This window comes from Pedobacter sp. UYP24 (genome assembly GCF_054057295.1).
In genome coordinates this window covers 1-115,343 of sequence record NZ_JBSRZD010000006.1, presented here as the reverse complement: position 1 = coordinate 115,343, position 115,343 = coordinate 1, and the positions used below count along the sequence as shown (strand labels likewise).

The following is a 115,343-nucleotide window of genomic DNA, read 5'->3' as shown; positions in this document are numbered from 1 at the left end:
GAAGAACATGGTTACTGGTGCTGCTCAAATGGATGGAGCGATCATCGTTGTAGCTGCTACAGATGGTCCAATGCCACAAACTCGTGAGCACATCCTATTGGCTCGCCAGGTAGGTGTACCAACTTTGGTTGTATTCATGAATAAAGTGGATATGGTTGATGATCCTGAATTACTAGAATTAGTAGAGATGGAGATTCGCGAACTATTATCTTTCTATGAATTCCCTGGTGATGATATTCCAGTTATTCAAGGTTCTGCTTTGGGTGGTTTGAATGGTGATCCAAAATGGGTTGGTAAGATTTTAGAACTAATGGAAGCAGTTGATAGCTACATTCCAATTCCTCCACGTTTAACTGAGCTTCCATTCTTGATGCCTGTTGAAGATGTATTCTCGATTACTGGTCGTGGAACTGTTGCAACTGGTCGTATTGAACGTGGTGTAATCAACTCTGGAGATCCAGTTGAGATCTTGGGTATGGGTGCAGAAAATCTTAAATCTACTGTAACAGGTGTTGAGATGTTCCGTAAGATCCTTGATTATGGTGAAGCAGGAGATAACGTAGGTCTATTGTTACGTGGTATTGAGAAAACTGATATCCGTCGTGGTATGGTTATCTGTAAACCAGGTTCAGTAACTCCTCACACAGATTTCAAAGGTGAGATTTATGTATTGTCAAAAGCAGAAGGTGGACGTCACACTCCATTCTTTAATAAATACCGTCCACAATTCTATTTCCGTACTACAGATGTAACTGGTGAAATCACACTAGCTGAAGGAACTGAAATGGTTATGCCAGGTGATAACGTTACGATCACAGTTAAATTGATCAACGCAATTGCAATGGAAAAAGGTCTTCGTTTCGCTATCCGTGAGGGTGGTAGAACTGTAGGAGCTGGTCAGGTAACTGAAATTTTAAAATAGTTTAACTTCCCTTTTAGGGATGTAAAATAGTTTTATAAAATAAAAGCAGAGTACTTAGGCTTTCATAGCCTGAGTACTTTGTTTCTAAAAAAAAATCTGTTTTAGAGAATGCAGATTTAACACACGGGAATAGTTCAATGGTAGAATAGAGGTCTCCAAAACCTTTGATCAGGGTTCGAATCCTTGTTCCCGTGCAAATAATTAATTATGGCTAAAGTAGTTCAATTTATTAAAGAATCGTATGAAGAAATGACCCAGAAGGTTACTTGGCCTACATGGGGAGAATTGCAAAGTTCTGCGGTGTTGGTTTTGGTAGCTTCACTTATCATTGCATTAGTTGTATTTGCTATGGATAAGGGTTCTACTTTCGTTTTAGATACTTTTTATAAATCACTTTCTAATTAATATAGCTCAATGAACGATCAGTTAAAATGGTATGTAGTTAGGGCTGTCAGCGGAAAAGAGAAGAAAGTAAAACAATACATCGATTCTGAAATTAGCCGTTTAGGATTCTCTCATTTGGTTCCTCAGGTGTTAATCCCGATGGAAAAATATTATCAGATGAAAGATGGAAAGAAGATTGCAAAAGAGCGCAATTTTTATCCAGGTTACGTTTTGATAGAAGCTATTTTAGATGGAGAGCTTGAACATATTATCAAAAATGTTAATAGTGTAATTGGTTTTTTGGGTGATAAAGGTGGAAATCCTGTTCCTATGCGTCAATCTGAAGTTAACCGTATTTTAGGTAAAGTTGATGAGATGAGCCAACAAAGCGAAACCATGAATATAGCTTATTATGTAGGCGAGAACGTTAAGGTTATGGATGGACCATTTAATGGTTTTACTGGCGTTATCGAAGAAGTTAATGAAGAGAAAAAGAAATTGAAAGTTATGGTTAAGATTTTCGGACGTAAGACTCCGCTAGAACTTAATTACATGCAAGTTGAAAAAGAATAAAAAACCTTAATTGTTACATTGCTTCCAACATTTAACATTGAGTATTACAAATTAACAAAAACAGAAAATGGCAAAAGAAGTCAGTGCACTTGTTAAGTTACAGATCAAGGGTGGAGCTGCAAATCCATCGCCACCGGTAGGACCTGCGTTAGGTGCTAAAGGGGTGAACATCATGGAGTTTTGCAAACAATTCAATGCTCGTACCCAAGATAAGCCAGGTAAAGTATTACCAGTTGTAATTACTGTTTATGCTGACAAGTCTTTCGAATTCATCATCAAAACTCCTCCTGTGGCTATCCAGTTAAAGGATGCTACTAAATTAGCGAGTGGTTCTGCTGAGCCCAACCGTAAGAAAGTTGGTTCGGTGACTTGGGATCAGGTTAAGTCAATTGCTGAAGATAAGATGACTGATTTAAATGCTTTCACTATCGAATCGGCGATGAGTATGGTTGCCGGTACAGCACGCAGTATGGGAATCACCGTTAGTGGTGATGCGCCCTGGACAAATTAATTAACAAAAAACAGTTTACAACAGTGGCTAAATTAACAAAAAATCAAAAAAAGGCACATGCTAAACTAGAATCTGGTAAAACGTATTCTTTAAAGGATGCGGCTGCTTTGGTTAAAGAGATTACTACTACTAAATTTGATGCATCGGTTGATATCGATGTTAGTTTAGGTGTAGATCCACGTAAAGCCAATCAAATGGTGCGTGGTATCGCAACTTTACCACACGGTACAGGTAAAACTGTACGTGTATTAGTTCTTTGTAATCCTGATAAGGAAGAAGAGGCTAAAGCAGCAGGTGCAGATTTCGTAGGTTTAGACGAGTATGTGTCCAAAATTGAAGGTGGATGGACTGATGTTGACATTATTATCACTACTCCTGCTTGTATGGCAAAAGTAGGTAAACTGGGCCGCGTTTTGGGTCCACGTAACCTTATGCCAAACCCTAAATCAGGTACTGTTACTAACGAAGTTGGTAAAGCAGTAACTGATGTTAAAGGCGGAAAGATTGATTTTAAAGTTGACAAAAGTGGTATCATTCACGCTTCGGTAGGAAAAGTATCATTCCCTGCAGAAAAAATATATGAAAATGCATTAGAAGTTCTTCAAGTAATTTCTAAGCTAAAACCATCTGCTGCAAAAGGAACTTATTTTAAGAGCATTCACGTTTCTTCTACAATGAGTCCTGGAATTGCAATCGAAGCTAAATCAGTAACGGGGATCTAATTATTATGAACAGAGAAGAAAAACACGAACTAGTTTCAGCTCTTCAAGAGAAAATGCAAGAGTTCGGCAATTTTTATATTGCTGATACTTCTAGCTTATCTGTTGCTAAGATTAATAATATCCGTCGTAAATGTTTCGAAAGCGGGATCGAAATGCAAGTAGCTAAAAATTCTTTAATCAGAAAAGCGATTGAAGGATTAGAAGGCGATTCATCAGAGATCTTTGCCGCCCTTAAAGGTCAGTCAGCATTGTTATTTTCAACCTCAGGTAACGCTCCGGCTAAACTGATCAAAGCGTTGAGAAAAGGATCTGACAAGCCGGTACTTAAGGCAGCATATATCGATTCATCTATATATGTTGGTGATAATCATTTGGATTCTTTGGTGAGCTTGAAATCAAGAGAAGAGCTTATTGGAGACATCATTGGTTTATTACAATCGCCAGCTAAAAACGTTATTTCAGCGTTGAAGTCTAGTGGTAGCAAAATTGCAGGAATTGTTAAAACTCTACAAGAGAGAGAAGGTTAAGGAAACGCCTAATAAGTTTCATATTAAATAAATTATTTTTACGTAAATTTTTAAAAATCTATAAAATGGCAGATTTAAAAGCGTTTGCTGAGCAATTGGTAAACTTAACAGTTAAAGAAGTTAACGAATTGGCTCAAATCTTAAAAGACGAGTATGGTATTGAACCAGCTGCTGCTGCAGTTGCTGTTGCTGGCCCTGCTGCTGATGCTGCTCCTGCAGTTGAAGAAAAAACAACTTTTGATGTAATATTGAAAGAAGCTGGTGGTGCTAAATTAGCAGTTGTTAAATTGGTAAAAGATCTAACTGGTTTAGGTTTGAAAGAAGCAAAGGATTTAGTTGATGGTGCACCAAAAGAATTGAAAGTTGGTGTTACTAAAGACGAGGCTGAAGCTTTGAAAAAACAATTAGAAGAAGCTGGAGCTGTAGTTGAAATTAAGTAATCGCTTAATTTCCAAACAACTTTAACCATAGACTCCGACTATATAGTCGGAGTCTATACCTGTTTATAAACTTTTCATCTTGTTTGGTTGATGAAATTGTTTAACGGCTAACCAAACAAATAGTTTATTCTTAAAGTAAATTAACTTTAGTCCATTGGCAAATAAAGTCGACCAAAGAGTAAATTTTGCACGAAGTAAGCATATTATAGATTATCCAGATTTTCTAGATGTGCAGTTGCAATCATTCAGAGAATTTTTTCAGATAGAAACTACTTCTGACAACCGTCATACTGAGGGTTTGTTTAAGGTATTTGCTGAGAATTTCCCAATCACTGATTCCAGAAACATTTTCGTTTTAGAGTTTCTTGATTATTTTATTGATCCACCGCGTTATGATATACCTGAGTGTATTGACCGGGGATTAACTTATAGTGTTCCATTAAAAGCGAAGCTTAAGCTTTCTTGTAATGATGCTGAACATGAAGATTTTGAAACCATCATTCAGGATGTTTATTTGGGAACTATACCATATATGACTCCTAAGGGTACGTTTGTGATAAATGGTGCAGAGCGTGTTATTGTTTCTCAATTGCACAGGTCTCCAGGAGTATTCTTCGGTCAAAGCCGTCACACAAATGGCACTAAGCTTTATTCTGCTCGTGTTATTCCTTTCAAAGGATCTTGGATCGAGTTTGCAACCGATGTGAATAACGTCATGTATGCTTATATTGATCGTAAGAAAAAATTCCCTGTAACCACATTATTGCGTGCCATTGGTTATGATTCTGATAAAGATATTCTTGAGTTGTTTGATCTTGCCGATGAGGTTAAGGTTAGCAAATCTGGTTTAAAGAAATTTATTGGACGTAAACTTGCAGCAAGGGTTCTAAGAAAATGGGTTGAAGATTTCGTTGATGAAGATACAGGTGAGGTAGTCTCAATTGATCGTAACGAAGTGATCTTAGATAGGGATACAGTTTTAGAAGATGACCATATTGATATGATCATTGATGCTGGCGTTAAAACTATCATCTTATCTAAAGATGACGGTCCGAGTCAGGCAGATTATACCATTATCTATAATACTTTACAAAAAGATACTTCAAACTCAGAAAAAGAGGCTGTTGAAAACATCTATCGTGCTTTGCGTAATGCAGAACCACCTGATGAGGAAACCGCAAGAGGTATTATTGAGCGTTTGTTCTTCTCTGATAAGCGTTATGACTTGGGTGATGTTGGTAGATACCGTATCAACCGTAAGTTGAAAATGGATACTCCAGATCATGTTAAGGTATTGACAAAAGCAGATATTATTGCTATTGTTAAGTATCTGATCAAACTGATCAACTCTAAAGAGGAAGTGGATGATATTGATCACCTGTCGAATCGTCGTGTTCGTACAGTAGGTGAGCAATTATATGCTCAATTTGGTGTTGGTTTAGCTCGTATGGCACGGACTATTCGTGAGCGTATGAACATTCGTGACAACGAGGTCTTTACTCCTACTGATTTGATTAATGCCCGTACTTTATCGTCGGTTATTAATTCCTTCTTTGGTACAAATCAGTTATCTCAGTTTATGGATCAAACTAATCCATTGGCAGAGATAACTCACAAACGCCGTTTATCGGCTTTAGGCCCAGGTGGTCTATCACGTGAAAGAGCAGGTTTTGAGGTGCGTGACGTTCATTACACTCACTATGGTCGTTTGTGTACCATTGAAACACCAGAGGGACCAAACATTGGTTTGATATCTTCATTATGTGTACATGCTAAGATCAATAATTTAGGTTTCATCGAAACACCTTACAAAAAGGTTGAGAATGGTATAGTCTCAGTTAATGAGCCCGTTATATACTTATCTGCTGAAGATGAGGATGGTAAAACAATTGCTCAGGCAAATGCTGAGTATGATGATAAAGGTAATTTCACTACTCCTCGTGTTAAGGCACGTTACGAGGGTGACTTCCCAATTATTGAGCCTGAGAAATTAGACTTAATGGATGTGGCTCCCAATCAGATTACTTCAATAGCTGCTTCACTTATTCCTTTTCTTGAGCATGATGATGCGAATAGGGCCTTGATGGGATCAAATATGCAACGTCAGGCAGTGCCATTATTGCGTCCTGAAGCTCCTATCGTTGGAACAGGTTTGGAAGGTCGCGTTGCACGTGACTCAAGAACATTGATCAACGCTGAGGGTGACGGTACTGTAGAGTATGTTGATGCCAATGAAATTACCATTAAATATATTAGAAACGACGGAGATCGTTTAGTTTCTTTTGAAGGTGATAGCAAGACTTATAAATTAATTAAGTTTAAAAAAACCAACCAGAACACTTGTATAAACTTGAAGCCGATCGTTAAGAAAGGTCAGAAAGTTGTTAAAGGACAAGTTTTATGTGAAGGTTATGCAACCGAAAATGGTGAGTTGGCTTTGGGAAGAAACTTAAAGGTTGCTTTCATGCCATGGCAAGGATATAACTTTGAGGATGCGATTGTAATTAACGAGCGTATTGTTAGAGAAGATATATTCACTTCATTGCATATAGAAGAGTTTGAATTAGAAGTGCGTGATACAAAACGTGGAGAAGAGGAATTAACACCAGATATCCCTAACGTTTCTGAGGAAGCTACTAAAGATTTAGATGAAAATGGTATTATCCGTGTAGGTGCAGAAGTTAAAGAAGGTGATATACTTATTGGTAAGATCACCCCTAAAGGTGAGTCTGATCCTTCGCCAGAAGAAAAATTGCTACGTGCTATTTTTGGAGATAAAGCTGGTGATGTTAAAGATGCATCATTGAAAACGCCACCTTCAATTAAAGGTGTCGTGATTGATACGAAGTTATTCTCAAGAGCTAAAAAAACTACTAAAGCTGAAGAAAAATCAGCAATAGAAAAGCTGGATAAACGATACGGTATTGCGACTACTAATCTTAAGAACGAACTGGTAGACAAATTATTTCAGATTGTAAATGGAAAAACATCTCAAGGTGTTTACAATGTTTACAAGGAATTATTGTTTCCTAAGGGAGCTAAGTTTACTCAGAAAAGTTTATCTGATTTGGAATATACGCACATCAATCCTTACAAATGGACTACTGATGAGGACAAAAATGATCAAATTAAACTTTTGTTACACAATTACGGCATTCGTGTAAACGAAGAGCTTGGTGCTTACAAACGTGATAAATTTGCCATCAGCGTTGGAGACGAATTACCATCTGGTATTGTTCAAATGGCTAAGGTTTATGTTGCTAAGAAACGTAAGTTAAAAGTTGGAGATAAGATGGCAGGTCGTCACGGTAATAAGGGTATTGTTGCCCGTATTGTACGTGATGAAGATATGCCATTCCTTGAAGATGGAACTCCAGTTGATATTGTGTTGAACCCATTGGGTGTGCCATCACGTATGAATCTTGGACAGATTTATGAAACTGTATTGGCCTGGGCTGGGAAAGAATTGGGTGTTAAATTTGCAACTCCAATCTTTGACGGTGCTAAGCATTATGAGGTGGAAGATTGGATCGCTAAGGCTGGACTACCTGCTTCTGGCAGAACTTACCTAAACAATGGTTTAACGGGTGAAAAATTTGACCAACCTACAACTGTTGGTATTATCTACATGTTGAAACTTGGACACATGGTTGATGATAAGATGCACGCACGATCGATCGGGCCGTATTCATTGATTACTCAACAACCTTTGGGTGGTAAAGCCCAGTTTGGTGGTCAGCGTTTTGGTGAAATGGAGGTTTGGGCGCTTGAAGCATTTGGTGCTGCAAATATTCTACAGGAAATATTGACTGTGAAATCAGATGATGTTATCGGTAGAGCAAAAACCTATGAAGCAATTGTAAAAGGTGAAAACCTTCCTACACCAGGTGTACCAGAATCATTTAACGTGTTGGTACATGAGTTACGCGGGTTAGGTTTAGATATTACGTTAGACTAAGTAGTAATAAGTATTTGGTATCTGGTATTAATTCTTAAGGCATTTGTCTTATAAACTAATACCAGATACTAAATACTAGCTGCTAAAAACAAAAGAGCTATGTCTTACAAAAAGGATAATAAATTAAAAAGTAATTTTACCTCGATAACCATTAGTTTGGCATCGCCTGAGGCTATTTTAGAGCGTTCAAGTGGCGAGGTGTTAAAACCTGAGACTATCAATTACCGTACTTACAAACCTGAACGTGATGGTTTGTTTTGTGAGCGTATTTTTGGTCCGGTTAAAGACTACGAATGTCATTGCGGTAAATACAAACGTATCCGTTATAAAGGTATTGTTTGTGATCGTTGTGGTGTTGAGGTTACCGAGAAGAAAGTACGTAGAGAGCGTATGGGACACATTAATTTGGTGGTTCCTGTTGCACATATTTGGTATTTTCGTTCGTTACCAAATAAAATCGGCTACCTTTTAGGTTTACCCACAAAAAGGTTAGACTTGATCATTTATTATGAGCGCTATGTAGTAATACAGGCTGGATTAATGTCTGACGAAGGTATTCAATACATGGACTTCTTAACAGAAGAAGAGTACTTGGATATTCTTGATAAGTTGCCTAAAGAGAACCAATATCTGGATGATAAAGACCCTAATAAATTCATCGCCAAGATGGGTGCTGAAGCTTTAGAGGATTTATTAAAGCGTATTGATTTAGATTCACTTTCGTACAATCTACGTCATCAAGCTGCAAACGAGACTTCTCAGCAACGTAAAAATGAGGCATTAAAACGTCTTCAGGTGGTTGAAGCTTTTCGCGGTTCAAGGACTCGTATTGAGAATAATCCAGAGTGGATGATCATTAAGATCGTACCGGTTATTCCGCCAGAATTGCGTCCATTGGTTCCATTGGAAGGTGGTCGTTTTGCTACTTCTGATTTAAATGATCTTTACCGTCGTGTCATTATCCGTAACAACCGTCTAAAGCGTTTGATCGAAATTAAAGCACCAGAGGTAATCTTGCGTAATGAAAAACGTATGTTACAGGAAGCTGTGGATTCGTTGTTCGATAACTCACGTAAAGTTAATGCTGTTAAAACAGAAGGTAACCGGGCATTAAAATCACTTTCAGATATTCTTAAAGGTAAACAAGGTCGCTTCCGTCAAAACTTACTAGGTAAACGTGTGGATTATTCGGCACGTTCTGTAATTGTTGTTGGTCCAAACCTTAAGCTGCATGAATGTGGTTTGCCTAAAGATATGGCCGCTGAGCTTTTCAAACCGTTTATCATTCGTAAGATGATTGAACGTGGAATTGTTAAAACTGTTAAATCTGCAAAGAAAATAGTTGATAGAAAAGATCCTTTAGTATGGGACATCCTTGAGAACGTTTTGAAAGGACACCCAGTATTATTGAATCGTGCTCCTACTTTGCATAGATTGGGTATCCAATCCTTCCAACCTAAATTAGTTGAAGGAAAGGCCATACAGCTACACCCTTTAGTTTGTACTGCATTTAATGCGGATTTTGATGGTGACCAGATGGCGGTACATTTACCGCTTGGTCATGCTGCAATATTAGAAGCACAAGTATTAATGCTTGCTGCACATAATATCTTAAATCCTGCTAATGGTACTCCAATTACCGTACCTTCTCAGGATATGGTATTAGGTCTATATTATATTACTAAGGGCCGCAGAACAGATGAGGGGCGCGTTGTTAAAGGACAGGATTCGATATTCTATTCTTCTGAAGAAGTCATTATTGCATACAACGAAAAGCGAATTGATCTTCATGCTTTTATTAAGGTTAAAGTAAACGTAAAAGACGAGACGGGCGTTATTGTAAATAAACTTATTGATACTACAGTAGGACGTGTTCTATTTAATCAAATGGTGCCGGAAGAAGTAGGGTATATTAATGAGTTATTGACTAAAAAATCTCTACGTGATATTATTGGTGATGTTGTTAAGATAACTGGTATGTCACGTGCATCACGCTTTTTGGATGATATTAAGGAATTAGGTTTCCAAATGGCATTTAGAGGTGGATTGTCATTTAATTTGCAAGATGTAAATATTCCTGTAGAGAAACATACACTTCTTGAACAGGCATCGGCAGAGGTCGAAGAGGTAAGGAATAACTATAATATGGGATTCATTACTAATAACGAACGTTACAATCAGATTATCGATATCTGGACGCGTATCAATAACCGTTTGACATCATTCGTAATGAACCAGTTGTCTAATGACAATCAAGGGTTTAATTCGGTTTATATGATGCTTGATTCTGGCGCACGTGGGTCTAAGGAGCAGATTCGTCAGCTTTGCGGAATGCGTGGTTTGATGGCTAAGCCTCAGAAGTCAGGTTCTGGTGGGGAGATCATTGAGAACCCAATTCTTTCTAACTTTAAGGAAGGATTGTCAGTTCTAGAATATTTTATCTCAACTCACGGTGCTCGTAAAGGTTTGGCGGATACAGCATTAAAAACTGCTGATGCGGGTTATTTAACTCGACGTTTGCATGATGTTGCGCAAGATATGATCGTTAACGCAGAAGATTGTGGTACGCTAAGAGGGATGTACACAACTGCTTTGAAGGATAACGAAGACATTGTTGAGCCATTGTACGATAGATTATTAGGTCGCATTTCGCTACATGATGTATTCAATCCATTAGATGGTAGTTTACTAGTTGGTGCTGGAAAAGATATTGATGAAGATATTGCGAAAGCGATTGAAGAATCTCCTTTAGAAGGTGTTGAAATTCGGTCTGTATTGACTTGTGAAAATCAAAGAGGTGTTTGTGCACTTTGCTACGGACGTAATCTTGCAACAGGTAAGCGTGTTCAAAAAGGCGAGGCTGTTGGTGTAATTGCTGCACAGTCGATTGGCGAGCCAGGTACACAGTTAACACTTCGTACTTTCCACGTTGGTGGTACTGCATCAAACATTGCTGCAGAATCTCAAATCATTGCTAAATTTGATGGTATCATTGAATTTGAAAATGTACGGACAGTTTCGACTAAAACAGAAGAGGGTGATACTCAAATCGTTCTTGGACGTTCAGGTGAATTCAAGATTGTTGAATCTGGAAGTGGTAAAATCATCATGACAAACAATATTCCATATGGTTCATTTTTGTATGTTCTAGATGGTGCCAAAATTGAAAAAGGTGATAGGATTTGTTCATGGGATCCATATAATGCTGTAATTATATCTGAATTTGCAGGTAAAATTGAATTTGATGCGATCATAGAAGGTGTAACTTTCCGTGAAGAATCGGATGAGCAAACTGGTCACCGTGAGAAGGTAATTATTGATACACGCGATAAAACTAAAAATCCTTCTGTAAGGGTAGTAGATAAAAAGGGTGAATTGATCAGAAACTATAATATCCCAGTTGGTGCGCACATTGCAATCGATGAAGGTGATATGGTTCAAACAGGTCAAATCCTAGTTAAAATTCCCCGCTCAACTGGTAAAACCAGGGATATTACGGGAGGTTTGCCACGTGTAACTGAGTTATTTGAGGCACGTAACCCTTCTAATCCCGCTGTTGTTACCGAAATTGATGGAGTTGTAACATTAGGCGGAGTTAAACGCGGTAATCGTGAGATGACGATCGAATCTAAAGATGGTGAAATTAAGAAGTATCTGGTTCCGTTGTCTAAACACATTCTGGTTCAGGATAATGACTTTGTTAAGGCTGGTATGCCATTATCTGACGGATCGATTTCACCTGCAGACATTCTTGCTATTAAAGGACCTGCTGCAGTTCAGGAATATCTGGTTAATGGTATCCAAGAGGTATACCGTTTACAAGGTGTGAAGATCAATGATAAACATTTCGAGGTTATTGTACATCAGATGATGCAGAAGGTTCATATCGAGGATCCAGGGGATACTATTTTCTTAGAGAATAACTCTGTGGATCGTTGGGACTTTATGATTGAGAATGATGAGATATATGACAAGAAAGTTGTGGTTGAAGCAGGTGATTCAAACATGGTTAAACCTGGTCAGATTCTTTCTTTACGAAAATTAAGAGATGAAAATTCTCAGTTGAAACGTAAGGATCTTAAACAAATCGAGGTTCGTGATGCAAGACCTGCAACAGCGAGTTCGATTCTTCAAGGTATTACTCGCGCATCATTAGGCACGAAATCATTCATATCTGCAGCCTCATTCCAGGAAACTACAAAAGTACTGAATGAAGCGGCAATTGCTGGTAAACGTGATAACATGCTTGGACTAAAAGAAAACGTTATTGTTGGGCACTTAATTCCTTCGGGAACCGGAGTGCGTGGATATGAACGTATCATTGTTGGATCTCAAGAAGAATACGATAAATTATTAGCTTCTAAACAAGAAGAAATAGAAGCATAATACTTGATACCATTATCTAAAAATCCCCCTTCGCTAAAGTTGGGGGATTTTTTATGAAAATTTAAGAAGTTCAAACTGCCACAATTAAGAATAAAAAATTAGTTTTGTTATATGCAAGAAGAAAATCAGGACAACCAACTAAATATTGAACTTTCTGAAGAAGTAGCGGAAGGTATTTTTTCTAATTTGGCAATCATTACACACTCTAATACTGAGTTTGTTCTGGATTTTATCAGAGTAATGCCGGGTGTTCCTAAAGCCCGAGTTAAATCAAGAATTATTTTGACCCCCGAGCACGCAAAGCGATTACTAGGTGCCATTCAGGATAATATTGAAAAGTATGAAGCTATAAACGGCCGGATAAAAACACAGGACGAGCCTCCTGGTTTTCCTATGAATTTTGGAGGTCCTACTGCACAGGCTTAAATAAATTTTCTTTTATGTGGGTGATAACTTCATCCATTTGGCTTGGCTCAAACCACCTGATATTATCGTCTTTTCTGAACCAAGTTAGCTGCCGTTTTGCAAATCTTCTTGTGTTTTGTTTAATTTGATCAGTAGCCACTTGCAGGGTAGCCTCTCCGTCCAAGTATTTAAATAATTCTGAGTAACCTACGGTATTTAACGCATTTAGATTTCTATGTTTATAGAGTTCTTTCACCTCGTCCAATAGCCCTCTTTCCATCATCTGATCCACGCGGTTGTTGATACGTTGGTATAGTTCACTGCGATCTGTATTTAAACCTATCTTAATGATATTAAAGGCTCGATTTTTCTTGGTATTAGTTAAATATGATGACAGTTTTTCTCCTGTTGAGAAGTAAAATTCCAAGCCCCTTATCATTCTTTGTGGGTTAGACTGATCAACTTTTGCGAAATATTCTGGGTCTATAGTGTGTAATTCTTTTCTTAGAAAAAGAATCCCATGCTTCGCAAATTGTGCATTGAGGTTTTCTCTTATCACGAGATCTGTAGTTGGTAAATTGTCCAAGCCATTACAAACAGCATTAATATAAAGGCCTGAACCTCCAACTAGTATTGCAAGATTTTCTTTACGGAATAAAAAGTCTATTGTAGAAAGTGCCTGGATCTCAAAATCACCTGTACTGAAAAATTCCTGAATGCTATGGGAATTGACAAAATGGTGAGGTGCCGCTGCTAATTCTTCAGATGAAGGTTTAGCGGTACCAATGTTCATTTCCCTAAAAAATTGTCTTGAATCCGCAGATATGATTTCGGTATCAAAATGTTGAGCTAGATTGATGGCTAACGCTGTTTTCCCGATAGCTGTGGGGCCAACAATTACAATCAGGGTTTTATCTAGCACCATATTAGGCACTAATAATCTTCTTTATATTCTTCGTCCTCGTAACTGTCATTATCAACAAACTCATCTGTCTCTTCGGCATCATGCTCCTCACTCTCATCACTTTTAACTTCTGTATTGATTCCCCTTCCCCCCATTGCTTCCAGTTCTTCGGTGTCCTCTGGGACGAAATTCATTTCATTAAGGAAATCGAAATCAGAGGAAACAGGATTAGATGAAACGGCTATAGTACCAAAGTTGTTCTTGTCGATTATTTTAGGAGCTTCTCCAAGACTTTTTACTAAGAAAGGATACTCGATGCTTGGATCAGTCTGTAGAATGATCTTGATCAGTTCAACACGAAAGTCAAAAGACCTTTCAAAATTATATATGTAATAAAATTTTTGATGCGGATCTTCGATAAAGCTGCTTAATTTTGAGTTTTCCATTAAGGCGACTCCTCTATCAGTTTTACGTTGATTAGGTAAATAGGCAATTTCATCACCTTTTATCCAATTATCTGTACTTACATAGAAAGAAGAGGATTTTTCTGATGAATACCCTGTTGAGCGATGAACCGCTTTATGCAAATCTTCAAAAGTTTGCGTTGACTTAATATCAATTTCTCTTACTACTTCATCGAAATCTTCGAAACTTATTCTGAATCTATAAATTGCCATCTGAGCTTGTTTTCCAGCTATAAAATTAAAAAATAAAATATACTTTGTAAAATAGAATTATCCGGTTGACGGAGTAAGGCCGATTTCCCTGGCTTTTTTTATTATAAAGGTTAATGCCTCATCGTAGCTGTTCGTTATCTCTCCCTCTAAAATAGCTTCTCTAATCGCATTTTTTAATATCCCTACTTCTTTTCCAGCCCTAAGATCAAATATTTTCATAATATCATCACCAGTAACAGGAGGTTGCCAGTTTCTGATCTTGTCCCGTTCCTCAACATCTTTTAGCTTCTGTTTTACAAGTTCGAAATTGTTACGGTACTTTCTAACCTTGTATTCGTTTTTGGTAGTAATATCGGCATTACACAGTACCATAAGTGCTTGTATATCATCGCCAGCATCAAATAGAAGTCGACGGATTGCTGAATCTGTAACCACGTCCTGAGCTAGTACAATTGGGCGAAGGTGTAATTGTACTAACTTTTGTACAAATTTCATCTTTTCGTTTAGAGGCAGCTTCAATTGCGCAAAAATTTGTGGTACCATCCGTGCACCTTTGTCTTCATGACCGTGAAATGTCCAGCCATGACCTACTTCAAAACGCTTAGTAGGTGGCTTGGCTATATCGTGCAGAATAGCAGACCAGCGAATCCAAAGATCGTCAGTCTCCTCACAAATATTATCGAGCACTTGCAATGTATGATAGAAATTATCCTTGTGGCCTTTTCCCTGAATAATTTCTACCCCGTAAAGGGCAGACATTTGGGGGAAAATGAGTTGAAGCAAGCCGGTATCAAAAAGATAATTAAATCCGATAGAGGGTAGCGGAGAAAGAATAATCTTATTCAATTCCTCCGTAATCCTTTCTTTGGAAACAATGCTGATCCGATCCTTTTGTATCTTAATAGCATCAATTGAACGCTGGTCTATAGAGAAATTCAATTGTGAGGCAAAACGAATAGCCCTTAACATTCTTAAAGGATCGTCAGAAAAGGTTATCTCAGGATCAAGTGGAGTTTTTATCAATTTATTATCGAGATCTTTTTGACCACCAAAAGGATCTACGAGTTGGGCATAGTTATCTTTATTTAAAGATATTGCCAGCGCATTGATAGTGAAATCTCTTCTTAGCTGATCATCTTCAATGGTGCCGTTCTCAACAATAGGTTTGCGCGAATCTGCTCTATAACTTTCTTTTCTGGCGCCTACAAACTCAATTTCTAAATCTCTAAATTTGAGCATCGCAGTACCGAAATTCTTGAATACAGCAACTTTTGTTTTAAGAGCGACGCCGATAAGTTCAGCAAAATCAATCCCATTTCCCAATACCACGATATCGATGTCTTTGGACGGCCTTTGCAGAAAAATATCTCTCACATAACCTCCAATTACATATACTTCAGTGCAGTGTAAACTTGCGATTTCTGCAATAACCTTAAAAATAGGATGTTGTAAATATTTTTCCATCACTCGGTCAGCAAAAGTACAAAAACTTACCTTCTAATGAATGAGAATTGCCCACCTGATCCAATTTTGATTATTGTTGAAGGCTTTTTCGGAGTATTAATATTTTGCTCTAGGTCAACAATACAGTCTACTTGATCTTTTATTTCGATACTGATGTCATCAAACCCGCTAGGGCTGGGGTTACCACTTAAGTTAGCGGAAGTAGAAGTAATGGGCTTCCTGAATCTCTGAATCAATTGTTGACAAAAATCGTGTTTCGGTATTCTGATCCCTACAGAACCATCTTTATTTATAACGTTTTTAGCTAAATTTTTAGCGCCTGAAAAAATTAACGTAAGCGGGTTTTCCGCATATTCAATTAAATCGTAAGCAACATCAGGAACATCTGTCACATAGCTCTTAATTTTGCTATCGGCATCGAGTAATATAATAAAACTTTTATCTTCAGATCTTCCCTTAATGCTATTTATTTTTGCTACAGCATCCTCGTTTGTAGCGTCACAACCTAATCCCCAAATAGTATCAGTAGGATATAAGATGATACCACCATTTTTTAGAGTGTTTAATGCTTTTTCTATTTCTGTCCGAAACATTGGCCGATTATATTTAATTATTAACTACTTTTTTGTAAAGCGACATCATCTGCGCAGAAATTAACTCGTCATTAAATTTCTGCGCATAATGCAAGCCTGCAGTTATCATTTTGTCTTTCAAAACTCCATTATCCAATATAGTGTTAATGGCAATAGCAAATCCCAAACTATTGTATGGATCCACATATATACTATTTTCCCCTCCCGCCTCTTCAAGGCAAGATCCAATGGCAGCCACTACGGGTAGGGCTGAATACAGCGCTTCTATGATAGGAATCCCAAAACCTTCATAGATTGACGGATATACAAATGTATCAGCCAATTGATAAACTGCTGGCAAGTCGTTAAAGGGAACGTTTTTCAAAAATATAACACGGTTTTGCAGACTTAAGTTTTCAATTTCTTGTCTTACTAAATTAGTGTAAGCGGTATCTTTGCCAATAACTACTAATTTGTATTGTTGATGAATATGTGGTAGCGCACGTATCACTGCAATAAGGTTTTTCCTTAATTCTATTGTGCCTACGTTGAGAATGAAATTATCTGGGAGCTGATATTTGCTTTTAATTGCAGCTTTAGTGCTATCGCTAACTTTAGTTTTGAAAATATTATCACAGCTCTGATAAACAACTTCTATTTTATCAGAGCTGACATTGAAAAATCTGATAATATCCTGTTTAGTTTGCTCACTAATTGCAACGATTTTATCTGCGTATTTACAGGCATATTCAATTTTCTTTTTATAAATGAACCTATCGATCAGGTTAAAGTGCTTAGGGAAGAGCAAGAATATCAAATCGTGAATTGTAACTATTGATGGGATTTTAATCCCATTGAGGCCGATAGGTATCTCATGACTTAAGCCATGAAAAAGGTCAATTTTATTGTCTATTAGCTGTTTTCTAATCCCAAGCGTTCTCCACCAAGGTGATGGATTGTCGGGCAAGATTAAAGATATGTTAACAGGCTTAAAGAACTTGTCGATTTGAGTTTGATTCTTTAAGCCTGGAGTAAAGACAAAATATTGGTTTTCTGGAAATTTGCTGGCAAGCTGACTAATCAAAGAACGACTATAATTGCCAAGTCCAGTTAAGTTATTTGCTGCCCTCTTCCCATCAAAACCAATATTCATTTATACAGCTACATTGTTTTCTCTTAAGGCATTGTTAAGAGAAGTTTTTTTGTCTGTAGATTCCTTACGCTGACCAATTATCAATGCACAGGGTACATGGTATTCACCAGCAGGGAATTTCTTAGCATAGGTACCAGGGATTACAACTGAACGCGCAGGAACAATTCCTTTATATTCTTTTGGGGTTGGTCCAGTTATATCTATAATTTTTGTTGATGCGGTTAGCACTACATTTGCACCAAGTACAGCTTCCGTTTCAACCTTAACACCTTCTACTACAATAGCACGAGAACCGATAAAGCAATTGTCTTCAATAATTACGGGAGCAGCTTGTATGGGTTCTAGTACTCCGCCTATGCCTACACCGCCACTAAGATGTACATTTTTGCCAATTTGGGCACAAGAACCAACTGTGGCCCAGGTATCCACCATGGTGCCTTCGTCTACATAGGCTCCAATATTTACGTAGGATGGCATCATAATTACACCTTTGGCCAAATAAGCACCGTACCTTGCACTAGCACCAGGTACAACCCTAACACCTAATTCTTTGTAATTTGTTTTTAGTTTCATTTTATCATGAAATACAAAAGGTCCGACTTCTGTAATTTTCATCTGTCTGATAGGGAAATACAGAATAACAGCCTTTTTAATCCATTCATTTATGCCCCATGAGTTTAATATTGGTTCCGCAACGCGCATTTCACCCTTATCAAGCTGCATAATCACTGTTTCGATTGCCTCGCAATATTCATTATATTCCAATAAAGTTCTGTCTTCCCAAGCGGCTTCTACTAACTTTTTTAATTCTGCTATCATTTTAGTATTTTAATTTTTGACAAAATAAATGAATTTTATGTATCTAACGTTCTTTTCAGTACATAATGTTGTTTTTTTGTTGCTTATTTTTGAAATCTTATGACTGAAAAAGAGAAACTCAGGATCGATAAATACTTGTGGGCAATCCGGTTATTTAAAACGCGGAGTCTTGCAGCCGAGGCTTGCAAAGCTGGGAGGGTAAAATTTATGGGCCAAAATCTTAAGCCTTCCGCAATTGTAAAGGCAGGTGATGTATATCAAGTTTCAAAAGGGATCGAAAAGAAAGTTATTGAAGTGGTTGAGCTTTTACACGCCAGGGTCGAATCAAAAATTGCAGTTACTAAGTATATAGACATCACGCCTGAGGAGGAAACCCACGCTTTCAAATCTATATTCCACGCGCCAGCATTGAAGCGGGATAGAGGAACAGGACGGCCAACTAAAAAAGATAGAAGAGATACTGATGACCTGATCGATGGGTTAAATAAGGAGAGCTAAACGGTTAGTGTTAAATAGAAAGGCCCGGAAATCTCCAGGCCTTAACAATGAGTTAATAGATTTATTTTTTATAAGCTTCATTTAAGCCAATAATAGCTTCGCTGGTCACATCAAGACTTTGGTCAGCAAATAAAATATCGCTACTACCTTTTGAATATTTTAATACCATTTTAAAGCCTTTTTTCTTGGCATAAGTTTTAAGGTACTCTGCAATTTTGTCATACAGCTTCTCGTTTTCTGAAGCTTGTTCAGATTGCAATGCGGCACTTGCATTTTGCTGATATGCTTGTAATTCCTGTTGCTTTCTGCCTAGCCTTTGCTCTGTTGCAGCACGCTGATCTGCTGGTAATGTATTCGCCTGCTGCTGATATTGCGCTACTTCGCGTTGGTATGCCTGAGCTTTAGACGCCATGTCTTCCTGAGCTTTTTTTGCTTTAACTTCAAGTTTTTGATTAACGTCTTTAAAATATTGATACTTGGTCAATAAAGAATCTGAATTTACATAGACGATCTTCTCATTGTCAGGAACAGCAACGGTTTCTGTTTTTGAACCTGCAGCAGGTGCCGCCTCTTTGTTTTGACATGCAGACATTACAGAAACGATGACTGCAGCTGTAGCAATGCTGCTTAATTTGGTTTTTATTTTCATTTGATCTTTTAAAATTAAGAAGCCTTGAATGCTTCTAAATGCTTTTTTCTTTTGTTTTTTTAATGCCTTTTTTTTACTCTAAAATGCTAAAGTTCAACAAATATAAAATTTCAAATTTAGTATCCTAAATAAGTCGATTTTTTAGGATGGTTTTCGGCAATTTACGTTCAAATAGTTATTAACATTTAACTGTAAATTGACCTTAAATGGTTAAATTTGAAGCTAATTGTTTTAATAAAAATTATGAGCGAAGAACAGGATTCAAAGTCAAATTATTCGGCAGATAATATACAGGTATTAGAAGGTTTAGAGGCGGTGCGTAAGCGTCCTTCCATGTATATAGGTGATACTGGTGTTAAGGGATTACACCATTTAGTTTATGAGGTTGTAGACAATTCGATTGACGAGGCACTAGCTGGTCATGCTGATACCATTCTTGTAAATATACTTAAGGATAATTCGATAAGAGTTGAAGATAACGGACGTGGAATACCGACCGGAATAAATACAAAAGAACAAAAATCAGCATTGGAAATCGTAATGACGGTTTTACATGCAGGGGGTAAATTTGATAAGGACACTTATAAAGTTTCTGGTGGCTTACATGGTGTAGGTGTAAGTTGTGTCAACGCACTATCTACACATTTAAGGGCTGAGGTTCACCGTGAAGGTAAGGTTTGGGTGCAGGAGTATAATATTGGAAAGCCACTTTATGAGGTAAAATCTATTGGAGAAACTGACAAAAGAGGTACAATAGTAACCTTTACTCCAGATGCGACCATCTTTACTCAAACTACAGAGTATCGTTATGATACGCTGGCATCAAGACTAAGAGAATTGTCATTCTTAAATAAAGGTATCAAACTTACATTAACAGATGAGCGTGAAGTAGATGATCAGGGAAATTTCCTTACAGAACTTTTCCATTCTCAAGGTGGTCTAAAAGAGTTTGTTCAGTTTCTTGATGGAAACAGACCATCATTAATCGCGGAGCCGATCTACGTTGAAGGAATTAAAAACGGTATACCAGTTGAACTTGCTTTGCAATACAATGATAGCTATGCTGAGAACGTACACTCTTACGTAAACAATATCAATACGCATGAAGGTGGTACACACATTGCTGGTTTCAGAAGAGGTTTAACTAGGACATTAAAGGCTTATGCTGATAAATCTGGGTTACTTAAAAATGTTAAGTTTGAGATCACGGGAGATGATTTTCGTGAGGGATTGACAGCTGTTATTTCAGTTAAAGTACAGGAACCACAGTTTGAAGGCCAGACCAAAACCAAACTGGGTAACACAGAGGTCATGGGTGCTGTTGATATTGCAGTAGGAGAGGCACTAGGAATCTACCTGGAAGAATACCCGCGTGAAGCCAGATCAATTGTAAATAAAGTTATTCTTGCAGCTACAGCACGTGCTGCCGCAAGAAAAGCTCGGGAGATGGTTCAGAGAAAAAGTGTAATGGGTGGCTCTGGACTACCGGGCAAACTTGCAGATTGTTCTGACAGTGATCCAGAAAAATGCGAGCTTTACCTTGTCGAGGGAGATTCGGCTGGCGGTACTGCCAAACAAGGCAGAGATCGTAATTTCCAGGCTATATTACCTTTAAAGGGTAAAATTCTTAACGTAGAGAAGGCGATGGAGCACAAAATCTATGAGAACGACGAGATAAAAAATATGTTTACCGCGCTAGGTGTAAGTATAGGCACGCCGGAAGATGATAAAGCATTAAATATCCAGAAGCTTAGGTACCATAAGATTGTGATTATGACGGATGCTGATATCGATGGATCTCACATTACCACGTTGATCCTAACCTTCTTCTTCAGGTATATGAAAGCGTTAATCGAAGCGGGATATGTTTACATCGCTGCTCCACCTCTTTATCAGGTTAAAAAAGGAAAAGAGTTTGAATACTGCTGGAATGATCAACAGCGTGATGCTGCTGTACAGCGATTAAAAGGTGCAGGTAAGGAAGAAAGTGTTCACATCCAGCGTTATAAAGGTTTGGGTGAGATGAACGCTGAACAGCTTTGGGATACTACTTTAAACCCAGCTAACAGAACATTAATGCAAGCAACCATTGAAAACGCTGCGGAGTGTGATCATACCTTCTCTATGTTGATGGGTGATGATGTTGCCCCAAGAAGAGATTTCATAGAACGTAATGCAAAGTATGCGAAAATTGATGCATAGTTTTTAATCTTGAAATTTAAAGGCGTCTTTGTAAAAAGACGCCTTTTTTATTTAGCAATTGGACTAAATTGAACTCTGTTGATAGTTAGAAATGTATTTGGGAAAAGAGTCGCAATTCTTTTCGCCTCTTCTTGCGTAATTGTTCCTTTCAAGTTTAAATTTTCTATGCTGATCTTTCCCATCTCTTCAGGTATTAAAATATCCCCCATAAAATCCAGGCTTAAACTCTTAATGTTAGTAAGTTCCAATATCTCTTTAGGAACCGTATTTACCCGAATGTGAACCCCTCCAAAGCCCCCGTCGCTCTCTTTAAGCTGCGCTGCTAAATTTGGATAAAGTTTTGGGTCTTTTTTTCTCACCATCCAACCTATCTGTGGTTTTAGGGTAAATGTGTTTTCATCTTGTGTTAAGCCTGTAAAACCTGCCCAAACCTCTAAAGGAGTAGTAATGGTTTCGCCATTAGGGGTTACATCATTGTAAGCAACATCAACCTTAACCATTTCGCTAGGTAAAAAACGTGTGCTGTTAAAGCCTTTAAAATCACTTCTATTTCCATTATCGTAGTATGGATAAAATTTAACTATCCAGCCGTCTATTAATTCTTTTGCACCATATTGTTTAATAGAATGATATTTGAACATGTTACGCCAAAAATCTTTATCAACCTTCCCATTAGATGCATTTAAAAATTCTTTAAGTATTGGGTTGATCTCGTTAATCCACCAGGCCAGCTCATATTTTTTCAGGTAGTTTGCCTTATCTAAAACCTTTTGCCAATCGGCAGGTGTGCCTTCCACTGTAATTTCAGGTATCCCGCAAGAAAAGTACACTATTACATAATCAAAAAAAGGTTTAACAGCTTCCATTAAAGTAATCTGAGATGTCGCTCGAGTTGTTGGAGTGCTTGTTGTAAAATCGGACGTCATTGCTTTAGTTAATTCGCTTCCTGCGGCAGCAGAAATTTGATTTGCAAATGCAGGAAATACTTCTGCCTCCCAAGGGGCATTAGGATCATCAAGTTTAATATTTTGACTATTAAGAACAAGGCTAGTTTTCCCCTCATGTGTTACAAAATACTTACGAAGTTTTTCAGCATTATTATTGACATGCCTGGCAAATCCTTGCTCTATTAATAACCACATAATATCAGGAGAAAGCACGAATGGTCTATGGTTGGCATAAGCCTGATACATGCCTGAAAAGAAGGAGTGATCTCCAAAATTCACCAATTGATCTGGCCCCTTGCTACGTGCAATGATCTGATAAGGGTCTTGATTCGCTTTGAGCAACTCGCGCCTTATTTGGAAGTCGATACCATTTAAGATGGGCTCATTATAAATATCCTTATAGCTACTTAATTTTAAAAGTTGCTTTGGCTTCTCCAATTCTTCAACTTTGAAAGTGATGCCACTTTGAGCCTGAATTAGAAGAGGTAAGATAATGGATAACAAGAATAAGAAGAGCGGTCTTTTCATATTACTAAGAATTATTTGGTTAATGGATATAAGGGAATAACTGCCAAAATATTACCGTTTATGATAAAGTTATATAAAAACAACAAGTTAACCAACAGGTATTTCCATTCTGCAATGGTAATTTAATGTTTAACAGCAGTAAAAGCTAATGCATATTTTTAGCAACTATAGTGGTTCTTCGCCAATTTTGATGCATTCACACAAATTGAATATTCAGAGTTAAATACCTATTATTCAGTGGATTTACTTCGGTGTACACTTGTTTTATAAGTGATTTTTTTGTACCTTAAAGTACTGAATAACAGATACTTTAACCTTGATTTTACCACATACACTCAACCAAAATCTGGCAGCTTTATTTTATGCTGACTGGAAGATCAAAATATACCGGTCAGAAATAGAAGATTCGATAATTCGGCTCTTTGCTCAAAGACCAGGAAAGCGGGCTCAATGTCCAATGTGCTTGAAGAACAGCCATACCATACGCTCATCCTATTTCAGAACCTTAATAGACCTGCCTATGGTTGATAATAAGGTCTTTATCTTACTTAAGATACGCCGGTTCGCTTGTAAAAACCTCAAATGTCTTAAGTTGATATTCTCAGAACGGTGCAACGATATCACCAACCCTTATTCTAGACGTACTGAGAGGGCATCAATCTATTTAAAGCAGGTCCTTATTGAGATATCTTCAAACAAGGGCGCCTACTTTTCTAAATTAATGCATATACCCGTCAGTAACAACACTTGTCTTAGATTAGTTAAGTCTATGAATATGCCTATATATGATGATCTGTTGTGTGTGGGCATAGATGATTGGGCAAAACGAAAAGGAATGAACTATGGATCCATCATCGTTAATGCAGAGACTGGCCGACCCATTGATCTTTTAGATAGTAGGGATTCAAATGAAGTTATAGATTGGTTTTCGGCTCATCAGGAGGTCAAATATGTAACTAGGGATAGAGCGACATCTTATGCGAGTGCAATTACAAAATCAATACCTGCAGCAAAACAAATCGCTGATAGATTTCACTTAGTAAAGAATCTTGGTGATGCTATCCATGAGGAAATCAGAATCGAATATGGCCATTTGAAGGAGGTCGCCAAAAATATTTCCGCCGATGTAGACACAACGTCGTCCGGTACAGTAAGTGCGAATGCTCCTAGCGACGTGAGCCCTAATAGTAAGCCGGATATTTCTTTATACATGATTGAAAGAAGAGAGAAGCTTCAGTTAATGGCCAAATTAAAAAAAGATGGATATAACCTAACTGACATTGCCCGGAGAACGCAAATGAACTGGCGTACGGTAAAAAAATATTTGACATCAGCAATACCATCGCCCGGAAGGGAACCGCGTGTAAATTACAATAAGTATATGAGCGAAATCAACCACATGATCCATTTAGAAATCAATCCTACGGCCATGTTTAAGTCGCTTATTGATAAGGGGATAAATTGTTGTGAGCGCTCTTTTACCAGATGGTTTAACATAACGTTTCCTGCTTATCAGCATAAATGGAACAGGGCATGTCATCAACCATTAAAAAATCCAAAGCCAAGCATTTGGATCAACTACATTCCTCCTTTAAGAAAGCTAGCAATATTTTTAACAAATCCGGATTATGGTGTTTCAAAAGACACGGGCGAGTGCTCAAAGGAAAAGGAAATTGTTGATGGACTGGTAAATAAAGTCCCTCTTCTAGCTAGCTTACGTAAGGTTTACATCAACTTTAGGAAAATTTTGAAAGGAGGATGCTCCGAACAATTAGATCTGTGGATCAAAGAGGTTCAATCATTGAGCCGGAAGAGAATGGACCGCTTTTGTAACGGATTAAAAAAAGATATCCTGGCAGTAAAAAATGCCATCACGTACAACTGGACAAACGGATTAGTTGAGGGAAATATAAACAGGTTGAAAAACAAAAAGCGTGAGATGTATGGCAGATGCGGCTTTCAGTTGCTTAGAAGGAAGGTATGTCTTTCAGTAACGGGATGAGTGCATCAAAATTGGCGAAGAACCACTATAGTACGGAGGCTGGTACATATATCATTTTGTTATCAGCCATGCGTAAGGTCTTCTGACGGTAAAGTAATTTGCATCGCTGTCATTTTCATAGGCTTCTTTTTCAAAACAAATATTAAGGTAAGCCATATGATGGTCTCGTAATTTAATCAAATTCACCAGGTAATGCAATACATAGATCAGGTAAAAGAAAATAAACAGCAGCTCTACTTGCTGTTTAAAGTGTATGGTTTCGTGCCTTATAATTCTTACATCAGAACTTAAGTGGTTATTCTTAAAAAGCATAAATGGATAAATTGCCATTGCCTGGGCAGGCAATCCTGAATATACAATTTTCCAATATTTCATTTACAATTATTATCAGAAGGTCTCATCCTCATCTAAATCCTGACCGTTTAATGCTTCCAAATCGTCTTCATCTAAGTCAGTTTCTGGATCGTTACTCAATTCTAAATCAAGATCGTCTGCTGTATTCCCGGTGTCATCTGCTGAGTTGTAACCTCCTGCTACTTCTTCATTAATCGGTTTTTCTGCTTTGGAAGGATCATTTTCTGCTGATAAGATCAGCTTATTATCTGCTTCTTGTTGGTTTTCTTCGTTCTCAATATTCATAACAATTAAGTTTGGGTATAAAACAACCTTTCCTCTATTTGGTTTAAGCTAATTTCGATCACTTCATCAACCTAACAAATAATAACATTGTCGCAATTAAAAGGATAATTAATACCAGGTAGCTATAACTTAAGTTAGCCTCGTCTTTCGCTGGTATAAAATAGATGATGCTATAGCTCAGCAGAGAAACAATTACATAATTAATGCCTCCGGTTAAGCCTCCTGCAATACCCGCGTTTGTCGGGAACCTGCTAAGGCAAAAGGTAAAAAAGCTGTTAAAAGTATAACCCGATGTGGCGTGTATTACAAATGCAAAGCATATCATAGAATACAGTGTTGAAACATAGCCTGAACTGATCAGCATAATGATTCCAAACGTGAGTTGTATAGCCAGGTTTAATAAAAGTTTCTTATTAAATGGCTGATCAATGGTTAGCTTTCCCACAAGACCGCCAATCATTACAGCCACTCCCAAAATTAATGAACTGTTACCAGCTATTACCGGACTAAGGCTTAACTGATGTTCAATAATGAAGGGTCCCGTCATGTTATAAATCATAACCATAGAGTAGGAGAGCCCTAGCATAACTATACCTAAAGTAAAGCTAGCCGTTTTAATCATACCAGAATATACTAAGCCAATAGTCTTAATGTTAAAAGCCATTTTTTGTTTAATGGTTTCCCCACTAAAAAATAATTCCAAGATCAGTATTACCACCGCAAAGCCCGTCAGGAAGTAAAAATTAGATTGCCAGCCAAAATAGGTTTGCAAGTACCCTCCTGCAAAAGGAGCAATGATTGGTGCAGTTGCCCATATCACAGAGAACATACTCAAGTAGTTTTTTAGTTGATCGCCACTAAAAACATCCACAAAATAGGCTCGTTTGGATACTACAATCGCCCCAACGGTAATTCCATGAACTATCCTCATGGAGTAGATCAGGTAGATGTTGCCTGTATTGGCTATTACTAAACTTGCCAGGGCAAAAACGATCAAACTGATAAGGTTGATGCGATATCTTCCAAAGCTATCAAGCAGGCTGCCAACAAAAAGTTGTGCTACACCGTAGCTAATTAAAAAAAGAGTTAAAGTAAGTTGAACCTGTATTTCACCAACCTGTAGCTTTGATGCCATTGTTGGTAGTGAAGGGATATAAATATCAGTAGCGAAACCAGAAAGGGGTATTAATGCAAAGGCAAGTAGAGTTGCAATTCTCTGGTTTTCTTTTTTTAGTGGTTTGGTAAAGATCAAGTTGAAGATTTTTAGAGCCGCAAAGTTAATATAATCCTAATTTGGCAATGGGAATAAATAAATCAAAATAGCAATTTTACTGTTATAATATAAACATAGGGATGAAAATTTTACTGACCGGCGCAACGGGTTACATTGCACAGCGACTACTTCCAGTCTTGCTCGAAAACGGGCATCAAGTAGTTTGTTGTGCAAGAGAGAAACAAAGGTTTGATCAAGAAAAATATAAGGACTATCCGCTGGAAGTTATTGAGGTTGATTTTCTAGAACAATCAACTCTTGGACGAATTCCGGAAGATATCGATGTGGCCTATTATCTTTTGCACTCAATGTCTGGTGGAGAAAAGGACTTCTCTAAACTAGAACAACAAACTGCAGAGAATTTTAAGCTGAGGTTAGAAAAAACTAGTGTTAAGCAAGTTATTTTTCTCAGTGGAATTGTAAATGGCAAAGAGCTTTCTAAGCATTTAAGCTCCAGGCAGCGTGTAGAAGAAACGCTTCAGTCATCTAAATATGGTTTAACTACGCTCAAAGCTGGGATAATTGTAGGGTCCGGTAGCGCTAGCTTTGAAATTATTCGAGATTTGGTAGAGAAGCTTCCAGTCATGATTGCTCCAAAATGGCTGAATACCAAATGCCAGCCAATAGCAATAAGAGACGTACTCAAATTTCTAGACGGAGTAAGGTTAAAGGAGTTTGCTTTCAACAAGGGCTATGATATTGGCGGACCAGAAGTACTCACTTATAAAGAAATGCTGATGCGTTTTGCGAAGGCACGAAAATTAAAGCGTAAAATATTTGTGGTTCCAGTAATGACGCCAAGACTATCCTCTTACTGGCTTTATTTTGTTACCTCAACTTCTTATTCTCTAGCCAGCAACCTGGTCGAAAGTATGAAAGTAGACGTTGTTGCAGAGCCGAATGATTTAAGTGAAAGGTTGAATATAACTCCGCTTATTTATGAGGAAGCCATTCAATTAGCTTTTGGGAAGATAGCGCAAAATCAGGTTATTTCCAGCTGGCGCGATGCCATGAATACCGATGTTTACGGTAAGGGACTTTCCAACCTTGTCGAAGTACCAGAAGAGGGTTGTTTTAAAGATAAGCGCAAAGCTAAGGTGAAAGATGTAGATACGGCACTTGAAAACATTTGGTCAATTGGGGGCGAGAAAGGTTGGTATTATGCAGACTGGCTTTGGAGCTTGCGTGGGTTTTTAGATAAAGTCTTTGGTGGCGTTGGTTTACAGCGTGGTCGTACCAGTATTAATCAGCTGTTTCCAGGTAGCGTTATCGATTTCTGGCGTGTAATCTTAGCTAATAAAAAGGAGCGTCGTCTGTTGCTTTATGCAGAAATGAAACTTCCTGGAGAGGCTTGGTTGGAATTTAGAATTGACGATCAAAATGTATTTCATCAAACAGCTACTTTTCGTCCAGTAGGAATTTCTGGAAGGCTATATTGGTATGCTGTACTTCCATTCCATGCCTTTATTTTTAAAGGAATGATGAATAAGATTATCAACTCTGATGAGATTTAAATCTGCTAAAACTTGTTTTACGTAATAAAGGACATAACTTTATTTCTACAGTATGAACAGCAACGTGGAAAGGATTAAAAGATATTTACAGAAATATAGAGGTTTATGGGTCTTCCTGATTATCTTATTGATAAGCAATCCTTCATCTGCTCAAGAAAAGGATAATAAGAAAAAAATAGATGCGGCCAAGACAATTATTAATGACGTAAAACTTTCTGATACCGATCCTTTAGCCAGTATTTTGCAAATGCATAAAGGTAAAGTGGTTTATGTTGATGTTTGGGCAACATGGTGTCTGCCATGTTTATTCGAGATGCCCAATTCGAGGAAACTTAGAGAAAAGCTGATTGGTGAAAATGTAGTTTTCGTCTATATATGTGTCAATTCTAATGACGAAAAAAGATGGAGGAAACTAATCACATCCAAACGTATTGCAGGTGATAATTATCTGCTTTCAGCTGAGCAGTCGGCTGCTTTATTGCAAAAATACACTATAGCAGGAATCCCAAGGTATATGCTCTTTGATAAAAATGGGGATGCAGTTAGTGAAGATGCGAAACGACCCGGCGAACCAATTGTTCTAAAAACCATTCGGGAGTTATTGGAAAGCAAATAAAATAAAATGGCTAAGCTGAATGAACTGCTTAGCCATTTTTATGAATAATTCTATTTTAAAAGTTAAGCCAATGTAAAAGCTGGTAGTTCAATTCTTTTACCTCCATCCATTGCAGATTCGTGAGCAAGTATGCCAACACAAGTTATATTGGCAGATTGTCTTGCATTTGGAAAAGGTTCCCTTTTATTAACCAATGCTGAAAGAAATTCATGCACCAAGTGAGGGTGAGAACCACCATGACCAGAACCCTGTATAAATGAAAGGTGCTGATTGCTATTTGCATCATATACACCACCAGTAGTAAAGTTTCGGATTTCCTCTGGCAATAGATGCGCATAGTCAGGTATGGTTACTTTCTCCGGTGTTTCACCCGTGTGGATCACAGATTCTTCGTGTTCTACCAGCGTCCATTCAAACGTTTTCTTGGAACCATATACATCAAAACTTTCCCTGTACTGTCGGGCAGTATTGAAAAGTGATCTCGTTACTTCTGCTGCAAGGTCAGAATCTTTGAATTTAATATGGCAGCTTTCAACTGCAAATGGCGATCCGTATTTTTCAATCAATGGCGCGTCAATGGTTCCAGATCCAAAACAAGAAACATATTCTGCATCAGCTTTTGAAAGCGCTAATACTGGTCCTACACAATGTGTTGCATAATGCATAGGAGGTAAGCCTTCCCAATATCCAGGCCATCCAGCCATTTCTTGTTGATGTGATGCACGAAGAAATTGTAGCTTGCCCATCTCACCGCTCTCGTATAATTCTTTAACAAATAAGAATTCTCTGCTGTAAATAACCGTTTCCATCATCATGTAAGTAAGTCCGGTTTCTTTTACAGCCGCTACAATTTGTCGGCATTCTTCTACACTAGTTGCCATAGGAACTGTACAGGCCACGTGTTTTCCTGCTCTTAATGCTTTTATAGATTGCTCTGCGTGGTTTTGTATCGGAGTATTGATGTGTATAGCATCCACCTCAGGATCTTTTAGCAATTCATCATAATCAGTATAGCGTTTTTCAATCCCAAACGCATCACCAATTGCATTTAGTTTTTCTGCATCTCTCTGGCATATCGCATACATATTTGCATTCGGGTGGTGCTGATAAATTGGAATAAATTCTGCGCCAAATCCAAGTCCCGTTATAGCTATGTTGATCTTCTTTTGCTCCATAGTGTCAATATGATATTTTGTAAAAGTTTTTTTATTTGAAATGTGATTTTAAAAAATGGAGTCCATCGGTTGCAAATTCATCCTGACTAGCCGAAAAGGGGCGCCAAATACAAACTGCGGCTGCTAATTCTTTGTTTGCAGGAGTAAAGCTTTCTATAGCTACAATTCCCTTATAATTAATGGCATTTAGCCCTTCGCTAAAAGCTTCCCAGCGGGTTTGCCCTGTTCCGGGGGTACCCCGGTAATTTTCAGATACCTGTACATGCAATAGCTTGCTACCACAAAGTTTAATTGCTGCTAAAATATCTGGTTCTTCAATATTCATATGAAAACCGTCCAGCAATATCCCTGCTGCCTGGTGGTCGATGTCTTTCACTAATCTCACCACATCTTCGGCAGTATTGACCAGGTCAGATTCAAAACGGTTTAATGGCTCAATTGCTAGTTTTATTCCTCTAGACTGTGCCATATCGCAAGCTATCCTTAAATTGGAGACTGCCAATTGCCATTCTTTTATTCTTTGTTCCGGACTAACCATTCTGGCTTTGCCTACCGCAGAGTACATTGGGCCTGCAAAAAATGGAATATTCCATAGCACACATAAGTCAAGGCAAGACTCGATGTAGTTAAAGCAATTTTGATGAACTGCAGGATCTTCATGTGTTAAATCGCGCGTAGGTCCGAATGCCCCACAGATCACCGCTTTTAAACCATATTTTTCCAGTCCTTTTTTCACAGCCTCACCGTCAATCAAATCAGGATCTTCAACAGCAATTTCTACTGCATCAAAACCCATTGCTGATATTTTTGGAAATAATTCTTCAATACTTGATGTTTGAAAAGGAGAAGTCCATAACCAGGTGCTTACTCCAAAAGTAATTTCAGCCGCCATGTTTATTGCTCTAAAGACGTTCGATGCTCCAGCATTACTACTTTATATCCACCTTTGGATTTAAAATAGAACATCAGCAGTAAGTAACTTACCAGCATAATTAAGGGGAAAATCACAATATAGCGTAATGCCTCTTTTTTAGCGCCGTCTCTAATACTTGTCACCGTAGTTTGATCTGCCGGCGTTGCACTGGCAAGCTTGGCCTGATTCAAGGCTTTATATTCACCAAAAAGGCTTGTTTTCTGTTCGGTTACATAAGTGCTATGTATAGCAGTATTATTGTTTACATCATATTTAGCAATCTTTTGATCTACTGATTTATCCTGAATAAATCCCAGTACTCCAGCACCAATCACTCCGGCAGCTATCATTCCAAGACCACCAGTTATGTTCAGGGTTAGTGCTCCCCCTTTTGGAAACTGTTCAGATACCAGCCCTAGCATTGTAGGCCAGAAGAAAGATTTAGCCAAACCGTATATTGTAGCAGCTACTAGGATCATAATCCCAGTTGAGGCCGATAGCATGTATAACCCAATCACTGCAACACCAGAGCATAGCGATAAAAGCCCAAGCGACGATACTTTATGTGTTAATGGTCCGGCAAAGAAACGTAATACAAACATAATTGCAGAAGTATAAACCAGTACCCATCCTGCCTGTAATCCAATCTTAGTCATCTCGGGAGCCATTAAGTCGGTAATCCAACTATCTGTTCCAAGTTCCGTCGTTGCCAAAGGGATCATTACCAGAAGAAGTATGATGAAAAGTGGCCTGCCAAAACTCCTCGTGTAAAAGCCAAAACCTCCGGTTATTAAGAGGGTAATGATTACACTAGTGGCAGTTGACCATCCAAATACTGTTCCTAGCTGAAAAATAATCAGTGCTACAATGATCAATGCACCACCTGCACCAACTTCCTGCAACATTTCTTTATAAGTTACACCAGCCTGCACGCGTTCATTGAGCGGAAACTTACTACGAAGGCTCATCACAGCATAAATAAGTGTTGGGATCAGGATCAATGCAATCTTATATTCCCACTTGGTATCCACACCCAGCATTAGTGCCATTACTCCTCCAAGTACCAACCCGCCAGCCCATCCTGCATGGAGTATGCTTAACCATTTAATCTTTTGTTTCGGGAACATGGTAGCCACAACGGGGTTAGCAACTGCTTCTACAGTGCCATTACCTATAGCTACAATGAAAGAGCCAATATAGAGCATCCAATAACCTGTCGCAAAAATAGTTAAGAAGGCAGATGCAACATGGCAAACTATCGCAAATATCATTGCCGTTTTGTAACCTATTTTGTCAATTACCAAACTAAAAAGGACAATACTAATGGCAAATGGCCAGAGGCCTACGCCTGCAATTTCTCCAAGCTGTGTTTGCGTTAAGTTAAAGTCTACACCCCATTGCGGCAATATCAGCGCGCGAAGGATGAAGCCAAAAGCTGTGGTCACTAATGATACGAAACAGGCATAAAAAAGTTTCATATCAACTTTTGAATTTGACATGGTTAGTTGTTTAGGTTTATACTTTGGTTATTTAATTACTTTCATTACTCCATTCATAATTCTCCAGTGTCCTGGGAATGAGCAAATGAACGGGTAGTCTCCAACCGATGCTGGTACCTTAAATCTTAATTTAAAAGATTCCTCCGGGTTTACTAAAGGCGTATGAAACAATACTTCAGGCATTATCGGTACATATTGTTTATCTGCACCTTTAGGATCTTGAGCTAGTTTATCTGCTGCTGCGCCTACTTTTTCCATACTTCCTTTTTGCAAGATTAAAAAATTGTGCTGCATAAAGTCAATATTGTCAAATACTATTTCCACTGTGCTACCCGCTTTTACTATGAACGTTTTGGTCGCAAACTTCATCGCATTTACTATAGGCGTAATTCTAATAGTTTGATCTGGTTTGGTGTCTTGTTTAACAGTCTTCAGTGTTTTGGATTCCTCACTTTTCGTTGCAGCTGCTTTATCATTAATAACAGCTGGCTTAACGTGTCTGACTATGGCTATTTTCAAAGCCTCTTTAATCCACCTGTCGTTGCTGTTTTGTGTGTTCTTTTCTGCTGCCATTAATTCATCAGTAAGAGCTGGTGATGGTGGCAATTCAGAAATCTTTAAGATCGCAGCAAGCCTGGTATTCAAGTTAGCATCGTTTAATAATCCAGCTTTATTAATGGCTGCCAGTGATGCGGAATTATTGGGCAATACCTGAAGTGCAGCTTTTCTTACGCCTGCTGATGGGTGTGATAATGCTTCTACTGCAACCCCAAATGCTTCCGGGTCAGCATACATGCCCAAACCTTGTAAGGTCCAAAGTGAATGTATTGCCGCTGGGTTTATTCCCAGTTCGTCTACTTTTTTATCCCTTATCAATTTATAAAGTTCTGGAGCAATTGCTTTGTTTCCAGATTCTACGATAAGCCTTTGTGCAGTGGTTCTCCAGAACATATTATCACTTTGCAATCCGCCAAGCAACGACTTTGCATCTTTCTTATCAAGTGATTTAATCTTCGCTGTAGTGGCGTTATTGTAAACGATCTTATAGATCCTGCCGTGTGTCCTGTCGCGCAAAGGGTTGATATAGGCATTACCTTTCCCGTTCTCAAATCCTTGCGGAGTAGGGTTATGCTGTATAATAAAGTTATACCAGTCCAATACCCAAACGGCACCATCCGGACCAACATCTGTTTGTACAGGGCCAAACCATTCATCTGCACTAGCCACTAAATTCCATCCATCTTGTTCAGTAAATCCAGATCCGTTGGGCTCTAATATGGCTTGGTGTACTACTCTGCCAGTCGGTTCGTTTACAAATGCAATTCTGTTCCAATATGCTTTAGGAAAATTCCTCGCTGTATAAAGGTTGTGACCTGCCGCTGCAGTAAAACCGTTAAATACATCTACCTGGCGCAGGTTCTTCGTTACAACGTGCATGGCATAATGTCCATCTATTTTATCAATAGACTTATTGGCAGGTTCATTTATTTTAGCCAAATAGGTGCTCGGTATCCCTAGAAATGCACTATGGGTATTATTGGCAGTAGATAAAAAGACGTCATTGTTTTCAGAGAATCCAAGTCCCCAGGTATTGTTGCTGGTTCCACCAAGGTATTCCAGGTTCTTGCCGTTCAGATCAAAATGATAAACACCCTGACTAAACTTAACATCCTGATCTCCAACTTTACCGTTGTATCCAGAATAGCCAACAGTTCCCCATATTTTATTGTCCATCCCATATTTTAAATTAGACGGACCAGCATGGGTATCAAATGTACCCCAGCCTGTTATTATTTTCTCCCTAATATCTGCTTTATCGTCTCCATCAGTATCTTTTAAAAAAATAAAGTCTGGTGCCTGCGCAATGATTACGCCCCCATTTGCAAATACAATGCTAGTAGGAATGTTAAGCTTATCGGCAAAAACGGTAAACTTATCGGCCTTACCATCGCCATTTGTATCCTCGCATATTTTTATACGGTCCAAGCCCTCACCCTTTACATCTCTAACCGTGTTCGGATAATCTATTGTTTCCACAATCCATAACCTTCCGCGCTCATCCCATGCCATGGCTATAGGCTTTTCAATATCAGGCTCAGCTGCAAACAATTGCATTTTAAAGTCTACAGGTACCTGGATTAGCAATTGTGACTCCTTCGGACTAAGCGGAGCCTGTAACTGGAAACCACCTTCTCTTTTTTCGTAGTTTGGAAGCTTGGCGTCAGAATAGGAAGCTGTTGGTTTGTCAAGCTTTTCCCATTCTTTTTTTGCAGCGTCATTCACTGCCCAAAGCAGGCCATTTTGTAATAACTTTAAAAAGCCAGGGTTCTTCCAGGTACGTTCATCATGGCCATAAGCAGTGTAAAACACCTTTCCTTTACCATAATTCTTTACCCAGGTGTAAGCTTCATGGTGTGTGCCTTCTACTCTTTCTGTAAGCACGTGAATGTCTTTTGCTAGCTTGGTATGTACATAAGTCTCATCCCAGGTAGTAAAGGGAGTGAGGCCTTTCATTATCGGATGCTTGGCATCTACTATTGTTTCAATAAAGGTATCTGTCTTATGTTCCTTAAACTGTCCCCCAACCATATTGATGTACTCCGGCGAGTTCTGAAAACAGAATGAAGCGCAGTGAACAGGAATAAAGGCTTTTCCGCTTTTCACATAATCCAGCAATGCTTTCTCCTGGGGCGCAGTAATGGTATCATGATTTGCATAGATTATCAACCCGTCATACTTGGCAAGATTGCCTGCATTTAAATCGTTAGGATCTGTAGTATAAGAGATATTGATCCCGTTCTTGAAGAAATCTTGAGACACGATCTCTGCAAATTTTTCAGAATTGTGATGTTCACTTTTGTGTCCAAGCAGTAATATTTCCAGTCGGCGTGGTTTGTTGTCAATAACAAAGCTGCCCTTAAAATTAATAGCGGCTGCAAAAATGATGACAATAATGGCCAGGTACTTTCTCATGTTTAAGATAATTTGGTTAGAATTTAAGTGAATCTAATTTCTGTAATTCAACGCGTAAAACCTTTTACTTTTTTATCTAATACCGACTGTATTCTATCATTTATTTTGGTAATTTTAGGTATTCAAATGCAATTATATAGTGTATGAAAGTTGCTGTTCACAAATCAGAGATTCCGCAAAGCCAAATGTTTGTGGTTAAGGAACTAGATGAGAAACATTTTGATCCAGTATGGCATTCACATTCTGAGTATCAGCTTTTTGTCGTACTTAAGGGTACGGGTACCCGATTTATAGGAGATAGTATAAAGGCTTTTGGACCCGGAGAGCTAGTTTTTACAGGTTCTGATCTTCCGCATCTTTGGCGAAGCGATGAGGCATACTTCAAAAAGGACGGTCAGCTGTGTATACAAGGAGTAGTGATTTATCTTAAAGATAATTTCCTTGGGCACGATATGATGGAAAAAGAAGAGATGGCACAGCTTAAAAAGCTATTTAAGCGTAGTGCACGCGGACTGGAATTTTACGGCCCGGAAAAAGAACGCATTATCCGAATGATGAAAGAGTTACTGAAACTTGGCGGATTAGAGAGCGTTATCCAACTGCTCAATATTCTGCTCTCCTTGTCTAAGTCTAAAGAGTATCATTATATTTCCCATACTACATACGCCGGACCGTTTAATGAAAACGAAACCGACAGGATGAATAAGGTATATGAGTATTCCCTGCAAAATTTCCGTAAAAAGATCGTGTTAACAGATTTGGCTGCAATGCTTTTTATGACGCCCACTTCCTTCAGCAGGTATTTTACCGTACGCAATAATAAGACGTTTTCCAGGTTCATTGCCGAGCTGCGGATCAAGCATGCGTGTAAGCTACTCACAGAAACTGATCTCCCTGTTTCCAATATCAGTTACCAATGCGGCTTCAATACCCTCTCCAATTTTAACAGGCAATTTAAAGAAATCATGCTCAAAAGGCCATCTGTTTACAAACAGGAGTTCATGAAACTTTAATATCATATTATACTTATCTTGGCTCATCAAAATGGCATTAAGTAACAGACATATATTATCTAATTGCATATTAATTATGCTGGCATTAATGGCTTTGTCGGGTAAATCTCAAACCTTAAATGGCACCTATGTTTTTGATGCAAAAGTATCCGTCACTAAACTCATTTTCAATGGTGCTAAATTCAAAGAGCAATCTATAATAGATGGCTACAATTTATTTGGAGAGGGAACATACAGTATTATTAACAATAAGCTTGTTCTACAATACATAAAAGCTGTTAACAAAGACTCTTCTTCCTATCAATTAACTGCTGCTGATAAGTTTAGTAATGAATATTCGGGAGTGGTAACCATTAAGGTGCTGGCAGATTCTGTTCCTAATGCGGCTACGGTTACATTTACAGATAGTGTAGGTAGACCAATTTCTGGGATGCAGACAGACAATCAGGGTAACGTTACAGCGATGGTTTACAATGCTACACCCGCCAAAGCCATCAGTATTGCGGTCGTAGCATTTGAAACAGTTACCATTCCAATAAATAGGTTAACGCGGAAAATAAGCGACTTAAAAGTGAACATGAAAATGCAAACCAAGAACCGTTACAGACCTGTCGGAACTGTGGAGTATCAGATTTTGAATCAGACAAAGGACAAGCTTTTATTGCAAAACGAACAAAAGCAACAGCTATTTAAAAAGGTAAATTAAAATTAACTAGCCACCATCTTTACATCAATTGCTGAACAAATCTTAAAAGCAGTTATATTTGAGTGATCAATATAAACGATGAAAAATTATTTGGGAGCCATTGCTCTAATGTGTTTGTTAGTAGTACAGGGATGTAAGCAAGAGGGTAGCTACGAAGTTTCGGGAAATTTGAATTTGCCAGATGGCGCAGTGGTTACACTTTGGCCAGATGATCACGCTCATCAGGTTGCGGGTACATCAATAGCTGATAGTAAGTTTGATATTAATGTGGATGGGATTCCAGAAGGAGTTTACGATTTGATTGTAAGCTGGCCAGACCCCAATTTCCTTGCTACCAAAACAAAAAACGGAAGCTTTCTTGCTACGCCAGATTCCTTGACTTCCAATGTGAGACTTTATCTTGAAGCAGGAAATGATTACACATTATCCAGCCCAGTTACCAATTATGCAACGGTGTATGCCCCAACTACTGCTAATCAACATCCATATCCTTTGGCTGTTGCCACATCTTCTCTCAATACGAAAGAGTTGCATCAGATATTGGATTTAAAGGAAAAGATCACTTTTGCTTACCGAAGAAAGTTGGATAGTTTAGATTTGATTGGCAAAGCATTAATGGCTAAAAATGATGAACTCAACTACGGAAAAATCATGCGCGAATATGAAGGACTCAGTAAAAATTTCCATGAAAACGAACAGTTCAAAGCAACACAAAATTTTATTAATAGTCATAGATCATCTGCAGTAAGCGCTTATTTGATCGCTACAGCACCAAATCTAAAGGAACAGAAAACATATTATAAAGCTGCTTTATCACATCTGGATCCCAAATTGAAAGATATCCCTTATGCAAAAGAAGCTAAAAGAAGAACTTCTTTATAATTGATTGAATTCAATCATCTAATTTGCTATTTTTAGCTAACCAAATCTATAGACATGAAACAGTTAGCGCTTATCCTATTACTCTTTATTTCCACTGCTGCAATGGCACAGGAAAAATCTCCTGCTCGTTTGCTGGTTGAAGAAGGGGTTAAACTCCACGATGAGAAAAAATATCCTGAAGCAATAGCGAAGTATAAGGAAGCATTAAAACTGGAGCCAGATAATGCCAATGCCAATTATGAACTGGCCTTTACTTTGTTTGCTACAAATTCCAGCAAAGAAGCTATTCCTTATTTGCTAGAGCTTGTTAAGAAAAAAAGCGCTGTTCAAGCCTCCGCTTATGATATGCTTGGAAGTATTTACGATGATCAAAAAGAGACAGATAAAGCCATTGAATATTTTAATTTGGGGATCAAGACAAACCCATCCTACCAACGCCTCTATTATAATCTTGCTTTAACATATGCTAAAGTGAATAAAAATAAGGAGGCGATGACGCAATTGGAAAAATCATTAAGCTTGGATCCCGGCCATGCCAGCAGTCATAGGTTGTATGCAGTAGTTGCTAAAGCTGAACCGGGAAACAATATTAAAGCGGTGCTGGCTTACTACAATTTTCTAATGCTGGAGCCTGCAACTGGAAGATCGGGGCAGGCATTTAAAGAGCTACAAGAGCTCCTTCATTCGGGCAATTCTGTAAAGGATGGGGTCAATACAATCACCTTTGATCCTAGTTCAAAAGATACAGATCTAAATACCGCTAATCTTGCTATAGCCCTTGCGTTAAATGGTGCCGGAGCAATTCCAGGTGTAACAGAAAAAGATAAACTTGAAGGACAATTGAGTTTAATATTTAAAATGGTTGGTCAAATATCTGAGAAGAAGAAGGATAAAGATTTTTTCTGGAAGTTTTATGCAGATTATTTTTATGCCTTGTCCAGTACAGATTTTGTTCCTGTTGCCACAAAGCTGGTAAGTTTCAGTTCTAATCCTGAAGAGACCAAGACCTGGGTAGGCAGTCATCAGGAACAATTTAAAGGATTGTTAGAATGGGTAAAGCAAAATCCCAGAAAGTTAAATTAAGACAACAATTTCTTATAGAGAAGCCAGGATATCTTGGTTGTACTTTACCCAAACTTCAGAATAATTGACTTTGCCATCAGGGGAATCGTATGTCCCGCTCATGGTAAGAATATTATCTTTAATTATAAAGCCAATGGAATAGGTTTTGCCAATCATGGGGGTGTTTACAGCCTTCACTATGGTTTCAGTGTATAGACTTTCATTCACTACTTTAAATTTACCCTCAGTTGTTTTTCGGGATCCCTTCTCAGTAACGAGGTAGAAAGTAAAATTGCCGTTTTCAAATACTTTAACATTCCGCGGACTGGGATTTGATCCTTTGTTCCCACCATAATTAAATTCCTTTAACTCCCAAACTCCATCCAATATGGTTTGCTCAGCAAATGGTTTAAAACTGGTTAAGGTGCTTGCTGCAAGTAGCAATAAAATAACTAATTTGGATTTCATACAATAAAAATTTGGTGACTAAAGATATGAAAACTTAAATTTGATCCATAAACGAAGCACATAAAAATACAAATGAATAAGTTGAAATACGTTTTAGCCGCAATATCAATAGTCCTTGTAATCATCGTAATTGTCTTAAAAAATAGCAGGCATAACGGCAAAGAAGGTCAAGCTATTGAATCTATTAAGCCATAGCAAGCGCTATTTATTACTTGGAAATTCGTTGATCCACCTAAAACCTTGTTTCGTTAATTCATAATCTATTTTCTCAAGATTGATGGTAACCGGTTTCCCAAATAGTTCACCTTTTAATTCCAGTGTATTGGGCATGGGCGACCAATAAGTAAGCGTATATCTTACCCCAGGCTCATCATTAAAAGATAGCTTTAGGGTTTTCTTATCAGTTTCTATTTGCGCCTTACAGTAGATAAGTTGCTCGTTGCCAAACTTAATAAGAGCCCGGTCGTAACGGTCTAATATTATTCGGTACCATTTATGGCTTAGATAGGTACTATCCGGAGCTGGTGCACTAGCTGGCCATTCTATAGATCTAATTTCATAAGCCCCATATAACGCCTCTTTAGCCTCTGGTTGCTTCGTGATGGATGTATAAGCAGTACTAATAACTGGGATAACGGCACAAATGGTGATTGCAAGGTATTTTAATGAAATGAGCGTTATCGTTTTCCACTTCTTTCTAAAAGCCGGAGGCTGGAGCTCATTAAGCTGAACAGTTTCGCCCATAAAAAACAACCTAAACAAACGAATTAGGTTAGGAGACAGGATAACCAAACACAGAAATACCAATGCGGTAGAAAGGATCTTTACCGGAACATCAAAAAAGTAGTTAATCGCCATAATATTCAGGCTAGTCATCAAACATAACATTGCCCCAATAGTAGCAGTTCTTCTAAAAAAGAGCAGTACACCCATCATTTCGGCAACGAACATAAACGTTTTATAGCCTTCAGAATATCCTAAAAATCGCCAGGCGAGACCCATAGGAGAGGAGTCGCCGTAAGTAGCATTCATGCCAATAGGCGAAGGGCCAGGGAACTGTCCATTATTTAGCTTTGCCAGTCCGTAGTGCACCAACATAAAGCCAACATAAAAGCGGATGATAGTGATGAGCCAGTAATGAAGTTTAGGATAAGCAGATCGCTTATAATCTAAGGCCGACCAAACTACTGTTCCGATAAAGGAAAAGATAAATATGATCAACAAGAGTACATAGGAATAAGTAGTGTCTCCGCTGCCATTGGCCTGAATTTCTATTGGATGGGATAAGTGCAAAATATGGTTTCCAAACCAAATGACCAAAGCCGACTGCCAGTCGTAAGTAAATCTAAAAAGAGGTGCTAGAAAAGTAAAACTTTCATTGTTATACAAAAAGATAAAAGTAATGCAGAGCAGAAATAAAAATCTGAAGCCGATTGGAGAAAGCGTTTTATTCATAGGTGTGCTATTTGGTTGCTTGAATATAAGACGTTTAAATCAATTGCATGTTACATACTGTTACTTTCCGTTTATCTTCCTATCTTCATGTACCTAAATATTTAACCAAATATGAAAATTAAATTAACAATGCTCCTGGCGCTTATGCTGTTCAGTTCAGTATATACCAAGGCACAAGATTTTAAAAATCTTGTTCAAATTGCCGATTCGCTAAAAAAGCAAAACAAACTAATCGATGCATTTGATTATTATAAAAAGGCAATAGATTTAGTGCTTAACGATAAAGAAAAGGTTGATCAAAATGATTGGATAAGTACCTTACACAGTGCGGGGAATTTAGCAGGTACCCTGTGGGATAAACGCCCCGACTTAAGCAGCTTGGCTCAGCAGTATTGGAGCATGATCTACGGAAGCAGGGGTGAAAAACTAGATGACAAAATAGCTTTTCTAAAGGAATATGGTGTTAAAGATTTAATTGTATACAAGGAATTACTGCAAATGGGCCAGTATAATAATGGAGGATGCAGTAATGGTGATACAAGGTATTTAATCTGGTTCGCCAACGGAAAAACATATGTTCAAATGTTTGATATCTGTAACACTTATAAGCCAATTGCAATTCCCAATTCATCACTAAATACTTTTTATAATGCTAACAAAAGCAAGATATTGACGGATAAATTGCTCATTTTTTACAGAGTTTACGATGCAGGAGAAGCAAATTATATGTTTATTGGAGAGAAGGGAGTGCTATTGAGCACCATTGTACACGCGCACGATCTTCTGCCTCCAGTTACTGATGGCTTCAAAGTCAACGCACTTGAACTGATGAATAAAGAAGAAAGCTATAAAAGGAACATGGCAACCAGTTTAGCTAAGTTTGTTCAAATGTTACGGCCAGAGATCGAAAAGTATAATGACAACATAAACTCCGCAGCATCTCGCGCGGCTGTTGGCAGAAGATAGTTGTAATTATTAAACAATAATAAATTTCCCCTCCATGAAACAGATATTGCAATATTTATTACTGATCGCTTTTCTACTTTCGTTCGCTGCTAAGGGTCAGGATGCTAAGACCTATAAATTTAAAAAGCAAGCGCCAAATCAATTTACCATTTCGGGCAAAATAGATAGTCGTGATGCTGGTCGTATTAATAGATGGTGACCATCACAGCCAGCTTTTATTGCACTTATTTTACTGCTGTAGTGTAGAATTTTTTCAATGCAGCGGCCGTTGCCTGAGGCTTATTATCTGAAATCCTGCCATTATAACCAGAGCCTTCAGTTCCATCCCAATACGTTGAATACACGATATTGTGGGTATTCATCCACTGGGTGAATAAACCGATAAATTTTGCACCGTCCAGTTTTACCGAATCCGCACCCGGCGCTCCCCATTCAGAAATGGCCATCGGTTTTTTATGATTGCCCGCAAAACCTACCATCCAGTCCAGGCCACGCGAACGGTTTCTTGCCCATTGCAGCGCCCCTTCAGCGGAATCTCCTGAAAACTCCCGGCTCCAGTAAATGTCTTGGGAAATCACATCAACCGCCTCATTGCCAGGGTACCACTGCTCTACCGGACCTCTGTCTGAAGTAAAGTCCCAAACCATTTTAAAGCGGTCGGATACCTGGTGAAAACTTAAAGCGAACTGCGAGAAAGCCTCCCGGTATGCCTTGGGATCTTCTACTGCTGCCTTAGTCCATGGAAACCATTCTCCGCCCAGTTCCCAGCTTGTTCTTACGTAAATTGGATCCTTGTCCGCAGCTCGCGAGAGCAGGATTTTTGCTGCCCAGGTTTTATACAACTCGTTATGTTTGCCTGTGGAAATCTCACGATTCGCCGCAGCCCCACCGTCATCAGGCGCCATTGGGATAGACCACAACACCCGCCTTCCGCTACCGCCTAAAAACTCCTTCATGTTGATTTGCCAGCCTGGGTCAGGCGCATTCCAGTCACCTGATTTGCCGCCGCTGGTATACCCCAGTACCGCCTGCACAGGACGGCCGAGCCAAGATTCAAACGCCTTAACGCTGGCAGATTCATTTCCTGCATACACGCCAAGGATCATTGGTCTTTTTGCGCCAGAATTTGCCCTCTGGGCACACAAATTACTACTCCCCAGAAGGAAAGCTGCAAATAAAGAAAGGGTAAGTTTAGAGTTATTAAGCATAGCACACCTAAGGTAAGCAATTCAGCCCGGTAAATTATTTTAAACCAACTAGCTTCACTACCTTTATGCCTCGGGTATGATTTATCACCATAGCGGACAAAACGAGTAATGGAATTGCTATCAAAGTAGGGTATCAGTTGGTTTGCAGTCGGGTTGTAGTTTGAATGCCTGCGCAGTCCGTCAGCACCGGATGCGCCGTGAGTCCGCATTTTTACTGAAAAAAGGCGGACTCACCGCGGACTCACTGCGCACTCAGGGCGGACTCACCCCTAATCTCTTCCTATGGCTTCTCCAGTTAATCCCCAGTCCATTATTAATTGATAAAAGAGAATGAATCATTATCGATGAAATTCTCTGCATCACCTCTCTTATTGTTCCGCTCCCTTTTGTTGCCTGCTTAATGCCTCCATTTCGGTCTGAATTCCTTTGTCTCCCTGCTGATGCATGAAATCTTTGAGCTTGGTCTGCAATTCCTTTTTTATAGCTGCATACTGAAGATCCCCGGCAAGGTTTTTTAAATTGTATGGGTCCTTGATCAAATCATAAAGTTCTTCCTGCGGTCTTTTCTCGTAAAATGAAGCACGTGCCGGATCTGTTTCAAGCCATTGCCTGAAAAGTTGAGAATGGGTTACTGTATTTGAAAATTTGTTTTCGTAATTGAGGTTTTGTATATAAAGAAACTTCGAATTTCTGGCAGAACGACTGGCATAGGCATCACTACCCTGGATGATGCCACGCGTTGTTTGTTCTGCAAATACATAATCCCTAGCATGTTCCACCCGGTCGGTAAGTACCTTTTTAAAACTTTGCCCGTCAAATCCCATATTGCCTAAAGCATCTTTAGAACCTGTGTTTATCTTACCAGGATCTCCGCCTGCGATATCAATTAACGTAGGGGTGATGTCTATATAAGCAAGCATCGCCTTATTGCGCGTATTTGGTTGTACTTTACCCGGCCATTTTACAATAAATCCTGAATGCAGCCCCTGGTCATATAGCGTCCATTTGGAAAAAGGAAAGGAGTTACCCTGTTCTGTTGCGAACATGATGATGGTATTGTCCTTTTGGCCAGATCGTTCCACCATATCCAAACATACTCCAATCAAGCTATCCAGATAAGTAATTTCCGCAAAGTAGTTCGCCATTCGTTTACGGGTAAGTTTGGTATCAATCATGTTTGGCCGGAGTGTAATCTTATCTGGATGATAGGCTTGTTGGTTGCCGCGAGTCCATGGCTCATGCGGTTGGTTGCTGGTAAACATCAAAAAGAAAGGCTTGCCTGCTGATTTTTGGATATAGTCTTCAGCTTTACTTAGATCTACATCTCTGCCTTCGCCATTGTCATGTTCCCTGCCACCCAGGAAATCAAATGGATAAGCTTTTTCAGGGGCATAGTGTTTTTTGCCAATTATAGCTGTCCGGTAGCCCAGTTGTTGTAGGTAAACTGGTAATGTTTTGATCCCGTCGTAAATCATCGTATGGTTGGGGTATGCACCGCTTCTTACTGGCGCAATTCCGGTAAGGATGGATTGCCTTGTTGGAGAACAAACCGGAACCATATTGAACATATTATCCAGACATACCCCTTCATTTGCCAGGCGTGCCATATTTGGTGTATGTACTTGGGTGCTTCCGTAGGGGGCAATATCCAACATGGACAGGTCATCAGCCAGAATAAATATAATATTTGGACGGCTCTTGTCTACTGGATTATCTTTCGCTTTATTCATAGACAACAGCGATGCCGCTAAGATGATGAGTGCAAAACCAATGCGATTATTTTTCATAGCCAATTTCATTCCTTAGTGTTTATTCCGTTTAGCAATGATTTTTCTGATTTCATCGAAGGGAACCACCCCAGCCCTTAATGCCCACTGATCATACATTATAGCCATTTTGGTTACTTGATTCGGCATAGAAGCCGAAAGATCATTCAGCTCAGACCGATCTTTGTCCAAATTGTAAAGTTCCCATTTTTTTTGTTTGCCGGGCTGGTATTCACACACCAGTTTCAAGTTCCCCACCCTAACGGCCGAATTGCCTTCATGTTCCCAGAATATTGGTTTTTGATGTACTGGCTGCTCTTTTCCCAGTAGGATAGGCATTAAACTTTCCCCTTCCATTGATGGCATTTGCTGCCCTTTATAAACAGAAGGGTATTTAGCACCTGAAACTGCAATTACTGTGGCCATTATATCAGGAAGGAATCCATATTGATCTGTAAATTTACCTTGGGTGGCTTTTGGAATCATTTTAGGCCAATGCACAATTAACGGAGTACTGATGCCACCTTCATTAACCCAGTGTTTATATTTTTTAAACGGCGTATTGGATACGTTTGCCCAGGATTGCCCATAACTGAGCATATAGCCTTTTTTGGTACCCAAGTTTTCCTTTAATCCAGCTCCAAGATCGCCACCCTCTGCGCAAGCGCCATTGTCAGAAAGGAATAGAATTAACGTGTTGTCGATTTCCCCCGACTCGGTGAGCGCCTTGACAACCCTGCCTATATTCTGATCCATCCTGTCGATTTGCGCAGCATATAGTGCCATTCTAAAATCCATTTCATCTTGCTTTTCCAGACTCAGCTTGTCCCAGTCGGCAGCATCGTCAGCAGAAAGGCCTGCGCTTTGTTTAAGTACACCCATTTTCATCATTCTGTAGTAGCGCTCCTTTCTAAGGGCGTTCCATCCGCTTTTGTATTTTCCACGATATTTCTTTACATCTTCCTGCAAAGCATTTAAAGGCCAGTGGGGACTGGTATAAGCCAGGTACAAAAAGAATGGAGCTTTTGCCTGTTGGCGATTTTCTTCCATGAACTGGATTGCGTGATCCGTTAGCGCATCGGTGAGGTAGAAATCCTTACCCTCTGGCTGTACACGTTCATTCATTAAACTAAGCCCCCTCAATCCAGTAGGGTTAAAATAATTTGTCGCCCCTCCCAGTATCCCATAAAATTTATCAAAGCCCCGCTGAAGCGGCCATTTTTGACGGTCGTGAAAACCCACATGCCATTTACCTGACATCAGCGTTTGATAACCTTTGGATTTCAATACTTCTGCAATGGTAACACATTTATTATTAAGTGATCCCTGATAACCTGGCAAGTTATACTGGAAAGCAGTGCTGTCTTCTGGATCATTGGTCATGTGACCAATTCCTGCCTGATGTGGATACAGTCCGGTCAATAAAGAGGCTCGGGTAGGACAGCACCTTGCGCCGTTATAAAATTGTCTAAACCTGATCCCACCGGCGGCAAGCTTATCCAAATTAGGGGTTGCTATTTCGCCCCCATAACAACCAATATCAGCATATCCCATGTCATCTGCCATAATGAGTACGATGTTTGGTGCTTTTTCAATAGTTGCTGCGGCTATATTTTTGGTAGGCCTGAAAGCATAACCAGCTAGCAATACACCAACTGCAATTGTAATTCCAATCGATTTTTTAATTCCAGACTTCATAGCTTATGTTAATCAATGTAGCAAGTTACCAATTTCCGGACAGACTAATTTTTCCATTTTAACTATATTTGAGAACCTACTTTAATCTGGGTAATAGATTTTAGCATGCAGTAACCTTTTATGAACCAATTATTAGAACAGTTCCACAGTCACTTTAAAAACTACTATAAGCTTAAAGAAAATGCCCAGCAATACATATTGGAGGAGCTTCGTAATTATGCCAATGAAAACCCACAGCAATTTATAGTCGATTTAAAGGAGTTTTGGTTTGACTGGAAGATTATGCCTTTAGACTTTGTTATACAGGCTCTGGCGAAGGATGGCGCGCAGTGGGAGCCCTTCTTTATAGAACTTCTTGAAACCCTCATCGCAGAAGCGAAGAAGTCCGATAAGCCAAAGCCTTATCTTTCACTTCTTGGCGGCTTTGCTTATGTTGAGTTAGAGAATAAGCAATTCGGTCAAAAGGTTGTTGATAGGCTAAAGCCTGAACTGGATTCAGAAAACCTAGCTATAAAATTAGCTGCAATAGAAAACCTAACATATTACAGTCGTAATCCTTTAATAGCAGGGAAGGATCTTTTGATTGAAAGGCTATGCGAAAACCTATATCATGAAAATTGGAAAGTAAGGGTTTCCGCATTTAATTATTTGGGCTATGAGGGTTTACTTCCGAAAGGTTTTAAACCAAAATTTACCGATTTGCTAAAGAAATGGACATTAGGTACGCCGAAGGGTTAGTGCGGCAAATACCTGCGGATCCTTCACAACCGGTTGAAGCTTAGCTTTTACTGCACTTATTTTACTGCTGTAGTGTAGAATTTTTTCAACTCATCGGCCGTTGCCTGCGGCTTATTATCTGAAACCCTGCCATTATAACCAGAGCCTTCAGTTCCATCCCAATACGTTGAATACACAATATTGTGGGTATTCAACCACTGGGTGAATAAACGGATAAATTTTGCGCCATCCAGTTTCACTGAATCTGCACCCGGCGCTCCCCATTCAGAAATGGCCATCGGTTTTTTATGCTTGCCCGCAAAATCTACCATCCAGTCCAGGCCACGGGAACGATTTCTCGCCCATTCCAGCGCCCCCTCAGCGGACTCTCCTGAAAACTCCGGGCTCCAGTAAATGTCCTGGGAAATCACATCAACCGCCTCATTGCCCGGGTACCACTGCTCTACCGGACCTCTGTCTGAGGTAAAGTCCCAAACCATTTTAAAGCGGCCGGATACCTGGTGAAAACTTAAAGCGAACTGCGCGAAAGCCTCCTGGTATGCCTTGGGATCCTCTACTGCTGCCTTAGTCCATGGAAACCATTCTCCGCCCAGTTCCCAGCTTGTTCTTACATAAATTGGATCCTTGTCCCCAGCCCGCGAGAGCAGGATTTTTGCTGCCCATGTTTTATACAACTCGTTATGTTTGCCTGTGGCGATCTCACGATTTGCCGCAGCCCCTCCGTCATCAGGTGCCATTGGAATAGACCACAATACGCGCCTTCCGCTACCGCCTAAAAACTCCTTCATGGTGATCTGCCAACCAGGGTCGGGCCTATTCCAGTCTCCTGATTTGCCGCCACTGGTATAGCCCAGTACCGCCTGCACAGGACGGCCAAGCCAGGATTCAAACGACTTAACGCTGGCAGATTCATTTCCTGCATAAACGCCAAGGATCATTGGTCTTTTTGCGCCAGAATTTGCCGTCTGGGCACACAAATTACAACATCCCAGAAGGAAAGCTGCAAATAAAGAAAAGGTAACTCTAAAACTATTAATCATGGGACACCTAAGGTAAGAAATTTAGTCCGGTAAATTATTTTATACCCGCTAGGGTAGAGGAATATCCTTTTTCGCCTATTGGGTCAACAAAAACAAGCAAAACAGGTTTTCTTCGATATAGAATGCGTAAAAATCGGTGTTTAATGGGTGTGTTCTGGGTGTTTGATGGGTGTTGGCTCGGTGTATTCACCCAGAACATACCCCTTAAAGGCCGAAAAGACCCAGAAATAGCACAACGCTGTATCCAACTCATATAAAAGACCTTAAACAATAAATCCCCTCAAACTGTTGTCAAGGATGAAGATCGCCAGTTACAACATCAATGGAATCAATGCCCGCCTGGAAAACTTGCTGCGCTGGCTTGCTGAGGCTAAGCCCGATGTGGTTTGCTTACAGGAACTAAAAGCTCAGGACAAAGACTTCCCTCAACTTGCTTTACTTAAAGCAGGCTACCATTCCATTTGGCAGGGTCAAAAAAGTTGGAATGGTGTAGCTATTCTTTCCCGATATGGAGAGATTAAAGAAACACGGCGCAATCTTGATGGCGATCCGGAAGATCTTCACAGTCGCTACCTAGAAGCCTTCATCAATGGTGTAGTAATCGGTTGCATTTACCTTCCAAACGGCAATCCATACCCTAGTCCGAAGTTCGATTATAAACTAAACTGGATTAAAAGGTTAACCAAACACGCAAAGCGATTAAATGAATTCGGAATGCCTGTCGCACTGATTGGAGATTATAACATTATTTCCACCGAACTCGATACCTATAAACCAGAAAAGTATATTGAAAATGCCCTATTCCGACCAGAAGCCAGGAAGCTGTGGCGCGCTTTATTAAAGCAAGGCTGGACGGATGCTTTCCGGGAGCTTTATCCTAAAGCGCAGGTGTATACCTTTTGGGATTACATGCGTAATGCCTATGGTCGTGATGCAGGCTTAAGGTTAGACCATTTCTTGTTGAACGACAGGATGCTGCCCTTGTTAAAAGATGCTCAGGTAGATAAGGACGTGCGGGGATGGGAGCATTCCAGTGATCATGCGCCAGTTTGGATAATGCTTCAAGAAGTTACCAATTCAAACTAGTACCTGCCAAATTCAAATCTCCGTATACTAGCTAAGCTGGAAAGGCTTTACTTTGATGTAAATGATTCCAACTTACTATATGCGAAGCACGATCACGCTGTTACTTTTCTTTATCTTCCACACCTGTGTAGCACAGAAGTTGGAGATGGACCTGGATCATATCCACCCTGTGATAGTCAATGATAGTCACGGTGATTCCATCAGGAAGTATTTTTCCTTCACCTTTCATACCAAATCGGGCAACCTGTTTAAGCAAAAAAGCCATACCATGACGGCTTTCTTCTCCAACTGGCTGGCAGTTACCCCTGAACATGTATTGGCAAAAATACCAGAACTCAAGCTTCTTCGCATGCCCAAGCCAAATGAAGCCATATCAATGCCTTTAAATAGCTATTCTGGCGCCTACGCCATACCGATTTTGGATTCTGCAGGGATTATTATCACAGTAAATGGAATCAATGCAGAGAACGCAAATCAATATCAATTTCGGGTACTGGAAAACAATAAGAAAGTGGTATTGCCTTGGACCCATCCAAAAATATTTGCCAAGGCATATTTGATGACCAAAATTGCAGATTCTACTAAAATTGATGATGTTACTGCATACCTGGGGCTTTTTAAAGGGGCATACGGTACGGCCCTCACCTTTGAGGTTAGGGACACTAACTTTCCTGATAGCCTAAATACCTCTATGACGGCCTATTGGCTAAAATGGAAACCTAAAGTAGTAGGCGTATTTACCTTTGCTCAACTACCTGATTTTTTGGCCGTTTTTAAAAAACAATGGCGAAGGAGTTCAGTTGGCGAGACTGCTACAGACTGGAGCACAGATTCCACATTATTGAAACTTAAAAGGAACTTTAGTCACGAGGAGAATAACCTGATCTTCTATCTGGATGATATTGTAATCTCCAAGCGGATTATTGAATACCGATTAATGCATGGCAGGGACAGCACCCAATGGGCAGTTAACGACTTTGATTTGAATTTAGTTTGGCTTAAAAATTTAGCGCCTGGCAAATACGAGCTTCAAATCCGCTATAGCGTACAAAGATTGAATGTATGCAAATATGTATTTACCATAAAAGCGGCCTGGTACCAAACACTTTGGGCTAAGATAGGGCTAAGCATTCTTGGTTTGCTGGCCGTTGGTTTTGTAGTCCTTTTATGGAGGTCCAGAAAGCAGGCGGCCAGGCTTAAAGCTCAAAGCACCTTGAAACAAATGGTGCAGACTGAGCTTAAGTCCATCCGCTCCCAATTTAACCCTCATTTTGTATTCAATGCGCTCAGTTCTATTCAAGGCCTGATTACAAAAAATGATTCAGAAAACGCCTCCAAATATCTGATTGAGTTTAGTAGCCTCATGAGGGATTCACTAAAAGCCAGCAACAATGAATTTGTGAGCATCGCCAGTGAAACTAAAATACTGGAGAACTATTTAAAACTGGAAAAGTTACGTTTCGGATTTAATTACCACATCAGTGCAGACATCAAGATTGATACACATGCAATTGAAATACCGAGCCTGTTTTTACAACCACTGGTTGAAAATGCAGTAAAGCATGGGATCTCTTCACTTCAGGAAAAGGGTATGCTTAGCGTGTTATTTGAACAGGCGGGTAACGATATGGCGGTACACGTAACGGACAATGGTAAGGGCTTTGATGAGCAGATCCACTCTGATGGGTTTGGGTTGCAATTGACCAAAGAAAGGATCAAGTTATTGAACCAAACGTTAAACGAACAGCAAATTCAATTCTCTGTAAGCCGGGTAGCAGAAAAAACACAAGTAACAGTTCATTTTAAAGATTGGTTGATATGATCAGGGCAGTAATAATAGACGACGAGAAAAACAACATTGATAATATTGTGGGCTTGCTTAAAAAGCAAGGTTTACCGGTTGACATTGTGGGTAAAGCTACTAATGTAGAAGATGGCTTGAATACCATTGCAGCCACTCAGCCAGATTTGTTGTTTCTGGACATTCAAATGCCGGATAGGAATGGCTTTGATCTGCTTAAAGCATTGCCACATTACCAATTTGAGGTGATTTTTGTTACCGCTTACGATCAATATGGTATACAAGCCGTAAAATTTTCTGCCATAGATTACTTATTAAAACCCATCAATCCAGAGGAGTTAAAGACCGCGATAGCTAAAGTAGAAGTAAAACTTAAACAAAAGAAGCAAAATTACCAGCTCGAAAACCTAATGGATCTCATTAGAGACAAGGATGCTAAAAAGGACCATAAATTGGCATTGGCCTCTACTAAAGAAATTCGCTTTGTGCACACCGATGAAATTATCCGTTGCGAATCATCAAATGCTTACACGCAGTTTTTTCTTACAGATGGGAAAAGCATCCTGGTCTCTAAACCCATATTCGAATATGAAGAATTGCTTCAGGATTATGAATTCATCCGCTGCCATCAGTCTCACTTAATCAATATAAAATTTATTAAGAGTCTAGTCAAAGAAGATGGGGGATACCTCCTCCTAAATGATGATACACGGTTCCCTATTTCCAGGGGCAAGAAGGAAAGTGTATTGAAAGCATTGCACACCATTAAAAAATAAATACATATGAAAAAGCTATTAATACTCTTGCTGCTAATTTCTTGCAGCCAACTGAACGCGCAAACTAAATCTTCATTAACCATGGAAGATAAAAAAATGGACGCCTACCTGATGAGTCGCCAGCCTGCAAAGCTCGTTGTTCAGCTTCAAAACCTTCCAGACCCTGGCAAAAAAATAACCATAAGTTATAGCCTTGTACAGCTTGGTATTGGTTTTCAGGTTAAGAAATATGCGGAAACTGATGCCAATGGTCGCGCTGTAATTACTTTGGAGCAAAACTTACCCTATCAGCAAATTTGGTTAAGCGCTGGCGACTACCTCTATGCAAGCATCTATGTAAACGAGGGACTAACAGTAACCATAGACACAAAGCAAGTTCCTAATGGTGGGGCTTACATGATTGGCGATGGCGTAACTTATTCCGGTATTGATGGCCAGCTCAATACGGTGATGAACAAGAGGGTGTTGTTCCAGAAAAAAGAAAAAGAGGATTTGTTTGACAAGTTGAGAAAACTGAGAGCAGACAAGAAGCAATATTCTGGTGGTGTTTTGACTGTCAAGACCGACTCTATCCTAAAAGAACTTATCCTACAAGATGAGCAATTCTGCAAGGAATATCCGAACTATAAATGGGCAGTTAACAATGAGATGCGATCTGATTTTTATGGTGAGTTATGTCTCCTTTACTCCGGTCAGGAGATGCCTGCTAAACTTTTTACGGAGATCAGTAATCATCAGCCCTACTTTACAAGTAATGATGGCTCATTATTTTACAGATACCTAAATTCCTACACCTTACGCTCAGCAACGAATAAGAATTCTAAAAGCCTGTTGGATTATTTGAATGCATCAGACAAGTTGTATGCTGCAAAAAAATCTGATATCCTAAAGCTACATTTCCTGGAGATGTATAGAGACCAGTATGCAACATCTTACCCTGTCATCATCAATAGTCTCACCACAGCATGGTGCAAAAACATTGCAACAGTTGAGTTGGCCAGCATGCAACAGATGCGAAAAAGGACAGATAGTCTGTTATCCCTGGCTAAGACCATAACTAGCACTGCATTTGCAAAACCTATGGTAAAACTACCTTTTGGTGCTGAGCTTTATCATTTGGACACGGTAAGTAATGTAGATGACTTTATTGTAAAGCTAAAATCTTCATTTGCTAAAAAAGCCATCATTATAGACTTTTGGGCAACTTGGTGCGGGCCATGTTTATCTGATTTGCCTTCCAGTAAAACTTTACATGAGCAAAATAAGGACTTAGCTATTGAATATGTTTATTTGTGTACCAGTGGCGGTTCTACAATAGATACCTGGAAAAATAAGGTAGCAGAATTGCAAATTCCCGGCACACATATTTTTGTCAATGAGAAGATCATTAGTCAGCTAAAAAAGGCTTTTAACGCCGAAGGCGGATTCCCTACTTATGTTGTGTTGGATGCAGATGGGAAAGTGAAGACCAATGCCATCAACAGAATGGATATGCTGGATAGGGAAAGTGTAAAGAAAGCAACAGGACTTAATTAATAAGGCTTTTTGTCAATCGGCCTTTTTGTCATTCCGAGGTTACGAGGAATCCGAATTCTTCTCTTAAAAATATTAAACAAGAGATTTTTTTCCTACTTTTAATTCTCTCAATGAGTCGCCTGTTGCGACTCATTTTTCTTTAGATATGAAATATTTATTAACTGCTGCTAGCGTGTTTTTATAGTGTGTATATTCGTTGTACCAATATACTATGTTCTTGCTAACAGTAATATGCTTTGTAAAAATGAATGTGATTGCCAGTTATTAAAGCTGATGGGAGTAGTTGCATTTTCACTATTCCGCCACACAGTTTAAATAATTTTGTCAAGCTGGATTTCACAAAAGAACTGGTAGTACAATCGGGGTAAATCTGACGAAAAGTTGCCCCATCCTCTTTTCATTAAAATACTTATATTAGAGAAACTAAATGTAAGAATGAAATTTAAAATTATCGCTTTTGCTGTCACCATGATGGCATTTATTTCTTTAAATAGCAACGCACAAAATATTAATATTGAAGGAACCTGGAAACTGGTAGCTCAAAAAGTGATCAATTCTGATGGTGGGGTAACTACATCAGACAGTGCTGCACTAAATACTGTGATAATTTACACGCCAACCATGTATGTTAACGTGAGTGAACGTAAAATTCCCCAGTATGATAACCAAAAAATCGTGATTTCCTGTGCCGGCGGTCATTACTCTTTAAAAGGCAACGACTATCAGGAGTTCACTGAATTCGCATCCTACAAAGATTATAAGGATATGAGGGTTAAGTTTACGCTTACTATAGAAAATGGTAAAATGCATACTGTTGGCACCCTCAGCGGTGCTGATGGGAATGCGACCACCTATGATCAGTGGTTTATCAAAGTTGACGTTCCCGTACAAAGCAAACTGCTTACAGGAAACTGGAAAATGGTGTCTCAGAAAGTGACCAATCCAGATGGAAGTTTGTTCTCTGCGGACAGTACCTCCAGGACCGTACGTAAGCTCTTCACGCCGGGCATGGTTGTCGTAATACGTGAACAAGTGATGCCTGAGGCAGGTAACCAAAAAATTGTAGTATCCTGCGCAGGTGGAAGTTTTACGTTAAAAAATGGAGAATATGAGGAGCTCATTAATTTTGCCTCGTATAAGGATTATAATAGCATGAAGGCAAAGTTCAATTTAAAGATTGAAAGCGATAAACTCCATACATTCGGCTCACTTATAGATTCAAATGGTCTGGTCTCCATCTATGATGAGTGGTATGTGAAAGAAGATTAGCGCAGTTGTAGTTTGCATAATGATTGCCGTCCTGTTTATTCCGTCACGATTTTTATTTCAACAATTATGTAATGCGGGATCTTGTAGGTATCCCACCATTTCTCAGGGGGCACGCCATTGGCAGTGATGGCGCAGTAGAAAAGGTAGCCAGGTTGCTTAGGATCTTCATATGGCAATGAATAAGCAAATATTGGAAGCGTAGTATTTACGGGAATGCTCTTAAACGCCTCGTTAGTAACCAACCCGTCGCGCAAACTATAGCGATCATCTGCTAATCGTTTGTATGTTCTTGGAATTCTTTGGTTTAGAATGCCGTAGAGGAAAGTTACACTATCTCCTTTTGGCTTGGTTGTTAACGATATAGTTGTACTAGAGTCGATGTTTTTGAACTTGTAATATTGCTTTGCGACTTCAGCAGGGATCAATTCCTCACTTTTTACAATTTTGCCTTTGAGGTATTCTTTTGTAGTAAATAATAAGTACGGATTTCCTTTGAGTTGTTTCTTTTGGAAGCTCACTTTATAGTAATCGATACGATCGAGTTCAGCTAATATTTTGACTTCTTCATTTTTGAAGCCGTATTCAGCCTTGGCTTTTACACTGTCAATAGATTGGGCATCTGTTTTTTGAAACGACAGCGTGAAGGCTACAATAGCGACAAGAATCGCAGTTTGAGATTTAATCATAAGATTAGCGTATAATTGGTTGTTTGTTGATACGTTTTTTCGAGAAAGGTAACCCGGTAAAACTTTTTCCATCTGGCCTTTGTTGGTAGCTTATATTTTAGCCGATGAAAATAACTATAGAAGATTTCCTGGCCAAACCTGGAAAGAAAATTAAGCTTTCCAGTTATGGAACAACGTACGAAGGTAAACTAGAGAAGGAGCAGGGGCTGGCCGATTTGGAAGAACTGAAACAGCAGCTTAATGTTAGTCAGCAGAAACTCTATGCATCTTCCAGTAAAGCATTGCTGGTAATCTTCCAGGCTATGGATGCTGCGGGTAAGGACAGTGCAATTGAGCATGTGTTTACAGGTGTCAATCCTCAGGGCTGTGAGGTACACAGCTTTAAAGCACCAACATCAACTGAGTATGCTCATGATTTTCTATGGCGCCATTATGCGGCGCTTCCTGCCCGTGGAAAGATTGGGATACACAACCGTTCTCATTATGAAAACGTCCTGGTAAGTAAAGTGCATCCGGAATTCCTGATGAATGAGCATGCAGAAATTAAAACCGGCGAGGAAAATTCTTTTTGGGAGACCCGTTATGAAAGTATTCGCGATTTTGAAAAGCATATTTCCAGGAACGGTATGAAAGTGGTTAAGATATTTTTGCACTTGTCTAAAGACGAGCAAAAGCAGCGCTTTTTGGATCGGATAAACGACGAGACTAAAAACTGGAAATTTGCTGCTGGAGACTTAAAGGAACGCGAGCGTTGGGATGACTACCAAAAGGCCTATCAGCAAGCTATTGCTGCCACGAGCACAAAGGATTGTCCGTGGTATATCGTTCCGGCAGATAACAAATGGTTTGCCAGATTGGTTATTGCAAATATTGTGCAGCAGAGCCTTGATAGTCTCGGGCTGAAGTTCCCCACTACCGACAAGAAAAAAAGCCTGGCCATGGAGGAATATAAGAGAATGCTTTAAATTTCGGTTTGAAGCTCTACTCCACGCTTAAATATTTGATAAAATAGACAATTAGAGTGCTCAATCCTGATCCATAAACTCATAATAATGCCTGCCCCCAAAAAACTTTGAATTAAAATGCTCCTTTCCTAGGTAATTTATTCCAACCGCTGATTAGAACTTCTTTTTTCCGTGGTAAAGGTCATCTGGCACACCTGACTTTATCAACACCCCATATTCTTTATTGGTAATCCCATATTTACTGTTCAAGTCCGCTTTGGTTAGCAGGGTTATTGCCTTAAATACTTTATCGTCGATTGTTGCCAAATCGCCCTCGTAACTGGATGTTAACACCTTGTCGTTTAAAATGTATTGAACTGAAGCGGTATCTCCAGCCAAATTGGTAATCAATTTTTCGTATTCTGGTGATTTGCTTTTAAAATAACGCTCGAATCTCTTCCTCGCGAAAGGTATTGTTTCGAAAAAAATAACGCCGTCTTTTCCAGGCTCCCCTGCAAGTGCTATGGCTTCCTTTTTACCTAAAATATTTATACTTGCTATACCCTTGATATCGTATTGTTGTAAACCTTCATGGTCTACATTTACGCTGTCTACAAAGCAAATTGGTTCACCGCCAAGTTTCTTTAAAACTTTTTTTGGTGATTGTGCTGAAGCCGTGATAGCTAAAATGCTTATGAGCGTAATTAAAGAGCGTGTTTTCATAATGTGTATATTCGTTATACCAATGTACTGTTTTATTGGCCATAGTAATATTCTTTGTAAAAATGATTGTTAAAGTGGATTTCACAAAAGCACTGGTAGTATAAATTAAAGCAACGGTATGTTTAAGAATCCTTTTTGTTCAGAAGGTAGCGCTGAGGGTAACTTTGTCATTCACAATCGCCTTGTCATTCCGAGAATACGAGGAATCTGGATTCTTCGCTGCGCTCTGAATGACAAGGCGATTGTGAATGACAAAGAGGTTGTAAATGACAAAGTGGCTCTTAAAGCATTGGTAGTACAACCGCAGTAAATCTGACTAAAAGTTGCCACATCCTCCTTTCATTAAAATACTTATATTAGAGAAACTAAATATAAGTATGAAATCTAAATTTATCGCTTTTGCTGTCACCATGATGGCATTTATTTCTTTAAATAGCAACGCACAAAATATTAATATTGAAGGAACCTGGAAACTGGTAGCTCAAAAAGTGATCAATTCTGACGGTGGGGTCACTACATCAGACAGTGCCGCACTAAATTCTGTGAAAATTTACACACCAACCATGTTTGTTAACATAAGTGAGCGTAAAGTTCCTCAATATGATAACCAAAAAATCGTGGTTTCCTGTGCCGGCGGTCATTACTCTTTAAAAGGCAACGACTATCAGGAATTCACTGAATTCGCATCCTACAAAGATTATAAGGATATGAGGGTGAAGTTTACGCTTACTATGGAAAATGGTAAAATACATACTGTTGGCACCCTCAGCGGTGCTCATGGGGATGCAGACACCTATGATGAGTGGTTTATCAAAGTGGACGTTCCCGTACAAAGCAAACTGCTTACAGGAAACTGGAAAATGGTGTCTCAGAAAGTGACCAATCCAGATGGAAGTTTGTTCTCTGCGGACAGTACCTCCAGGACCGTACGTAAGCTCTTTACGCCGGGCATGGTTGTCGTAATACGTGAACAAGTGATGCCTGAGGCAGGTAACCAAAAAATTGTAGTATCCTGCGCAGGTGGAATTTTTACGTTAAAAAATGGAGAATATGAGGAGCTCACTAATTTCGCCTCGTATAAGGATTATAATAGCATGAAGGTAAAGTTCAAGTTAAAAATTGAAAGCGATAAACTCCATACATTCGGCTCACTTATAGATTCAAATGGGCAGGTTGCCATTTATGATGAGTGGTATGTGAAAGAAGATTAGCGCAGTTGTAGTTTACAAATAAATTAACGCATCCTTATGTTTAGAAATCCTTTTTATTCAGAAGGTAGAATCTGCAGGTTGGAATATGGCTTAAGCTGCCTCATATATGCTTGTGTTTATATTGCTGTACATTTCACTAAGATTTCATTAGCAACATCGCCAGTTTTATTTTTAGTTTTAGAGCTTCCATTATTCTGGTTTATTTTGGCTCAAGGTGCAAAAAGATGTCATGATATAGGAAAAAGCGGTTCGTGGCAGTTTATTCCTTTTTACAGTTTTTGGATGCTTTTTGCTGATGGAGTTATAGGAAATAACCAGTATGGTCCAAATCCTAAAGGTTTGTATTATGATGAATCCTTGCCTGAAGAAAAGAAGGCAGACTTCGGACCTATAGATGATGTTGATGAGGACGGTATAATAAAGCCAAAGGAGTAATTTATGATTGAGTACTTTGTGGTTCTAATAGTGCTTTGTCCTTCCGAGGATACCATTGTCCTTCCGAGGATCCATTGTCATTCCGAGGATACGAGGAATCTGGATTCTTCGCTTCGCTCTGAATGACAAAGCCGCTCTGAATGACAAAGCGGCTCTGAATGACAAAGCGCTATCGCAATTACAAAGCGCTATCGCAATGACAAAGCACTTCTGAATAGCAGAAGCATCTTGATGCTAACACATATCTAAAAATTTAACATTTGGGGTGGTTGAACTTATATGGAAAAGCTTTAATTTAACGGCGAATTAATAACCAGATAAATTTCCAACGCTCTAATGAAGAACTTTTTCCTCCTGCTATTGCTTTCCATCACCACATCCGCTGTTACTTTTGCTCAAAATTCGGCCTCCATCAAGGGTGTAATTACTGATTCGCTCAGCAAAAAGCCTTTGGGTTTCTCTACGGTGGCGGTGGTTAATGCTATAGACACCTCCTTAATTTCCTATACCGTGACCAAAGATGATGGTACCTTTATGCTCTCCAGGTTACCTACATCCAGATCGTTAAAGCTCATTGTCACTTATGTTGGTTACAATACCTTCCGTCAGGAAATTACTTTAAAGCCAGGTCTGCTGGATTTTGGTACTGTTCGCCTCAATGGCAGAAGCTTGGATGAAATTGTTATAAATGGTGAGCGATCGCCAGTTACAGTGAAAAAAGATACCATAGAGTTTAATGCCGAAGCTTTTAAAACCCGCCCTAATGCTGCGGTAGAGGAACTATTGCGCTTGCTGCCCGGGGTACAGGTAAATCAAAATGGAGATGTATTGGTAAATGGCCGCAGCACCAGTCGGATATTGATTGATGGAAAGGAATTCTTTGGAACCAATCAGGCTATTGCCCTCAAAAATCTGGATGCAGAATTGATTGATAAGATTCAGGTGTACCTGGATAGGGAAAACGATCCGGATAAGAAAGTTAATGAGATCGACCTGCAGAACGTCATTAACCTGAAACTAAAGAGTGCGGTAAAGAAAAGTACCATAGGGAGGTTTTCTGGTGGGATAGGGACCAGAGACCGGTATGCTGCTAGTGGAATTGTAAGCAATTTTAGAGACACCCTACAAGTTAGTGTAATGGGCAATGCAAATAACCTCAATAGCACAGGCTTTAGTGAGGATGAGTTGTATAGTATGGGCGGCCTCAACAGGTCCGGTTCAGGCCAGTTAGATAATGGGAATTTCGGTGGGAATCAATCTGGTGGTTTGACCAATGTTAAATCTGGCGGAATAAATCTAAACAATGATTACGGTAAAGTGCTTAAGCTAAATCTGGCTTATTTTTATGGCAATACGATAAAGACCAACGAGACTAGAAATTTGACTGAGCAGTCGCTAACTAACAATGTCATCACTTCACTGCGAACGGGTCAGTCCCGCACTAATTCCACCAGTCATAGTATCGGAGGATTAATTGAATGGAAGCCTGATACCAATACCACCGTACGCTATCGGCCTAACCTTTTGTTCTCTCCGGGCAGGTATAGCCAGTCGAGCTTATTAAACCAGTCAAATTCTCAAGTGCCCAGATTAAGTGAAACCGAAGGGACTACAAGGAATAAGTCATACAGCGACGATTTTTCTCATAATCTGAATTATTACCACCGCTTTAAGAAGGGCAGGTCCATAACAATTGATAACATATTAAACTGGAATGGTGGTGGTAACGACAGCTATAATTTTAGTAAGCTGAATTCTTTTTCTCCGGATATCCCTTCTTCGCTGTTCGATCGGTACGTCAATTCCGGTAGTAAAACGAGGTGGACGGGCTTGAGTATTATCTATAATCTGCCGCTTACGAAAAAGCTTACTGCAGAATTTTTTACCAACAGCAGGTATTATTATTGGGCAGAACCACTGTTTACCTACGATAAGAATACCGGGACTAATGCGTACGACCAATTGCTAAGCAATCAAAGTAATGACTTTGAGCGGACTGGTTTTTTCCAGAACATAAAACCTTTGTTGAATTATCAAATTACCAGTAAACTTAGGCTTAGAGTAGCCATAGATCTGGAAATTCAGGATGTAAATAACAAGTTTAATGCAGCTGTTAGTGATTTGAGGCAGCGTTTTGCGGTTTGGCTTCCTTCTTTATCAGTAGATTACAATGGATTTTCTCTGCAGTATATGGAGTGGATAGATTTGCCCGCTTTATATCAAATGCAGCCGCTGGAGCGACAAACTTCTCCACAGAATACCTTTGTAGGTAATCCAGAACTGAGGGCAATAAGGACAAGAAACTTAAGAGGTAATTTTTATAAATACATTAATCCCAGCATGCTAAGCATAGGTGGTAATATAAGTAAAACCTTTCATGACAAAAGCTTTGTACAACGTTCAGTAATTGATACGAATGGTTTTACCAGGGCCACTGTAGTGAATAGCGGTGCGAGTGGTGAGGCAAGTGCCAACTTTTATGTGAGTAAGCAGTTTAGGAAAATAAAGGACTGGCAGCTTGGTTTAGGTATTGGTGTGGGCGGATATTTGCAGGATTATAATGTTTTTCTGAATAGCGCTGAAGCACGACAAAATTCAGCATCCTTTAACTTAAATCCCAATTTTAGTGTGAATTACAAATCCATTGTGATGGTGAACGCTTACTATAGTTTTAACCGTCGTGAAGTGGATTACAACAGTCCGAATTTTACGAACATAGTCAACTTAACGCATTATTTTGGGACTACCGGAACTTTTAGACTTCCCAAAAGAATTGTATTAGAGCCGAACTATTATTTTAGGTTCAACTCACAAATTGCCCCGGGTTTTCCAAAGAGCTCACATATCCTGAATATCGCACTTTCTGTCCTTACGCAGAAGAAAGATCGCGGACAAATTAAGTTGTCTGTTTATGATTTGCTGAACCAAAATATATCCGTTAGTCGTTATGGCAACCTCAATGCTCAGATTACCAATGAACAACAGATTCTGAAACGTTATGTGATGTTGAACTATCAGTATAAATTCAACATCATAAAGCATTAAAAGAATATGCCTTATCATCGGAACGACAAGGCGCACTATAAGTTGACTTGTAGCTTGAAAGTACGAAGTATACTGCAAGAGCCACTCTAATCATTCATGTGCTATTGAATACTGGAATATCTCAATCTAAATACCTAATCCTATCGTCATCCAGTTTTGCATAGCCTCTGCCAATTGCCAATTCTATGCCGTGATTGATGCAGCTTTCTACAATTGGTCCAAGTTTAGAATAACCAAAAAGCTTTGCTGTTTCTTTAATCAGGTCATGTTTTGGTAGGCTAATCTGGTTTCTCAGTATTTCGTGTACTCCATTTGCAATTTCTTCAGTTGATAGGTCTTCTATAGCTCGTTTGTGAGCTTCTACAGTTGTTGTTCTATATTGCTTGTAGGTTGTGCTTTCCTGTCCGGCTTTCCAATAAAATGTACGGCCAAAGCTCTCCGTTTGTTGTAAGCGCATGGTCGCTAATATATCTTCCAGGTATTTACTTACATCGCCCATCAGACGGGTTCGCCATGCACTTGTTATCCGCTTGAAGAGCAGGTTTTTACTGATCGGTGCTTCCGACTTGATAATATTAAGCAGCTGTGTTTTAACTTTTCCCAGGTTTCTAGGATCTAGGAAATGATCTCGCGTTCTGTTTTGGGCATATTTCAGTTCAGTGATTTCGTAATTTAGGGCATTCGTGATGCGAACTCCATCCAGCAAATTTGATATTGGAGTATCTGTTATAGCACTATTTTCCAAAGGTGTTGTAGTTGGCTCTGGGTGGGTAACCTCAAACTGTTTTTGTTTGGATTGCTCTATTGCGCTGAGTATCCCTGCAATTACTGCTTCTGGTTTTTCCCACCACTCCGTACTCCATATTTTGTGGATGTTCCAACCCAATGCGTTTAATACATCTACTTGTATAATTTCTCTGTCTTTCGAGGTTTTGGCAGCTTCATAGCCTTTGCCATCAGACAATATCCCTAAAATGTATTCGTTCGGGTTCTCTGGGTTAACCACGGCAAGGTCTATTTTGTAGGTTGAGCAGCCGATTTGGGTATGTACTACGTGGCCGTGTTTCCTGATCTCTTCGGCAATGAGGTTCTCAAATTCAGGCTCCCATTCTGCTGTATTAGCTGTTCTGCCCGGCAATGCTATTTTACCTTTTTCCGCATAGGCAAGGAATGCTTTTAGACCTGCCATACCTTCAGACTGTGATCGGTTTAAATCTATCTGGTCTGATTTGAGGGTAGAGAATACCAGCATTTCATACCTTGCTCTAGATACTGCAACGTTTAATCGCCTCCAGCCACCTTCTCTATTTATAGGGCCAAAATTTAGGCTCACATGTCCTTTTTCATCGGGTCCGTAACCAATGGAGAACAGTATGATGTCGCGCTCATCGCCTTGCACATTTTCCAGATTCTTGATAAAGATCGGCTCTTCGGTTTCCAGGGCAATTTTTTCCAGGTCTGGTCGCAAACTAAATATTGTGGTAAGCTTATCTTCTATCAGGCTTTGCTGTACGGAACTGAAGGTAACAATTCCGATGCTTTTTTTGGCCAGAATGGGGTCTGAAAGTCTGCGCACAATCTCCTTTACAATGGCATCTGCTTCGAATTTGTTTTGACGTGTTTTGCCCTTATCGTAATGTCCCTTTACTGCTACAAATTGTACTTTGGAACTAATGTCGTCCATGGAAGGGAATGTGAGCAGTTTATTATCGTAGTATTTGGCATTGCTGAAGGCGATTAAGCTTTCATGCTTGCTTCTATAGTGCCAAAGGAGGTGTTGTGAAGGCATGGATAGGGCAAGGCAATCGTCCAGGATGCTCTCCAAATCTTCTTTCTCTATGTTTTCTTCATCTACATTGTTAACTGCAAAGAAGTTGGTAGGTGGCATTTGTTTGGGATCACCCACGATAATCACATTGGTTGCTCTTGCGATGGCACCTACGGCCTCGCAGGTAGGCATTTGGGATGCCTCGTCAAAGATAACAAGATCAAATTTCTCTGTACTCGCGTCGAAGTATTGCGCTACTGAGATCGGACTCATTAGCATGCAGGGTGTTAAGCGATGCAGGAGATTAGGTATGCCATCAAAAATTTTGCGAATGGAAGTAGCACGACCATTGTTGCGGATATTCCGCTGTAAGAAGCCGATTTCTGAACTTTGAGAAGCTTCTTGTGAGAATGAAGGAACTTTTGAGGCGAGTTTGGCATATAATTCCTGACGGGTGAGCTGCTCGAACTGTTTACTGATTTGACGGAACTTGCGGATCTTTTCCTGGAACAGGCTGCCATTAAATGCGTTTAGACTCGGATCTCCCTCTATGATGTATTCTGCCGCAGATCGGTAAAAGCTTTTCAGGTATTCTGCATGGAGTTTATTGCCTTCTATAATACCGTCTTCATATGCCTGTACCAAGGGTTGCAGCCCAGCCTCGTTTGCCTTTTCTTTTACCAGAATCCAGCTGATCCAGTTTTTCAATTCATCCAGATGATTTATCCAACCTTGAACTTCTGTTGTTAGATTGGTAATCCAATTGTCGTCCGGCTGGGTTAAAAGTTGCCCGTCTACTTGTAATAACTTGTTTAGCTCCAGTTCTGTTTTTTGTAATTCATCACTCTGCTCGCAATAGGTTTGCAGGGCAATAGTGTTAGCGCTTACAAAAAGGTTACTGCCTTCTGTAAATTGCTCTGCCATCGCTATGCGCCAATTGCTACTGTCTGGTACGTCTAAAAGATCGCTCACATTGTTGTTAATTTCGATGAGCGAGGTGCATACATTTAAGACGGTAGCCCATTCTGCTGAACCGTCATTCCATAAGAAGCCCAATGCAGTTGGTAAGTATTTGGCCTTATCTATAAATGACTGCTCTTTTTGTAATGCGATAATTTTGGTTAATAGGATGGGTACCTGATCTTTATTAATTTTAATGCCAATGCTGTGTGCGGTTAATTCTTTAGCTATCTTATTTTGTGTGAGCCATTTGGGGATAAACCATTTCTCTGAAGCCATGTTCCACTCAGTTAGCATTTGCCCTGCGGTTATGCTAAATACGCTGTCTTCGAAAAATTGTTGCAATTCCGTTCTGAGTGTATCTCTTTTAATTCCGTGTTTTGCTATGACAATGATTTTGACCAGCGTTCTCTCAAAAGGGTGTGCCCGTAAAAGCGAATCAGGAGTATCTGGAAGTCTGAGCATTTTGCCAGCGATTTGGTATAGGGCATCGTACTGATTGCGACTAACCAAGGTGATATCGATATTTAGTATTTCTGCTGCCTGCGCTGCACTGGTTTTAATTTGCAGAAGGAGCTGGATGAGTTTTTGGGAAAGCGTACTGCTGTCTTGTTTTAACTGCTGACTAAAGTTGCTTACCGCGATGGCTTTGAGCGGGTGCCCATGGGCGTTACCACTAACCTGTGCCGTTGCCTGCATTTCTTCTGCCAGATCTCCCCATGCAATTAACTGTTGTTGAGCTAAGTTTTCCAGCTTTGCTGCGGGAAAGCGAACATTGCCATTGGCGTTCTTAATTTGTCCGTACTTGCTGAATAGTTCAAACAGTGAATAGCCAAAAGGCTGCTTTTTATGGAGTACTTCTACATATTGGTTAAGTTCTGTACGAAGGTCTAACAGCCGCCCTGCCTCATCTAAAACTTTTAGAGTTGAAGCCTTGAGTTGAGTCTCTGTAGCCGCTTTTAATTGCTGCAATACCTCAGATTTTTTGGATTTATTGGAATGCAATTCCAGGCAAAAGGCGCCAATGCCTATGGCTTCCAATCGGCTTTCCACCACTTCCAATGCTGCCTTTTTAGCAGCTACAAACAATACCGTTTTACCATGATATAAGGCATTGGCAATAATATTGGTGATGGTTTGTGATTTACCCGTTCCCGGCGGACCATGCAGTACAAAGCTTTTGTTTTGCGATGAGCTGATAATAGCCTGCAACTGTGAAGAATCTGCACTAATGGGCAATGCTAAGCTTGCGGGATGAAGGTTTTTATCTAATATGGCATTACTGCTGTCTTGATCTTCTACGTCCCATTCTAGCTTGCCCGAAACCAGGCTGGCTACTACTTTATTGCGACAAAGTTTATCAGAATTGTTATGGATATCATTCCATAAAATGAACTTACTAAAGGAGAAGTTACCGAGGATGGCCTGTTCTTCTACATCCCAACGTGATTTGCCCATAATGAGCTGACGGATGGTATTAAAAATCCTTTTAACATCTACACCGCTTTCGTCTTTAGGCAGAGATTCTAAACCACCTATATTAAGACCGAAATCCTGTCGCAGCATTTCCAACAGGGTAACGTTCATGATGGTCTCTTCCTCGCGGCTTTTGATGATATAGCCTTTGAGGGCCGACTTGCGAACAATTTCTATAGGAATAAGCAATAGGGGCGCATAGCGAGGTCTTTCACTAGCCGGTGTTTCATACCACTTGAGCATCCCTAAGCCGATATAAAGCGTATTGGCTCCATTCTCTTCCATGGAAGTTCGTGAAGACCTGTAAATGTTGGTAAGGCTATACCCCAACTCTTGCTCAGTTAAGAAAGTACGTATTTTGTTGTGCTGGAGCTCATGTTTAACCAGATCTGAGATGGGATCTGAATTGTTAATTTTCTTATAAATAGCCGCATCTCGAAGAGGGTTATCCCAGTCGGACGGCTTTGGCAGCATTTGAAACTCCTTGCCAGTTGAGAGCACATCTTCCAGCTTGCTGGCATCAATGGTTATGAATTGGATTACGCTTTTGGTTACCCGCAGATTAAGCAGGCTGTTTCTTAAAGTGAGGTCTAACAATTTACGCTCCCAAAGGGATTGCTTGGAGACATCGATTTTATCCGTATACGCCAATTTCTTTCCAACATAAATATTTTCAGGAGCCTCTTGATTTCGAACGGTGCGTATTTCTTCTTCAATTTCCCAGCCACTGGAGGTAAGTGTACGTAGCGGCAATGGCCTTACGCCACCATAACGAGATCGTTTCACATCAACAAACAAGATAAAATTTTCTATATCGTTCATTTTCTGCATAGCAGATTCAACCGCATGATCGAAAGAGCTGTGCATTCCGGCGTTCATGCAGGTGGCTTCCACAACTACTATTTCACTAATACCCTCAGCCATTCTTTTGGTAATTAAAGAAGGATCATCGTTAACAGCATCAGCAAAAGTTTCTTCTATTAACCAGGCGCCACAAAAAGCATGGCCCTTTACAATAACTACTATGGGCCTTATGCCAACGGCCTCGAGGCAGGCAGCATACAACAAGGAGAGATCCAGACAATTGGCCAGTCTGTTAGAAAAAATACCATCAGCCATACGGATCCGTTGTCCGGTTTCTTCAAAACTAGCCGGTACAGAACAGTATATTAGCTGCATATCTGCAATGGCCTCAAAGATGGCCGCCATTTGTTTTCTAACCCGATCAGGATTTCTGCTCTGGTACTCATCAAAAGAGGGGCTGCCTGTCCATCTTTCCAGTACCACAGCTGCATTTCTTATAATTTTAGAAATATCAGGATGGTTAGGCGTAATGAATGCCGAAAGCATTTCTGGTAAAAGGGTAACGCCGCTCCATTGATCAAAGGCCAGTATTTCAATAGGATAATGTTCCAGTATTTCTTGCCCGTCAAAAGATAGTTTTATGCTGATGTTGGCAGTTTGGCGTTCCGTAAGTTCTGCCAGGTATTTTGATAGTATACATATAGGAATGGAGCCAAATTCAAAGCGCTCGCCCTTCTTTAAAAATTGTATGGTTTGTTTCCAGGCTAAGGTAAACTCTGGTTCTGTGGATATTTCAACAGTAATATTTTGTATGTCCTTACCAGATGAATTTAGAATTTTTAGCGATTTAACTATAGGGACGTGGTTTTGCTGCAAAGCAAAATTTAGTACTGTAGTATATATAAGTTCGGTTGTTGCTGCTGCTTTTGAGAGATTATCCATATCATTAAATTATTCAAATATCAATAAAATGCAGTAATTACCGGTAAAAAATATTGGTATATAAAAAAGCGCTGTCCTATTACGGGAGCAATAGGACAGCGCATGGCTGCAATTTTAATGAAATACTATTAGTCCTTGCCTTTACCTTTACCGTGCTCTTTACCTTTATCATGGCCATTGCCATTCTCACGACGATCACCATGATCATTGTCATTGTGGTCTTTGTCTTGATGATCCCTGTTGGCTTCACCGTTGGCTTTAAACTTAATCTTTTTAACATGTTTTGAATTGCCTTTCACTACATAGTACTTGGCATCGTTGCTATTTCTGATGATAGGCTGGCCATGTTTCCCTTTATAAGTTATGTATTCTACTTTATGTTTATTAAAATAGCGGTAAGGTGTTGGTGTATTCATAACTACCTTATAACCATTATATAAGTCATAACCCCTGTACCTGGTAGGTAAGGTTGGAGAGAATATCCAATTCCCGTTGTTGAGGTAAACAAATTGTTTTTTAGGCACATTATAATAACTCTCTACGTCGGGTAGGTAATAATAGTCTACATGATCATAACCAACAGGCCCCCATAGCGGCTGTGATCCTATATTTACGTTTAAATTAATTTGTGCGGATGATTTAAATGAGATTAATCCGATTGCCAAAAGGAGCGTTAAGAATATCTTTTTCATAATTTTTGTGTTTAGTGATTTATTTTCAATAGGTCAATTGCAATAACCATTCCCAAAGTTTACGCTACAAGGCGATTACCTATGTATCCATATGAATCGTAGAATTAAGTTTACTTATGCCATTACAGGATTTTTCATTCAGGTAGCGTTTTATAGGCTAGGTATGAAAACAGTTGTTTGTAGGAAACTGGATAAAAGAAAACGGGGAACGATCATACCGATCTTTCCCCGTTCATCTAAATTAACGCTCTCACCTATATATACGATGGTATATCTTATTTATTGTATTTGGGGGTGAAAAAGTTTTATATTTCTTGTTTTTCTCCTAACCGGATCTGATTGACCAATTACCCAAGTTTAATTGGGTTTGTTGTTTTCGCAATAATTTTAATAAAAAAATCTTTCCCGTTGGTCGAGATATTACAGGCGTTGGTCGTCTGTTGTCTGATGGTGGTATAATACGGTAAAATGTGCTGAAACGTTTGGGGGTTAACCCTGTCTTAATTACAAAAAACAAAGAAAATCTTAAAATTATAAAGACATGAAAAACCTTACACAAACAGTATTCGCAGTAGCATTAACAGCAGTAGCATTCACAAGTTCAGCATTTACAACGTTTGCTGCAGAACCTGTTAAAGCATCAACAAAAGTTAGCTTTTCGGCAGTTACCCCAGCATTAGGCTTCAACAAGATCTGGGTTAGCGGAAACGTAAAAATCGTTTTAACCCAGGGCGATAAGGAAAGCATAAATGGTACTGAAAATTTTAATGGAGAAAGAACTTCAGTGCAGCGCCAGGGCCAAACGCTTTATATCAATTCTATGGAATCATCACAGGTAACCATCAACATTACTGTTAAGGATTTGCAAAGAGTGGAAGCTTATGGCAATGCCTTAGTGGTAACCAGCAATAAGTTTGATGTGAAGTATCTTCAGTTGTTTTTAAACCAAAGTGCTACAGCGAAGATCAGCGCAGTAACCAGCAGTTTTTATACAGAAGTAAAGGACAATGCGGTGTTGAAAATGAATGGTATTGCACACCAGAGCACCATACTTGCAGACAAGATGCAAAATGTAAACTTTGATAATTTTGCAAGTGTTAGACCAATCAAATTCGAAACAGAAAACGCAATGACAACAGCAGTTGCCATGAACTTAACAAAGTAATTAATAGCGGGAGATTAGTGAGGGAGTAAAAGCGGCAGATTAAGTTTTGCCGCTTTTTTGGTGTTTGTTATTTGTACCGGGTTTTCAAAACATTATGATCGCCATTACAGTTTAATAATTACGTACATCTAAACATTTTGCCATGAAACGTTTGCCGCTAATTGCTATAATAACCGCCACCTGTTTTCTATATGCATGTTCTGCCTCCAGGAAAACAAAAATCACAACCCTTAAGCCAAATACTACCAATCCAAGTCAAGGTGTGATCAATGCCACTGGTGATGCATTAACCATAGGAATCCCATCAGGTAATCCGCAACGTGCAGGCTCTTCAGAAAATGCGACTGCCATTGCAAATAGTGCCATTGCAAAATTAGCTGCGCCCAATCCTTCGGCACAAATTAGGTTGGATTCTTTAAAAAATGTAGATTTTATTAACAAGGCTGCAGCGAGCGAACTGCTGGCAATTAGCATCAGTATGTCTATAAAGGCTAAAAACGGAAATAAAAAAGTTAAAGATTATGCTTTGGTGCTGGTTGATGAGCAAAGCAAAGCTAAGGTGGAACTGAGTAAGCTGGCTGCTGACAAAAATATTGTTTTATCTACTGCTAAAACAGCGGGGCCTATACCGGCGACAGATGTGGAGTATTTAAATATGATTATTGATGATTATCAAAATAGCATCAGGCTATTTGAAGGAGCTGTCAGATCAAAAGATTTAGACATAAAAGCCTTTGCAAACCGGTATCTGCCTCTTTTGAAGAAGCAACTCGAAACAGCACAGACTTTGATGAAGGAATTGTAGAAAGGAAATTAAAAAAGAAAGCGGTGATTGGCCATACCGACCCTTCACCGCCCCATCTAAATTAACGCTCTCATCAATAAGACGCTTATTTGATAGTATTATTGTATGGGATATTATAATAATTTTAAGCTGACGTCGTCATGACACGAGTGCGTATTTGTGTTGCCGGGTTTCCCCGATAAATGTGATAAGGAATGGTGTTCTTTGTTAGAACAGATCCGACAAGTATTATTGAATGAGAACCCGCCGTTATACCTGGACATATCGTTGTATTTGCTCCGATCCAAACGCCATCCTCCAGTATAATGGGTCTGGTGATTAAGTCAAAATTCTCGGATTTATAGTCATGGTTTCCAGTAAGGATCATCGCTTTTTGCGATATACAAACATTTTTTCCAATAGTAACTTGATCCAGATTTTCAATATAGCAGTCTGCAAGCCATGAGAAATCACCAATTGTGATCTTCCAGGGATATTTAATGTATATTCCTGGTTTAATTCTTACCTCATTACCTATTTTTGCGCCGAAAATTCGCAATAGAATTACGAGGATATTACTGAAAGGTACAAGTCTTGAAGTAAATACAATTGAGCTGACGAGATACCAACAAGAATTCTTGAATAAGGATGCTCCGGGTTCAAAGTCTTGTTTGTTGAAATTCTTTCTAAGTTGTAGGATGGGCGGGGCTAATTTGTTGATGTATGTTTTATCCATAAGCAGGCACCGAAAATTGTAAAACCATATAAGAAGAGATTAAAAATATCATGATAACCTAATCCAAGAATCCTAAATTCGGGTTTGTAATAAACCGCAATAAGACACAATCTGATTATGTTTAGAATTTGCACATAAATGGCACCCATGATAAGTGGGTAATATTTGGCGTGTTTGGATTTTGGAAAAGCAAAGATAAATGCAAGAAGGGCGTTTGTTACTCCATAGCCAAGACAAGAATAAACGATATTAAAACCCGCATAACCTTTTACTGTTAACCCTTTTGAATGTTGCGTTATGGTATAGCCTGCCAATTTAAGGATAGAAGCTGTGCAACCAATTAAGAGTTTACGCCATAATCTGATGAAGTTTAATTGCTCATCTAACCAATAGATGTATATACCCCCTGGTGTACTAAAGCCAATAAACGCGATGATAAAACATTGAAAAATTATAAAGAACATTAGGAGTTTTATTACAAATCGCAAGGTATCTGATGTCTCTTTCATTTGGTTTTTTCTAATTTTTTTAATTCATCAATTTTGATGTCAACTATAAGTCTGAACCAAAATGCCTGCAGAAAATGAAATATGATTCCATTCTTGCCATCAAGTATACCTCTGAGTACTATCAATCTGTAGGTAAAGTATAAGAAGGGGCGGAGGTATAGGGGTAACAAATGCCAAATAGATTTTAACCATGCGTTCTTTTGATTTGGTGAATCGAAAAGCGAATATTTGGAGATATTAGCTTGGATACTATTTATTTTTATATGTCCTTTTGCGGCAAGGTCGCTGTAAATATTATGTTTATGGATCCAAAATTTAACTTGGTTCTCTTTCAGATTTTCTTCTATTAAATATCCTTTTTTCCAGACCAATGTATTTCCTGGAACTTGGAAACGGTGATCAAAGCTTTCTGATAGATCTGAATACCCAATGCTAGTACGGAACATTTTAAGAAGATATTTTGGGAAATATCCTCCATGTTTAATCCACTGACCTTTAAAATAATTTTTACGATTGAAATAGATACCATCCACATTTTTGAAGTGACTATCTGAAAAATTAATTAAGTGCGTATAGAGTTCTATTGATAGGGTCTGATCTGCATCCAAGGCGATAATCCATGGAGTTTCAATTTTAAAATTATTTAGTGCGTAATGCCACTGACTTGGATGATCTGTAAATGCATGGGTTAGAGTTTGTAGGTTCATTGAATGGCAAATATTCATTGTGCTGTCCGTGCTTCCAGAATCGAGTATAAATATTTTAGCATCTAGACCTTCTAATGAGTTTAATAGCCTGGGCAAGTGAATTTCCTCATTTAACGTTAGAATGATGATTGAAAAGTGGATGTTCATTAGAGTCGGTATAGATCTATATACTTTGGTATTAATACGTCGGCGTGAAAATGCTGTTGGATAATCAATGGTGCATTTTGAGTGATGAATTTTCTTTTATTGTAGCCGTAATATGCAGATGTTAACTCGATTTTAATTGATTCTTTGGTTAAGTCTGCAACCCATCCAAGATCGTTTTTGATAATGAAATTAGCCAAACCAACTTCTTTTGATATACACACAGGGATTCCTGCGTTAAGGCTTTCTATAACTACATTTGCAAAATTTTCATTTTTTGAAAATAGTACCAGTAGATCGTGCTGCTGAAAATTTCTGTATTTTTCAGTTCTTTCAATAAAGCCGCTCCAGGTTATCCGGGTGTCTATTTTAAGGTTTTTTGAAATATCTTTAAGCTTATTAAGGTAATCTTCATTTCCGGATCCACACAAGGTTAATCGCCATGGGATATTGAGCTCACTCAATGCGAGAAATAGCAACTCAATTCCTTTTTTCTCTTCTATTCTGGATAGGAAGAAGAGCTTTATCATACCGTTTTGCTTAATTGGGTTTTTCTCCTTTTTTAAAGCTATTGGCAAGTTATCAATTAGGTTTCCAATGACTGTTATGTCATTATGTAACTGAATTTTTAACACATCCTTTTTTTCTTTTTCTGTAGTTACATGTATTTTGCAATAGTCAATTAGAATTTTGCCGATGATTTTATGAAACAACCATTTTATAGGAAAGTGACGATTTTTGAATGAATAAGGGGTGATCATTCCCCTAGGGGATAAAATAACTTTTCTGCCCTTGATTATTGATAGAAAACAAGAAAGAATTGCGGTGGCATTCCACCAGGAATGAATATGTACGACTGTATCTTTCTTGTTTATGTCGTAAAAGAGTTTTTTTAATAGTTGAAAAGAAAAATGAGTTTGTCCTTTTATCGATCTTCGAAAATAGTACACTTCAACGCTATCTACCAACAATGGAATCCCGGGTGGAACATCAATTTCTTTTATTCCATTAGCTGTTGTTGTAAACACCACAAGATCTTGATTGGCATATACCAGTCCTTCACAAAGTGCAGCAACAGAAATTGTTGGTCCGCCATAAATATAAGCAGGTTTATAAGCCGGAATTATGTGTATAATCATGAATTTGGTGTGAAGAAATACAATTTGTAATCCTCATGATTTTGTAAATAACGATCATAAGGAGATAAGCATAAACAATATTATTTATTAGAAATTCGAAATTATTGCCTCGCCATAGCTGCTGGAAGAGGCTGTTAAAGATAATTATACAACCCATTTCATAACCACCAAAAAGAGATTCAGCTTTATTGCAAATGCTTTGTGTGATTATTCCATACAAAAGCATAGAGATAAATATTCCGAGGTTACCATACATTAGATAACCATCTACAACAGGGCGAGTTTTTGCTGATATTGGCGAAGATTTTTTAGCAATTCCTGAATCATAAACACGCTGCATAGAAAGCACTTCCGTTGATGGCTTTTCGTCCCAAAATATTCTTGGAATGACGGCCAGACAAGCATCGTATATGATTTCAAGACCGTAGAAGTCATGTGATTTAGGTACATGAGAAACATATATGCTAAACATTCCTATCTCACTGAATCTATCGGTTAAAAACTTCCAATTATTCTGATCGATAATGTGTTCACTATTTTCGTTAAAAAATGTTTCATAAGCTTGTTCCCGTGCACTTTCTTTTGCTTTTCCTTTTATCCATGATTGTTCTCTGACTATAATTGTATAGGTGGGCAAAATGTATATCATTAAAAAAATACAAGGTAATCCCAATATAAAAACGGTTTTTTTATACATCGGCAATGCGATAAAAATTAATGTGATCAGTTGAACTATGATCCCTTCTTTGAAACCTGTTAGTGTAGCGTTTACAAAATTCACAAGGTATATTACTGTGCCAAATATTCCATATTTGAATGACCTTTGATATAGGCCATGAATGAGTAGATAAGACCCACAAGTTGCGGAAAGCACTAAAAGTGGATATTTAAATTGTATTAGACTAGGAAGATAGTCTAGAAATATTGCTACGATTAGAGTAACTAGGCATAGTTTTACCAATACTAGGGAAAGATTTTGTGGATGAAAGTGACCTTTGGATTTGTTTTCTTTAATGGCAATCATGATTCCTGAAGCCAGTGATGTATGCCCTAATAAAGCTAGTCGTTGACAAGAGGCAATAACCATCACATCGTCTTCAATATGTGAAATAAAATAAAAAATAGAAGTGCAGCACATAAATCCTGCAAAAACTAGCTGTACAATAAAAATTGGACGCATATAACTGCTTTTTTCATTTTTAAAAACATTATATACTGATACTGGTGAAAATAGTGTGACATAAAAAATAAAGAATGAACCTATCCATGCGATAAAATATGAAAGAACTGGGAAATCCGCAAGAAGAATAGATAATAGCCAAGGGAATGAGATGAAAAGAAAAGCAGGATGATTAAGTTTCATACTAGCATTCCTTTATCAAGTTTAATTTCTTTGTCGTAAGTCATGTTTATGGAATTGAAATTGTGGTTAACTGATAAAATTGTCCTGCCATCGTGGAGATTTATTTCCTGTAATTTTTTAGTGCATTTTTTTTGAAAGTCACTATCTCCCACAGCTAATACTTCGTCAATTATGAGGATTTCGGAAGGTAAATTAGCAGCAACTGAGAAGGCAAGTCGCATATATTCTCCTGAAGAATAATATTTTACTGGTATATTAATTTGTCGCTGCGCTTCAGCAAAGAAAATGATGGAGTCAAGTTGCTTTTTGATCTCCTGCTTTGACATGCCGTGCATTGCACCATTTAGGTAAATGTTTTGCATTCCGGAAAGATCTCGATGAAATCCTGTGCCTATTTCCAGCATGCTAATTATTCTTCCTTTTCCGGTAATTGTTCCGGTTGTTGGTGCGGTTATTTTGCTTATAATTTTTAGGAGTGTGCTTTTACCAGCACCGTTTCGTCCTGATAATGCTACTTTTTCGCCCTGATTAATTTGGAATGAAACATTCTTTAAAGCCCAAAATTCTGTGGTATTATTTTTAAGTTTGCTTTTGGTGATATGATATACTTTTGATATATTTTCTGCTTTTATCATTTGTTTTCCTAGATTTTATCGATAAATGTTCTTTCAGCACGATTAAATGCAACTAGCCCAACTACAAATAGCAACGCACTTAAAGCTATACTAAACAATAGGGAAATAGCATTGAAATTTCCATTTTTAAGCAAAGCAAATCTGAAAGTTTCGATTGCCATTGTCATTGGGTTGATCTGTACAAAGGTTTGTAGATTTTTAGGTACAGCAGATAATGGGAAAACCAATGTGGTTGCATACATCATTAACTGCAGACCGAATGTGATCATAAAATTCAAGTCTCTGTATTTAATAGTCATGGATGCCATAATTAGCCCAATACCCATTCCCTGAAATGTGGCAATTACAAATGCAGGAAGTAAAAGAAATATGGACCACCGATGAGTGGGATCTTTGCTGATGAAATTGATAAAGATTAGTAATACGGATATCAAAAGCAATTGAATTAGTAGCCTCAAAGACATTGAAATCGTTATGGCTAATGGAACAAGTATTCTTGGAAAATATACTTTTCCAAATGTTTCAATATTGTCTTTAAAAACCGAAGATATCCTAATGGTACATTCTGAAAAATAAGTCCAAATTGCTAAACCTGTAAAATAGAAAAGGGGCTTAGGTATTCCATCCGTATGGATTTTTATTATATTCCCAAAAACGAAGGTGAATACTGCTGTGGTTATTATTGGATGAATTATGAACCAAGCCGGACCTAATATTGTCTGTTGATATGACGCAATAAAATCTCTGTAAATCAGCTGTTTAAGTAAGTATCGGTAGGAAAGTACATTCTTCAATCTAAGCCTCTTATAGGATGCTTTTGAGTCAATTTTCCATTCTTTGTTAATCATTTTAATAGCTTTAGAACTTTTTGTTGATATCTGCTTTGATGGAAATTATTTACGCAAAGCTGTTGTCTTTTATAGGATGAAGCTGATGATTGATTTTTTAAAGTATGGCGAATAGCTTTTTCCAGCTTTATAGGATTGTCTGGATCTACTGCTATTCCAAGTTTGCCATACATAATAGCCTCAATGCTGCCGTCTTTATTACCTGCAATCACGTTGCATCCGCAGGCTGCAGCCTCTATAAAAACTAGACCGAAACCTTCTTTTTTACTTGGCATAATAAAAGCATCACAAAGCGAATAGTGTATGCTTAATTCTTCATTTGGAATAAAGCCAGTAATAGTTACATGATCTTTTAAATTTAGTAGTTCGATAATTCCAATCAAACGTTTAATCTCATCGTTATCTATTTTCCCACAGATTATATAATGTAAATCTGGAAATTTAGATAGGAGACACGGGAGTAGTTTTAAAATATTTTCGTAGCCCTTATCGTGTTCGTGTTTTGTAATTCTTGAAATCGTTAGGATAATTTTCTGGCTTTTTGTTAAGTGGTATCTTTCTAATAGCTTCTTAGGTTTCTCAAAACTCTTAGGTAGTGCAAGAAATGGATTAAGGCAATTGTGCAAAACATGAATTCTTCTGGCGTCTAGATTATGTTTTTTCGAGATTTCTTTTTTTGTATGATGGCTTACTGACCAGATTACTACCCATATTTTTATAAATTTAGTTTTCCACCAGCTAAGCGGGCGCCATATTTCAGTTCCATGAGCTATTAGTACAATGGTTATTTTCAATTTGAAGATTTTCAAGAATATGGCCACAGGCAGCAGGTTGATGTGACTTAAAATTAGCATGTCTGAACTATCTACATTGCGGAAGCAATTCCATGCAAATTTTATTGAATTTCCATTGAAGCCTTTGAAACGGTCTGAGTCTATATATTTATCATCAGATGAATAATCGTATAAGGATTTCATCTTGAAATCAAAATTTTGTAATTTTTCAGACAATGATTGAAGGGTATAGGATAAATTCCTGCAGACGGTTTGGATTCCACCATTATTGTTGAAACTGTCTAATGTAAGGAGGAGTATCCTTTTTTTGTGATTTAGTTTCGATTTCACGCTTTAGAAGACTGTTTTATTTGCTCAGGATAATAATAACTGTTCGGATAGGTGGCATATGATTTACCGTGATCATAATAGTTCATTCTAAATTTATCTGGCTTAAAATCATTTAACACAATAGCTATCGACGAGATTTGAAGGTCTGTTTTAATTTTCTCAGCGGTCCTTGCGTATTGAGATTTTGAAACTCCGCTTCGCAATACAAATAGGCTTACATCTGCGATTTTAATTATTGGATTAATATCTGTGACTAGCCCCACAGGTGCGGAATCAATAATGATATAATCGTATTTATTTTTTAATTGGTTGATAAGATCAATCATTCTATGGCTCGCAATTAACTCTGAGGGATTTGAAGGAATAGGACCAGAGGGGATAATGTCCAAATTATTTATAGATGTGGTTTTGCATATGGAGTCTATACCACATTTTGTTGATAAGTAAGTGCTTAAACCATTTTCATAATTAGCCATTTCAGGTAGGCTTGTTGATATTTTTCGCAAATCTGCGATAACGATAACTACTCTTTTTTGTACAAGTGTAAATGAGTATGCTAAATTTAATGCTATGAATGATTTCCCTTCACCAGATGTTTCTGAAGTAATGCAAATGGTTTTTACCTTTTTTTCGAAATGGAGCGCGAGATTACCTCTTAAAAAGCGAATCGATTCAGCAAATAACGAGCGAGGTGATTTTTGTAGAGCTAAATATGTCTTCTCTTCTTTCAATGAGATATAGTATTTTCTTACTGTACCAATTATGGGAACTGATGTGTGCATTTCAATATCCTGAACTCCATAAATAAATGGGCTATAGACATTGATGATAAGTACGCAGGTTATTCCAATTGCCAATCCAAATGTGATAAATAGTGAATAGGTCTTTGCAGGTGTGGGGGAAATTAGTTCAGCGGGATTAGATGCTTCATCTAAAACCATAGCAATGGGAACTACCGCAGCTTTTGCGACTAAAGCTTCAAGCTTTTTTTCCGATAAGTACCTGTAAACTTTCTGATCGACCTCATAACCAGATTGCAAAGACAAAGATTTAGTTTCCTTTTCTGATATATTCTGCAATTGGTTTTTTATGCTATCTATTAATTGTGAAACGATAGCAGCATTCTGTTCGTTCGTTTTAATATACTCTAGAAGGCTATTTCGAATTGCATAAGCTAAACTTTGTATTTGGGAATTTTGAAAAACTATGACTTCTGACAAAGGAGTATACAGATTGAGTTTTTCATTCCTATAAAGTATAAGTTGCTGATATTTAGAGACTAGTTGTGAAATTTGAGGGTCTGAAATACCGCGTAAATCGAAAGTAAGTTTATTGGTTTCTCCTTTGAAATCTATTTTTTTAAGATTGTATATTATTAGTTGCCTTTGAATTTCAAGATCGTTCTTTTTATCTTTTAAGGCGTCTAATTTGGATAAACTTTGAACTTGTTGTGCAGGTAGATTATATATTTCATTTTGCTTATTAAAATTTTGGATGGAAAGTGAAGATTTTGTAGCTGTTGCATTGATATCTATAAGCATCTTGGTGATGAATTTCGAAGTTTGATTTAGTGATGTTTCTCTTTGTTTCCTGTCGAAATCTATATATGATACCATTAGCGCATTAAGAAAATCTACACAAAAGGTCGCATTTGAATTTGAGAATTTAATCGTCAGAGTATTGGTATTCTGACTATTTTCTGTTTTCAAAGCGTTATTGATTTTTCTAATCAGTTCATTTTTGTCAACTAATTTAAAACGGACTGAACTATTTGTAATTTCTTTACCTGGCTTTTTTATCGAAAAAGTTGAACCCTTCCAAGATATATACTGATCATATTTAAAATGCCTTTTGAAAACAGCCCCTTCGGATTGTACGGAAAGATAAAACGTGTTCTTATCAATAGGCTGATATATAAAAATATGTTCTGGAACTGCTGTTGCGCTTCGTTTTATGAATTTGATTTGCAGTGGTTGTTTTGGGTAAATATTTTCATCCCTGAATTGATTTTTCTTAAAGTAGGCTACATGATAATTTAATTCGTTAATTGCTGCTAGAATGATTTTTTTAGAAAGTAGTATGTTTTTTTCTGATTCTACTTTGTCTGTTCTATCGTAAAACGATTTGGCTGATATAAGTTCTGCTATTTCAGATTTTTTTTCTTCAAATTTTAGGGTCGCTGTTGTACAGTAGCTGAATGCAGCAAATTGTAAATATATAAAGCAAGCAACCACTCCGATAAGCGCCGCCGTTAAAAGCCAATACCATCTGCTGATGATGATTTGGATAAGATTTATATAATTTATTTTGGGTGTAGTCTTATTAGTAAACATTATGTGTAGTCTGTTAACAAATTAATTTTGATTCAATTTATTTTTATTCCTTTTCAGTGAGTTAGGTAACTAAACTAAAATTTTGATAAAGCATTAAAAATTTTCCAATAGAGGTCAAAAATATAATTTAAAGTAATTTGATCATTTAATAAAAAATTCATTAATATTGAAACGCAAATATATTAATTATTATGATTGTTAGTATTATAACTCCAGTTTTAAATTGCGGGGACTATATTGAGAGTTGCCTTAAGTCTGTACGCTCACAAAATTATCCTCTTTTGGAACATATCCTTATTGATGGAGGATCCTGCGATAGTACAGTGCCAATAATTAAAAAAAATTTCACAGCAAATATGAATTTGCTCAGTGAACCTAATCTTTTACTTTATCCGGCAATAAACAAGGCAATTTCTATAGCCAAAGGCGATATTGTAGGTATTTTAAATGCTGACGATTTCTTTGCTAATGAGGAAGTTATTTCGGCTATTGTTTCATGTTTCGTAAATGGCTATGATGCTGTTTACGGTGGTTTAAATTATGTTAAGCGGGGTGACAGTAAAACCATTTGTCGTAAATGGAAATCGGGTATTTTTAATGTTAGAAAATTAAGATATGGTTGGATGCCTCCTCATCCTACGTTATACTTAAAAAGAAGTGTATTCAATCAATGTGGTGTCTATTCGTCAGAATTTGAAGTTGCCGCTGATTACGAATTTATATTGCGGATTTTTCTAAAGTATGAAGTCAGACCATTTTTTCTCAATAAAATCCTTGTGCACATGAGGCAAGGGGGTATAAGTAATGGCTCTTATATTAAGAGAATAAATTTGATAAAGCAGGATTATGTGATAATAAAAGCTATGGGTCTTAACTTCCCCATAGTTGTATTATTGTTTAAAAAATTACGTAAAATCCATCAACTCATATGATCTACTTATTATATCTCGCTATTGTAGCAATGTTTTTGAATTCCATTCTGATATCCTTTATTATTAAGATTTCAAAAAAATTTAGCTTATTCGATATAGTTGATAGATACAGGAAAGACCACGAAGTTTATATATCTAGGCTAGGAGGTGTCGGGATGTTTATAACAATAAATGTAGTTGTTCTTTTGTGTTCAAGTAATTTTAATACATCATTATATGGAATTCTTAATGCTAGTTTTATTTTGTTTATGCTCGGACTTAAAGATGATCTTCTTGGAGGAGCAAGGCCGATAGAGAAATTTATGATGCAGTCATTAGCTGTAGGTATTCTAATATTCTCTGAAGAATATAGATCCATACCTTTATTTTCGATAGTGTACATTGGCCAATTTAGCCAACCTCTCGATTCTATATTAGTGTTTTTTTTGATCCTATTTATCATTAATTCCTTCAATCTTATAGATGGTGTAGATGGATTAGCAGCTGTTGTTGGTATTGTTGTAAATGTCTTTTTGTCTTCGCTACTATTTGGGTTTGGTATCGAAGATTTTGCCCTGATCGGATTTGTTACCTCAGGTGCGCTATTAGGATTTTTAAGGTTTAATTTGATAAACCGGAAGATTTTTATGGGGGACTCGGGCGCAATGCTAGTTGGATTGGTTTCCATAGTGCTAAGCCTGAAGTTTATAGAGATTAATAAAGTGACATCTAAAAATATCTTCTTATCGCCTATCGCTTTAGTTGTTACTTTGATGGTAGTTCCCGTGTTTGATTCTACAAGAATTTTGTTGATTAGATATTTACACGGTAAGTCTTTACTAAAAGGAGATCGCAATCATATCCACCACCGTTTGAAAGATGTCGGCTTCCGGGATTCACAGGTAGTTTTCATTTTAATTACTTTTACGATTTGTACTTGCTGTTTTGTCATGTGCTTTCAAAGATTGGGTAATGCCTTTTTAATATTTATTGTTATTTTATTTTGCTTAATTGGAAATTTTTTGCTGAGTTACTTTAGAGGTAAATTTTTGTCAGACCAATATAGCCTTTTAGATGTGATTTTTAAGGATACATTTAATCTTAAATGAGCTAAATTTCCCCATCCATTCTCTGCGCAAAAACCTGATATTATCGGTACTTTTACCTCCTCAAATATTATTAACAATGAATGTTGCAATTAATGGATTTGGCCGTATTGGCCGCATATTTTTACGCACTGCTATTGCAAGAAATATCAATGTGGTGGCCATTAATGATCTTGGTGATCCCGCTACTCTTGCTCACCTGTTCAAATATGATACCGTACATCGTGGTTTTAAAGGTGCGGTTAGTTTTGAAAATGATATTCTAATTGTCAATGGTAAGCACATTAAGGTTTCTGCCTATGCCAGTCCTGAACTGCTCCCCTGGAAAGAACTTGATATAGATTTGGTAATAGAAGCTACAGGGAAGTTTATTACCAAAGCCGCTGCCGAATTGCACCTTAAAGCAGGAGCAAAGCAAGTGATTATTTCGGCTCCTTCACCGGATAAGGATGTGCCAATTGTTGTTTTGGGCGTAAATGATGATCTGGTTGATTTGAAATCTCCTATTCTTTCTAATGCTTCTTGTACCACCAATAACGTGGCGCCAATGGTGAAAATCCTGGACGACAATTGGGGTATTCTGGAAGGTTATATCACTACGGTCCATTCCATGACGGGTGATCAAAATTTGCATGATGCACCGCACAAAGACCTCCGCAGGGCAAGGGCTGCTTCTGCTTCGATCATTCCTACTACTACTGGTGCAGCTAAGGCCATAACCCGCATTTTTCCTCATTTGGAAGATATGTTAGGCGGTGCAGGAATTCGGGTGCCGGTATTAAATGGTTCCCTTACTGATTTTACCTGCTTGCTTAAATCTCCTACCTCTATCGCTGCCATCAATGCTGCTTTTAAAAAGGCAGCAGACAATGAGATGAGTGATATTTTGGAATATACGGAGGAGCCAATAGTTTCCGTCGATATTTTAGATAATCCGCATTCTTGTATCTTTGACGCACTGCTAACTTCTATAGTGGGTGACATGGTAAAGGTTGTTGGTTGGTATGATAATGAATCAGGCTATTCTGCCCGTTTGGCTGATTTGGTTATAAAAATTGAAACTAACAATGGTTAAGTATATTACGGCTAATCAGGTACTGCCGCTAAGGAGCAAAGTGCTCAGAAATGGGCTGGATCCGCAACAATGCATTTTCCCCAATGATGAGGTGGAAAATGGTTTTCATTTAGGTTGTTATGTAGATGAACAGCTGATTTCGGTTGCCACATTTTTTCCTGAGGATGAGCCAAAGCAGGGAACCGAGGGAATTAGATTGAGGGGAATGGCAACTGATCCTGATTTTGCAGGAAAAGGCTATGGTGCAGAATTGATAAATTTTGCGGTAGAAACACTTACATCTGCTAATGCTTCTTATATTTGGTGCAACGCCCGCAAAGTTGCCATTGGGTTTTACCATAAGCTGGGCTTCGAAATTATATCTGATGAATTTGAAGTATCCGGTATTGGGCCACATTTTAACATGATCAAACGATTAAATCAATAACACATAAGGATCCAGAAATTTAAATTAAAAGATGAAAACAGTAGACCAGTATAATTTCAACGGTAAAAAAGCCCTGATTAGGGTAGACTTTAATGTACCCCTGGATAAGGAGTTTAAAATTACAGATGATAAGAGAATGCGTGCAGCATTGCCAACCATCAACAAAATTCTAAAAGATGGAGGGTCTGTAATTCTGATGTCTCACCTTGGCAGACCTAAAGGCGGACCGGAAGATAAGTATTCTTTGAAACACATTCTGGCAGATCTTTCTGCAATGTTAAATCTGGAGGTGAAGTTTGCTGCGGATTGTATTGGTGAAGTAGCAGAAGCTGCAGCTGCTCAACTTGCTGCAGGTGAGGTGCTTTTATTGGAAAATCTTCGTTTTTATAAGGAAGAGGAACAAGGTGATAAGGCCTTTGCTGAAAAGCTTGCAAAACTGGGAAATGTGTATGTAAATGACGCTTTTGGTACTGCACACCGTGCGCATGCCTCTACAGCTATTGTTGCTGAGTTTTTCCCTAATGATAAATATTTTGGCTATTTAATGGCTGAAGAGTTGAAAAATGCAGAGAAAGTAAATCATGGTGCCGAGAAGCCTTTTACTGCTATTATGGGTGGTGCAAAGGTTTCTGATAAAATCTTATTGATCGAAAGCTTATTGGATAAAGTAGATAACCTGATCATTGGTGGTGGTATGGCTTACACTTTCGCAAAAGCCCAAGGTGGTGAGATTGGTACTTCTTTATTGGAAGCGGATAGAATGGCGCTTTGTCTGGAGCTGCTTGATAAAACAAAGGCTAAGGGTGTTAATTTATTGCTTCCTTTGGATACTGTGATTGCTGATAAGTTTGACAATGACGCTGAAAAGAAATTTGTAGATACTGGTAAAATTCCGGCAGATTGGATGGGTCTTGATATTGGTCCGAAGTCAATCGAGCTTTTCTCTAAAGTGATTAAGGAATCTAAAACCTTGTTGTGGAATGGTCCGATGGGTGTGTTTGAAATGGCAAATTTTGAACAGGGAACACGTGCTATTGCTGATGCAGTAGTGGCCGCTACAGAGGACAATAATGCCTTCTCTTTAATAGGTGGTGGAGATTCTGCCGCTGCTATTGCTAAATTTAATTTAGAAGACAAGGTAAGCTATGTATCAACAGGTGGTGGTGCATTACTGGAATATATGGAAGGAAAGGAATTGCCTGGTGTTAAGGCAATTAACGACTAGTATAAAGAACTATTTTTAAGGGCAGGCGTTTCATTTATCTGAGACGCCTGTTTTTTTACCACGGTATTTTAGGGCCTGAAATGGCTGATATAGCGGAAAGTGGTAGGAATTAAATATGTGGAAAACTTTTTGTGGTAGGATGTGGTAAAAAGTGGTAGAGATATCTATTTTTACACTACATAAAAGCGCACATTAGAAAATGGTTCAGTTGTTAGGAGAGTTTGATTGTAAATTAGATGCGAAAGGCCGCCTTATGGTGCCCTCGAAGCTAATTAAGCAGCTTCCTAATGTGGATAAAGAGGGTTTGGTTATCAACCGCGGTTTTGAAAAACACCTGGTTATCTATCCAAAAAAAGTATGGGAAGATGTTGTGGAAGATCTCCACAAACTGAATCGGTACGAAGAAAAGAACAGAGAGTTTATTCGTTATTTTACCCGTGGTGCCACAGACTTGTCTATGGATGCTACAGGAAGGGTAAATTTACCCAACTCTTTGATGCAGTCTGTAGGTATTGAGCCAAACGCTGAGATTGTACTGGCTTGCCAGTTTGATAAGATAGAAGTTTGGTCTAAAAAAGCATACGAAGCTATTTTTGATAAAGCTCCAGCTGATTTCGCAATTCTTGCAGAAGAGGTAATGGGAAGTAAGAACAGGAGGGATGATGGAAAATAACTACCATGTGCCTGTTTTATTGGAGGAATGCATCACTGGATTAAACATTAAACCTGATGGTGTATATGTTGACGTTACTTTTGGCGGTGGTGGACATTCTCGTGAAATTTTGAAAAATCTCAATAAGGATGGAGTGCTCATCGCATTTGATCAGGATCCGGATGCTCAGCGTAATAAAATTGATGATCCCCGGTTTCATTTCGTAGATCAAAATTTTGCATTTCTAAAAAATAACCTACGTCTGTTGGGTTTTAGGACAGTAGATGGTATCATTGCTGATCTTGGCGTTTCTTCTCACCAGTTTAATGAACCGGAACGCGGGTTTTCGACCAGGTTTGAATCGTCGCTCGATATGCGGATGGACAAGCAACGAAAATTAACTGCTGCTGTGGTTTTAAATACTTATTCAGAGGAGCAGTTGCATCGCATTTTTGGCATATATGGTGAGGTGAAGAATGCCAGGTCCCTTGCAAAAGCAGTGGTTACTGGTAGGGTTGATAAGCCAATTGAAACACTTTCTGATTTTAAAAAGGCTGTTGCTGCACACATTCCGAAAGGGAAGGAAAATAAATATCTGGCTCAGGTTTTTCAGGCACTCAGGATTGAAGTAAACGGAGAAATTGAGGTATTGGAGGATTTTTTAACGCAAGTTGCTGACGTTTTAAATGTTGGCGGAAGATTAGTGGTCATGTCTTATCATTCTCTAGAAGATAGGCCCGTAAAAAGCTTTTTGGCTAAAGGTAAATTCAGGGGAGAAGTAGAAAAAGACTTTTTTGGCAATGAGCAAAAGCCTTTTAAAGTGATTACTCGTAAGGCGATGATTGCTGACGAGGAGGAGTTGCAGCGTAATAGCCGGTCAAGAAGTGCTAAACTTAGAATTGGAGAAAAGTTATGAATAACCGATTCAGAGAAGAGCTAGAGGAAGAATCTCAATTGGAAGATATTGAGGTTAAGGTGAAGAAAAGAGAGCCGGAAAAGGATAATTTTTTCACTAAATTTTTTAATGAGGACTTAGTAACTAAAGAAACTGCTACTGAAATGATGCCCTTTTTAATTTTTATTGCCGTGCTGTGTATGCTATACATCGCCAATAGCCACATGGCAGTAAAGAACATTAGGGATATTGATAAGCTAAGTAAAGAGGTTAAAGAATTGAGCTGGGAATATAAATCGCTAAAAGCAGACCTCATGTTTAAGAGTAAACTAACTGAAGTTGCTAGAAAAGTAGATACACTGGGTATTAAAGAGTTAACGGAACCTCCAAAGAAAATTGTAATCAGCAATAATGAATATTAGAGCTAACATATTATTAAGGGTTTACCTGTCTTTTGGTCTGATTGTACTGTTTGCCGTTGCAGTACTGATCAGGTTAGGCGATGTACAATTTGTAGAGGGACATAAGTGGCGTGCCATGGCCGATAGTCTCTCTACAAAGTACGTCAAGGTTGACGCTGCAAGGGGGAATATCTATTCAGTTGATGGAAGTCTTTTAGCCACTTCAATACCTGAATATGAGCTTCGCATGGATATGAGGGCAGGTGGTATTAAAGATAGTACGGTTTTCTACAGTAAGGTGGATTCTTTGGGTATGGCATTGTCCGATTTCTTTAAAGATAAAACAGCCAAAGAGTATTCCCGTTATTTGCGCGCCGCAAGGAGGGATGAAGAGCGGTATTTGTTAATCAAACGTAAGGTGGGGTATCAGGAACTTAAACAAATAAGAACTTTCCCATTATATAATATTGGTAAGTATACTGGGGGTTTAATCGCTATTCAGCAAAATAAAAGGATTAAGCCATTTAAGTTTCTTGCAGCAAGAACTATCGGTTACAAGAACGAGAATGTAAGTAATGGGGTTGGTTTGGAAGGTGCGTATGGTGAATACATCAATGGCGAATCTGGTAAAAGATTAATGCAAAGGATTGCCGGGGGTGTTTGGATGCCTATAAATGATGAAGCTGAGGTGGCTCCAAAAGAAGGTGCGGATATTATTTCAACTATCGATATTAATATGCAGGATCTTGCCCAGAATGCTTTGGAGAAACAACTTAAGGTAAGTGATGCTGATCATGGTACAGTTATTTTAATGGAGGTAAGTACTGGTGAAGTAAGGGCTGTTGCAAATTATACACGTGTTAGTGAAGGAGTGTATACAGAGCAATTTAATTATGCCATTGGTGGTAGTCAGGATCCTGGTTCTACCTTTAAACTTGCGTCATATATGGCGCTGTTGGAAGATAAGAAAGTCGATACCAATACGCTTGTTGCAACCGGCGATGGTTTTTACAAGATTCCCGGCCATATCATCAAAGATTCTCACGGAGGTATTGGTACTGTGACGGTCAAAAAAGCATTTGAAGAATCAGCCAATACGGCTGTTGCTAAGCTTGTGAATCAGCATTATCAGAACAACCCTTCTCAGTTTACTGATCATTTTTATAGAATTCATATGAATGAAAGGCTTGGCCTGCAGATTCCGGGTGAAACCCGACCTGTGATCAAGAATCCGAGTTTCAAAAGTTGGAATAAGAACATGACGCTGCCACAAATGGCCTATGGTTATGAAATGCTAATTACACCATTGCAAATGCTTGCTTTTTATAATGCCATCGCAAATAATGGTAAATACATCGCGCCAATTTTTGTGAAGGAGATCAGAAGGTTAGGGAACCCTATTGAGCAGTTTAAGGCAAGGGTAATTAGTGAGCAAGTTTGCTCTCCCGAAACTGTAAAAAAATTGCAGGCTATGCTGGAAGGCGTTGTTACTGAGGGTACTGGTAAGCAGATGGGATCTCAGCTATATCGAGTTGCTGGTAAAACCGGTACTGCGCAGGTGGCTGATGACAATAATGGCTATAAGGCAAAAAAGAGCTATCAGGCCTCCTTTTGTGGGTATTTTCCTGCCGATAAGCCAAAGTATGCCATAATGGTGGCTATTAACGGCCCTAAGCACGGATACTATGGGGCCGCAGTTGCTGGTCCGGTGTTTAAAGAAATAGCAGACCGGATATACGCCAGCGACGTGCAGATGTACAATAATATTCCTGATAAATTTGTAGGTAATACAGTTAATCCTGAAAGTAAGTCTGGTCCGAGTAAGCCGGTTAAAAAAGTCTACAATGCTTTTGGCATAAAAACCCTTTATGCTGCTAAGTCTAAAGATTTTAATAAAGTAGATACCAGTAATGGGATTGTATATGAAGAATTCAATGCTGTAAAGGGTTTAATGCCTGACATAAAAGGAATGGGTTTAAAAGATGCGCTTTACCTAACAGGTAACGCCGGTCTAAAAACAAGAGTTAAGGGAAGTGGAAAAGTTATTGCCCAATCAATTGCTGCAGGTAGCAAAATAGGTAAAGGTTTACTGTTACAAATTGAACTACAATAGGATGCAACTGCAGGAAATATTATATGGTGTATCCATTATAAACCTTGTTGGTGCAACTAACAGGGAAGTTAACTCATTGGAATTTGATTCACGAAATATTGTTTCAGGATCTATATTTTTTGCAATTAAAGGAACTTTATCTGACGGGCATACCTATATTGAGTCAACCATAGCAGCAGGTGCTATTGTAATTATTTGTGAGACCATTCCTGAGAAAAAGGATGCTGATGTTACCTATGTAGAAGTAGCTGATAGCAGTGTTGCGCTTGGTATAATGGCATCAAATTTTTACCACAACCCATCTAAACAGATTAAGCTGGTGGGAATTACTGGTACAAACGGAAAAACTACCATTGCTACTTTACTATTCAAGCTGTTCATGGAGCTAGGCTATAAAGTTGGTTTGATTTCAACAGTTCAAAATCAAATCAACGACGAAATAATTGTGGCTACTCATACTACACCCAATCCATTAGCATTAAATGATTTATTGTTTAAAATGATGGAGCAAGGTTGTGGCTATTGTTTTATGGAGGTGAGTTCTCATGCTATTGTGCAGCACCGTATAGCGGGTATATCCTTTACGGGGGGCGTGTTTTCAAACATTACACATGACCATCTTGATTTCCATCTCACTTTTGATAATTACATAAAAGCCAAACGTGGTTTTTTTAATATGTTGCCTAAATCTGCTTTTGCGTTAACCAACGCAGACGATAAGAACGGAATGGTGATGTTGCAAAATACAAAGGCACATAAAAAGACTTACGCCCTTAAACAACTCGCTGATTTCAAAGCTACCGTAGTTGAAAATAGCTTCAATGGTCTTCATCTGGATGTTGATGGAATTGAAGTTTTCTTTAAACTGGTTGGATCGTTTAATGCCTACAATTTATTGGCTGTTTATGGTACCGCAATGTTGCTCGATCAGGAACAACTTACTGTTTTAACTACCTTAAGTAGGTTGGAAGGAGCGGAAGGGCGTTTTGAGTATATGACTTCTAAAAGTGGTCTTATTGGTATTGTTGACTATGCGCATACACCAGATGCTGTGCAGAATGTATTGAGTACTATCCAGAACATTAGAAAAGGCACAGAGCAAGTAATTACAGTTATCGGTTGTGGTGGTGATAGAGATAGAACTAAGCGGCCAATTATGGCTCAGGTAGCATGTGATTGGAGTGATAAGGTAATATTGACTTCAGACAATCCAAGGACCGAAGATCCTGCCGTTATTGTGAAGGAAATGGAAGAGGGTGTATCGCCAACAAATAAAAGAAAGACGCTAAGTATTATAGACAGGAAAGAAGCAATAAAGACAGCATGCCACTTGGCTAAACCTGGCGACATTATTATTATAGCAGGAAAGGGGCACGAGAAATACCAGGAAGTAAATGGGGTTAGGCATCATTTCGATGATAAGGAGATTTTATTAGAACAATTTAACTTAATCAACTAATGCTATATTATTTATTCGAGTATCTGAATCATAATTATGAATTTCCGGGATTAAGGTTGTTTCAGTACATCACCTTCAGAACTTCTTTGGCAATTATTATCTCTTTAGTGATCACTACCGTTTTTGGTAGGCGAATTATTAACTACCTACATACGATGCAGGTGGGTGAGCCAGTTAGAAATCTCGGCTTAGAAGGGCAGATGCAGAAGCAGGGTACGCCTACAATGGGTGGCATCATGATATTGTTGGGGATTTTGGTGCCTACATTATTGCTGGCAAATCTCAGTAACATTTATGTGATCCTGATGATTGTAACCACGATTTGGATGGGTGTGATTGGCTTTGTAGATGATTACATCAAAGTATTTAAGAAAAATAAGGAAGGATTAGCGGGAAGGTTTAAGGTAGTTGGTCAGGTTGGTTTGGCGATCATTATTGGTTGGACTATGTATTCAAGTCCAACGATTGTCGTGAGGCAAACTGTAGACAGCAACTTAATGAAAGCTTCTTCTGACGCACCAATGGTACTTAGAAAGTTAGAACCTGAGGGTACTTATTACTACAGTCAGGATGTAAAGTCGACGATAACTAATGTTCCGTTCTACAAGAATAATGAATTTAACTATGCTAAGGTGCTAAAGTTTTTAGGGCCCGGCTATGAAAAATATGCGGTTTTTGTTTTCATGCTTTTTGTGATTATCATAGTTACTGCCGTATCAAATGGCGCAAATCTTACAGATGGTATAGATGGTTTGGCCACTGGAACCTCAGCCATTATAGGGATAACGCTTGGCTTGTTGGCATACGTTTCTGGTAATACGAGAATTGCTGAATACCTGAATATTATGTACATCCCCAATTCTGGTGAGTTGATGATTTTCTCCGGAGCTTTCGTAGGCGCTTGCGTGGGTTTTCTTTGGTATAACTCTTATCCTGCTCAGGTTTTTATGGGAGATACAGGCAGTTTAGCTATTGGTGGCATTATCGCTGTGTTTGCAATCATGATCAGAAAAGAACTATTGATCCCAATTCTGTGTGGAATATTTCTAATAGAAAGTTTGTCGGTCATCATTCAAGTGAGTTATTTTAAATATACCAAGAAACGGACTGGTGAAGGTAAGCGGGTGTTCTTAATGGCGCCATTACATCATCACTATCAGAAAAAAGGTTTCCATGAAGCGAAAATTGTTACCAGGTTCTGGATTATCGGAATACTCCTGGCGATCATTACTATTATCACTTTAAAATTACGGTAATGGAAAAAGGAAGGATTGTTGTTTTGGGGGCCGGTGAAAGTGGTGTGGGTGCAGCAATGTTGGCGCAAAAGCAGGGTTTTGATGTTTTTGTTTCAGATTTTGGAATAATTCCAGATCAATACCGGGAAAAACTACGGGAATTAAATATTGAATTTGAAGAACAGCAACATAGTGAAGACAAGATATTGTCTGCAACAGAGGTAATAAAAAGTCCGGGTATACCTGATACTGTTAAAATTATTAAAGAAATAAAACGCAAGCAAATTCCGGTAATATCTGAGATCGAGTTTGCAAAACGATATACTAATGCTAAAACCGTTTGCATAACAGGCTCTAACGGTAAGACGACTACCACCATGCTTACCTATCATATACTAAAGAATGGTGGCTTAAATGTTGGTCTTGCTGGAAACATCGGTAATAGCTTCGCTGCACTGGTAGCCACGGCTGATTTTGATTGGTATGTGCTGGAACTCTCCAGTTTTATGCTTGACGATATGCATGAATTTAAAGCAGATATCGCAGTTCTTCTAAATATCACACCAGACCATTTGGATAGGTACGATTATAAACTAGGCAATTATGCTGCTTCCAAAATGAGGATCACCAGAAATCAGCAACCTGATGATGTATTTATTTATTCCGCTGATGATGAAGAAACGATAAAGATTATGAAAAAATTAAGAATTAATGCGAAGGCATATTCTTTCTCTATTCATAAAAAAGTTGAATTCGGGGCATTCCTGGAAAACGATATCCTACATATTAATACAAATCTAAACGATCAATTAACCATGTCTATTACAGAGTTAGCCCTGCAGGGAAAACACAATATCTACAACTCTATGGCTTCGGGCATAGTGGCAAAGGTTTTAGATATTAGAAATGCTACCATACGCGAAAGTATGGGCGATTTCAAGAATATTGAGCACAGACTGGAACACGTGGCCAAGATATCTGGTGTTAATTATATTAATGACTCGAAGGCAACCAATGTGAATTCAACCTGGTATGCATTAGAAAGCGTTAATGCCGGGGTTATTCTAATTATGGGTGGCGTAGATAAAGGAAATGATTATGGGATGTTGAAGGACATGGTTCATAAAAAAGTGAAGGCAATTGTGTGTTTGGGTAAAGATAATAAGCGTATTCACGAAGCTTTTGAAGATGATGTGGAAATTATAGTAAATACATTTTCTGCAAATGAAGCTGTTCAGGTTGCTTATCATCTTGCCAAAAAAGGAGATACGGTATTGCTGTCGCCAGCTTGCGCAAGTTTCGACCTTTTTAAGAATTATGAAGACCGGGGTAACCAGTTTAAGTCTGCTGTTAAAGAGTTATAAATTATGATAGCATTAAATACGATTCTCGATAAAACAAAAGGTGACCGCTGGATTTGGCTGATCATTATCCTTTTGTCTATGATCTCTATACTCACTGTGTACAGTGCAACGGGAACAATTGCCTATAATAAGGGGGTAACTGTAGAAAAGTATTTATTATACAAACACGTGATTTTCGTGGTTATGGGTGTGGTAATGATTTATGTGGCTCATTTATTGGACTACAGGTACTATGCTGGTATTTCTAAAATTTTAATGCTGATCACTATACCTTTATTAATTTATACACTATTTACGGGACAGATCAATGGGGCAGCAAGGTGGGTTCAGGTGCCAGTTATCGGATTGACTTTTCAAACATCAGATCTTGCCAAATTATCTTTAATTACATTTTTAGCTAGAATGCTAACTAAGAAGCAAGAAAACATTAAGGATGTGAAAAATTCCTTCCTCCCAATTATGGGCTCTGTGGTAATTGTTTTTGGTTTAATCGCTAAAGCCAATTTGTCTACAGGATTAATGCTTTTTGGAGTGAGTATCCTTTTGCTTATTGTAGGGCGGGTGAGTATCAAACAAATATCTATTGTTTGTGTGGCTGGGTTTTTTATGATGTTGATCTTGTTTTTAACAACTGAACGTGCCGCTACCTGGAACTCCAGGATTGAAGCATTTGTGCACCCTGAGCGGCAAACTTCTGATAAGAATTTCCAGGCAAACCATTCAAAAATCGCATTAGCAACGGGAGGCGTATTTGGTAAGGGGCCGGGTAATAGTACAGAACGCAACTTTCTTCCCCACCCATACTCAGATTTTATTTTTGCAATTATTGTTGAAGAGTATGGCACCCTGGGTGCTATGGTTGTGGTGTTATTATATATAGTGTTGTTATATCGATGTGTAAGGATAGTCACAAAAGCTCCTAAGGCATTCGGCGCCCTGTTGGCGGCAGGACTCAGTTTTAGCCTAACTATACAGGCTTTTGCAAATATGGCTGTCGCGGTTGGATTGGGTCCGGTAACTGGTGTCCCTCTGCCTTTAGTAAGCATGGGCGGTACATCGTTAATATTTACAAGTATTGCATTTGGAATTATTTTGAGTGTAAGCAAGGATGTTGAAGAGTACGGAAGTAAAAAAATAATTGTAGGAGAGATACCTGCCATGGCATAAAATAATGGGAACTACAAGAATCATCATCTCAGGAGGCGGAACAGGCGGACATATTTTTCCTGCAATTTCCATAGCAAATGCGCTTAGACGTTTGAGGCCCGACTGTGAGATTTTGTTTGTTGGTGCTACCGGTCGTATGGAAATGGAAAAGGTTCCTGCAGCGGGATATAAAATAGTTGGACTGAATATCGCTGGCATTCAGCGCGGCTCTATAATAAAGAATTTAGGTTTGCCCTTTAAGATATTTGACAGCATTCGGATGGCGTTAAAGCTCATTAGAGATTTTAAACCAGATGTGGTTGTTGGAGTTGGAGGTTACGCTTCAGGCCCGATCCTTTTTGCCGCATCATTAAAAAATATACCTTACTTAATACAAGAGCAAAATTCTTATGCAGGCATAACCAATAAATGGTTAGGAAAGAAAGCAGCTAAAATATGCGTTGCTTTTGATGATATGGATCGATTTTTTCCTCCCTATAATTTAATGAAAACGGGCAATCCTGTTAGAAAAGATGTGGTTAATATTATCAATAAACACCACCAGGGAGCAGAGCTGTTAAAACTTGATCCATTAAAGAAAACGATATTAGTTACTGGTGGTAGTTTAGGTGCCGGAACGTTGAATAAAAGTATTGAAAAGCACCTGCTTGAAATTTTAAAAGAGGATGTTCAAATTATTTGGCAAACTGGGAAGTTTTATTATAAAGGGATTATTGAAAGATTAGGTATTGACTTTCATCCAAATGTTAGGATTCTAGAATTTTTAAACAAAATGGATATGGCTTATGCCGCTGCAGATTTGATTATTTCAAGGGCTGGAGCTGGTACTATCGCTGAGTTGTGCCTGATCAAGAAGCCTGTCATACTTGTCCCTTCACCAAATGTAGCAGAAGATCATCAAACAAAGAATGCAATGGCATTAGTTAAGCATGGTGCTGCTTTATTAATTAATGACAGATCTGCTGAGGATACATTGGTTAAAGAAGCTTTAGCTATACTAAAAGATGAACCTCGTATGAGCTCATTAGCGGAGAATATTGGTAAAATGGGATTACCTGATGCGGATGATATAATTGCTCTCGAAGTTTTGAATTTAGCAGAAGGGAGGAATACCAAATGACGGAATTGAATAATATAACAAGATTATATTTCGTCGGCATTGGAGGCATCGGCATGAGTGCCATTGCGAGGTATTTTTTAAACAGAGGATCTGTAGTTTTTGGATATGACAAAACCAGAACAGCACTTACTGAAACCTTGGAGCAGGAAGGAATGTTAATTACCTACAATGATGAAATTTCTTCTTTGCCTGCTAATTTAAACCCTGAAGATCAGCAGTTGCTTATAGTTTATACGCCAGCTATCCCGAAAGACTCTTTAATACTGAACTATTTTTTAGATAAAAATTTTAAGTTAAAAAAGCGTTCTGAAGTCTTAGGTATTATCAGTAGAGGGCAGTTTTGCATTGCAGTTGCCGGTACTCACGGGAAGACTACAACATCGTCAATAATTGCACATATTCTTCATGATAGCGGATTTGGGTGTACAGCTTTTTTAGGTGGAATAGCAACAAACTTTAATAGTAACTTCATTTTAGGTGATAATGATGTTGTGGTTGTTGAGGCTGATGAATATGATAGATCATTTTTAACGCTTCATCCGGATATTGCGGTTATTACTTCAATGGACGCGGATCACCTTGATGTTTACGGTAATGCAAGTCAACTCCAAGATTCTTTCAGGCTATTTGCCGGGCAGCTTAAGTCCAACGGTTCATTGTTTGTTAAATCGGGTTTGCCAATTTCAATTGGGGAAACTTATGGTATTGAAAATGGTGAAGGTATTAGTGCCACCAATATACGTGTTAAGGATGGCCACTTCACTTTTGATTACAGCGATGCTGAAAATCGAATTGAAGGAATTGAATTATCGCTGCCGGGCAGACATAATATTGAGAATGCTACAGCAGCTATTGCAGCTTCAATTAAAGCTGGTGTTGAGCTAGAAAAAATTAAGATAGCTATTTCAAGTTTTAAGGGAGTAAAACGGAGGTTTGAATACGTTGTAAACAAGCCAGAGGTAATTTATATAGACGACTATGCGCATCACCCTGAAGAACTAAAAGCCTGTTTTAGTGCCCTTAGAGAGTTGTACCCCGATAAAAAGTTAACTGCCGTATTTCAGCCGCATTTATATACCCGAACAAGAGATTTTGCGGACGGCTTTGCTGAAGTTTTAAGTACAGTTGATCAGCTGTTGTTGCTGGAAATTTATCCGGCCCGTGAAAAGCCAATTGCAGGAATAGATGCTAAATATTTATTGGATAAGATTCGTCTTGAAAATAAAGTGATTTCTGATAAGGAAGACGTATTGAGAATTGTTAAAGAGACTAAACCTGAGCTATTGGTAACGGTAGGTGCTGGAGATATTGATACACTTATTAAGCCACTTAAAAACCTCTTAGATCATGTTTAAAAGGATTAATTGGGGAGCGTTGTTAAAGGGATTTGCCTGGGTAATTTGTCTGAGCGGATTGGTTGTACTGATGAGTTTCGTAAGCGTAAAACAACAATCAATTACGTGCACAAATATAAAAATACTTATTCCTGGCGCAGATAATTTTATAGAGCGAGAAGAGGTTGATGCAATATTAAATCAGAGTCAGGGTAAGTTAATCGGAAGAAAACTAGAGCAAATTAATTTTCAAGCAATCGAAAAAAGCATTAAAGCCAATCCTTATATCGCACGTGCAACTGTATATGCAGACATGGACGGTATAATACAGATAGAAATTCAACAACGTCAGCCGATCTTAAGAGTGATCAATTCGAATGATCAAGATTACTATATTGATCGGAACGGACTTAAGATGCCTGTTTCCGGTAACTTTACTGCAAATGTATTAGTGGCAAATGGAAGAATAATGGAGCATTTTAGTGGAAAAGTTGATACGTTAATTACGAAGCTTGCTGCCGACTTATATAAGACGGCATTGTACATCAAGTCTGATACTGTTTGGGATTCTCAAATTGAACAGCTTTATGTCAACGATAAGAATGATATCGAACTTGTACCTCGTGTTGGAATCCAAAGAATCATTTTAGGTACAGCAGACTCCTTAGATGTTAAAATGAAAAATTTGCTTGCTTTTTATAAGCAAGCTATGCCGAAGGTAGGGTGGGATACTTATAAAACTATCAACATAAAATATACGAACCAAATTGTTTGTGAAAAGAACAAAGTGGATTCAACAGCGGTAGCTGCTGAAGTACTAAAATTGAGTACTGATACCATACGCGCTGAATCTCCGGATGTAGAATCATTAATACTTGATGATATTAAGAAGGAAGAGAAAACAGTAAAAGAAAAGAATAAAGCAAATACCAGGAAAAACAAATAAATATACACTCAACAAATCAATATTGTTATGGGCAAAGAAAAATTATCCGTTCAATCTCCAATAGTAGTAGGCTTGGATATTGGTACAACCAAAATTTGCGTAATCGTTGGCAGGAGAACGCAACATGGAAAAATCGAAGTTTTGGGCATTGGCAAGGCTGAGTCTGCCGGAGTAACCAGAGGCGTGGTTTCCAATATTCAAAAAACTGTACAGGGCATTTCACAAGCCGTAGAATTAGCAAGCGGACAATCTAATGTTGAGATCCGTGTTGTTAATGTAGGTATTGCCGGGCAGCACATTAAAAGTTTACAGCATAGAGGTATTCTTACTAGACGAGAATTAAATAACGAGATAGGAAAAAAGGATATCGATAAATTGATTGATGATATGTTTAAACTGGTGATGCCACCCGGTGAAGAAATAATCCACGTGTTACCACAAGAATTTACTATTGATAATGAGCCAGGTATAAAAGACCCAATAGGAATGGCAGGTGTAAGGCTGGAAGCTAATTTCCATATTATATCCGGACAAGTTACAGCTGTAAAAAATATTATGAGATGTGTAACCAATGCCGGGTTGCAAACTCAGGAGTTGATATTGGAGCCATTGGCTTCTTCAGAATCAGTGTTGAGTGATGAAGAAAAAGAAGCTGGTATTGCCTTAGTAGATATAGGTGGTGGTACTACTGATATTGCGATCTTCCATGAAGGAATCATTCGCCATACAGCAGTAATACCATTTGGCGGAAATAGCGTTACTGAGGACATTAGGGAAGGATGTTCTGTGATGAGGAATCAGGCTGAGCTACTTAAAACGCGATTTGGATCTGCATTGGCTGAAGAAAATAAAGAGAATGAGATAATTTGTGTGCCTGGTTTAAGGGGCAGAGAGCCAAAAGAGATTTCAGTAAAAAACCTTGCTTATGTAATCCAGGCCCGTATGGAAGAAATAATTGAGCATGTATATTACGAAATAAAATCTTCTGGTTATGAGAAGAAATTAATTGGTGGTGTAGTGATCACTGGAGGTGGAGCATTGTTAAAGCACCTTTCCCAATTGGTAGAATATGTGACCGGACTGGATTGCCGGGTAGGTTATCCAAATGAGCACCTATCTAAATATGAGGATATGCCAAAGGCAGTTTATGATGATTTGAAAAGCCCAATGTATGCTACTAGTATTGGACTATTAATTAAAGGAATCCAAAAGGCAGAAGAGTTGATTGAAGAAATGAAGCAACCTGGAGTTTTTGTTGAAAAGCCTAAAGACAAAGAAAAAATTAAGCGCGCTGGCGGTGGATTGTTCGATAAATTACTGGCAAAAACCAAGGATTTTATCAAGGATGACATGAGTGTTAGTGATGAAGATTACATTAAGCCGTAATACTTTTCAACAAAACACGATTTTTCCACATTGTTCACACTTGTGGAAAACGCATGTTAAAAAAGTGTTAATATTACATAGGTAGATGAACAGGTAAAACAAATTTTTAAATAACTGATTCATAAAGATATGCAGTTCGAAATGTTAAAAGATAAGTCATCCATCATCAAAGTTATTGGTGTTGGTGGCGGTGGTGGTAATGCGGTAAACCATATGTACCGTCAGGGTATTACAGGTGTAGACTTTATAATCTGTAATACGGATGCCCAGGCACTGGAGTTTAGTCCTATCCCAAATAAAGTTCAATTGGGTGCAAGCCTGACAGAAGGAATGGGTGCAGGATCGATTCCAGAAGTGGGCAAGAACTCGGCAATAGAGAATATTGACGATATAAAACAAATGCTGGGTAGTACAACAAAAATGTTGTTTATCACTGCCGGAATGGGTGGTGGTACAGGTACAGGAGCTAGTCCTATTATCGCAAAGGCAGCAAAGGAAATGGATATTTTAACGGTAGCCATAATAACAACTCCTTTTGCATTTGAAGGTAAAAGACGTAAAATGCAGGCAAATGACGGATTGGATGAACTGAAAAAATACGTAGATTCCTATCTTGTCATTTCTAATGATAGGTTAAGGGAGATATTTGGAAACCTAACTTTAGGTTCTGCATTTGCACAAGCGGATGACATATTGACGACGGCTGCCAAAGGAATTGCGGAAATCATTACTGTTCCTGGTTACATCAACGTGGATTTCAAGGATGTTCGCACCGTTATGAAAGAAAGCGGTGTATCTATCATGGGAAGTTTTGCTTGTGATGGTGAGAACCGTGCTTTGAATGCTGTGGAGGGCGCATTGGCATCGCCTTTGTTAAAAGATAATGAGATTGAGGGAGCAAGATATATCCTATTGAATATCAGTTCAGGACTACGTGAGGTTACAATGGACGAAGTTACGATCATTACTGATTATATTCAAGAAAAAGCTGGTCTGTCTGCAGATTTAATCTGGGGGAATTGCATTGATGAAAATTTGGAAGATAAGCTTTCGGTTACCATCATTGCTACTGGTTTTCAAACCAAGGAGCAGCGAGAAGAAGACAAAAAGAACGTCAAGAAAATTTCTTTACTTACCCCTGAAGAGGCTCCGCTTGTTAGACCAGTAGAACCGGTTAATTCTTTCATGGCCCCTAAGGAAGAAGTTGTTCACAGCTTGGAGCCCGTAATGAAACTTAAAGAGGAAATAAAACAATCCGATCTTTTTGGTGATTTATTTAACGCAGGAAAGAACCGGGTAGTTGAAGAGCCGGAAAATACTTTTGTTAAGCACTCTTTTGTTGAAGAAGAATCTTCAGAGTTAGAAGCTCAGAATGAATCAGGGTTTGAATTTGAAATTAAGCTTGCTGAAACTAATTTTGTTTTTGAAACACCGGCTGAAGTATTTAATAATGATTTTGAACCGGAAAAAGAAACTCTTCCTGAAGTAGGGGAGGATGATGATAAAAATGATGAATCAATAGAAGATCAGCTTAAAAAGTCTAAAGAACGTATACTGAGATTAAAGGATCTCAGTATGAAGCTAAGGACAAACAATGGATTGCAAGAACTAGAGAATGAACCAGCCTATAAACGTAAGCAAATGAATTTGCAACAGGTGCAGCATTCTTCAGAATCGCAAGTATCTAGATTTACGCTGAGTAGCGATGAAGACGGAACAACTGAGATTCGACCTAATAATTCCTTCCTTCATGATAATGTTGATTAATTAATAACTACAATTATAATAAGAGCCTTAGCAATTTGTTAAGGCTTTTTTGCATTTATTGGATATCCATTATAATAACCTTAAATTTGCGGAATAACAACTTAATATTATAGCATTGGATATTTTTGAAAAGATAGCGAACCATATGGGCCCGATAGGGCAGCACCATAAATGGTCACATGGATACTTCTCATTTCCGAAATTGGAGGGAGAGATTGCTCCACATATGAATTTTCGTGGTAAAGAACACTTGGTTTGGAGTCTGAATAATTATCTCGGCTTAGCAAACCATCCGGAGGTTCGTAAAGCAGATGCACAAGGTGCTGCAGATTTCGGTATGGCATACCCTATGGGTGCACGTATGATGTCGGGCAATTCTAAATACCATGAGCAACTTGAACAGGAACTTGCAGCATTTGTAGGAAAACCTGATGCTTTCCTGTTAAACTTTGGTTATCAAGGTATGGTATCTATTATCGATGCCCTGGTAGATAGGAATGATGTTATCGTTTATGATGCAGAATCGCATGCTTGTATTATTGATGGTTTGCGTTTACACATGGGTAAACGTTTTGTTTACCAGCATAACGACATTGATGGTGCAAGAAAGCAACTTGAGCGTGCTACAAAGCTTGTAGAAAAAACAGGTGGTGGCATACTTTTAATAACTGAAGGTGTTTTTGGTATGTCTGGTGCACAGGGTAAGCTTAAAGAGCTAGTTGACCTTAAAAAAGATTTTAATTTCCGTATTTTAATTGATGATGCACATGGATTTGGTACTATGGGTCCGACAGGGGCTGGTACACATGAAGAGCAGAATTGTATAGATGGAATTGATGTCTATTTTGGAACTTTTGCAAAATCTATGGCAGGAATAGGCGGTTTTGTGGCTTCTTCTGTGGAGATCACCAACTTTTTCCGTTATAATATGAGGTCTCAAACTTTCGCTAAAGCTTTGCCTATGCCAATGGTTGTCGGCTTGTTGAAAAGATTAGAATTATTAAAAAACAGTCCTGAATTAAGAGAGCGACTGTGGAATATTGCAACAACGCTGCAAAATGGACTAAAGGAACGCGGTTTCGATATTGGTGTTACTAATACGATGGTTACACCCGTTTTCCTAAAGGGAGAGTTATTAGAAGCCACGGCGCTTACGATGGATCTGCGTGAGAATTACGGTATATTCTGTTCTATAGTGGTATACCCGGTGATTCCTAAGGGACTAATCGAGTTGCGGTTAATTCCTACGGCCATGCATACACTTGACGATGTACAGAGAACATTGGATGCATTTAGTGAGGTATCCGATAAACTCAAGAAGGGTTATTATAAAGATAACCAGTTTGCAATGGAATAAAAGCAATGGAATAAAAAAAGCAAAGCGCCTTGAAAATAATTCAAGGCGCTTTGCTTTTTAAGTGCTTTCTTGCTATGCGCTAAGCTTTTTAGATTCAGAAACGATAGCTTCTCTAAGTGCATCAGATACTTTTACTAGTGGAAGTCTTACATGATCTTCACAAACATCAAAATATTTTAGTGATGCTTTAGCACCTGCAGGATTGCCCTCTGCAAACATCAAACGGGTAAATTCAATTAAGGAAAGATGCAGCGGCAATGCTGCCTTATAGTCTCCTTTAAGTGCTAGTCTAATCATATCTGATAGTTGTTTTGGTAGCGCATTTCCCACCACAGATATTACGCCAACTGCTCCTAGAGAGATCATCGGTAAAGCAACTGGATCATCACCAGATATTAATAAAAAGTCTTTTGGCTTGTCGCGCATGATCTGGTTAAACTGATCAAAATTGCCAGAAGCCTCCTTTATTCCAAATATATTTTTGCAGTCAGACGCCAGTTTACAAGTAGTTTCTGCTGAAATATTACTCGCCGTTCTTCCAGGAACATTATATAGCAAAATTGGAAGTTCGCTTGATTCACTTAAAGCTTTATAATGTTCGTATATACCCTGCTGCGTTGGTTTGTTGTAATAAGGGCTTGCCGAAAGAATAGCATCGTAACCTTCAATCTTAAAATTTTTCAATGAATTAGCTACCGAAGCAGTGTCATTTCCGCCAATACCAGCAATAAGAGGCAAACGGCCATTGTTAACCTCAGCAGTAAATTCCCAAATCTTCTTCTTTTCGTCCTTGTTAAGGGTTGATGCTTCACCAGTGGTACCTAAAGATACCAGGTATTCTACATTTCCGTCAATCTGGTAGTTGATCAGGTTTTTTAACCCGTCAAAATCTACCGATCCATCTGCCTTAAATGGTGTAACCAGTGCTACACCTGTTCCATGAAATTTGTTCATTTTACTTTATTATTTCAACATCTCAAATAAATCATCCTCCGATATCAGAGGTACATTTAGTTTTTTAGCCTTATCAAGTTTAGATGGCCCCATATTCTCACCAGCCAAAAGGTAATTAAGTTTAGCAGAAATGCCACTCAATATTTTACCTCCGTTACTCTCTATCAAATCCTTCAACTCCTCTCTACTGTAATTTTCAAAAACGCCCGAAATTACAAATGTTTTTCCAGTTAATTTCTCACTTTGCAGTGCTATTTCATTTTCTTGTACCTGAAATTGCAAACCGAAGGCTTTTAGTCGACTAATTTGCTCAACATGCTCGGGATTAGAAAAGTATTCAGTGATACTTTCTGCTATTCGCTGTCCAATCTCATCTATCATAGTAAGCTCCTCAATACCGGCAACCATCAAGGTATCGATGTTCTTTGTGCCAAATGCAAGTTTTTTTGCTACGGTTTCGCCAACGTACCTGATGCCTAATCCAAATAAAACTTTTTCAAAAGGGATCTGCTTTGATTGTTCAATGCCAGATAAGAGATTATCTATAGAACGCTCACCAAACCTGTCAAGGGTTTTTAATTCCGCTGCTTTATCTTTTAAAAGATAAAGGTCGCTAATGTGCTTAACCAATCCTTTTTGATAAAAAGCTTCGATGGTCTCATCGCCTAGTCCATCAATATTCATTGCCTTTCTGCCAATAAAATGCTGGATTTTACCAACTATCTGTGGCGGACAATTCTCGTCATTTGGGCAATAAAAAGCCACTTCTCCCTCTTTTCTGATCAGGTGGGTGCCGCATTCCGGACAATCAACGGGATATATAATCCTTTCTGCTCCAATAATTCTCTTATCAAGATTTACATTTATTATTTTAGGGATAATCTCACCTCCTTTTTCTACAAACACACTATCCCCCTCGTGTAAATCCAATCTTTCAATTTCATTGGCATTGTGCAGCGTAGCCCTTTTTACGGTAGTACCAGCAAGCTGTACCGGTTTTAAGTTGGCGACTGGAGTAACAGCACCTGTTCTACCAACCTGGTAGGTAACGCGTTCCAATACCGTTTCTACCTCCTGAGCTTTGAACTTGTAAGAAATAGCCCACCTTGGAGATTTTGTTGTAAAGCCCAGTTCCTGCTGTTGTGCAAAACTATTTACTTTAATCACAATGCCATCTATATCATAGCTAAGCTTAAATCTTTCATTGCTCCAATGTTCGATAAATGCCAAAACATCTTCAATTCCATTAACAAGCTTGGTGTCGTCAGATATTTTAAAACCCCATTCTTTAAGTGCTTGCAAGCTATCCCAGTGTGTTTTGAAGTAATTTTTGTCGGTATTTAAGGAATATAAAAAACAATCTAGCGGCCTTTTAGCAACTTCGCCAGAATCCTGCATCTTAATTGTACCAGCGGCAAAATTTCTTGGGTTGGCGTATTGAATCTCGCCAAGCTCTTCCCGCTCCCTGTTCAACCTGTTAAAAGCAGCCCGGTGCATAAAAATTTCACCTCTAATCTCAAAAACAGGAGGTGCATCCTCTGCTTTAAGACGATGTGGAATCTTATTTAAGGTTTTAACATTTGTCGTTACATCATCTCCTTTGTTGCCATCACCGCGTGTAACGGCTCTAATAAGCTTGTTGTTTTCATAGGTCAGACTAATAGATAAGCCATCAAACTTAAGCTCACACACATATTCAAAATTGTCTCCTATCGTTTTTCTAACGCGATCATCAAAATCCCTTAGGTCTTGCTCATTATAGGTATTTCCCAAGGAGAGCATAGGCCACCGGTGATCAATGGTAACGAATGACTTGGTGATTTCGCCGCCAACTTTTTGAGTAGGAGAATTGGGATCGGCCAGATCAGGATATTCCAGCTCCAGCTGATGTAACTCCTCCAGCCTCTTATCGAACTCATAATCGGCAATTGTTGGCATGGCCAACACATAATAATTGTAGGTATGCTGGTTAAGTTCCATAACCAAACCATCCATTTTGTCTTTTATATCAAATAGTGACATGGAACGAAGATACAAATAAGCCTATTTTAACTGATGCTCTATTTCGTCAAAAATTGATAAATAATCTGAACTGATATTTTTGGCGAATACCATTAGTTGTGCAGTTAATAATGCCAGTTGTGTTTCTGTAAAAGGGTTGTCCCAGATGCGCATGCAAATTCTGTTTAATGCGTAGGAGATGTTGTCGATCTTTTGGTAGCTAAACAAGTATCTGTTAGAAATAAAGCCATTTAGGAAGCTAAAAAATGAAGTAGTATTTTCTAGCTTACAGCTCCTCAAAAACTTTTCTACTGCCACCTTATCTGAATCAGCTAACGCATCATAGAATAAACCTACATCTACCTTTCCATTTATAATCAATAAATGATCTAATATCAATTCAAGACCAATGTGGGCCAGGAAAAAGGGCTTCACTACAGTGTTGTCCATCATTGGGAGCAATAATTGCTTTAATTGCTGTGTTTGGTAAATAAAGAAATCAGAAGAGTGGAAAAGCGCATCTACCTTAATGTGACGGCCCCAACCTTTGTAAATGCTAAACTGCTGATCATCCTCTATAAAAAGATGCGGTACTTTTGCTGGATAAAGATTAATTCCTTTGTCGGCATTTTTTACAAAATCAGGCATAACAACACCAATGATCATATTTGCATCTGCGTTATTGCGCTCAAAATAATAATGGGAAAGGAAGTTCATGTTTAAAAGTAAGGAATTTTATTTGCGGCGAAGGTTTTTTGAATTGGACGAATTACAGGATAACACAGCTTTTCCTATATTTGCCGCAAAAGGATACAAAAATGACCAATTTTATTGAAGAGTTGAAGTGGAGAGGCATGCTGCACGATGCCATGCCTGAAACAGAGGAGAAATTAAATGCAGGAATGTGTGCTGGATATATAGGATTTGACCCTACGGCAGACTCGCTTCATGTTGGTCATTTAACCCAAATCATGACTTTAATTCACTTTCAGCGGGCCGGTCACAAGCCATACGCTTTAGTTGGTGGTGCAACAGGCATGGTTGGTGATCCTTCAGGGAAATCAGACGAGCGTAACCTCCAAACTGAAGAAATGGTGCAGCATAATCTGGCTGGTATGAAAGTGCAGCTGGCTAAGTTCCTCAACTTTACAGACGAAGGTAACGGTGCAGTCATGGTTAACAATATAGATTGGTTCAAGAATTTTAATTTCCTTGATTTTATCAGGGACGTAGGAAAGCACATTACGGTTAACTACATGATGGCGAAAGACAGCGTTAAAAAGCGTCTTGAAGGGGATACCGGAATGTCGTTCACGGAGTTCAGTTACCAGCTTATTCAGGGGTACGATTTTTATTATTTGTGGAAACACCACAACTGTATCATCCAGATGGGGGGTTCAGACCAATGGGGGAATATCGTAACCGGAACAGAGCTAATTAGACGAAAAGATGCCGGAAGAGCTTTTGGGCTAACCACCCAACTGATCAAAAAAGCGGATGGAACTAAATTTGGTAAAACTGAAAGTGGCGCCATCTGGTTAAATCCAGAAAAAACTTCCCCATACAAATACTACCAGTTTTGGTTAAATGCCAGCGATGACGACACCAAAAAATGGATCAGAATTTTCACTTTAAAAGGCAAAGAAGAAATCGAAGCTTTAGAGTTGTCGCACAACGAGGCTCCTCATCTTAGAATTCTGCAAAAGGCATTGGCCGAGGACATCACTGTAAGAACACATTCTGCATCAGCACTGGAAACGGCAATAAAAACATCTGATTTTTTATTTGGAAATGGGTCGCTTGAGTTTCTTCATACGCTGGATGCAAAAAGTGTATTGGAAATATTTGAAGGTGTTCCCCAATTTCGTATTTCTAAAAATGAACTCAGTCAGGGAGTAGATACTGCTACGCTTTTAGCGGAAAAAACGAATGTGTTTCCTTCCAAGGGGGAAGTTAAGAAAACAGTTCAGGGAGGCGGACTTAGTGTCAATAAGGTTAAAATAACAGCTATTGGAGATAACTATACGGATGCCGATTTAATTAACCATCAATTTATTATTGTACAAAAAGGTAAAAAGAACTACTTTTTGATCATCGCAGAATAGCAATTGTACCTTTCCAGGGGCTAAAGAATTTGTTACTGTATTAACAAATTACAGCCCCTAATGTCCGAATTGTCAAATCTGCCCAATACTTCAAAAGAACCATCTTCATAAGTTCTACCCAGATCCTGCGTGGCTATAAAAGCGCAGGAATTGAGGTTGCCTAAATCAATTACATTAATGCCCCCTGTTCGTGAGCCTGTTACAGCTGATAGTGGATCATTGGTGTCTCTCAAGCTAATCCTCATCCAGGGTGGGCAGTTAAAAATACCCAGACCCTTAGAGTAGCCTTGAGATAACAGTTCAGTCATGCCATATTCACTATGTATAACCTTTACTCCAAATCCAGTTGTTAATACCTGATGTAACTCCTCACGCACCATTTCTTTTCTTTTGCCCTTCATGCCTCCTGTCTCCATCACAATCAGCTCAGGAAAAGAAACTTGATGGCTTTCCAGAAAATCAAGAAGCGCATAAGTAACGCCAATCAAAATAGTTTTTTGTCCTGTAGCTTTTTGTATTTCCAGTGCATCAAAAAGTTCGGCATGGTTGTGTAAAAAATAACCGCTTGTGGGATGATTGCTTCGTTCCAGTAGGGTATCAATCATATAGATCAATGATGAACCTTCACGTTCAAGATAGGAGGGCAGCAGGGCCAAAAAACAAATCTCCTCAGCAGGCCCGTAAAACAAATCGAATGCTTTATTAAAACTAGCTTCATAGATGCTTAGATCAGTAACCAAATGCCTGCTTTGCACCATTCCGGTTGTTCCAGAACTGCTAAACGTAATTTGCGACTGCTGCCTGCTACTTAAAACTTCATGTGTTTTAAAAAAGCTTATGGGCAGATAGGGGATCTCCTCAACAGATTTAATTGCTGCAGGTACAATCTTTAAATTGGAGATATATTGGCTATAAACACTGCAATTTTTGGCCTGAAGTGCGAATACTTCCAAACAAACCTGATCGAAATCATTCTGGCTGCCAATGGAAAATATACGCTGTGCTAAATCATTCACAGTGCAAAAATACACAACAGCGTGTAATTAAGAAGTACTTTTCTTAATCAAGACTGCTTTTCTAAAATGATACCCGCAAAAGCCACTTACCCCGGCTACAAAAGCACCTAGAATTGAGGTCAGCGCCAATACTATCCACCAAATATTAACACCCAGCATCTCAGCCACGCGGCCTGCCAACACATTTTCATTGGGTAAACTTTTGTAAAGCGCCATGCCGGTCCAGAGTAAAAGAATGGCAAAAAAAGGCGACCATAATGCAATCTTACCTGTTTTTCCAATCAGTCCGCAGGTTGCGAAGGAAATGACCACTACTATCCACCATGGCAAAACCATTTGCAATAGGAAAGAGGCTATAAGTACAACAAGAAATACCATATTGATTACTTTTTGGATATTTTTAAATTAGCTATTATTTTAGAATTGGAATCTGTAGGCGTCTGCATATAGTACAAATCATACAACTGTCCGTTTGCCCAGGTATCAATCATATTGTCATAAAATTTACTACCAGGATTACCAGATTGTCCGCCCGGAAAAACACCATGTCCTTTAGGCGTTTTCCCCAATTCAACCACCATTCGCCAGGAGGGGCCATTTGTTTCGCTAAGCGCATTTATAGACATTTTTCCACCGCCAATCATCAATGTTTTAGAGCCAAAGCCAGGTATTTTAGCCAGGTGTGGAACATTCGTATGTTTTACATTTGCCCATTCCCACGGCTTACCTATGGATCCATATTTTCTTTCCAGGCTATCGCAGCTCCATTTAAAAGATTCAGTTACCAAGTCATTCAATGTCTCTTTAACCGGCGTTTTGGTGTTGTCTATCCATTTAGAATCCGGCTCATTTAATATCAACTGCAAAGTCTTGTCTCTGGAAGGATATTTCATAGGCACATCATCAACGCTAAATTCGTCATCCCAAATGTCGTATTGCAGTCGTTTTGCCCATAAGTCAAATACACTGGCTGCAATGGAATTTGCCGAATAGAACTTATCCCATGCGGTAACCTGGTTTAGCGCCTCCTTTTGAGTGGCATTTAATCCTGCATTGTCCACTTTAGAAATTAGTGCTGCTACAGCATTTTCTGCAAAAATACTATAGGTATCAGTTTGCATTAAACGGATGCTATCGGCAGTAGCGTTCTTCATAACAGCTAACCTGTTATTTATTCTCTTGGCACGTTCATAGGGCGCAAACTCCCAATTGATATAATAAGGATAAGTTTTATCAGTGGAAGATTGATTGGCGGAACTTACAAAATCCCTTGGTGGGTTTTTAACAGTTGGATTTTGTGAAGCCGGAATCCAAGCTTGCCAATCGTTTTTAGGATCTGAACCATCCATAATAAATTTGCCCTGATCTCTCCATTTCAATGGGAATTTGCCATTTGCCGTAATTGCGATATCGTTTTCAGCGGATGCAAAAACAAAATTCTGCGCCGGTGCGGTATAAAAAGTAAGTGCCTGGCGATAATCACCGTAGTTTCTTCCCCTGTTGAGCAGGTAAAAAGTCTTAAGCTCGTTTGATTTTTCATGAGCTATCCACCTCAAGGCACTACCCGTTGGTACATTATTGGATTTGGAATAATTTTTAGGTCGCTCCAGATAAACAACTGGTCCGTGGTGGGTATAACAAACGGTGTCTATTTCTTCCCTGCCGCCTCTAACAATAATCTTCTCATACCTTACCTTGGTATTGTTCCATTTGTTGTTGTACCAGTAGCTGGTATGGGTATTGTCTTTAAACTTTATGTTGTAAAAATCAAGTACATCCGCAGCAACATTGGTTACTCCCCAGGCAATATTCTGGTTAAAGCCAATGATGATACCCGGAGCACCTGGTAACGAAACGCCATAAGCATTTAATCCAGGCGCGTGCAATTGGATCTGGTACCAAATAGAAGGTAAGGATAAATCCAAATGCGGATCATTGGCCAGGATAGGGTAGCCAGAAACTGTTTTTTTACCAGAAATGGCCCAGTTGTTACTTCCAATACCCTCTTCCATTTGTTTGGTCCTTACATTACTGGCTACATCATTACTTAACGCTGCGGGTGCCTCCGGCATTTTAAGGGGTGTAAAATCCCATTTTGTTCCTACAGGTATAATCGGATCTTCTTTAAAAGGATAATCCGGGAAAAGGTCCTTAACCACGTCAGTTCCAAATTTCTTTCTGATGTTGGTCATGTAAAACTCGTCTGAACCCATGGCCAAAACGGCCGACATCTGTTTCAATAGCAATGCGCACTTTATTGGTGTCCAGTCTTCCGGCTTAAAATCAAGTAACTTGTATTCCAGTGGTAACTGAGATGCAGAGAGAGAATGGATATAAGCATTTATACCTGCCGTATAAGCAAGGATCATTTCTTTCGATTGCGGATCTGCCATCATTCCTTCAAGCGACTTTTCAGCACCATATACCATGCCCATGCGGCGCTGGTATCGGTCTACTTCAATCGCCTTTTTTCCAACTACTTCACACAGTCTCCCGGCAGCATAACGGGTCTGGAAATCCATTTGCCAAAGGCGATGCATCGCAGTAACATAACCTTGCGCATAATACACATCATGGTCGTTTTGAGCAAAAACGTGTGGGATCATGCGGTCGTCAAAAGCGATGTTTACATCCTGTATCGCATCTTTTAAGACAATTTTTCTGCTGACCTTTATAGTGGTACTTTCTGCGTTCTGCCAAAAACCTGTAAAGGGATTTAGAAACTTAAGTAGTGGGGGCGTATCGCCAAATTTAGTATTGAGGGAAAAGGTTAATAAAACAGGTATAACAACGGTTATAATGGCTTTTATTTTATTCATCACTGCTCAATTAAAGATATGCCAATGTAGTCAATAGAAATATTCGGTTCTGCAATTTAACATAAAACTTAATCATTTATATCAAATTATAAATATCAACAAAATTATAACTGCAAAGCAATTTGTATAATAGAAAATTTGTACTAGATTTAGAATATAATTAACCATTTATAAAAAAAAAATATGAGCAAAACTTTTACTAAAGCCGTATTTACGCTTTTAATCCTGTGCGTTACAGTTGTATTTGCACAGGCACAAAGTGTAACCATTAGCGGGCTTGTTATTGACAAGGCCACTAATGAACCAATGCCTGGCGTAGGCATCACCATCAAAGGAAAAACTTCTGGAACAGCAACTAACAATAATGGAAGGTATTCTTTTACTACTACAGAAAAAGCGCCTTTCACCATAGTTGTTACCTATGTAGGTTACACTTCAATAGAAAAAGAGATCAGCATGAGTACAGGCAACCTTGATTTTCAGTTAGAATCAGCCGCAATTCTTGGTCAGGAGGTTGTAGTATCAGCTTCACGTACACCAGAAAGGATTCTTGAATCACCTGTTTCTGTGGAGAGAATGGGACAATCCGTACTAAGAGAACTGCCAACACCTTCATTTTATGATGCGTTAACCAACATGAAAGGTGTTGAAGTGAGTGCGCAGAGTTTAACTTTTAAATCTGTAAACACAAGAGGTTTTAACTCCAACGGAAATACACGTTTCAATCAGTATGTAGACGGAATGGATAACCAGGCACCGGGCCTTAACTTCTCGGTGGGTAACATCATCGGCGTTAATGACCTTGACCTGGATAATGTAGAGTTATTGCCTGGCGCATCATCAGCGCTATATGGTGCTGGCGGCATCAATGGTACCATGTTAATGAGCTCTAAAAGCCCATTTGCTTACCAAGGCCCAAGCTTCCAGTTTAAAACAGGGATCAACCATGTTAATGATAATAATACAGGAAACCAGGAGTACAAACAATTGGATGTAAGGCTGGCGAAGGCCTGGAACAACCGGTTCGCGCTTAAAGGTACTTTTTCATTCCTTCAGGCTAAAGATTGGCAGGCAGATAACTATAGTAACTTCGACCGTGCTTCCAGAACATTTAAAGCTGGTGATCGTGCTTCCGATCCTGCTTATGATGGTATCAACGTTTACGGAGATGAAAGCGGCCAAAACATGCGCAGCGTAGTATCTCAAAGCATTGAGCCTGCGGTGCGTGCCGGTATACTTGCAGCCTCAGGCGGATTGTTCAACCCAAAAACTGTGTTGGATAATGTTCCTGCAGGTGCCAGCTATGCGCAATACCTTGGCTTTATCAATGCGAATGTTCCTGCAGCTCTTAGACCTGCAGTTTCTGGCAAATATCTTCCTTTCTACTTTGGTTTGGCTAATCCAGGCGTACTACCCAATCAAACTGTAACGCGCACAGGATATAATGAAAGTGCTTTAGTAGATTACAATACCCAATCGCTAAAAGCATCAGGATCGGCGCACTACAAGCTAAGTTCAACAGTAGAGGCAATTGCTCAGGCAAACTGGGGTACAGGTACTTCGGTATACACCGGTTCAGATCGTTATTCTTTACGTAACTTCAGCATCGGCCAATATAAACTGGAATTGAAAGGTGAAGATTTCTTCTTAAGGGGATACACCACACAAGAAAGATCAGGAGATTCCTATATATCATCTATCCTGGGTTCATTTATTAATGAAGCAGGTAAAAAATCTACAGACTGGTATCCACAATATATCGGCACCTATATTGGTTCAAAACTGGCTAATCCAGCTATTACAGATGCACAGGCACATGCGGCAGCAAGAGCTACTGCAGATCAGGGACGTCTAATACCAGGAACACCACAATTTGAGGCTGCTAAATCCAATTTAACCAATAGCACAATCGCATCTGGTGTTGGCGCAAAATTCAATGATAAAACCAATTTGTACCATTACGAGGGTATGTATAATTTCTCTAATGTGCTCAACAATGTAGTAGAACTGCAGGTAGGAAGCTCTTATAGAATTTATCAGTTAAGATCTGGTGGAACCATTTTTGACGACCTTAACGGACAGATAGACATTAAAGAATACGGTGCTTTTGCTCAATTGGGTAAAAAGCTGCTGGATGATAAATTGAAGCTTACCGTTGCAGGAAGATACGACAAGAACAGCAATTTCGAAGGTCGTTTTACACCAAGAGTAACAGGTGTATTCACTGTTGCCCCAAACAATAACATCCGTGTTTCTTACCAAACAGGTTACCGTAACCCTACCACACAAAATCAATACATTGACTTATCAGTTGCCGGCGGATTACAGCGTTTAATAGGTGGCTTACCAGGTAGCTTAAACAAATACGGACTGTTAACCACCAATAAAGGTTATACAGATGTTAGTTACCGTGCTTTTCTTGGTTCGGTAGCAGCCGGTGCGCCAAATCCAACATTATTGCAAGCCTATAATTTTGATCCTAATGGAGTAACTCCAGAAAGCGTACAAGCTTATGAGTTGGGTTATAAAGGCCTACTTGGTTCTAAATTGTTAATTGATGCTTACGGATATTACAACAAATACAAAAACTTTATTACAGCGGTTGATGTATATCAGCAAAACGGAACTGCGTTTTCAAAATTTGGAGTACCTGTAAATGCAAAAGGTGAAGTAACTTCTTACGGAGCAGCATTAGGTTTAGATTACTTAATTGGTGGTTTCAACGTTAGCGGTAACGTTTCCTATAATGAAATTGGAAATCTTCCTACTTCTTATATCAATGATTTTAACACACCAACCATTCGTTATAACCTAGGTTTAGGTAATAAGGAAATCATCAAGAATGTAGGTTTTAATGTGGCGTACAGATGGCAAGATGCTTTCTATTGGAATTCATCATTTGCATCTGGAGACGTACCTGCTTTTGGTACTTTCGATGCTCAGGTTAACCTGAAAATCCCTTCAGTTAAAACTATGATTAAATTGGGAGGTTCAAACATCCTTAATAAATACTACTTCACTTCTTATGGTAACCCATCAGTTGGCGCATTGTATTATGTAGGCTTAACTTTCAATCCTTAATAATTGTATCATTAAACAAGAGCGGCCCCGGCGTTTTCGCCGGGGCCGCTCTTGTTTAATTAAAATAGAAATGCTTTAATTGTATTCCATTATCTCAGGAACTTTAGATACGCCAAAAGTATAATAATACAAACTAAACCTGCAGCAAGCCAAATCCATGTTTTGCTTGGCGTAGTCTCTTTAGTGGTAACCTCTTTTTTAGCAGTAGCTGCGGCTGCTAAATTAGCGTTACCAAAGCCAGCCTGATCCACCTGCTCTTTGATATTTTTGTGGCCGTATAAAGTGCCATCCGTTCTGTACAGGTATTCATTAGTTTCTTTGGTCGCTTTCGTTAAATCAAGCCGGGTAAGTTGGGCAGTAGCCCATGTGCTTTGGATATCAGTTGCTTGCGATTTAGTGGGATCGCTGTAGCGATAGCGAAGTGCATTCATTAACATTCAAGGTTGGATTATGCCATCACCCAAAGCAGCACTTCTTCCAAAACTTAATGCAGCTGCGTTTTCTCAAGTTACTAAGAGGACTTCTGTTGCCGGACTGAACCACAAGTTAGAGGAAAACTTATCAAATATGTTAACTTTGCTACAGGTTTTGTTACAACAAATTTTTTCAAGTCTCAAGCTAAGTCTGCAGCAAAGGCAGTGAAAGGTATAGAAAATTGATATATGAATCTTCTGTTTGGGTTTTTTTCAATCATTATCGGCAGGTGGCTGTTAGGAGGAATCGGTTCTTTTGTAAGAAAAATATTCCAATCTAAGAAAGATGGTTCATCAAAGCCTACTGGTGATTCATTGGACTTTGAAGGAACTTATGATCGAGTTATAGGTATAATCGTAATATTTATTATTAACCTGAGTTCGATTAATAAAATCGGAACAAAACGGTAAATATCGATAAAGAAATAGTAGATAAATTGGTAATATTCAGTAGAATTTTATATAT

95 protein-coding genes and 1 tRNA gene (1 of these 96 running past the window's edge) are annotated in these 115,343 nt (G+C 38.7%); 55 read left to right on the top strand and 41 right to left on the bottom strand.

Annotation, left to right across the window (positions count from 1 at the left end):
• The 11 genes from tuf to ACVWYN_RS12340 form a co-directional block, all read left to right on the top strand.
• Nucleotides 1-922, top strand: partial view of an elongation factor Tu gene (tuf, locus tag ACVWYN_RS12390; protein WP_457289181.1) — the 3' portion only. It extends 266 nt beyond the left edge of the window; only the last 922 of its 1,188 coding nucleotides appear in the window; its start codon lies off the left edge, out of view; the stop codon is at nt 920-922.
• A 123-nt stretch (nt 923-1,045) separates the two neighbouring features.
• A tRNA-Trp gene (locus ACVWYN_RS12385) sits at nt 1,046-1,116 on the top strand.
• 13 nt (nt 1,117-1,129) lie between these two features.
• Nucleotides 1,130-1,327: a preprotein translocase subunit SecE gene (gene secE / locus ACVWYN_RS12380; RefSeq protein WP_457289180.1), complete on the top strand. Its 198-nt coding sequence runs from the start codon at nt 1,130-1,132 to the stop codon at nt 1,325-1,327.
• A gap of 9 nt (nt 1,328-1,336) precedes the next feature.
• A complete protein-coding gene (gene nusG, locus ACVWYN_RS12375; protein ID WP_457289179.1) occupies nt 1,337-1,879 on the top strand; it encodes a transcription termination/antitermination protein NusG in 543 nt (180 codons plus the stop codon).
• A 67-nt stretch (nt 1,880-1,946) separates the two neighbouring features.
• Nucleotides 1,947-2,390 carry a 50S ribosomal protein L11 gene (gene rplK / locus ACVWYN_RS12370; protein ID WP_037443979.1) on the top strand — a complete coding sequence of 148 codons (444 nt, stop codon included), beginning with the start codon at nt 1,947-1,949 and terminating at the stop codon, nt 2,388-2,390.
• Between the two features lie 23 nt (nt 2,391-2,413).
• Entirely contained in the window at nt 2,414-3,112 is a 699-nt protein-coding gene (gene rplA, locus ACVWYN_RS12365; RefSeq protein ID WP_457289178.1) for a 50S ribosomal protein L1, read from the top strand.
• A gap of 5 nt (nt 3,113-3,117) precedes the next feature.
• A complete protein-coding gene (gene rplJ / locus ACVWYN_RS12360) occupies nt 3,118-3,639 on the top strand; it encodes a 50S ribosomal protein L10 (RefSeq protein WP_410881756.1) in 522 nt (173 codons plus the stop codon).
• 65 nt (nt 3,640-3,704) lie between these two features.
• Nucleotides 3,705-4,079, top strand: a complete 375-nt coding sequence (rplL, locus tag ACVWYN_RS12355; RefSeq protein ID WP_457289177.1) for a 50S ribosomal protein L7/L12 — start codon at nt 3,705-3,707, stop codon at nt 4,077-4,079.
• A 154-nt stretch (nt 4,080-4,233) separates the two neighbouring features.
• Complete coding sequence (gene rpoB / locus ACVWYN_RS12350) at nt 4,234-8,037, top strand: DNA-directed RNA polymerase subunit beta (protein WP_457289176.1); 3,804 nt, start codon at nt 4,234-4,236, stop codon at nt 8,035-8,037.
• A gap of 99 nt (nt 8,038-8,136) precedes the next feature.
• A complete protein-coding gene (gene rpoC / locus ACVWYN_RS12345; RefSeq protein ID WP_457289175.1) occupies nt 8,137-12,423 on the top strand; it encodes a DNA-directed RNA polymerase subunit beta' in 4,287 nt (1,428 codons plus the stop codon).
• Between the two features lie 111 nt (nt 12,424-12,534).
• Nucleotides 12,535-12,849: a DUF3467 domain-containing protein gene (locus ACVWYN_RS12340; RefSeq protein ID WP_457289174.1), complete on the top strand. Its 315-nt coding sequence runs from the start codon at nt 12,535-12,537 to the stop codon at nt 12,847-12,849.
• Here ACVWYN_RS12340 and miaA read toward each other — a convergent pair.
• From miaA to ACVWYN_RS12310, 6 genes are read right to left on the bottom strand one after another with little or no spacing between them, the layout of a single operon-like run.
• Entirely contained in the window at nt 12,833-13,753 is a 921-nt protein-coding gene (miaA, locus tag ACVWYN_RS12335; protein ID WP_457289173.1) for a tRNA (adenosine(37)-N6)-dimethylallyltransferase MiaA, read from the bottom strand. The two genes, ACVWYN_RS12340 and miaA, sit on opposite strands and share 17 nt — an antisense overlap.
• A gap of 8 nt (nt 13,754-13,761) precedes the next feature.
• The gene (locus ACVWYN_RS12330) at nt 13,762-14,409 is read right to left on the bottom strand and encodes an IS1096 element passenger TnpR family protein (RefSeq protein WP_457289172.1); all 648 of its coding nucleotides are present in this window, start codon (nt 14,407-14,409) and stop codon (nt 13,762-13,764) included.
• Between the two features lie 57 nt (nt 14,410-14,466).
• On the bottom strand, nt 14,467-15,873 hold the full coding sequence (locus ACVWYN_RS12325) for a CCA tRNA nucleotidyltransferase (RefSeq protein WP_457289171.1): 1,407 nt from the start codon (nt 15,871-15,873) through the stop codon (nt 14,467-14,469).
• A gap of 26 nt (nt 15,874-15,899) precedes the next feature.
• Nucleotides 15,900-16,466 (bottom strand): L-threonylcarbamoyladenylate synthase, encoded by a 567-nt coding sequence (locus ACVWYN_RS12320; RefSeq protein ID WP_457289170.1) that lies wholly within the window; start codon nt 16,464-16,466, stop codon nt 15,900-15,902.
• 13 nt (nt 16,467-16,479) lie between these two features.
• Nucleotides 16,480-17,598, bottom strand: a complete 1,119-nt coding sequence (locus ACVWYN_RS12315; RefSeq protein ID WP_457289169.1) for a glycosyltransferase family 4 protein — start codon at nt 17,596-17,598, stop codon at nt 16,480-16,482.
• Complete coding sequence (locus ACVWYN_RS12310; protein ID WP_457289168.1) at nt 17,599-18,417, bottom strand: 2,3,4,5-tetrahydropyridine-2,6-dicarboxylate N-succinyltransferase; 819 nt, start codon at nt 18,415-18,417, stop codon at nt 17,599-17,601. It abuts the gene before it with no gap.
• A gap of 99 nt (nt 18,418-18,516) precedes the next feature.
• On the opposite strand from ACVWYN_RS12310, the gene ACVWYN_RS12305 reads away from it, so the two are divergent.
• Complete coding sequence (locus tag ACVWYN_RS12305) at nt 18,517-18,915, top strand: RNA-binding S4 domain-containing protein (RefSeq protein ID WP_457289167.1); 399 nt, start codon at nt 18,517-18,519, stop codon at nt 18,913-18,915.
• 61 nt (nt 18,916-18,976) lie between these two features.
• Here the strand turns inward: ACVWYN_RS12305 and ACVWYN_RS12300 are convergent, their stop codons facing one another.
• The gene (locus tag ACVWYN_RS12300; RefSeq protein WP_457289166.1) at nt 18,977-19,564 is read right to left on the bottom strand and encodes an OmpH family outer membrane protein; all 588 of its coding nucleotides are present in this window, start codon (nt 19,562-19,564) and stop codon (nt 18,977-18,979) included.
• 243 nt (nt 19,565-19,807) lie between these two features.
• Between ACVWYN_RS12300 and gyrB the strand changes: the two genes are divergently transcribed.
• Complete coding sequence (gene gyrB / locus ACVWYN_RS12295; RefSeq protein WP_457289165.1) at nt 19,808-21,766, top strand: DNA topoisomerase (ATP-hydrolyzing) subunit B; 1,959 nt, start codon at nt 19,808-19,810, stop codon at nt 21,764-21,766.
• Between the two features lie 47 nt (nt 21,767-21,813).
• Here the strand turns inward: gyrB and ACVWYN_RS12290 are convergent, their stop codons facing one another.
• Nucleotides 21,814-23,241 (bottom strand): DUF4419 domain-containing protein, encoded by a 1,428-nt coding sequence (locus ACVWYN_RS12290; protein ID WP_457289164.1) that lies wholly within the window; start codon nt 23,239-23,241, stop codon nt 21,814-21,816.
• Nucleotides 23,242-23,557: 316 nt separating this feature from the next.
• Here ACVWYN_RS12290 and ACVWYN_RS12285 point away from each other — a divergent pair, with 316 nt between their 5' ends.
• Entirely contained in the window at nt 23,558-25,243 is a 1,686-nt protein-coding gene (locus ACVWYN_RS12285; protein ID WP_457289163.1) for an ISL3 family transposase, read from the top strand.
• Between the two features lie 51 nt (nt 25,244-25,294).
• On the opposite strand, the gene ACVWYN_RS12280 is transcribed toward ACVWYN_RS12285, so the two are convergent.
• The 3 genes from ACVWYN_RS12280 to ACVWYN_RS12270 are packed head-to-tail and all read right to left on the bottom strand — an operon-like array spanning nt 25,295 to nt 27,134.
• Nucleotides 25,295-25,618: a hypothetical protein gene (locus ACVWYN_RS12280; RefSeq protein WP_457289162.1), complete on the bottom strand. Its 324-nt coding sequence runs from the start codon at nt 25,616-25,618 to the stop codon at nt 25,295-25,297.
• 12 nt (nt 25,619-25,630) lie between these two features.
• Nucleotides 25,631-25,882 (bottom strand): hypothetical protein, encoded by a 252-nt coding sequence (locus ACVWYN_RS12275; protein WP_457289161.1) that lies wholly within the window; start codon nt 25,880-25,882, stop codon nt 25,631-25,633.
• Between the two features lie 58 nt (nt 25,883-25,940).
• Nucleotides 25,941-27,134, bottom strand: a complete 1,194-nt coding sequence (locus ACVWYN_RS12270) for an MFS transporter (protein ID WP_457289160.1) — start codon at nt 27,132-27,134, stop codon at nt 25,941-25,943.
• A gap of 101 nt (nt 27,135-27,235) precedes the next feature.
• Between ACVWYN_RS12270 and ACVWYN_RS12265 the strand changes: the two genes are divergently transcribed.
• Together ACVWYN_RS12265 and ACVWYN_RS12260 are read left to right on the top strand one after the other, a co-directional pair.
• Nucleotides 27,236-28,669, top strand: a complete 1,434-nt coding sequence (locus ACVWYN_RS12265) for an SDR family oxidoreductase (protein WP_457289159.1) — start codon at nt 27,236-27,238, stop codon at nt 28,667-28,669.
• Nucleotides 28,670-28,721: 52 nt separating this feature from the next.
• Nucleotides 28,722-29,285, top strand: coding sequence for a TlpA family protein disulfide reductase (locus tag ACVWYN_RS12260; protein ID WP_457289158.1), 564 nt, complete (start codon nt 28,722-28,724; stop codon nt 29,283-29,285).
• Between the two features lie 62 nt (nt 29,286-29,347).
• Here ACVWYN_RS12260 and ACVWYN_RS12255 read toward each other — a convergent pair whose 3' ends face one another.
• The 4 genes from ACVWYN_RS12255 to ACVWYN_RS12240 are packed head-to-tail and all read right to left on the bottom strand — an operon-like array spanning nt 29,348 to nt 35,845.
• A complete protein-coding gene (locus ACVWYN_RS12255; protein ID WP_457289157.1) occupies nt 29,348-30,460 on the bottom strand; it encodes a Gfo/Idh/MocA family oxidoreductase in 1,113 nt (370 codons plus the stop codon).
• Between the two features lie 31 nt (nt 30,461-30,491).
• A complete protein-coding gene (locus ACVWYN_RS12250) occupies nt 30,492-31,352 on the bottom strand; it encodes a sugar phosphate isomerase/epimerase family protein (RefSeq protein ID WP_457289156.1) in 861 nt (286 codons plus the stop codon).
• A gap of 2 nt (nt 31,353-31,354) precedes the next feature.
• Entirely contained in the window at nt 31,355-32,872 is a 1,518-nt protein-coding gene (locus ACVWYN_RS12245) for an MFS transporter (RefSeq protein ID WP_457289155.1), read from the bottom strand.
• Between the two features lie 27 nt (nt 32,873-32,899).
• Nucleotides 32,900-35,845, bottom strand: a complete 2,946-nt coding sequence (locus tag ACVWYN_RS12240; protein ID WP_457289154.1) for a PVC-type heme-binding CxxCH protein — start codon at nt 35,843-35,845, stop codon at nt 32,900-32,902.
• A gap of 143 nt (nt 35,846-35,988) precedes the next feature.
• Between ACVWYN_RS12240 and ACVWYN_RS12235 the strand changes: the two genes are divergently transcribed.
• The 4 genes from ACVWYN_RS12235 (at nt 35,989) to ACVWYN_RS12220 (ending at nt 39,529) form a co-directional block, all read left to right on the top strand.
• The gene (locus tag ACVWYN_RS12235) at nt 35,989-36,858 is read left to right on the top strand and encodes an AraC family transcriptional regulator (protein ID WP_457289153.1); all 870 of its coding nucleotides are present in this window, start codon (nt 35,989-35,991) and stop codon (nt 36,856-36,858) included.
• Nucleotides 36,859-36,934: 76 nt separating this feature from the next.
• Complete coding sequence (locus ACVWYN_RS12230; protein ID WP_457289152.1) at nt 36,935-37,564, top strand: hypothetical protein; 630 nt, start codon at nt 36,935-36,937, stop codon at nt 37,562-37,564.
• Between the two features lie 78 nt (nt 37,565-37,642).
• Nucleotides 37,643-38,446, top strand: a complete 804-nt coding sequence (locus tag ACVWYN_RS12225; RefSeq protein WP_457289151.1) for a hypothetical protein — start codon at nt 37,643-37,645, stop codon at nt 38,444-38,446.
• A 54-nt stretch (nt 38,447-38,500) separates the two neighbouring features.
• A complete protein-coding gene (locus ACVWYN_RS12220) occupies nt 38,501-39,529 on the top strand; it encodes a tetratricopeptide repeat protein (protein ID WP_457289150.1) in 1,029 nt (342 codons plus the stop codon).
• A 12-nt stretch (nt 39,530-39,541) separates the two neighbouring features.
• Here ACVWYN_RS12220 and ACVWYN_RS12215 read toward each other — a convergent pair whose 3' ends face one another.
• Nucleotides 39,542-39,976, bottom strand: coding sequence for a DUF4488 domain-containing protein (locus ACVWYN_RS12215; RefSeq protein WP_457289149.1), 435 nt, complete (start codon nt 39,974-39,976; stop codon nt 39,542-39,544).
• Between the two features lie 201 nt (nt 39,977-40,177).
• Nucleotides 40,178-41,431, bottom strand: coding sequence for a hypothetical protein (locus tag ACVWYN_RS12210; RefSeq protein ID WP_457289148.1), 1,254 nt, complete (start codon nt 41,429-41,431; stop codon nt 40,178-40,180).
• A gap of 111 nt (nt 41,432-41,542) precedes the next feature.
• Here ACVWYN_RS12210 and ACVWYN_RS12205 point away from each other — a divergent pair, with 111 nt between their 5' ends.
• A complete protein-coding gene (locus ACVWYN_RS12205; RefSeq protein WP_457289147.1) occupies nt 41,543-42,397 on the top strand; it encodes a hypothetical protein in 855 nt (284 codons plus the stop codon).
• A gap of 34 nt (nt 42,398-42,431) precedes the next feature.
• A complete protein-coding gene (locus tag ACVWYN_RS12200) occupies nt 42,432-42,596 on the top strand; it encodes a hypothetical protein (protein ID WP_457289146.1) in 165 nt (54 codons plus the stop codon).
• Between the two features lie 25 nt (nt 42,597-42,621).
• Here ACVWYN_RS12200 and ACVWYN_RS12195 read toward each other — a convergent pair whose 3' ends face one another.
• The 3 genes from ACVWYN_RS12195 to ACVWYN_RS12185 form a co-directional block, all read right to left on the bottom strand.
• Entirely contained in the window at nt 42,622-43,605 is a 984-nt protein-coding gene (locus tag ACVWYN_RS12195) for a glycosyl hydrolase (RefSeq protein ID WP_457289145.1), read from the bottom strand.
• A 368-nt stretch (nt 43,606-43,973) separates the two neighbouring features.
• Complete coding sequence (locus ACVWYN_RS12190; RefSeq protein WP_457289144.1) at nt 43,974-45,392, bottom strand: sulfatase family protein; 1,419 nt, start codon at nt 45,390-45,392, stop codon at nt 43,974-43,976.
• A gap of 15 nt (nt 45,393-45,407) precedes the next feature.
• A complete protein-coding gene (locus tag ACVWYN_RS12185) occupies nt 45,408-47,069 on the bottom strand; it encodes an arylsulfatase (RefSeq protein ID WP_457289143.1) in 1,662 nt (553 codons plus the stop codon).
• 120 nt (nt 47,070-47,189) lie between these two features.
• On the opposite strand from ACVWYN_RS12185, the gene ACVWYN_RS12180 reads away from it, so the two are divergent.
• Entirely contained in the window at nt 47,190-47,807 is a 618-nt protein-coding gene (locus ACVWYN_RS12180; protein ID WP_457289142.1) for a hypothetical protein, read from the top strand.
• Nucleotides 47,808-47,863: 56 nt separating this feature from the next.
• On the opposite strand, the gene ACVWYN_RS12175 is transcribed toward ACVWYN_RS12180, so the two are convergent.
• Nucleotides 47,864-48,847 carry a glycosyl hydrolase gene (locus tag ACVWYN_RS12175; RefSeq protein ID WP_457289141.1) on the bottom strand — a complete coding sequence of 328 codons (984 nt, stop codon included), beginning with the start codon at nt 48,845-48,847 and terminating at the stop codon, nt 47,864-47,866.
• A gap of 297 nt (nt 48,848-49,144) precedes the next feature.
• Here ACVWYN_RS12175 and xth point away from each other — a divergent pair, with 297 nt between their 5' ends.
• The 5 genes from xth (at nt 49,145) to ACVWYN_RS12150 (ending at nt 55,315) form a co-directional block, all read left to right on the top strand.
• Entirely contained in the window at nt 49,145-49,933 is a 789-nt protein-coding gene (gene xth, locus ACVWYN_RS12170; protein WP_457289140.1) for an exodeoxyribonuclease III, read from the top strand.
• A gap of 61 nt (nt 49,934-49,994) precedes the next feature.
• A complete protein-coding gene (locus tag ACVWYN_RS12165) occupies nt 49,995-51,755 on the top strand; it encodes a sensor histidine kinase (protein ID WP_457289139.1) in 1,761 nt (586 codons plus the stop codon).
• The gene (locus ACVWYN_RS12160) at nt 51,752-52,510 is read left to right on the top strand and encodes a LytR/AlgR family response regulator transcription factor (RefSeq protein ID WP_457289138.1); all 759 of its coding nucleotides are present in this window, start codon (nt 51,752-51,754) and stop codon (nt 52,508-52,510) included. Before ACVWYN_RS12165 ends, ACVWYN_RS12160 begins: the two co-directional genes overlap by 4 nt.
• A gap of 6 nt (nt 52,511-52,516) precedes the next feature.
• Nucleotides 52,517-54,046: a TlpA family protein disulfide reductase gene (locus ACVWYN_RS12155; RefSeq protein WP_457289137.1), complete on the top strand. Its 1,530-nt coding sequence runs from the start codon at nt 52,517-52,519 to the stop codon at nt 54,044-54,046.
• Between the two features lie 435 nt (nt 54,047-54,481).
• Nucleotides 54,482-55,315 carry a hypothetical protein gene (locus ACVWYN_RS12150; RefSeq protein WP_457289136.1) on the top strand — a complete coding sequence of 278 codons (834 nt, stop codon included), beginning with the start codon at nt 54,482-54,484 and terminating at the stop codon, nt 55,313-55,315.
• 35 nt (nt 55,316-55,350) lie between these two features.
• On the opposite strand, the gene ACVWYN_RS12145 is transcribed toward ACVWYN_RS12150, so the two are convergent.
• The gene (locus tag ACVWYN_RS12145) at nt 55,351-56,073 is read right to left on the bottom strand and encodes a hypothetical protein (protein ID WP_457289135.1); all 723 of its coding nucleotides are present in this window, start codon (nt 56,071-56,073) and stop codon (nt 55,351-55,353) included.
• Nucleotides 56,074-56,105: 32 nt separating this feature from the next.
• Here ACVWYN_RS12145 and ACVWYN_RS12140 point away from each other — a divergent pair, with 32 nt between their 5' ends.
• Nucleotides 56,106-56,966 (top strand): polyphosphate kinase 2 family protein, encoded by an 861-nt coding sequence (locus ACVWYN_RS12140; protein ID WP_457289134.1) that lies wholly within the window; start codon nt 56,106-56,108, stop codon nt 56,964-56,966.
• Nucleotides 56,967-57,119: 153 nt separating this feature from the next.
• Here ACVWYN_RS12140 and ACVWYN_RS12135 read toward each other — a convergent pair whose 3' ends face one another.
• Nucleotides 57,120-57,668 (bottom strand): hypothetical protein, encoded by a 549-nt coding sequence (locus ACVWYN_RS12135; protein ID WP_457289133.1) that lies wholly within the window; start codon nt 57,666-57,668, stop codon nt 57,120-57,122.
• Nucleotides 57,669-58,045: 377 nt separating this feature from the next.
• On the opposite strand from ACVWYN_RS12135, the gene ACVWYN_RS12130 reads away from it, so the two are divergent.
• The 3 genes from ACVWYN_RS12130 to ACVWYN_RS12120 all read left to right on the top strand — a co-directional run bounded on the left by ACVWYN_RS12130 (nt 58,046) and on the right by ACVWYN_RS12120 (nt 62,359).
• Nucleotides 58,046-58,879: a hypothetical protein gene (locus tag ACVWYN_RS12130; protein ID WP_457289132.1), complete on the top strand. Its 834-nt coding sequence runs from the start codon at nt 58,046-58,048 to the stop codon at nt 58,877-58,879.
• Between the two features lie 36 nt (nt 58,880-58,915).
• A complete protein-coding gene (locus ACVWYN_RS12125) occupies nt 58,916-59,314 on the top strand; it encodes a DUF805 domain-containing protein (RefSeq protein WP_457289131.1) in 399 nt (132 codons plus the stop codon).
• A 336-nt stretch (nt 59,315-59,650) separates the two neighbouring features.
• The gene (locus ACVWYN_RS12120) at nt 59,651-62,359 is read left to right on the top strand and encodes an outer membrane beta-barrel protein (RefSeq protein ID WP_457289130.1); all 2,709 of its coding nucleotides are present in this window, start codon (nt 59,651-59,653) and stop codon (nt 62,357-62,359) included.
• A gap of 121 nt (nt 62,360-62,480) precedes the next feature.
• Here the strand turns inward: ACVWYN_RS12120 and ACVWYN_RS12115 are convergent, their stop codons facing one another.
• Entirely contained in the window at nt 62,481-68,309 is a 5,829-nt protein-coding gene (locus ACVWYN_RS12115) for a DUF3320 domain-containing protein (RefSeq protein ID WP_457289129.1), read from the bottom strand.
• A gap of 128 nt (nt 68,310-68,437) precedes the next feature.
• Nucleotides 68,438-69,001 (bottom strand): hypothetical protein, encoded by a 564-nt coding sequence (locus ACVWYN_RS12110; RefSeq protein WP_457289128.1) that lies wholly within the window; start codon nt 68,999-69,001, stop codon nt 68,438-68,440.
• Nucleotides 69,002-69,542: 541 nt separating this feature from the next.
• Between ACVWYN_RS12110 and ACVWYN_RS12105 the strand changes: the two genes are divergently transcribed.
• Nucleotides 69,543-70,166 (top strand): GIN domain-containing protein, encoded by a 624-nt coding sequence (locus ACVWYN_RS12105; protein ID WP_457289127.1) that lies wholly within the window; start codon nt 69,543-69,545, stop codon nt 70,164-70,166.
• A 142-nt stretch (nt 70,167-70,308) separates the two neighbouring features.
• On the top strand, nt 70,309-70,971 hold the full coding sequence (locus ACVWYN_RS12100; RefSeq protein ID WP_457289126.1) for a hypothetical protein: 663 nt from the start codon (nt 70,309-70,311) through the stop codon (nt 70,969-70,971).
• A 124-nt stretch (nt 70,972-71,095) separates the two neighbouring features.
• Here the strand turns inward: ACVWYN_RS12100 and ACVWYN_RS12095 are convergent, their stop codons facing one another.
• The 9 genes from ACVWYN_RS12095 to ACVWYN_RS12055 all read right to left on the bottom strand — a co-directional run bounded on the left by ACVWYN_RS12095 (nt 71,096) and on the right by ACVWYN_RS12055 (nt 80,488).
• Nucleotides 71,096-71,686, bottom strand: coding sequence for a WcaF family extracellular polysaccharide biosynthesis acetyltransferase (locus ACVWYN_RS12095; RefSeq protein ID WP_457289125.1), 591 nt, complete (start codon nt 71,684-71,686; stop codon nt 71,096-71,098).
• The gene (locus tag ACVWYN_RS12090) at nt 71,659-72,195 is read right to left on the bottom strand and encodes a hypothetical protein (protein ID WP_457289124.1); all 537 of its coding nucleotides are present in this window, start codon (nt 72,193-72,195) and stop codon (nt 71,659-71,661) included. Before ACVWYN_RS12090 ends, ACVWYN_RS12095 begins: the two co-directional genes overlap by 28 nt.
• Entirely contained in the window at nt 72,192-73,049 is an 858-nt protein-coding gene (locus ACVWYN_RS12085) for a glycosyltransferase family 2 protein (protein WP_457289123.1), read from the bottom strand. The genes ACVWYN_RS12090 and ACVWYN_RS12085 overlap by 4 nt, the downstream gene beginning before the upstream one ends.
• On the bottom strand, nt 73,049-74,185 hold the full coding sequence (locus ACVWYN_RS12080) for an XrtY-associated glycosyltransferase XYAG1 (protein ID WP_457289122.1): 1,137 nt from the start codon (nt 74,183-74,185) through the stop codon (nt 73,049-73,051). Before ACVWYN_RS12080 ends, ACVWYN_RS12085 begins: the two co-directional genes overlap by 1 nt.
• Nucleotides 74,157-75,548 (bottom strand): exosortase Y-associated Wzy-like protein, encoded by a 1,392-nt coding sequence (locus tag ACVWYN_RS12075; RefSeq protein ID WP_457289121.1) that lies wholly within the window; start codon nt 75,546-75,548, stop codon nt 74,157-74,159. The genes ACVWYN_RS12080 and ACVWYN_RS12075 overlap by 29 nt, the downstream gene beginning before the upstream one ends.
• Nucleotides 75,545-76,183, bottom strand: coding sequence for an ABC transporter ATP-binding protein (locus ACVWYN_RS12070; protein ID WP_457289120.1), 639 nt, complete (start codon nt 76,181-76,183; stop codon nt 75,545-75,547). Before ACVWYN_RS12070 ends, ACVWYN_RS12075 begins: the two co-directional genes overlap by 4 nt.
• An 8-nt stretch (nt 76,184-76,191) precedes the next feature.
• The gene (locus ACVWYN_RS12065) at nt 76,192-77,031 is read right to left on the bottom strand and encodes an ABC transporter permease (RefSeq protein ID WP_457289119.1); all 840 of its coding nucleotides are present in this window, start codon (nt 77,029-77,031) and stop codon (nt 76,192-76,194) included.
• Nucleotides 77,028-77,825: a glycosyltransferase family 4 protein gene (locus ACVWYN_RS12060; protein ID WP_457289118.1), complete on the bottom strand. Its 798-nt coding sequence runs from the start codon at nt 77,823-77,825 to the stop codon at nt 77,028-77,030. The genes ACVWYN_RS12065 and ACVWYN_RS12060 overlap by 4 nt, the downstream gene beginning before the upstream one ends.
• A gap of 326 nt (nt 77,826-78,151) precedes the next feature.
• Nucleotides 78,152-80,488 (bottom strand): GumC family protein, encoded by a 2,337-nt coding sequence (locus ACVWYN_RS12055; protein WP_457289117.1) that lies wholly within the window; start codon nt 80,486-80,488, stop codon nt 78,152-78,154.
• A gap of 191 nt (nt 80,489-80,679) precedes the next feature.
• Here ACVWYN_RS12055 and ACVWYN_RS12050 point away from each other — a divergent pair, with 191 nt between their 5' ends.
• The 19 genes from ACVWYN_RS12050 to ACVWYN_RS11960 all read left to right on the top strand — a co-directional run bounded on the left by ACVWYN_RS12050 (nt 80,680) and on the right by ACVWYN_RS11960 (nt 102,428).
• On the top strand, nt 80,680-81,420 hold the full coding sequence (locus tag ACVWYN_RS12050) for a glycosyltransferase family 2 protein (protein ID WP_457289116.1): 741 nt from the start codon (nt 80,680-80,682) through the stop codon (nt 81,418-81,420).
• Entirely contained in the window at nt 81,417-82,508 is a 1,092-nt protein-coding gene (locus tag ACVWYN_RS12045; RefSeq protein WP_457289115.1) for a glycosyltransferase family 4 protein, read from the top strand. Before ACVWYN_RS12050 ends, ACVWYN_RS12045 begins: the two co-directional genes overlap by 4 nt.
• A gap of 76 nt (nt 82,509-82,584) precedes the next feature.
• On the top strand, nt 82,585-83,580 hold the full coding sequence (gene gap, locus ACVWYN_RS12040) for a type I glyceraldehyde-3-phosphate dehydrogenase (protein ID WP_457289114.1): 996 nt from the start codon (nt 82,585-82,587) through the stop codon (nt 83,578-83,580).
• The gene (locus ACVWYN_RS12035) at nt 83,573-84,007 is read left to right on the top strand and encodes a GNAT family N-acetyltransferase (RefSeq protein WP_457289113.1); all 435 of its coding nucleotides are present in this window, start codon (nt 83,573-83,575) and stop codon (nt 84,005-84,007) included. Before gap ends, ACVWYN_RS12035 begins: the two co-directional genes overlap by 8 nt.
• A gap of 31 nt (nt 84,008-84,038) precedes the next feature.
• Nucleotides 84,039-85,232 carry a phosphoglycerate kinase gene (locus ACVWYN_RS12030; RefSeq protein WP_457289112.1) on the top strand — a complete coding sequence of 398 codons (1,194 nt, stop codon included), beginning with the start codon at nt 84,039-84,041 and terminating at the stop codon, nt 85,230-85,232.
• A gap of 199 nt (nt 85,233-85,431) precedes the next feature.
• The gene (gene mraZ / locus ACVWYN_RS12025) at nt 85,432-85,905 is read left to right on the top strand and encodes a division/cell wall cluster transcriptional repressor MraZ (protein WP_457289111.1); all 474 of its coding nucleotides are present in this window, start codon (nt 85,432-85,434) and stop codon (nt 85,903-85,905) included.
• Nucleotides 85,895-86,800 carry a 16S rRNA (cytosine(1402)-N(4))-methyltransferase RsmH gene (gene rsmH, locus ACVWYN_RS12020; protein WP_457289265.1) on the top strand — a complete coding sequence of 302 codons (906 nt, stop codon included), beginning with the start codon at nt 85,895-85,897 and terminating at the stop codon, nt 86,798-86,800. Before mraZ ends, rsmH begins: the two co-directional genes overlap by 11 nt.
• A complete protein-coding gene (locus tag ACVWYN_RS12015; RefSeq protein WP_457289110.1) occupies nt 86,797-87,201 on the top strand; it encodes an FtsL-like putative cell division protein in 405 nt (134 codons plus the stop codon). The genes rsmH and ACVWYN_RS12015 overlap by 4 nt, the downstream gene beginning before the upstream one ends.
• On the top strand, nt 87,191-89,293 hold the full coding sequence (locus ACVWYN_RS12010) for a penicillin-binding protein (protein WP_457289109.1): 2,103 nt from the start codon (nt 87,191-87,193) through the stop codon (nt 89,291-89,293). Before ACVWYN_RS12015 ends, ACVWYN_RS12010 begins: the two co-directional genes overlap by 11 nt.
• Before the next feature lies 1 nt (nt 89,294).
• Nucleotides 89,295-90,752, top strand: a complete 1,458-nt coding sequence (locus tag ACVWYN_RS12005) for a UDP-N-acetylmuramoyl-L-alanyl-D-glutamate--2,6-diaminopimelate ligase (protein WP_457289108.1) — start codon at nt 89,295-89,297, stop codon at nt 90,750-90,752.
• Nucleotides 90,752-92,008, top strand: coding sequence for a phospho-N-acetylmuramoyl-pentapeptide-transferase (gene mraY / locus ACVWYN_RS12000; RefSeq protein ID WP_457289107.1), 1,257 nt, complete (start codon nt 90,752-90,754; stop codon nt 92,006-92,008). Before ACVWYN_RS12005 ends, mraY begins: the two co-directional genes overlap by 1 nt.
• On the top strand, nt 92,008-93,351 hold the full coding sequence (gene murD, locus ACVWYN_RS11995) for a UDP-N-acetylmuramoyl-L-alanine--D-glutamate ligase (RefSeq protein WP_457289106.1): 1,344 nt from the start codon (nt 92,008-92,010) through the stop codon (nt 93,349-93,351). The genes mraY and murD overlap by 1 nt, the downstream gene beginning before the upstream one ends.
• Before the next feature lie 3 nt (nt 93,352-93,354).
• Complete coding sequence (locus tag ACVWYN_RS11990; RefSeq protein WP_457289105.1) at nt 93,355-94,518, top strand: FtsW/RodA/SpoVE family cell cycle protein; 1,164 nt, start codon at nt 93,355-93,357, stop codon at nt 94,516-94,518.
• 4 nt (nt 94,519-94,522) lie between these two features.
• Nucleotides 94,523-95,638 carry an undecaprenyldiphospho-muramoylpentapeptide beta-N-acetylglucosaminyltransferase gene (gene murG, locus ACVWYN_RS11985; protein ID WP_457289104.1) on the top strand — a complete coding sequence of 372 codons (1,116 nt, stop codon included), beginning with the start codon at nt 94,523-94,525 and terminating at the stop codon, nt 95,636-95,638.
• Nucleotides 95,635-96,993, top strand: a complete 1,359-nt coding sequence (gene murC / locus ACVWYN_RS11980; protein WP_457289103.1) for a UDP-N-acetylmuramate--L-alanine ligase — start codon at nt 95,635-95,637, stop codon at nt 96,991-96,993. The genes murG and murC overlap by 4 nt, the downstream gene beginning before the upstream one ends.
• The gene (locus tag ACVWYN_RS11975; protein ID WP_457289102.1) at nt 96,986-97,918 is read left to right on the top strand and encodes a cell division protein FtsQ/DivIB; all 933 of its coding nucleotides are present in this window, start codon (nt 96,986-96,988) and stop codon (nt 97,916-97,918) included. The genes murC and ACVWYN_RS11975 overlap by 8 nt, the downstream gene beginning before the upstream one ends.
• Nucleotides 97,919-97,945: 27 nt before the next feature.
• Entirely contained in the window at nt 97,946-99,304 is a 1,359-nt protein-coding gene (gene ftsA / locus ACVWYN_RS11970; RefSeq protein ID WP_457289101.1) for a cell division protein FtsA, read from the top strand.
• 129 nt (nt 99,305-99,433) lie between these two features.
• On the top strand, nt 99,434-101,071 hold the full coding sequence (gene ftsZ / locus ACVWYN_RS11965) for a cell division protein FtsZ (protein ID WP_457289100.1): 1,638 nt from the start codon (nt 99,434-99,436) through the stop codon (nt 101,069-101,071).
• Between the two features lie 115 nt (nt 101,072-101,186).
• On the top strand, nt 101,187-102,428 hold the full coding sequence (locus ACVWYN_RS11960; protein ID WP_457289099.1) for an aminotransferase class I/II-fold pyridoxal phosphate-dependent enzyme: 1,242 nt from the start codon (nt 101,187-101,189) through the stop codon (nt 102,426-102,428).
• A 72-nt stretch (nt 102,429-102,500) separates the two neighbouring features.
• Here ACVWYN_RS11960 and dapA read toward each other — a convergent pair whose 3' ends face one another.
• The 3 genes from dapA to ACVWYN_RS11945 are packed head-to-tail and all read right to left on the bottom strand — an operon-like array spanning nt 102,501 to nt 106,100.
• The gene (gene dapA, locus ACVWYN_RS11955) at nt 102,501-103,382 is read right to left on the bottom strand and encodes a 4-hydroxy-tetrahydrodipicolinate synthase (protein ID WP_457289098.1); all 882 of its coding nucleotides are present in this window, start codon (nt 103,380-103,382) and stop codon (nt 102,501-102,503) included.
• A 9-nt stretch (nt 103,383-103,391) separates the two neighbouring features.
• Entirely contained in the window at nt 103,392-105,404 is a 2,013-nt protein-coding gene (gene ligA / locus ACVWYN_RS11950) for an NAD-dependent DNA ligase LigA (RefSeq protein WP_457289097.1), read from the bottom strand.
• 21 nt (nt 105,405-105,425) lie between these two features.
• Nucleotides 105,426-106,100, bottom strand: coding sequence for an ACP phosphodiesterase (locus ACVWYN_RS11945; RefSeq protein WP_457289096.1), 675 nt, complete (start codon nt 106,098-106,100; stop codon nt 105,426-105,428).
• A 101-nt stretch (nt 106,101-106,201) separates the two neighbouring features.
• Between ACVWYN_RS11945 and tyrS the strand changes: the two genes are divergently transcribed.
• Entirely contained in the window at nt 106,202-107,488 is a 1,287-nt protein-coding gene (gene tyrS / locus ACVWYN_RS11940) for a tyrosine--tRNA ligase (RefSeq protein ID WP_457289095.1), read from the top strand.
• A gap of 32 nt (nt 107,489-107,520) precedes the next feature.
• On the opposite strand, the gene ACVWYN_RS11935 is transcribed toward tyrS, so the two are convergent.
• Genes ACVWYN_RS11935 through ACVWYN_RS11925 form a run of 3 tightly spaced genes read right to left on the bottom strand, consistent with a single transcriptional unit; the run spans nt 107,521 to nt 111,323 of the window.
• A complete protein-coding gene (locus ACVWYN_RS11935; protein WP_457289094.1) occupies nt 107,521-108,504 on the bottom strand; it encodes a LuxE/PaaK family acyltransferase in 984 nt (327 codons plus the stop codon).
• A gap of 27 nt (nt 108,505-108,531) precedes the next feature.
• Entirely contained in the window at nt 108,532-108,882 is a 351-nt protein-coding gene (locus tag ACVWYN_RS11930; protein WP_457289093.1) for a hypothetical protein, read from the bottom strand.
• Nucleotides 108,883-108,887: 5 nt separating this feature from the next.
• The gene (locus ACVWYN_RS11925; protein WP_457289092.1) at nt 108,888-111,323 is read right to left on the bottom strand and encodes a penicillin acylase family protein; all 2,436 of its coding nucleotides are present in this window, start codon (nt 111,321-111,323) and stop codon (nt 108,888-108,890) included.
• Between the two features lie 183 nt (nt 111,324-111,506).
• On the opposite strand from ACVWYN_RS11925, the gene ACVWYN_RS11920 reads away from it, so the two are divergent.
• Entirely contained in the window at nt 111,507-114,404 is a 2,898-nt protein-coding gene (locus ACVWYN_RS11920; protein WP_457289091.1) for a TonB-dependent receptor domain-containing protein, read from the top strand.
• Between the two features lie 89 nt (nt 114,405-114,493).
• Here ACVWYN_RS11920 and ACVWYN_RS11915 read toward each other — a convergent pair whose 3' ends face one another.
• A complete protein-coding gene (locus ACVWYN_RS11915; RefSeq protein ID WP_457289090.1) occupies nt 114,494-114,835 on the bottom strand; it encodes a hypothetical protein in 342 nt (113 codons plus the stop codon).
• Nucleotides 114,836-115,343 lie beyond the last annotated feature (508 nt).

Excerpts from the sequence above, each read along its gene's own strand:
- ACVWYN_RS12155 (WP_457289137.1), top strand. The coding sequence starts at position 52,517 with ATGAAAAAGCTATTAATACTCTTGCTGCTAATTTCTTGCAGCCAACTG.
- ACVWYN_RS12205 (WP_457289147.1), top strand. The coding sequence starts at position 41,543 with ATGAAAATTAAATTAACAATGCTCCTGGCGCTTATGCTGTTCAGTTCA.
- ftsA (WP_457289101.1), top strand. The coding sequence starts at position 97,946 with ATGGGCAAAGAAAAATTATCCGTTCAATCTCCAATAGTAGTAGGCTTG.
- ACVWYN_RS12130 (WP_457289132.1), top strand. The coding sequence starts at position 58,046 with ATGAAATCTAAATTTATCGCTTTTGCTGTCACCATGATGGCATTTATT.
- ACVWYN_RS12050 (WP_457289116.1), top strand. The coding sequence starts at position 80,680 with ATGATTGTTAGTATTATAACTCCAGTTTTAAATTGCGGGGACTATATT.
- ACVWYN_RS12150 (WP_457289136.1), top strand. The coding sequence starts at position 54,482 with ATGAAATTTAAAATTATCGCTTTTGCTGTCACCATGATGGCATTTATT.
- ACVWYN_RS11975 (WP_457289102.1), top strand. The coding sequence starts at position 96,986 with ATGTTTAAAAGGATTAATTGGGGAGCGTTGTTAAAGGGATTTGCCTGG.
- ACVWYN_RS12240 (WP_457289154.1), bottom strand. The coding sequence starts at position 35,845 with ATGAGAAAGTACCTGGCCATTATTGTCATCATTTTTGCAGCCGCTATT.
- ACVWYN_RS12100 (WP_457289126.1), top strand. The coding sequence starts at position 70,309 with ATGAAACGTTTGCCGCTAATTGCTATAATAACCGCCACCTGTTTTCTA.
- ACVWYN_RS11930 (WP_457289093.1), bottom strand. The coding sequence starts at position 108,882 with ATGGTATTTCTTGTTGTACTTATAGCCTCTTTCCTATTGCAAATGGTT.
- ACVWYN_RS12010 (WP_457289109.1), top strand. The coding sequence starts at position 87,191 with ATGAATATTAGAGCTAACATATTATTAAGGGTTTACCTGTCTTTTGGT.
- xth (WP_457289140.1), top strand. The coding sequence starts at position 49,145 with ATGAAGATCGCCAGTTACAACATCAATGGAATCAATGCCCGCCTGGAA.
- ACVWYN_RS12015 (WP_457289110.1), top strand. The coding sequence starts at position 86,797 with ATGAATAACCGATTCAGAGAAGAGCTAGAGGAAGAATCTCAATTGGAA.
- ACVWYN_RS12065 (WP_457289119.1), bottom strand. The coding sequence starts at position 77,031 with ATGATTAACAAAGAATGGAAAATTGACTCAAAAGCATCCTATAAGAGG.
- murD (WP_457289106.1), top strand. The coding sequence starts at position 92,008 with ATGGAAAAAGGAAGGATTGTTGTTTTGGGGGCCGGTGAAAGTGGTGTG.
- ACVWYN_RS12290 (WP_457289164.1), bottom strand. The coding sequence starts at position 23,241 with ATGAAAAGACCGCTCTTCTTATTCTTGTTATCCATTATCTTACCTCTT.
- ACVWYN_RS12165 (WP_457289139.1), top strand. The coding sequence starts at position 49,995 with ATGATTCCAACTTACTATATGCGAAGCACGATCACGCTGTTACTTTTC.
- ACVWYN_RS12330 (WP_457289172.1), bottom strand. The coding sequence starts at position 14,409 with ATGGCAATTTATAGATTCAGAATAAGTTTCGAAGATTTCGATGAAGTA.
- ACVWYN_RS12230 (WP_457289152.1), top strand. The coding sequence starts at position 36,935 with ATGCTGGCATTAATGGCTTTGTCGGGTAAATCTCAAACCTTAAATGGC.
- ACVWYN_RS12080 (WP_457289122.1), bottom strand. The coding sequence starts at position 74,185 with ATGATTATACACATAATTCCGGCTTATAAACCTGCTTATATTTATGGC.
- rpoC (WP_457289175.1), top strand. The coding sequence starts at position 8,137 with ATGTCTTACAAAAAGGATAATAAATTAAAAAGTAATTTTACCTCGATA.
- murG (WP_457289104.1), top strand. The coding sequence starts at position 94,523 with ATGGGAACTACAAGAATCATCATCTCAGGAGGCGGAACAGGCGGACAT.
- ACVWYN_RS12265 (WP_457289159.1), top strand. The coding sequence starts at position 27,236 with ATGAAAATTTTACTGACCGGCGCAACGGGTTACATTGCACAGCGACTA.
- gyrB (WP_457289165.1), top strand. The coding sequence starts at position 19,808 with ATGAGCGAAGAACAGGATTCAAAGTCAAATTATTCGGCAGATAATATA.
- ACVWYN_RS12310 (WP_457289168.1), bottom strand. The coding sequence starts at position 18,417 with ATGATAGCAGAATTAAAAAAGTTAGTAGAAGCCGCTTGGGAAGACAGA.
- ACVWYN_RS12005 (WP_457289108.1), top strand. The coding sequence starts at position 89,295 with ATGCAACTGCAGGAAATATTATATGGTGTATCCATTATAAACCTTGTT.
- ACVWYN_RS12235 (WP_457289153.1), top strand. The coding sequence starts at position 35,989 with ATGAAAGTTGCTGTTCACAAATCAGAGATTCCGCAAAGCCAAATGTTT.
- rsmH (WP_457289265.1), top strand. The coding sequence starts at position 85,895 with ATGGAAAATAACTACCATGTGCCTGTTTTATTGGAGGAATGCATCACT.
- ACVWYN_RS12300 (WP_457289166.1), bottom strand. The coding sequence starts at position 19,564 with ATGAAAATAAAAACCAAATTAAGCAGCATTGCTACAGCTGCAGTCATC.
- ACVWYN_RS12340 (WP_457289174.1), top strand. The coding sequence starts at position 12,535 with ATGCAAGAAGAAAATCAGGACAACCAACTAAATATTGAACTTTCTGAA.
- ACVWYN_RS11915 (WP_457289090.1), bottom strand. The coding sequence starts at position 114,835 with ATGAATGCACTTCGCTATCGCTACAGCGATCCCACTAAATCGCAAGCA.
- ACVWYN_RS11990 (WP_457289105.1), top strand. The coding sequence starts at position 93,355 with ATGATAGCATTAAATACGATTCTCGATAAAACAAAAGGTGACCGCTGG.
- ACVWYN_RS12145 (WP_457289135.1), bottom strand. The coding sequence starts at position 56,073 with ATGGAAAAAGTTTTACCGGGTTACCTTTCTCGAAAAAACGTATCAACA.
- ACVWYN_RS12245 (WP_457289155.1), bottom strand. The coding sequence starts at position 32,872 with ATGTCAAATTCAAAAGTTGATATGAAACTTTTTTATGCCTGTTTCGTA.
- ACVWYN_RS12055 (WP_457289117.1), bottom strand. The coding sequence starts at position 80,488 with ATGTTTACTAATAAGACTACACCCAAAATAAATTATATAAATCTTATC.
- mraY (WP_457289107.1), top strand. The coding sequence starts at position 90,752 with ATGCTATATTATTTATTCGAGTATCTGAATCATAATTATGAATTTCCG.
- ACVWYN_RS12140 (WP_457289134.1), top strand. The coding sequence starts at position 56,106 with ATGAAAATAACTATAGAAGATTTCCTGGCCAAACCTGGAAAGAAAATT.
- ACVWYN_RS12180 (WP_457289142.1), top strand. The coding sequence starts at position 47,190 with ATGAACCAATTATTAGAACAGTTCCACAGTCACTTTAAAAACTACTAT.
- gap (WP_457289114.1), top strand. The coding sequence starts at position 82,585 with ATGAATGTTGCAATTAATGGATTTGGCCGTATTGGCCGCATATTTTTA.
- murC (WP_457289103.1), top strand. The coding sequence starts at position 95,635 with ATGACGGAATTGAATAATATAACAAGATTATATTTCGTCGGCATTGGA.
- ACVWYN_RS12315 (WP_457289169.1), bottom strand. The coding sequence starts at position 17,598 with ATGAATATTGGTTTTGATGGGAAGAGGGCAGCAAATAACTTAACTGGA.
- secE (WP_457289180.1), top strand. The coding sequence starts at position 1,130 with ATGGCTAAAGTAGTTCAATTTATTAAAGAATCGTATGAAGAAATGACC.
- ACVWYN_RS12135 (WP_457289133.1), bottom strand. The coding sequence starts at position 57,668 with ATGAAAACACGCTCTTTAATTACGCTCATAAGCATTTTAGCTATCACG.
- ACVWYN_RS11945 (WP_457289096.1), bottom strand. The coding sequence starts at position 106,100 with ATGAACTTCCTTTCCCATTATTATTTTGAGCGCAATAACGCAGATGCA.
- ACVWYN_RS12195 (WP_457289145.1), bottom strand. The coding sequence starts at position 43,605 with ATGCTTAATAACTCTAAACTTACCCTTTCTTTATTTGCAGCTTTCCTT.
- ACVWYN_RS12255 (WP_457289157.1), bottom strand. The coding sequence starts at position 30,460 with ATGGAGCAAAAGAAGATCAACATAGCTATAACGGGACTTGGATTTGGC.
- ACVWYN_RS12210 (WP_457289148.1), bottom strand. The coding sequence starts at position 41,431 with ATGAATAAAACGCTTTCTCCAATCGGCTTCAGATTTTTATTTCTGCTC.
- ACVWYN_RS12225 (WP_457289151.1), top strand. The coding sequence starts at position 37,643 with ATGAAAAATTATTTGGGAGCCATTGCTCTAATGTGTTTGTTAGTAGTA.
- ACVWYN_RS12045 (WP_457289115.1), top strand. The coding sequence starts at position 81,417 with ATGATCTACTTATTATATCTCGCTATTGTAGCAATGTTTTTGAATTCC.
- ACVWYN_RS12185 (WP_457289143.1), bottom strand. The coding sequence starts at position 47,069 with ATGAAGTCTGGAATTAAAAAATCGATTGGAATTACAATTGCAGTTGGT.
- ACVWYN_RS12325 (WP_457289171.1), bottom strand. The coding sequence starts at position 15,873 with ATGGAAAAATATTTACAACATCCTATTTTTAAGGTTATTGCAGAAATC.
- ACVWYN_RS12120 (WP_457289130.1), top strand. The coding sequence starts at position 59,651 with ATGAAGAACTTTTTCCTCCTGCTATTGCTTTCCATCACCACATCCGCT.
- ACVWYN_RS12070 (WP_457289120.1), bottom strand. The coding sequence starts at position 76,183 with ATGATAAAAGCAGAAAATATATCAAAAGTATATCATATCACCAAAAGC.
- nusG (WP_457289179.1), top strand. The coding sequence starts at position 1,337 with ATGAACGATCAGTTAAAATGGTATGTAGTTAGGGCTGTCAGCGGAAAA.
- ACVWYN_RS12275 (WP_457289161.1), bottom strand. The coding sequence starts at position 25,882 with ATGAATATTGAGAACGAAGAAAACCAACAAGAAGCAGATAATAAGCTG.
- rplJ (WP_410881756.1), top strand. The coding sequence starts at position 3,118 with ATGAACAGAGAAGAAAAACACGAACTAGTTTCAGCTCTTCAAGAGAAA.
- ACVWYN_RS12035 (WP_457289113.1), top strand. The coding sequence starts at position 83,573 with ATGGTTAAGTATATTACGGCTAATCAGGTACTGCCGCTAAGGAGCAAA.
- ACVWYN_RS12190 (WP_457289144.1), bottom strand. The coding sequence starts at position 45,392 with ATGAAAAATAATCGCATTGGTTTTGCACTCATCATCTTAGCGGCATCG.
- ACVWYN_RS12200 (WP_457289146.1), top strand. The coding sequence starts at position 42,432 with ATGAAACAGATATTGCAATATTTATTACTGATCGCTTTTCTACTTTCG.
- ACVWYN_RS12175 (WP_457289141.1), bottom strand. The coding sequence starts at position 48,847 with ATGATTAATAGTTTTAGAGTTACCTTTTCTTTATTTGCAGCTTTCCTT.
- ligA (WP_457289097.1), bottom strand. The coding sequence starts at position 105,404 with ATGTCACTATTTGATATAAAAGACAAAATGGATGGTTTGGTTATGGAA.
- ACVWYN_RS12260 (WP_457289158.1), top strand. The coding sequence starts at position 28,722 with ATGAACAGCAACGTGGAAAGGATTAAAAGATATTTACAGAAATATAGA.
- ACVWYN_RS12250 (WP_457289156.1), bottom strand. The coding sequence starts at position 31,352 with ATGGCGGCTGAAATTACTTTTGGAGTAAGCACCTGGTTATGGACTTCT.
- ACVWYN_RS12110 (WP_457289128.1), bottom strand. The coding sequence starts at position 69,001 with ATGAAAAAGATATTCTTAACGCTCCTTTTGGCAATCGGATTAATCTCA.
- rplK (WP_037443979.1), top strand. The coding sequence starts at position 1,947 with ATGGCAAAAGAAGTCAGTGCACTTGTTAAGTTACAGATCAAGGGTGGA.
- ACVWYN_RS12160 (WP_457289138.1), top strand. The coding sequence starts at position 51,752 with ATGATCAGGGCAGTAATAATAGACGACGAGAAAAACAACATTGATAAT.
- ACVWYN_RS11925 (WP_457289092.1), bottom strand. The coding sequence starts at position 111,323 with ATGAATAAAATAAAAGCCATTATAACCGTTGTTATACCTGTTTTATTA.
- dapA (WP_457289098.1), bottom strand. The coding sequence starts at position 103,382 with ATGAACAAATTTCATGGAACAGGTGTAGCACTGGTTACACCATTTAAG.
- ACVWYN_RS11920 (WP_457289091.1), top strand. The coding sequence starts at position 111,507 with ATGAGCAAAACTTTTACTAAAGCCGTATTTACGCTTTTAATCCTGTGC.
- ftsZ (WP_457289100.1), top strand. The coding sequence starts at position 99,434 with ATGCAGTTCGAAATGTTAAAAGATAAGTCATCCATCATCAAAGTTATT.
- ACVWYN_RS12085 (WP_457289123.1), bottom strand. The coding sequence starts at position 73,049 with ATGAACATCCACTTTTCAATCATCATTCTAACGTTAAATGAGGAAATT.
- ACVWYN_RS12095 (WP_457289125.1), bottom strand. The coding sequence starts at position 71,686 with ATGGATAAAACATACATCAACAAATTAGCCCCGCCCATCCTACAACTT.
- ACVWYN_RS12215 (WP_457289149.1), bottom strand. The coding sequence starts at position 39,976 with ATGAAATCCAAATTAGTTATTTTATTGCTACTTGCAGCAAGCACCTTA.
- tyrS (WP_457289095.1), top strand. The coding sequence starts at position 106,202 with ATGACCAATTTTATTGAAGAGTTGAAGTGGAGAGGCATGCTGCACGAT.
- ACVWYN_RS12220 (WP_457289150.1), top strand. The coding sequence starts at position 38,501 with ATGAAACAGTTAGCGCTTATCCTATTACTCTTTATTTCCACTGCTGCA.
- ACVWYN_RS12090 (WP_457289124.1), bottom strand. The coding sequence starts at position 72,195 with ATGAAAGAGACATCAGATACCTTGCGATTTGTAATAAAACTCCTAATG.
- ACVWYN_RS12075 (WP_457289121.1), bottom strand. The coding sequence starts at position 75,548 with ATGAAACTTAATCATCCTGCTTTTCTTTTCATCTCATTCCCTTGGCTA.
- ACVWYN_RS12105 (WP_457289127.1), top strand. The coding sequence starts at position 69,543 with ATGAAAAACCTTACACAAACAGTATTCGCAGTAGCATTAACAGCAGTA.
- miaA (WP_457289173.1), bottom strand. The coding sequence starts at position 13,753 with ATGGTGCTAGATAAAACCCTGATTGTAATTGTTGGCCCCACAGCTATC.
- ACVWYN_RS12305 (WP_457289167.1), top strand. The coding sequence starts at position 18,517 with ATGACTGAAAAAGAGAAACTCAGGATCGATAAATACTTGTGGGCAATC.
- ACVWYN_RS12030 (WP_457289112.1), top strand. The coding sequence starts at position 84,039 with ATGAAAACAGTAGACCAGTATAATTTCAACGGTAAAAAAGCCCTGATT.
- ACVWYN_RS12115 (WP_457289129.1), bottom strand. The coding sequence starts at position 68,309 with ATGGATAATCTCTCAAAAGCAGCAGCAACAACCGAACTTATATATACT.
- ACVWYN_RS12125 (WP_457289131.1), top strand. The coding sequence starts at position 58,916 with ATGTTTAGAAATCCTTTTTATTCAGAAGGTAGAATCTGCAGGTTGGAA.
- ACVWYN_RS12280 (WP_457289162.1), bottom strand. The coding sequence starts at position 25,618 with ATGAAATATTGGAAAATTGTATATTCAGGATTGCCTGCCCAGGCAATG.
- rplL (WP_457289177.1), top strand. The coding sequence starts at position 3,705 with ATGGCAGATTTAAAAGCGTTTGCTGAGCAATTGGTAAACTTAACAGTT.
- ACVWYN_RS12320 (WP_457289170.1), bottom strand. The coding sequence starts at position 16,466 with ATGTTTCGGACAGAAATAGAAAAAGCATTAAACACTCTAAAAAATGGT.
- mraZ (WP_457289111.1), top strand. The coding sequence starts at position 85,432 with ATGGTTCAGTTGTTAGGAGAGTTTGATTGTAAATTAGATGCGAAAGGC.